Annotated in this window: 79 protein-coding genes, 1 tRNA gene and 2 pseudogenes (2 of these 82 only partly in view); 55 read left to right on the top strand and 27 right to left on the bottom strand. The window is 51.3% G+C overall.

The window, feature by feature from the left end; all coding sequences use genetic code 11:
• The 14 genes and pseudogenes from B5D63_RS31325 to B5D63_RS31270 all read left to right on the top strand — a co-directional run.
• Positions 1-2,155 carry the final stretch of a non-ribosomal peptide synthetase gene (locus B5D63_RS31325; protein ID WP_078672816.1) on the top strand. It extends 5,708 nt beyond the left edge of the window, so the window shows 2,155 of its 7,863 coding nt (coding positions 5,709-7,863); its start codon lies off the left edge, out of view; its stop codon occupies positions 2,153-2,155.
• 8 nt (positions 2,156-2,163) lie between these two features.
• Positions 2,164-4,668 (top strand): annotated as a pseudogene (locus tag B5D63_RS35910) (condensation domain-containing protein); the annotation flags it as partial.
• Positions 4,642-6,048, top strand: a pseudogene (locus B5D63_RS35905) (amino acid adenylation domain-containing protein); the annotation flags it as partial. The pseudogenes B5D63_RS35910 and B5D63_RS35905, both read left to right, overlap by 27 nt.
• 51 nt (positions 6,049-6,099) lie before the next feature.
• On the top strand, positions 6,100-10,272 hold the full coding sequence (locus B5D63_RS35900) for a non-ribosomal peptide synthetase (RefSeq protein ID WP_449384861.1): 4,173 nt from the start codon (positions 6,100-6,102) through the stop codon (positions 10,270-10,272).
• A 63-nt stretch (positions 10,273-10,335) separates the two neighbouring features.
• On the top strand, positions 10,336-12,717 hold the full coding sequence (locus tag B5D63_RS31315) for an ABC transporter permease (RefSeq protein ID WP_078672814.1): 2,382 nt from the start codon (positions 10,336-10,338) through the stop codon (positions 12,715-12,717).
• 16 nt (positions 12,718-12,733) lie between these two features.
• A complete protein-coding gene (locus B5D63_RS31310; protein WP_078672813.1) occupies positions 12,734-13,459 on the top strand; it encodes a thioesterase II family protein in 726 nt (241 codons plus the stop codon).
• Between the two features lie 119 nt (positions 13,460-13,578).
• Positions 13,579-14,979, top strand: a complete 1,401-nt coding sequence (locus B5D63_RS31305) for an FAD-binding oxidoreductase (protein WP_078672812.1) — start codon at positions 13,579-13,581, stop codon at positions 14,977-14,979.
• Positions 14,980-15,021: 42 nt separating this feature from the next.
• Positions 15,022-17,106, top strand: a complete 2,085-nt coding sequence (locus B5D63_RS31300) for an aminotransferase class I/II-fold pyridoxal phosphate-dependent enzyme (RefSeq protein WP_078672811.1) — start codon at positions 15,022-15,024, stop codon at positions 17,104-17,106.
• A gap of 31 nt (positions 17,107-17,137) precedes the next feature.
• Positions 17,138-18,223, top strand: coding sequence for a VOC family protein (locus tag B5D63_RS31295; RefSeq protein WP_078672810.1), 1,086 nt, complete (start codon positions 17,138-17,140; stop codon positions 18,221-18,223).
• Positions 18,224-18,235: 12 nt separating this feature from the next.
• On the top strand, positions 18,236-19,210 hold the full coding sequence (locus B5D63_RS31290) for a pyridoxal-phosphate dependent enzyme (protein ID WP_078672809.1): 975 nt from the start codon (positions 18,236-18,238) through the stop codon (positions 19,208-19,210).
• A complete protein-coding gene (locus B5D63_RS31285; protein ID WP_078672808.1) occupies positions 19,194-20,165 on the top strand; it encodes a 2,3-diaminopropionate biosynthesis protein SbnB in 972 nt (323 codons plus the stop codon). Before B5D63_RS31290 ends, B5D63_RS31285 begins: the two co-directional genes overlap by 17 nt.
• A gap of 58 nt (positions 20,166-20,223) precedes the next feature.
• Entirely contained in the window at positions 20,224-20,430 is a 207-nt protein-coding gene (locus B5D63_RS31280; RefSeq protein WP_078672807.1) for a hypothetical protein, read from the top strand.
• A gap of 1 nt (position 20,431) precedes the next feature.
• Positions 20,432-21,310, top strand: coding sequence for a glycosyltransferase family 9 protein (locus B5D63_RS31275; RefSeq protein WP_159456239.1), 879 nt, complete (start codon positions 20,432-20,434; stop codon positions 21,308-21,310).
• Positions 21,310-23,436 (top strand): carbamoyltransferase C-terminal domain-containing protein, encoded by a 2,127-nt coding sequence (locus tag B5D63_RS31270; protein ID WP_078672805.1) that lies wholly within the window; start codon positions 21,310-21,312, stop codon positions 23,434-23,436. The genes B5D63_RS31275 and B5D63_RS31270 overlap by 1 nt, the downstream gene beginning before the upstream one ends.
• Before the next feature lie 96 nt (positions 23,437-23,532).
• On the opposite strand, the gene B5D63_RS31265 is transcribed toward B5D63_RS31270, so the two are convergent.
• The 4 genes from B5D63_RS31265 to B5D63_RS31250 form a co-directional block, all read right to left on the bottom strand.
• The gene (locus tag B5D63_RS31265) at positions 23,533-24,045 is read right to left on the bottom strand and encodes a GNAT family N-acetyltransferase (RefSeq protein WP_078672804.1); all 513 of its coding nucleotides are present in this window, start codon (positions 24,043-24,045) and stop codon (positions 23,533-23,535) included.
• A gap of 109 nt (positions 24,046-24,154) precedes the next feature.
• Positions 24,155-24,973 carry a M57 family metalloprotease gene (locus tag B5D63_RS35530; protein ID WP_262488181.1) on the bottom strand — a complete coding sequence of 273 codons (819 nt, stop codon included), beginning with the start codon at positions 24,971-24,973 and terminating at the stop codon, positions 24,155-24,157.
• Between the two features lie 108 nt (positions 24,974-25,081).
• On the bottom strand, positions 25,082-26,722 hold the full coding sequence (locus B5D63_RS31255; protein ID WP_078672803.1) for a peptide MFS transporter: 1,641 nt from the start codon (positions 26,720-26,722) through the stop codon (positions 25,082-25,084).
• Between the two features lie 131 nt (positions 26,723-26,853).
• Positions 26,854-27,840, bottom strand: coding sequence for a GlxA family transcriptional regulator (locus B5D63_RS31250; protein WP_078672802.1), 987 nt, complete (start codon positions 27,838-27,840; stop codon positions 26,854-26,856).
• A 116-nt stretch (positions 27,841-27,956) separates the two neighbouring features.
• On the opposite strand from B5D63_RS31250, the gene B5D63_RS31245 reads away from it, so the two are divergent.
• Together B5D63_RS31245 and B5D63_RS31240 are read left to right on the top strand one after the other, a co-directional pair.
• Entirely contained in the window at positions 27,957-28,382 is a 426-nt protein-coding gene (locus B5D63_RS31245) for a VOC family protein (protein WP_078672801.1), read from the top strand.
• Between the two features lie 17 nt (positions 28,383-28,399).
• Positions 28,400-28,975, top strand: coding sequence for a dihydrofolate reductase family protein (locus tag B5D63_RS31240; RefSeq protein ID WP_078672800.1), 576 nt, complete (start codon positions 28,400-28,402; stop codon positions 28,973-28,975).
• Here the strand turns inward: B5D63_RS31240 and B5D63_RS31235 are convergent.
• Together B5D63_RS31235 and B5D63_RS31230 are read right to left on the bottom strand one after the other, a co-directional pair.
• On the bottom strand, positions 28,965-29,456 hold the full coding sequence (locus tag B5D63_RS31235) for a hypothetical protein (protein ID WP_078672799.1): 492 nt from the start codon (positions 29,454-29,456) through the stop codon (positions 28,965-28,967). The two genes, B5D63_RS31240 and B5D63_RS31235, sit on opposite strands and share 11 nt — an antisense overlap.
• A 53-nt stretch (positions 29,457-29,509) precedes the next feature.
• Complete coding sequence (locus B5D63_RS31230; protein WP_078672798.1) at positions 29,510-29,950, bottom strand: nuclear transport factor 2 family protein; 441 nt, start codon at positions 29,948-29,950, stop codon at positions 29,510-29,512.
• Positions 29,951-30,078: 128 nt separating this feature from the next.
• Between B5D63_RS31230 and B5D63_RS31225 the strand changes: the two genes are divergently transcribed.
• The 5 genes from B5D63_RS31225 to B5D63_RS31205 all read left to right on the top strand — a co-directional run bounded on the left by B5D63_RS31225 (position 30,079) and on the right by B5D63_RS31205 (position 33,431).
• Positions 30,079-30,891: a helix-turn-helix transcriptional regulator gene (locus tag B5D63_RS31225; RefSeq protein WP_078672797.1), complete on the top strand. Its 813-nt coding sequence runs from the start codon at positions 30,079-30,081 to the stop codon at positions 30,889-30,891.
• Between the two features lie 94 nt (positions 30,892-30,985).
• Positions 30,986-31,762: an isocitrate lyase/PEP mutase family protein gene (locus B5D63_RS31220; protein WP_159456238.1), complete on the top strand. Its 777-nt coding sequence runs from the start codon at positions 30,986-30,988 to the stop codon at positions 31,760-31,762.
• A 19-nt stretch (positions 31,763-31,781) separates the two neighbouring features.
• Complete coding sequence (locus tag B5D63_RS31215) at positions 31,782-32,162, top strand: YybH family protein (protein WP_078672795.1); 381 nt, start codon at positions 31,782-31,784, stop codon at positions 32,160-32,162.
• A 127-nt stretch (positions 32,163-32,289) separates the two neighbouring features.
• Complete coding sequence (gene catB, locus B5D63_RS31210; protein WP_078672794.1) at positions 32,290-32,922, top strand: type B chloramphenicol O-acetyltransferase; 633 nt, start codon at positions 32,290-32,292, stop codon at positions 32,920-32,922.
• A complete protein-coding gene (locus B5D63_RS31205; RefSeq protein WP_078672793.1) occupies positions 32,919-33,431 on the top strand; it encodes a DinB family protein in 513 nt (170 codons plus the stop codon). The genes catB and B5D63_RS31205 overlap by 4 nt, the downstream gene beginning before the upstream one ends.
• Here B5D63_RS31205 and B5D63_RS31200 read toward each other — a convergent pair.
• Positions 33,423-33,665, bottom strand: coding sequence for a GNAT family N-acetyltransferase (locus B5D63_RS31200; RefSeq protein WP_078672792.1), 243 nt, complete (start codon positions 33,663-33,665; stop codon positions 33,423-33,425). The two genes, B5D63_RS31205 and B5D63_RS31200, sit on opposite strands and share 9 nt — an antisense overlap.
• A 103-nt stretch (positions 33,666-33,768) precedes the next feature.
• Here B5D63_RS31200 and B5D63_RS31195 point away from each other — a divergent pair, with 103 nt between their 5' ends.
• The 6 genes from B5D63_RS31195 (at position 33,769) to B5D63_RS31170 (ending at position 41,329) form a co-directional block, all read left to right on the top strand.
• Positions 33,769-34,443, top strand: a complete 675-nt coding sequence (locus B5D63_RS31195) for a DUF6882 domain-containing protein (RefSeq protein WP_078672791.1) — start codon at positions 33,769-33,771, stop codon at positions 34,441-34,443.
• A gap of 304 nt (positions 34,444-34,747) precedes the next feature.
• Positions 34,748-36,307, top strand: a complete 1,560-nt coding sequence (locus B5D63_RS31190; protein ID WP_078672790.1) for an NAD(P)/FAD-dependent oxidoreductase — start codon at positions 34,748-34,750, stop codon at positions 36,305-36,307.
• Complete coding sequence (locus B5D63_RS31185) at positions 36,304-38,175, top strand: hypothetical protein (protein WP_078672789.1); 1,872 nt, start codon at positions 36,304-36,306, stop codon at positions 38,173-38,175. Before B5D63_RS31190 ends, B5D63_RS31185 begins: the two co-directional genes overlap by 4 nt.
• A gap of 60 nt (positions 38,176-38,235) precedes the next feature.
• Positions 38,236-39,321 (top strand): helix-turn-helix transcriptional regulator, encoded by a 1,086-nt coding sequence (locus tag B5D63_RS31180; RefSeq protein WP_078672788.1) that lies wholly within the window; start codon positions 38,236-38,238, stop codon positions 39,319-39,321.
• A 103-nt stretch (positions 39,322-39,424) separates the two neighbouring features.
• The gene (locus B5D63_RS31175) at positions 39,425-40,501 is read left to right on the top strand and encodes a hypothetical protein (protein ID WP_078672787.1); all 1,077 of its coding nucleotides are present in this window, start codon (positions 39,425-39,427) and stop codon (positions 40,499-40,501) included.
• Between the two features lie 84 nt (positions 40,502-40,585).
• Positions 40,586-41,329, top strand: a complete 744-nt coding sequence (locus B5D63_RS31170; protein ID WP_078672786.1) for a GNAT family N-acetyltransferase — start codon at positions 40,586-40,588, stop codon at positions 41,327-41,329.
• A 66-nt stretch (positions 41,330-41,395) separates the two neighbouring features.
• Here B5D63_RS31170 and B5D63_RS31165 read toward each other — a convergent pair whose 3' ends face one another.
• The gene (locus B5D63_RS31165) at positions 41,396-42,154 is read right to left on the bottom strand and encodes an SDR family NAD(P)-dependent oxidoreductase (protein WP_078672785.1); all 759 of its coding nucleotides are present in this window, start codon (positions 42,152-42,154) and stop codon (positions 41,396-41,398) included.
• A 232-nt stretch (positions 42,155-42,386) separates the two neighbouring features.
• Between B5D63_RS31165 and B5D63_RS31160 the strand changes: the two genes are divergently transcribed.
• From B5D63_RS31160 to B5D63_RS31090, 15 genes are all read left to right on the top strand, one after another.
• Entirely contained in the window at positions 42,387-42,866 is a 480-nt protein-coding gene (locus B5D63_RS31160; protein ID WP_235021674.1) for a DUF4920 domain-containing protein, read from the top strand.
• Between the two features lie 14 nt (positions 42,867-42,880).
• Positions 42,881-43,681: a class I SAM-dependent methyltransferase gene (locus B5D63_RS31155; RefSeq protein ID WP_078672784.1), complete on the top strand. Its 801-nt coding sequence runs from the start codon at positions 42,881-42,883 to the stop codon at positions 43,679-43,681.
• Between the two features lie 142 nt (positions 43,682-43,823).
• On the top strand, positions 43,824-44,474 hold the full coding sequence (locus B5D63_RS31150) for a response regulator (protein WP_078672783.1): 651 nt from the start codon (positions 43,824-43,826) through the stop codon (positions 44,472-44,474).
• A gap of 68 nt (positions 44,475-44,542) precedes the next feature.
• Positions 44,543-46,744, top strand: a complete 2,202-nt coding sequence (locus B5D63_RS31145) for a GDSL-type esterase/lipase family protein (protein WP_078672782.1) — start codon at positions 44,543-44,545, stop codon at positions 46,742-46,744.
• Between the two features lie 74 nt (positions 46,745-46,818).
• Positions 46,819-47,550, top strand: a complete 732-nt coding sequence (locus B5D63_RS31140) for a DUF481 domain-containing protein (protein WP_078672781.1) — start codon at positions 46,819-46,821, stop codon at positions 47,548-47,550.
• A gap of 92 nt (positions 47,551-47,642) precedes the next feature.
• Positions 47,643-50,138 (top strand): glycosyl hydrolase family 95 catalytic domain-containing protein, encoded by a 2,496-nt coding sequence (locus B5D63_RS31135; RefSeq protein WP_078672780.1) that lies wholly within the window; start codon positions 47,643-47,645, stop codon positions 50,136-50,138.
• 429 nt (positions 50,139-50,567) lie between these two features.
• On the top strand, positions 50,568-51,104 hold the full coding sequence (locus B5D63_RS31130) for a YceI family protein (protein ID WP_078672779.1): 537 nt from the start codon (positions 50,568-50,570) through the stop codon (positions 51,102-51,104).
• A complete protein-coding gene (locus B5D63_RS31125; protein WP_078672778.1) occupies positions 51,104-51,511 on the top strand; it encodes a hypothetical protein in 408 nt (135 codons plus the stop codon). The genes B5D63_RS31130 and B5D63_RS31125 overlap by 1 nt, the downstream gene beginning before the upstream one ends.
• Positions 51,512-51,594: 83 nt before the next feature.
• Complete coding sequence (locus tag B5D63_RS31120; protein ID WP_078672777.1) at positions 51,595-52,020, top strand: hypothetical protein; 426 nt, start codon at positions 51,595-51,597, stop codon at positions 52,018-52,020.
• Between the two features lie 60 nt (positions 52,021-52,080).
• Entirely contained in the window at positions 52,081-57,114 is a 5,034-nt protein-coding gene (locus tag B5D63_RS31115; protein WP_078672776.1) for a DUF4132 domain-containing protein, read from the top strand.
• Positions 57,115-57,233: 119 nt separating this feature from the next.
• Positions 57,234-57,701 (top strand): hypothetical protein, encoded by a 468-nt coding sequence (locus B5D63_RS31110; RefSeq protein WP_078672775.1) that lies wholly within the window; start codon positions 57,234-57,236, stop codon positions 57,699-57,701.
• A 22-nt stretch (positions 57,702-57,723) separates the two neighbouring features.
• Positions 57,724-58,329 carry a pseudouridine synthase gene (locus B5D63_RS31105; RefSeq protein ID WP_078672774.1) on the top strand — a complete coding sequence of 202 codons (606 nt, stop codon included), beginning with the start codon at positions 57,724-57,726 and terminating at the stop codon, positions 58,327-58,329.
• Positions 58,330-58,423: 94 nt separating this feature from the next.
• Entirely contained in the window at positions 58,424-60,700 is a 2,277-nt protein-coding gene (locus B5D63_RS31100; protein WP_078672773.1) for a family 20 glycosylhydrolase, read from the top strand.
• A gap of 96 nt (positions 60,701-60,796) precedes the next feature.
• A complete protein-coding gene (locus B5D63_RS31095; RefSeq protein WP_235021673.1) occupies positions 60,797-62,110 on the top strand; it encodes a hypothetical protein in 1,314 nt (437 codons plus the stop codon).
• A 375-nt stretch (positions 62,111-62,485) separates the two neighbouring features.
• The gene (locus B5D63_RS31090; RefSeq protein ID WP_078672771.1) at positions 62,486-64,486 is read left to right on the top strand and encodes a glutaminase family protein; all 2,001 of its coding nucleotides are present in this window, start codon (positions 62,486-62,488) and stop codon (positions 64,484-64,486) included.
• 69 nt (positions 64,487-64,555) lie between these two features.
• On the opposite strand, the gene B5D63_RS35525 is transcribed toward B5D63_RS31090, so the two are convergent.
• The 8 genes from B5D63_RS35525 to B5D63_RS31055 form a co-directional block, all read right to left on the bottom strand.
• Positions 64,556-64,720 carry a hypothetical protein gene (locus B5D63_RS35525; RefSeq protein ID WP_168803821.1) on the bottom strand — a complete coding sequence of 55 codons (165 nt, stop codon included), beginning with the start codon at positions 64,718-64,720 and terminating at the stop codon, positions 64,556-64,558.
• Between the two features lie 132 nt (positions 64,721-64,852).
• A complete protein-coding gene (locus B5D63_RS31085) occupies positions 64,853-67,441 on the bottom strand; it encodes a sodium:solute symporter family protein (protein ID WP_159456237.1) in 2,589 nt (862 codons plus the stop codon).
• 20 nt (positions 67,442-67,461) lie between these two features.
• Positions 67,462-68,370 (bottom strand): alpha/beta hydrolase, encoded by a 909-nt coding sequence (locus tag B5D63_RS31080; protein WP_078672769.1) that lies wholly within the window; start codon positions 68,368-68,370, stop codon positions 67,462-67,464.
• An 11-nt stretch (positions 68,371-68,381) separates the two neighbouring features.
• A complete protein-coding gene (locus B5D63_RS31075) occupies positions 68,382-69,317 on the bottom strand; it encodes a dihydrodipicolinate synthase family protein (RefSeq protein WP_235021672.1) in 936 nt (311 codons plus the stop codon).
• A gap of 13 nt (positions 69,318-69,330) precedes the next feature.
• Positions 69,331-70,488, bottom strand: coding sequence for a sialidase family protein (locus tag B5D63_RS31070; RefSeq protein WP_078672768.1), 1,158 nt, complete (start codon positions 70,486-70,488; stop codon positions 69,331-69,333).
• 6 nt (positions 70,489-70,494) lie between these two features.
• Positions 70,495-71,664, bottom strand: coding sequence for a sialidase family protein (locus B5D63_RS31065; RefSeq protein WP_078672767.1), 1,170 nt, complete (start codon positions 71,662-71,664; stop codon positions 70,495-70,497).
• A gap of 10 nt (positions 71,665-71,674) precedes the next feature.
• On the bottom strand, positions 71,675-73,135 hold the full coding sequence (locus B5D63_RS31060; protein ID WP_078672766.1) for a RagB/SusD family nutrient uptake outer membrane protein: 1,461 nt from the start codon (positions 73,133-73,135) through the stop codon (positions 71,675-71,677).
• 16 nt (positions 73,136-73,151) lie between these two features.
• Complete coding sequence (locus tag B5D63_RS31055) at positions 73,152-76,451, bottom strand: SusC/RagA family TonB-linked outer membrane protein (protein WP_078672765.1); 3,300 nt, start codon at positions 76,449-76,451, stop codon at positions 73,152-73,154.
• Positions 76,452-76,736: 285 nt separating this feature from the next.
• On the opposite strand from B5D63_RS31055, the gene B5D63_RS31050 reads away from it, so the two are divergent.
• Positions 76,737-77,450, top strand: coding sequence for a FadR/GntR family transcriptional regulator (locus tag B5D63_RS31050; RefSeq protein WP_078672764.1), 714 nt, complete (start codon positions 76,737-76,739; stop codon positions 77,448-77,450).
• Between the two features lie 91 nt (positions 77,451-77,541).
• Positions 77,542-77,614, top strand: a tRNA-Lys gene (locus tag B5D63_RS31045).
• Between the two features lie 138 nt (positions 77,615-77,752).
• Here B5D63_RS31045 and B5D63_RS31040 read toward each other — a convergent pair.
• Positions 77,753-78,463: a sensor histidine kinase gene (locus tag B5D63_RS31040; protein WP_078672763.1), complete on the bottom strand. Its 711-nt coding sequence runs from the start codon at positions 78,461-78,463 to the stop codon at positions 77,753-77,755.
• Between the two features lie 560 nt (positions 78,464-79,023).
• On the opposite strand from B5D63_RS31040, the gene B5D63_RS31030 reads away from it, so the two are divergent.
• Entirely contained in the window at positions 79,024-79,656 is a 633-nt protein-coding gene (locus B5D63_RS31030; protein WP_078672761.1) for a response regulator transcription factor, read from the top strand.
• Between the two features lie 31 nt (positions 79,657-79,687).
• Positions 79,688-81,646 (top strand): sensor histidine kinase, encoded by a 1,959-nt coding sequence (locus B5D63_RS31025; protein WP_078672760.1) that lies wholly within the window; start codon positions 79,688-79,690, stop codon positions 81,644-81,646.
• 54 nt (positions 81,647-81,700) lie between these two features.
• Here the strand turns inward: B5D63_RS31025 and B5D63_RS31020 are convergent, their stop codons facing one another.
• Complete coding sequence (locus tag B5D63_RS31020; protein WP_078672759.1) at positions 81,701-82,498, bottom strand: sialate O-acetylesterase; 798 nt, start codon at positions 82,496-82,498, stop codon at positions 81,701-81,703.
• Between the two features lie 631 nt (positions 82,499-83,129).
• Here B5D63_RS31020 and B5D63_RS31015 point away from each other — a divergent pair.
• The 6 genes from B5D63_RS31015 to B5D63_RS30990 are packed head-to-tail and all read left to right on the top strand — an operon-like array spanning position 83,130 to position 96,340.
• Positions 83,130-86,273 carry a SusC/RagA family TonB-linked outer membrane protein gene (locus B5D63_RS31015; protein ID WP_235021671.1) on the top strand — a complete coding sequence of 1,048 codons (3,144 nt, stop codon included), beginning with the start codon at positions 83,130-83,132 and terminating at the stop codon, positions 86,271-86,273.
• 24 nt (positions 86,274-86,297) lie between these two features.
• On the top strand, positions 86,298-88,145 hold the full coding sequence (locus B5D63_RS31010) for a RagB/SusD family nutrient uptake outer membrane protein (protein WP_078672757.1): 1,848 nt from the start codon (positions 86,298-86,300) through the stop codon (positions 88,143-88,145).
• 18 nt (positions 88,146-88,163) lie between these two features.
• Positions 88,164-88,550: a DUF5017 domain-containing protein gene (locus B5D63_RS31005; RefSeq protein ID WP_078672756.1), complete on the top strand. Its 387-nt coding sequence runs from the start codon at positions 88,164-88,166 to the stop codon at positions 88,548-88,550.
• 23 nt (positions 88,551-88,573) lie between these two features.
• The gene (locus B5D63_RS31000) at positions 88,574-89,959 is read left to right on the top strand and encodes a mandelate racemase/muconate lactonizing enzyme family protein (RefSeq protein WP_078672755.1); all 1,386 of its coding nucleotides are present in this window, start codon (positions 88,574-88,576) and stop codon (positions 89,957-89,959) included.
• A 57-nt stretch (positions 89,960-90,016) separates the two neighbouring features.
• Positions 90,017-93,241 (top strand): polysaccharide lyase family 8 super-sandwich domain-containing protein, encoded by a 3,225-nt coding sequence (locus B5D63_RS30995; RefSeq protein ID WP_078672754.1) that lies wholly within the window; start codon positions 90,017-90,019, stop codon positions 93,239-93,241.
• 30 nt (positions 93,242-93,271) lie between these two features.
• Positions 93,272-96,340: a PVC-type heme-binding CxxCH protein gene (locus B5D63_RS30990; protein WP_078672753.1), complete on the top strand. Its 3,069-nt coding sequence runs from the start codon at positions 93,272-93,274 to the stop codon at positions 96,338-96,340.
• Here B5D63_RS30990 and B5D63_RS30985 read toward each other — a convergent pair.
• A complete protein-coding gene (locus tag B5D63_RS30985) occupies positions 96,327-96,743 on the bottom strand; it encodes a nuclear transport factor 2 family protein (RefSeq protein WP_078672752.1) in 417 nt (138 codons plus the stop codon). The genes B5D63_RS30990 and B5D63_RS30985 overlap by 14 nt on opposite strands.
• A gap of 414 nt (positions 96,744-97,157) precedes the next feature.
• Between B5D63_RS30985 and B5D63_RS35360 the strand changes: the two genes are divergently transcribed.
• A complete protein-coding gene (locus B5D63_RS35360) occupies positions 97,158-98,144 on the top strand; it encodes a DUF6985 domain-containing protein (RefSeq protein WP_200817132.1) in 987 nt (328 codons plus the stop codon).
• Here B5D63_RS35360 and B5D63_RS30975 read toward each other — a convergent pair.
• Positions 98,141-98,695, bottom strand: a complete 555-nt coding sequence (locus B5D63_RS30975) for a glycosyl-4,4'-diaponeurosporenoate acyltransferase CrtO family protein (protein ID WP_078672751.1) — start codon at positions 98,693-98,695, stop codon at positions 98,141-98,143. The genes B5D63_RS35360 and B5D63_RS30975 overlap by 4 nt on opposite strands.
• 260 nt (positions 98,696-98,955) lie before the next feature.
• Between B5D63_RS30975 and B5D63_RS30970 the strand changes: the two genes are divergently transcribed.
• Together B5D63_RS30970 and B5D63_RS30965 are read left to right on the top strand one after the other, a co-directional pair.
• Complete coding sequence (locus B5D63_RS30970; protein WP_235021670.1) at positions 98,956-99,339, top strand: hypothetical protein; 384 nt, start codon at positions 98,956-98,958, stop codon at positions 99,337-99,339.
• Positions 99,340-99,421: 82 nt separating this feature from the next.
• Positions 99,422-100,540 carry an oxidoreductase gene (locus B5D63_RS30965; RefSeq protein WP_078672749.1) on the top strand — a complete coding sequence of 373 codons (1,119 nt, stop codon included), beginning with the start codon at positions 99,422-99,424 and terminating at the stop codon, positions 100,538-100,540.
• A 34-nt stretch (positions 100,541-100,574) separates the two neighbouring features.
• Here B5D63_RS30965 and B5D63_RS30960 read toward each other — a convergent pair whose 3' ends face one another.
• The 7 genes in view from B5D63_RS30960 to B5D63_RS30930 are tightly spaced (at most 42 nt apart) and all read right to left on the bottom strand, a layout consistent with a single transcriptional unit that may run on beyond the window.
• The gene (locus tag B5D63_RS30960; protein WP_143313211.1) at positions 100,575-101,681 is read right to left on the bottom strand and encodes a hypothetical protein; all 1,107 of its coding nucleotides are present in this window, start codon (positions 101,679-101,681) and stop codon (positions 100,575-100,577) included.
• Positions 101,682-101,708: 27 nt separating this feature from the next.
• Complete coding sequence (locus B5D63_RS30955; protein ID WP_078672747.1) at positions 101,709-102,656, bottom strand: hypothetical protein; 948 nt, start codon at positions 102,654-102,656, stop codon at positions 101,709-101,711.
• Positions 102,657-102,687: 31 nt separating this feature from the next.
• Complete coding sequence (locus B5D63_RS30950; protein WP_078672746.1) at positions 102,688-104,259, bottom strand: hypothetical protein; 1,572 nt, start codon at positions 104,257-104,259, stop codon at positions 102,688-102,690.
• A gap of 16 nt (positions 104,260-104,275) precedes the next feature.
• Complete coding sequence (locus B5D63_RS30945) at positions 104,276-108,061, bottom strand: hypothetical protein (RefSeq protein ID WP_078672745.1); 3,786 nt, start codon at positions 108,059-108,061, stop codon at positions 104,276-104,278.
• Positions 108,062-108,071: 10 nt separating this feature from the next.
• Positions 108,072-110,360, bottom strand: a complete 2,289-nt coding sequence (locus B5D63_RS30940; protein ID WP_078672744.1) for a hypothetical protein — start codon at positions 110,358-110,360, stop codon at positions 108,072-108,074.
• Between the two features lie 2 nt (positions 110,361-110,362).
• On the bottom strand, positions 110,363-114,664 hold the full coding sequence (locus B5D63_RS30935) for a DUF6603 domain-containing protein (RefSeq protein WP_078672743.1): 4,302 nt from the start codon (positions 114,662-114,664) through the stop codon (positions 110,363-110,365).
• A 42-nt stretch (positions 114,665-114,706) separates the two neighbouring features.
• A protein-coding gene (locus B5D63_RS30930; protein WP_078672742.1) for a hypothetical protein crosses the window boundary here: on the bottom strand, positions 114,707-115,343 show its 3' portion. 632 nt of this gene lie beyond the right edge of the window; only the last 637 of its 1,269 coding nucleotides appear in the window; the start codon falls outside the window, past its right edge — the gene reads right to left on this strand; the stop codon is at positions 114,707-114,709.

The raw sequence follows: 115,343 nt of genomic DNA, 5'->3' as shown, positions 1-115,343 counted from the left end.
CGGCCGTCAGTTTATCACTGTGTTTCAGCTCAACAGGCTGATCAGCACCTCCGGGTTGAAGTTCTACTACAACTATCAGACCCTTTATACCATTAAGGAGGGGAGTGACAAGCTGGTAAAAGTGCTGGCTTATTTTGCGAAAGACGAGGTGCAATTCTCGATCCGGAACACCGCTGCAGGTCAAACGCTCATCCTCAACTATAACAAAGCTTACTTCAGGGCGAACGGATTCCTCGACAGGTTGATGATGGTGTCTGAACAGTTCCTGTCGGGCGTGAGAACAGTGAACGATATCAACATGTTGCTGCCGGCGGAACAGGCATTACTGAACCCTGTAAGGCCTGTGGCCACGGCTGCGGCATGGACGCCGGTATCCCGGTTGATCGCCCGGCAGGCACAGCTAATGCCGGATGCGATCGCGCTCCGCTGTGATGGCCGTAACTGGAGCTATGGAGAAATGGAAAGACAGGCTACCGCATTGGCGGCCTGGCTGCTGCAACAGCCGGTGGCGCCGGGAGACCTGCTGGCGGTGATGACAGACCGCTCCGCAGAAATGGTGATTGCATTATTGGCAATACTCAAATCCGGTGCGGCTTACGTCCCGATTGATCCGGCGTATCCGGCAGAACGCATCGCCCATATCTGCAGCGACGCGGCGGTGAAGGTGATCCTGACGACCAGCATGCTGTTGGCCGACATACCGGCGGCGTTCACCGGCGGCGTTTTTGCGCTGGACATACAGCTGGAAGGCCTTCCCGACGCCGATGCAAGCCTGCTGCCGGATGTGGCGCCGGATGATACCGCCTATGTGATATATACTTCCGGCAGCACCGGCAAACCGAAAGGATGCCTGGTAAGCCACCATAACCTGCACAATTATGTTTCATGGGCCAATGATTATTACTGGCAGGACGCCGGCGCCGGCAACTGGGGCCTGTGTACTTCTATCGCGTTTGACCTGACCGTGACGGCCATCTATACCGCGCTGACAAGAGGCCGGACATTATACCTGGCCACCGGTGACCAGATGCCGGCGCTGATACAGGAGTGTTTTACCGCGCCGGATATCGATACGCTAAAACTGACGCCATCGCATGTTGCATTGGCGGGAACGCTTGCCATTGATACTACTGCCGTCAGTACCGTAATCTGCGGTGGGGAGCAACTGATGCCTGAGCATGTGGACATATTGCTCCGCATGAATCCCGGCATGAAGATATATAACGAGTACGGCCCTACGGAAACAACAGTCGGCTGCACCGTTAAAAAAATCACCGCTGAAGACATAGATATTTCGGTCGGTAAACCGGTCGCCCATACGGAGATACTGATTATGAACGAGGATAAGCGGCTGGTGCCGCCGGGAATGTCCGGTGAGATCTACATCGCGGGAGCAGGGGTGGCGAAGGGATACCTCAATAACAGCGCATTGACGGCCGAAAAGTTCATGCCCCATCCGTGGGTGCAGGGACAGCGGATGTACCGCACGGGAGACACCGGCAGATGGCTGCCGGACGGCAATCTGCTATATACCGGAAGAAAAGACAGGCAGGTGAAGATACGGGGCTATCGGATCGAACTTGATGAGATTGAAACGGTGCTGCTTGACCATCCCGGTGTAACCGCCGCCACGGTGCTGGCGATGCCGGAGAAGGACGGCGGCGCATACCTCGCTGCTTTTTACGTGGCGGAAGAAAACCTTCCCACTGATGTGCTGCGAGGCTTTCTGACAGGGCGACTGCCCGACTATATGCTTCCTGCGGTCTATGCGCAACTGGAACGTATGCCGTTGACCGTACACGGAAAGGTGGACCATAAGCAGCTCCCTGTCTTCCTGGAAGCAAGCCTGGCAGGGCGGCGCGAATATGTGGCGCCCACAGGCGATACGGAAGAAAAACTGGCGGTGATATGGGAAGAAGTACTGGGCCAGGAGCGTGTCAGCGCAACAGACAGTTTCTTCGAAATCGGCGGCCATTCGCTGAAAGCCATGCAGGTCGTATCCCGCATACATAAAGAGTTTGACGTGGAGATGGAGTTGGGGCAGTTGTTTGAAATGCCGGTACTGAGCACGCTGGCTGCCTATATTCATCAGGAAACATGGCTACGGAATACCCCTGATGAAAGTGCCGGTGCATTTAAAGAAATTAAAATTTAACTCCTGCTATGAAAGAATTCCTGGTAAAACTGAAAAAGGAAAATATACACCTGAGCCTGGACAATGGTGATATCTCCGTAAAGTACCTGTCGGAACATATTGACACTGCGCTGATTCAGGAGATACGGGCGAAGAAAAAAGACCTGGTGGACTATCTCTCCGCGCAGCACAAAAACGGCTTTTCCGGCATTATGCCGGTAGCACTGCAACCCGACTATCCGGCCTCTGCGGCCCAGAAACGTTTGTGGATCGTAAGCCAGGCAGATGATGCCAGCGTTGCATACAACGTGCCGCTGATCTGCAATTTTAATGGAGCGCTGGACATTGCTTCACTCGAAGCCGCTTTCAGGCAACTGATCAGCCGGCACGAAATATTACGGACTGTTTTCCACGAAGACGGGAACGGTGAGTTACGCCAGCGCATATACGCGGATGGCGCACAACGTTTTCATCTTAGCAGATGGGACTTCCGGGACAGGGTGCAGCCGGAAACAGCCGCCCGGCAAAAGGTGGAAGAGATTACCCGGCGGCTTTTTACCCTTACCGAAGGACCGCTGCTCACCGCCGATCTGTTGCAGATAGACACCCGCTGCTATGTGCTGGTGTGCGTATTGCACCACATTATCAGCGATGGCTGGTCCACCGGTGTGATGATGGGAGAACTGATGGCATCCTATCATGCGTTTGCCAACGGGGAAGACCCGGCGTCCGCTCCGTTGCGGATACAATACAAGGACTTCGCCGTCTGGCAGGGAGCTGAGCTTAGCGGTGAAAAACTGGCAGCCCATCGCCGGTACTGGCTGCAGCAATTTGATGGTCCCTTGCCATTGCTGGATTTGGCATCGGACAGACAGCGGCCGGTGGTGAAAACCTATAACGGCGCGGTGGTCAGCCGGGAGATAAATGCGTCGCTGCTCCAGGTCTTTAAAAAATTGTTACAGCAGGAGGGTGCTACGTTGTTCATGGGACTCACCGCCTTGCTGAAAGCTCTCCTATACCGTTACACAGGACAGGAAGATATTATTATCGGAAGCCCGGTGGCCGGCCGTGATCACATCGATCTGGAAGAACAGATCGGTTTTTATGTCAACATGCTGGCATTACGTACCCGCCTGTCCGGAGAAGATACATACCGTGTCCTGCTCAGAAAAGTAAAACAAATCACGCTGGGTGCCTATGAGCATCAGGTATATCCTTTTGACACACTGGTTAGCGAGGTGTATACTAAAGCGGAACCCGGAAGACATCCGATTTTTGACGTGGTACTGGCATTACAGAATATGAACGATGCCAGCCGGCAGGAACGGCCGACTGCTGCAGGTGACCTATCAATAAGCCCTTACAACAGCTCCGTGCGTGTGGTAAGTCTTTTTGACCTGCGCATCGACTGCCGCGAGGTGGATGACCAGTTGCTTTTTCTGATAGAGTACAACACGGACATTTACGACGGCGACCGCATTGAGCGGATGGCCGATAATTTCACGGGCATGATGCAGGCGGTGGTGAACGCACCTGATGCACTGCTGTGCCGCCTGTCTTACCTCCATGCCGCTGAACAGAAAATGCTGACAGGCAATGTGAACGCAGCCACCTACCCGGCGGACGAAACGATGGTGAGTCTTTTTGAAGCACAGGCAGACCGCACCCCCCACGCCGTAGCAGTAGCGCTCGGCGAACAATCGCTGACCTACCGGCAACTGGATGAATATGCCAACAGGATTGCTCACTTTCTGATAAGGACCGCAGCCCTGCAACGGGAGGATGGCGTGGCGGTCATCCTGAACAGAACGCCGGATTGTATTGCAGCCTTATTGGGCATACTGAAAGCCGGCGGCATGTATGTCCCGATGGAACCCGACCTGCCGGAAGATCGCCTGAAATTTATGTTGCGCGACGCCGGCGTGCGGGTACTGATAACGGAAAAATCATTCCTCGAAACAGCCAATCGTTTACAGTGGGCCTGTAGCCACCTGGAAGCTTATTGCTGCCTCGACAGCAACGATGTATACCAGGAGAAAGAACAGCAGGAAAATGTGATGATGGCCCGCGAGCTGTGGGACCACGTAGGGGAGAGCGCGGTAGACCAGATCACCGGCGGCGGATGGGGGAACAGTTTTACTGGTGGCGCTATTTCCGCTGTGGAGATGGAAGAGTATTCCATGAACGCATACCTTAAACTTAAACCGCTGCTGCATAAAAACATGCGGGTGCTGGAAATAGGATGTTCCTCGGGACTGACACTGTGTAAGGTGGCGCCTGAAGTAGGCTTTTATTACGGAACAGACCTATCGCCCGTGATTATCGGCAATACACGGCAGATGCTGGCTGAGAGGGGGATGACCAACGTACAGCTGCAGACAGTAGTAGCACATGATATCGGTAATATTAACGAACGCGGTTTCGACCTGGTGATCATCAATAGTGTTATTCAACACTTTCATGGCCACAACTACCTGAGAAATGTGCTTCGCCAGGCGGCCTCCCTGATGAAGGACACTGGCTGGATATTCATTGGCGATGTGATGGATGCGGGCCGGAAAGAGGACCTGGTGGCCGATCTGCTGGCGTTCAAGGCGGCAAATAAAAACGCCGGTATTCAAACAAAAACAGATTTTTCGGCTGACCTGTTCATTGCAAGAGGTTTCCTGGAAGACCTGATTGCAGAGGCGAACCCGCTGAAAGCCGTAGAGATCACCGGTAAAATCCGCACCGTCGAAAATGAACTCACCAGGTACCGCTATGATGCGTTGCTGACAGTAGATAAAACTTCGCCGTCTGCGCCAGGCGGTAAAAGAAATAAATGGCAATACAGCAATACCGTACTGGCGGAACAGCCATCTGCAAGGCCGGCATTGCCGCTGTCGCCCGGCAACCTGGCCTACCTGATTTATACGTCAGGTACTACCGGTCAGCCGAAAGGCGTGCAGGTGCAACATGACAATGTGGTGCGGCTGTTCATGACCGACCCGGCGCTGTTTGATTTTAACGAAACTGATGTCTGGACAATGTTCCATTCCTATAGTTTCGATTTCTCCGTATGGGAAATGTATGGAGCGCTGTTCTTTGGCGGTAAACTGATATTGGTGCCGAAAGTAGTGGCGCAGGATGCCGCCGCCTATCTGCAGTTGTTGTCGGAGCAGCAGGTGACAGTGCTCAATCAAACGCCTTCGGCTTTCTACAACCTGTCAGCCGAGATATTGCATACTGCCGGCCTTTCGCTGCCATTGCGGTATGTCGTTTTTGGCGGTGAGGCGCTGAGCCCGGGAAAACTGGAGAACTTTCACGCCGCCTGGCCGGCGGTGAAGCTGATCAATATGTACGGCATTACTGAAACAACCGTACACGTTACATACAAGGAAATTACATCCGCCGCCATCGGGCTGGGCATCAGCAATATCGGGAAACCTATCCCCACGCTGAGCTGCTACGTGCTGGACGCCAACGGCGAGTTACTGCCGGTGGGCGTCCCGGGTGAATTGTACGTAGGCGGTGCAGGCGTGGCCAGGGGATACCTCAACAGGGAAGCGCTGACAGCGCAACGTTTTTTGCAGGATACGTTTGCCGGCAACGGGCGTTTATACCGGTCCGGCGACAAGGTGAAACAGTTGCCCAACGGTGAAATAGAATACCTGGGCAGGATGGACCATCAGGTGAAGATCCGTGGTTACCGCATTGAAACGGGAGAGATAGAAGCCTGTCTGCTGAAACAGGAGCAGATAGATAAAGTGAAGGTGGTGGCCCGTCAGGACCGCGATGGCGGCAAGTATCTCGTAGCTTATTTCACCGGCGACGCGGAAACAAATGTGAAGGAGCTGAGAAGCGCACTGGAAAAGTTGTTGCCGCGCTATATGGTGCCTTCCTTCTTCGTGCAGATAGCCGAATTTCCGCTGACACGCAACGGGAAAACAGATGTCAGCCAGTTGCCGGACCCCCTGTCGCCAGTCATGCAGGAAACGACAGGATATATCGCGCCTGCCAATGAGATGGAGCGACTGCTGGCAGCTATGTGGGAAGATATTTTGGGCAGGGAGCATATCAGCATGGAAGATAACTTCTTCGAACTCGGAGGACACAGCCTGAAGGCCATGCAGTTAAAAAGCCGCATCCGGAAGGAGATAGGCCGGCAAATTGCATTGAAGGAACTGTTTAGTCATAATACCGTGCGAAGCCTGGCACTGCTGCTGGAAAATAATTTTCATTCAGACGAAGACGTTAGTATTCCCCGCATGCCGGAGCAGGAAAGCTACCCCGCAAGTTACTCCCAGCGCCGTTTCTGGGCACTGTGCCAGTTGGCCGAAAGTGCTACGGCATACAACATGTCGGATGCGCTTTTCCTGGAAGGGCATCTGGATCTCGCGGCGCTGCAGCAGGCCCTTCACTGGGAAATACAACGGCACGAAAGCCTCCGCACGGTGTTCCGTCAGGATGATGCCGGCGATGTAAGGCAATATATTCTGCCGGCAGAGGAAGCGGTCTGTCCGATAGCCTACATGGATATCAGTCATCATCCCGACCCGGACGCAGTGCTCCGCCGCCTTTATGAAACAGACCAGGCCACCCTTTTTGACCTGACGGCGGAATTGCTGATCAGGATAAGAGTGGTGAAGGTGAAAGAGAATCTCCATGCGATCTTCTCCCTGATGCATCACATTATCTGCGATGGCTGGTCCATGGAAATACTGGCCGGAGAACTGGGAGAAGCCTATAATTGTTTTGCAGCCGGACAAGCGCCTGCGTGGCCGCCCCTGGAAATCCAATACAGGGATTATGCCGCCTGGAAAAACAAACAACAGCCGGCTGAAAATGAAGCATACTGGCTCCAGCAGTTCACCGGCGAAATACCGGTGCTGTCGTTGCCGTCGGACTATCCCAGGCCAGCGCTGAAAACGTATAAAGGCAGCAGTATCGAGCGGAAACTGCCGTCAGAAGTGGTCACTGTGCTCAGGAGTCTCTGCAACAGAGAGGACGCCACGCTCTTTATGGGACTGCTCTCCGGTTTAAACGCGCTGTTTTACCGGTATACCGGACAGGAAGACCTGGTAGTGGGAACGCCTATCGCCGGAAGGGAACATCATCAGCTGGAAAACCAGGTGGGACTATACCTGAACACTCTTGCGCTCCGGACACAGTTTAGTGGCGACGATTCTTTCCAGGCCTTGCTGGCCAGGGTGAAAGACGTATTGCTGGGCGGTTACAGCCACGGTACTTTCCCGTTTGACCAGCTGGTGGAAAAACTGCAGCTGGGAAAAGACCCTGGCCGTTCCCCGCTTTTTGATGTGTGCATGGTGTTGCAAAACCAGCGGAGTACTAATCTCAGCGCGGCTTACCGTGGAATGAAAGGGTTGGCGATGGTCCCCTTTGCGGCTGCCGGTGGACAGACTACCAGCCAGTTTGATCTGTTGTTTAATTTCAATGAAAAAAACGATGAACTGCACCTGCTGCTGAATTACAGTACAGACCTGTTCTCCGAAGATACCATCTGTCGGTTCTATGATCATTTTGTACAGTTGCTGAAGGCGGTGACTTCTGCGCCGCAGCAACCGCTCTGTAAGGTCAACTACCTCAGGCCAGCGGAAATACAGCAATTGATCGAAGGCTTTAATGCAACAGCACAGGACTTTCCCGCCACCACCATCACAGCGTTGGTGGAGGCGCAGGTGGCCGCCCGCCCGGAGGACCCTGCGGTGGTATATGGAGACAGCTCGCTGACCTATGCAGCCCTGCATCAACGGGTAGTGGCGCTGGCTCTCCGGCTGCAGGAAGATCACCATCTGAAACGCGGAGACATTGCCGCGTTGATCATGGACCGCTCGGAATACATGATCATCACCTTACTGGCATTGCTTCGGATGGGAGTGGCCTATGTGCCGATAGATCCGGATTATCCCGAACAGCGGCGCCGTTATATGCTGAGTCATTCCAATGCAGCGGTGGTGCTGACAGATGAAGCATATCGTGAAGCGCTCTCCGGGTATCCGTTGGTGGTAGTGTCCGCCGTACCCGGCGATACGGCGGGAACAGCGCTCCCGGCGGCGGTAGCGCAGCCGGATGATATGGCTTACGTGATATTTACGTCCGGCTCTACCGGTCAGCCCAAGGGGTGTATGATCTCCCACAGCAACCTCGCCAATTACATACAGTGGGCCAACGGATTTTATTTTGAAGGGGCAGATACCGGCAACTGGGCGCTTATTACGCCGCTGGCGTTTGATTTAACGGTTACCGCTATCTATACGACGCTGACGAGAGGAAAGACACTGTACATCGGTGACCAGGGAAAAGATATCAGGCAGTTGCTGGAGGATTGTTTCCGCCATCCGGATATCGATACCCTGAAACTAACGCCATCGCATGTTTCCCTTTTACAGGGGCTGGACCTCAGAGACACGGCGATCAGAACGGTCATTTGTGGCGGTGAACAGCTGACGGCCGCCCAGGTGGAGATATTGAAAAATATTCATCCCGCCATCAGCGTGTATAACGAATACGGGCCTACGGAGACAACGGTAGGCTGTGTCGCCTGCCTGGCCGGGAACGGCAGAAGTATCCTGCCTATCGGCAAACCGGCGGCCAATACCGTCATCTATATCCTGGATGCTGCAGGCATGCCCTGTCCACCGGGGGTATACGGAGAAATGTATATCGGTGGCGCCGGTGTTGGCATGGGATATCTGCATGACCCGGACCAAACGAAGGCGAAATTCGTTCCTGATATTTTCAGGCCGGGGGAACGGGCGTATCGTTCGGGAGACATCGCCAAATGGTTGCCAGATGGCGATCTGGTGTTCGCCGGAAGAAAAGACAACCAGGTCAAGATAAACGGCTACCGGATTGAAACGGAAGATATTGAACAGGTGATACTCCGGCAACCGGGTATTACCGCCGCAGCCGTTATTCCGGGGAAAACAGTTGCCGGATCAGAGCAGTTCCTGTCGGCCTACTACGTGGCGCCGGAAAGCCTGCAGCCGGATATGCTGATGGCTGCCCTGCAATGCCAGCTGCCGGTGTATATGCTTCCCCGTTATATCACCAGGCTGGACGCGCTACCTGTTACGCTGCATGGTAAACTGGATACCGCCGCCCTTCCGGATCCGCGCATGACGGGCCTGGCAGGACACCGGTATGTTGCGCCGGCAGATGAAACGGAAGCGCAACTGATCATAATATGGGAAACGGTACTCGAAAGGAAAGGGGTTGGCATACATGATAACTTCTTTGAACTGGGAGGAAACAGTTTAAATGTGCTTCGTTTAAGCGCGGCCATTAAAAGAACCATAGGCGTGGACGTTAGCCTGAGGGACATCCTGACATATCCAACCATCGCGCAGTTACGCCGGAAAAGGTTTACAGGACAGGATTCCCCGGCAGGCCCGTCCGGCATGCATCTGGCCAACGGTCCCAAAAAACGGGAGAGGAAAAATATGTTCTTCGTGCCGCCTGCTTCCGGAATCTCGTACTGGTATACAGACCTGTTGCAGGCCCTGCAACAGGACGTGAACGGCTTTTTCCTGAACCTCCGGGGAATTTTTGATAACGGCAGGCCATATACGTCAATAGATGAACTCATCGGGGAATGGCTCGGACATATACTCACGGAAGCGGAGCCCGGCGAGCCGGTTTTCCTGGCCGGATATTCCAGCGGCGGCCCCATAGCTACGATACTGGCGTCATTACTGGAGGCCAGGGGATACAGGCCGGTGCTTTTTTTGCTGGACGCCGTTCCCAAAGAAGTGTACCATGAGACGCTCACCGACAGAGAACAATTTGTCTCCACTATATTTCCGGATGTAGACCGTTTCAGCCGCCTGGCAGAAACCGTGGCGATAACCGCTGATCAGGCCGCTGTTGGCAGGTTCCTGGACATGGCGTTTAATTTCCATTGCCTGTGGCCCGGCTTCAAACAGCCGGATATCACCTGTTCAGCCAGTGCTTTTGTATTTGTAAGTCCTCCTCAGCAAAATGATCTGTCCGGATTTCATCAATGGAGAAATTATATCAAAGGAGAACTGCAATACATTATGCTGGAAGAAGGCGAACATATGCAGCTCCTGCAATACAAAGGAAATATTGATTGCATGGCAGCCTGTATCAGAAAAGCGCTTGAGTTTTTTGGGTGATTTTTTGCGGAAAAACACTATTTTGTAATACGATTATTTGTTAATTTCTATAAAGCCCTTGATATGTTCAGGTATAACCTTCAAGTGATCCTCCGAACTTTCAAACGTTTCAGATCCACGTTTATCATTAATCTGATCGGACTTTCCACGGGGTTGGCCGGTGCGTTGCTGATTTATTTATGGGTACTCGACGAACTTCACTTCGATAAATTCCATCAGCTGGACAGCCGTCTTTATCAGGTGATGATCAATGAAAAAAATGGCGATAAGGTTGTCACCACAGAAGGTACCGGCGGTACCGTGGGCGACCGTTTGCTCAAACAGGTGCCGGAAGTGGAAAAATCCATTACGACGGCGCCGGCCGACTGGTTTCAGAAATTTAATATCACGTTCAACGATAATACGGTCAGTGCAAAAGGCAACTTCGTAGGCAGCGATTATTTTAATGTGTTTTCCTATAAGCTGATACAGGGCGATAAAAACGAGGTGCTGAACAATCCCGGTAATGTAGTGGTGTCCAGGCATCTGGCCGAGAAGCTTTTTCAGAGCACTGAAAACGCTATTGGCAAAGTATTGCAGTGGAAATGGCAGGCGTTTTCCAAGCCCTGTACTATTACCGGCGTTTACGAAGACATGCCGCATAATTCCACCTACCGTTTTGATTTTATGTTGCCGTTTTCCGTGTGGAAACAGATCATGCCGGCAACAGAAGAACAGGTGACGACTACAGGGCCGTTCACCACGTTTGTGGTGTTGAAGGACGGTGCAGATCCGGAACGGTTTAACAGCAAAATGGCTGGCTTCCTGGAAAGCAACTATAAAGACGTTAACTCAAAAATGTTTATCCGGAAATATTCGGATGCCTATCTGCATGGAAAATATGATAACGGTGTACAGGTAGGAGGCCGGATAGAGTATGTAAGGCTGTTTTCGCTGATAGCGATATTCATCCTGCTGATCGCCTGCATTAACTTTATGAACCTTTCCACTGCGAGGGCATCTACCCGTATGAAGGAAATAGGGGTGAGAAAGGCATTGGGCGCCAGCAGGTACAGGCTGATCGCCCAGTTTATGGGCGAGTCTGTACTCATCACTTTTATCTCCATGCTGCTGGCAATATTGATGGTGCTGCTGATACTGCCGCAATTCAACATCATGAGCGGCAAACACCTGACATTGCACCTGGATTTGCAGCTGTTGCTGATGATCATCGGCATCACCCTTTTTACCGGTATCATCTCCGGCAGCTATCCCGCGCTTTATCTCTCGGGATTTGATCCGGTGGCCACGCTCAAGGGCAAGCTGATCAGTACTTCCCTGGGAGAGCTTTGGGCCAGAAGGGGACTGGTGATTTTTCAGTTTACCATCTCCGTGGTGTTCATCGTGGCGGTGATCATCTTCTACAACCAGATCCGGTTCATACAATCAAAAAACCTTGGCTATAACAAAGACAATGTTATCTATTTTGAAATGGAAGGGAGGGCGATGGAGGGCAAAGACGCTTTCCTGGCTGAACTGAAAGGTGTTAATGGAATTGAAAACGCTTCCAGCATCCAGCAAAAAATTCTCATGCCCAGCTTTATGCCCAGCTCTAATGTGCAGTGGGACGGCAAAAACGATGACAACCGCATCCGGTTTTTTGAACTGCCTGTAAACTACGGCCTGATTGAAACGCTGGGTATACAGATGGCGGAAGGACGTGCTTTCTCCAAAGATTATGGTACCGATACCTCGGGCGTGGTGCTGAACCAGGCGGCAGTGAAAATTATGGGACTGCAGGACCCGGTGGGAAAGACCATCTACATCCAGAAAAAAGCGACGCGTGTCCTTGGTGTTGCTAAAAATTTCCATTTCAATTCATTGCACGAAGAGATAAAACCGTTCATATTCAGGCTGTCGCCGGATGAAACCATGCTTGTGATGGCACGGCTGAAACGAGGCGACGAAACCGCTACTATTCAGCGTATAACGGATTTTTACCGCCAGTACAACCCTGGTTATTCCTTTGAGTTTAAATTTCTGGACAACGACTTTCAGCAACAGTATGCCGCTGAAAGGCTGGTGTCGGACCTGTCGAAGTATTTCGCCATCCTGGCGATCGTTATTTCCTGCCTGGGCTTGTTTGGTCTTGCTGCCTTCACCGCTGAAAGAAGGATTAAAGAGATAGCGATCCGGAAAGTGATGGGCGCCACAGAGGGAAATATCATTTACCTGCTGAGTGCCGATTTTATGCGTATCCTCCTGATATCTATCCTGATAGCTATTCCTGCCAGTTATTTCTTTACCCGAAGCTGGCTGAATGATTTCGCTTACAGGATCACCCTGAGCCCGTGGTATTTTGTGGGGGCAGCCTGCGTGGCCATCGTCACTGCATGGCTTACCATTGGCCTGCAAACCATCAAAGCTGCCAGGGTTAACCCGCTGGAGTGTATGAGAGACGCCTGACCGATAAACTGTGTGCATGTTTAAAGAACCTGTTAACTTATTCCTGTTGCATCACGCCGGGGGCAGCAGGTATGCCTACCAGCCCTTTACCGGATTATTCCCTCCGGGTATGAAAGTAAACCTGTTGGAACTGCCCGGAAGAGGTGCCAGGATGAATGAACCGCTGGTAGAAGACATCCATCTCCTGGTGGAAGATGTTTACCGTAAAATATCACCGGCCCTGGATGCCCCGCATGTCTTTATGGGGCATAGCATGGGCAGCGTATTGGCTTACCTGCTGACACGAAAGAGTATCACGGACAACAGAAGGCTGCCCGCACATCTTTTCCTTTCCGGCCGTACCGGTCCCTACTATTTTGAGGACAGTGCGTTGCGTCGCTCTTCCCTGCCAAGAAAAGAATTTGCGGCGGTATTGCGCGACCTGGGCGGCGTGCCGGCCGAGGTCCTGGATGACGACCAGGCCATGGATTTTTTCGAACCCGTTATTCGCAGCGATTTTAAAGTGCTGGAAACATACAGTTACACGCCGGCGCCCCCGTTGGACATACCCGTAACCGTGCTGCTGGGAAAAGAAGATCACAGTGCGCACAAAGAAGGTGTTCCCTGGCAGGACATCACCGCCTTGCCGGTTGATGTCCGTTATTTTGACGGCGGTCACTTTTTCCTGATGGACAAAGCGGCTGAAATAGCCCGTCTTGTAGCCACACAGACGTTGAATAGTTTTCAGCAACAAATAGCATAAATACCCTTTCCTTTATAGCCGGATAACCCTTTCCGCCGGCTTTCTTTTATCGCGGTAGCGCTGACTGGCAGTTACCGTAGCGATAGCTGCATCCTTTTATCATTCTCTTTTCTGCTTTTATGAACGCTCCTGTCAGCGCGCTCCGCAGCTATCTGGAAGATATCTGCGGCAGCGCTTATGTGTCGTCCGATCCGGAGGTATTGTACACTTATGGATCGGACCAGACGCTGCATCTCCATTTTCCTTTCGACCTCCTCGTTAAACCGGGTAACCCCGAAGAGATCAGCAAAATACTGCAATACTGCAACCGTCACAACATCGCCGTGGTCCCCCGGGGAGGAGGAAGCGGGGTGGCCGGCGCCGCCTTGCCTGTAAAGGGAGGGGTGGTACTCTCCCTCGAGCGGCTAAACCGTATTCTTGGCATTTATAACGTTGACGGCTATGTGATCGCGGAAGCGGGCGTCGTCACAGCTGATTTGTGTAAGGCGGTAGAACAACAGGGCCTTTACCTGCCGGTAGCTCCCAGCAGCATGAGCTTTTCTTTTGTGGGAGGGAATGTCGCCACGAACGCCGGCAGCATCAGGTCCTGCCGGTATGGCACTACTGCGCAGCAGGTCATGAACCTCGAAGTCGTGCTTCCTGACGGCCGTATCATATGGACAGGCGCCAATGTCAGAAAGAATGCCACCGGTGTCAATCCCACACAGTTGTTTGTGGGAAGTGAAGGCACCCTGGGCGTGATCACCAAAGTGGTATACCGCCTGATACCCAGGCCCCGGACGGAAGTAATGCTGCTGGCCGGATTTTGCTGCCTGGAGGATGCGCTTGGAATGGTGATGGCCCTGAAAGCAGCTGAGTTGTCGCCTACTGCGACAGAACTGATTTGTGAGAACGCGCTGCAACTCACCGCCGCCTACCTGAAAGAACGCCAGCCACTGGTGCAGGACGGTATCAATACACACCTGCTGATCGAATTCCAGGAGCCGGACCAGGTCATCATGGACCACCGGCTGGACGCCGTGTCTGCCATTTTGCAGCAACATCGTTGTGTGGATGTGCTGGTAGCCACTACCGCCACGGAAAAAGAGCGGGTGAGCAAACTGCGTTATGCCATCGGCGAAGCGATGAACAGTTTCGGTACCACCTATCGCGATGTGGACGCCTGCGTGCCGTTGAGTGGCCTGCAGCAATACATAGAAACGGTAACGGCTATATGCAACCGCCACCAGGTACCGCTGATCTGTTTTGGCCATGCACTGGATGGCAACCCTCATGCCATGCTGTTACTGAGCAACAAGGCAACACAGGCGGAACTGGCAGCCCTTGCCGCCGCTGCTGACGAAATCTACGGATATGTTACCACCCATGGTGGTGTCGTGTCCGGAGAACATGGTATCGGCTGGCTGCAACAGCAATACCTGCCGCTGCAATTCGATGAAAACCGGTTGTCGCTGACGCGGCAAATCAAATCCATGCTGGACCCCGGGAATATTATGAACCCCGGCAAGGCGGCCCTCTAAAGTTATTTATTGTTTGAGTATTCCTTTAAAAATCGAAAGCTTATGTCTTCACCGTTCGTTACACAGGATGACAGCCTGTATCAGGAAGCCGACCATCATACCTGGTCGCAATTGTTTCAGAAACAAAACCAGTTGGGAAATGAACACCTCGCCAGCGCATACCTCGAAGGGTATGAAAAGCTGCGCCTCGACGACCGGCGGATCGTGCGGATAGAAGATATCAGCCGCCGCCTGGAAGCGATATCAGGATGGACCCTGGTGCCCGTGTCGGGGTTGATACCTACCAGGGACTTCTTTTATATGCTGATCAATAAAAAATACCCTGTCACCGTTTATATCCGTCAGCCGCATGAACTGGACTTCAGTGAGCAACCCGATATATTTCATGATGTTTACGGCCACCTTCCGTTGCTCACCAATGAAAAATTCACACGCTTCCTGACTTCCTACAGTATCATCGCGCTGAAGTATGTGAACAATGACAGGGCCGTGGATTTCCTTGGACGCCTCTACTGGTTCACTTATGAGATGGGCCTTATCATGGAAAACGGCGAAAGCAAGGCGTATGGCGGTGCTATCATCACTTCCTCGGAAGAGCGGGCCAACATCGCCAGCGGCGCTGCCCCTGTTTATCCCTTTTCGCTCGACCAGGTAATGAATACGCCCTACAATCCCTATAAACTGCAACAACAGTATTTTGTGATCAACTCCTTTGATGAACTGTTTAATGTTATAGAAGGACTGGAGGAAAAACTGATAGACCATTTGCTGTTGCCGGAACAGGACAATGTCGTTCGCAATTTTTCCCTGAACGATCATATCGGAAGGGAGTTTAATGACGTGATCGGCTTTCTCAACGATACCCAGTTCAAATACCCCGACGCAGTTTCCTTTGTGGCAGGTCAGCCAGACGAGCGTTTTTTTGATATAGAAGACCATATTGCCAGCTTTGACACGTATGTCCGTTACCGTATGGAAAAAACAGGCGGCTCGAGGAATGAGGTAATCAACAGGATCGGTCAGTATGGCAAAACAAAAGGCTTTATCAACGACCTGGTAGCGGAATACCTCAAAGTGGAGGAGGATATTAAGGTGACGGGAGAAGATATCCTGATGACAGTAGGTGCGCAGGAAGCATTTGGTATTGTGGTGGGAACGCTGTGCCAGCAGGAAAAAGACGTGGTCCTTGTGGAAGATCCCGGTTACATCGGCGTCAGCGCTTTCGCAAAAGTGTTTAACTATAACATAGCCGGCGTGGGGACCGACGAAGAAGGTATTGACCTCAAATTGTTGAGGGACAAGATACTGACCATTAACGGCTCCGGAAAGCGGGTGAAACTGTTGTATGTTATTCCCGACTATCAGAACCCTTCCGGTTCCTGTATGCCCATCGGCAACAGGTTGAAACTGCTCGAAATGGCGCAGCAGTACAACTTCCTGATTCTGGAAGACAGTGTCTATAACAGTTTCACGTACGCACAGAAGAAAAATCCGACGCTTAAATCACTCGACCGCTACGGCAGGGTGTTGTACGTAGGATCATTCTCCAAGTCGCTCTTCCCGGGGTTGCGGATGGGCATGATCGTAGGCGGGCAACGGGTGGAAAACCACCGGGGAGACCGGGTGTCCCTGATCGATGAGATGACGAAAGTAAAAGCGCAGATGACAAACAACACTTCCGGCATTACCCAGGCCATGCTGGGCGGGGTATTGCTGGCCAAGAACTTCCGGCTTAGCGAATGGAACAGGTCAAAATTTGAAAGCTATAAAATGAAGCGGGACCATATGCTGGCGTCGCTGGACAAATACTTCAACCCGCAGGAGCACGACTGGGCGGCGGGCATTCGCTGGACCAGGCCGGAAGGCGGGTTCTTCATTAAGATGTCCATGCCGTTTGAAGTGGATGATCAATCTGTGGTAGACAGTGCAAGCCGGTTCAACGTCATCTTCAGCCCGATGCGTTACTTCTACCTGAAAGGCGGCGGAGAAAACGAAATACGGCTCACCTTCTCCAACCTCTCCCGTGATATGATAGAAAAAGGCGTAAAACAGTTGGCACAGTTTGTTCGCTGGAATGTGACAGGCATCAAAGGGCCGTTGCCTTTGACCGCTGATACCACTATCTGATACTTTCTTAAAAACACCTGAAAATATTGTTATGAAAAATAAATCCTTCCGGATAGACTATATCGAAATATACACGCCGATGGCCAAAGCGCTGGCCTACTGGCATGTACAGGCCCTCGGCTTTAAACCGGTAGCCAAAATGAATGCCGAAACCGGCGCTGCTACCGTGGCCTCTTATGTGTTGAAGAGTAACGACGTGCAGCTGGTGCTCACATCGGCCTACCCCACGGCGCAGGGACCGGCTGCCAGGGAGGTAGAGTCCTATATCAGCCAGCAGTATTGTGGTGTGAAGCGCATTGCCCTGTACACCGATGATGTGAAATCAGCTTTCCAGGAGAGCATCGCCAATGGAGGCATTCCGCTGAAGTTGCCTGCTGTGGCGGAAGATGCACATGGATGGGTAGAAGAGGCCGCCGTGAAACTATACGACAACAGCGAAATCACTTTTGTGAACCGCTCTGCTTATAGGGGCGCTTTTAAGCCCGGTTATCATCCGGACAGCGCCGCCTGGCAGACCGAAGGACAGTGGCTGCAGGCGGTAGACCACGTGGCAGCGGAAGTGCGTAGCAACGAAGCCGCCTATTGGACCAACTACCTCACCGCCGTTATCGGCTCCAGCATGGTACAGAATATCGGGCGCAGCGCGGAGAACAGGACTGGCATGATACTGAACATCAATCAGACAGACGACCAGCAGCTTACATTCGTAATTGCGGAACCGGAAAACTGTTTGTTGCCGTCCAAAGTACAGGATAATATCAACAAATTCGGTCCTGGTATTCACCATCTGGCGTTCAGTACGGAAGACCTGCAGCAAACCGTGCTGGCGCTGTCGGCCAAAGGGGTGGACTTTGTCCGTTTCCCCGCGGCGTATTACGAGCTGCTGCGTAATGACGAGGATTTCCGCATGATAGATATCGATGCACTGGAAGAAAAAGGGATCATCATTGACAAGGAAGGAGATGCTTTCCTGCTGCAAAAATTCATCAAGCCCATCAGCGACCGTCCCTTTTTTATTTATGAGCTGGTACAGCGGGTCAATGGATACAGCGGCTTTGCGCTGCGTAATATCAATGTGCTGAAGAAAGCGGAAGAAATCGAAATCCTGCAACGATAAAAAGCAGCTAACATGAACCTAGCAGACAATTTAAGCGGGCTGGAAAACCTGATCGGGAATTCCCCACTGTATAAGTGTACCGGTCCGGGGGCTGTATATGCCAAGCTGGAGTATCACAACCTGATGGGCAGCATTAAAGACCGTCCTGCCCTGTATATCCTGAAGAATGCCATTGCCCGCGGACTCGTTGGCCCCGAATCTACGGTGATAGAATCCACGTCCGGTAATTTCGGGATCGCACTCGCCGGCATCTGCAACAGGCTGGGCCTGAAGTTCATCCCCGTGGTAGATCCCAATATTACAGAAGAGAAAGCCGCGGTATTGCGGATGTTATCCTGGAAGGTAGTGAAAGTGGAAGAGCGGGATGAAACGGGAGGCTTTCTGCTTAACAGGATACGGGAGGTACAGCGCCTCGTCAAGACGGTCCCCGGTGCCTTTAACCCTAACCAGTATGAGAATGACGATAACTATCTCTGTTATTATCATACGCTTGGCAGGGAGATCAACAACAACTTTGGCCGGCTGGACCATGTGTTTGTCAGCGTGAGTTCGGGAGGCACCATTACAGGGTTGTCCATGCGGCTGAAGGAGAAGTTTCCCCGTTTGAAAATAATCGCCGTAGATGTGGAAGGGTCGCTGATATTCAGTGACAAGCCTGCTGTCCGCCGTTTGTCCGGCCTGGGCTCCAGTATGCGGACCGCTATGATCGATAAGGCACTGATTGATGAGGCCATGGTCCTGTCGCAATGGGACATCGTACAGGGGTGCCATTCGCTGCTGAAAGAGCAGAATATCCTCGGCGGCGCCTCTGCCGGCGCCGTTTTCAGGGCGATGCAGCTGTTTAACGAGAAATACCATATCAACAACGGCGGCAACATTAACCTGTTGATTATACCGGATAACGGCAGCGCCTATATGAACAGCATCTATAATGAGACATGGGTAAAAGCCAACATTCAAAACATACACCATGAAGTACATAAATGAAAAAGATGTGCGGGCAATGGGTACCAGCTGGCCGGAAGTATTTCAGGCAATCCGCGACGCTACGGCGGCCATTCGCCGGAATGACTACAGCCAGCCGCTGAAGCCCTACCTGAGATATAAAGATCCCGGTAACCGGATTATCGCCATGCCGGCCTATCTCGGCGGTCCGTTTGATACCGCTGGCATCAAATGGATTGCGAGCTTCCCCGGTAATACTACGAAAGACATTCCCAGGGCGCATTCGGTGATCATCCTCAATGAAGCGGATACCGGCGTTCCCTACGCTATCATCAATACTGCGCTGGTCAGCGCCATACGTACCGCCGGCGTAACGGGTGCTGTGACAGACAGTTACCTGGCGGCCCGGAAAGCATCCCGCAAACTGACGGCTGGCATCATCGGCATGGGGCCGATAGGGCAAATGCACCTTGATATGCTGAACGGCGCTTTTGCCGAAAACATAGAAAAGATAGCAGTGTACGACCTGAATGAAAAAGTGTTGTCACAGGTGCCTGCCGCCACTGCGATACCTGTTGTGCGTTGCGGGTCCTGGGAGGAAGTTTTTGACCAGGCCGACATTTTTATGACCTGTACCGTGTCCGGCAAGAGGTATATTGACCGTTCGCCCCGCGCCGGCGCCCTCTACCTGAATGTTTCGCTGAGAGATTTTGGACCGGCCTTTATGCAGGCGGCAGACCTGATCGTGGTGGATAACTGGGAAGAGGTATGCCGGGAGAACACCGATATCGAATGGATGCACCTGCATCATGGGTTACAGGAAAAGGATGTGGCCACCATAGGAGCGGTATTGCTGGACGGTATCCTGGCCGATGACCCGGGCAGGTCCGTAATGTTTAATCCCATGGGCATGTCTGTGTATGATATGGCAGTGGCCCGGTATTATTATGATTTGTCTGCCAGCCTCGGGGTAGGCGCGGTTCTGGAAAACACCTGACAACTTTTTGGCAGCCTCGAAGAAACCCGTACTGTATCGATTTTAAAATACCGTCCCCATGAAGCATATGACAAGTATCCATGAAAAAGTACATACTGCCATACAGACTTTTGAAGAACAACTATCCGTAATCGACATCACCCTGGAAGAAGAAATGCAGAAGCACTATAAGGAACGAAAAACGCTGCTGTTGGAATTCCTGTACAAAGAGAAGATAAGATATCAGTTTGCCTTATCGGAATTTAAAAAACTGCTGGATGCTTAAGATGAACACAAAAGAGAGAAAACACTTCCGGATTATTTCCTGGGGCGGTGTTGGAGACGCATTATTGCTGACGCCCGCATTCAGTGCGATCAAAGCCCGTTTCCCTGATGCCAGGCTCAGCGTTTTTTATCCCCGGGAACCCCACCGGCAGATCTTCCGGCACAACCCGCACATCGATAGCTTAAAAAAATTCACTTTCGGACATGCTCCCCTTAGCAGGATACGGTACCGGCTCCGGCCGGATGCCTTTATGATGCCGGCCTACGGGGCGCTTTATCCCACCAAGTACTATCAGAAACATGCGATGAAGATTATCGGCGAGATGATAGGGCTTGACCTGGAATCGCCACGGGTGGAACTATACCTGCAGGAAGAGGAACTGGCGGCAGGCGACCGCCGTTTGGCCGCCTATAAAAGCCCGATACTGATGCAAACAGTAACCGGCTGTTCCGCCAATAAAAACTGGCCGCACGAAAAATGGGAAGCCCTGGTGGCATCCATGCCGGACCATACTTTTATTCAGCTGGGCGCAAAGGGAGAAAAACCGGTGGCCGGCGCTGTGAATATGACAGGGCTGTCCTTCCGCGAGTCCTTTGCCATGATGCGATCTGCCAGCGCGTTTGTAGGAGTGGAGTCCTGCTTTGCGCATGCCTCCAACGCTTTTCAATTGCCCGGCGTAGCGCTCTTCGGCCCGTCCGCCCCCGTCATCTGGGGACATAACAACCTTACCAACCTTTACAGGAACGCTTCCTGTGGTCCCTGCCTGGACATTCTGTTGTTTGAAGCCTGTCCATACGGCAACGGCTGTATGAATTTCGAGGTAGCTACTGTCAGGGAGGCGCTGATGAAACAATTATTCACCGGAAAAAATACGTATTGATGAAAAATCGTCCTATTTATGTTTTAGGCACCGGCTATTCCCATGATGGGTCTGCCTGTTTATTAAAGGACGGCAAGATAGCCGTCGCTATTGAAAAAGAGAGGATTACACGGATCAAGCATGACGGTAATAATGACACTGCGGCCATCCAATATTGCCTGGACGCTGAAGGTATTACGATCCACGATGTGGCGCTGGTCGTACAAAACGGCGCTGCTGCCGGTCCGGTGACCGACTACCATGAAGGGCCCCGGCTTTTTACCAAAGATGTGGCGGTACCGATTTACAACATCTCCCATCACCTGGCGCATGCTTATAGTACCATCGGTACCTGTCCGTTTACAACGGATTTTAATATAGTGGTCATTGATGGCAGCGGTGCTTCGTTTGACCAGTGCATGGACCTCGACGGCTTTGTGCCCGACCGCGAAAAGATACAGCAGTTGCCGCATCTTTACTACGAAAAAGACAGTTACTACAGCTATCGTAACGGTAAACTGCAAACCGTCTATAAAGATTTTTCGGAGTTCGGTTTCTTTTTCCGGAACCGTGAAAAATATGCAGGTAACATGCATTCTATCGGTGGTGTGTACGAAATGTTCAGCAAGTATTGTTTTTCCAATGTTGAAGATACCGGTAAACTGATGGGATTAGGTCCCTATGGCGAGAAAGGCCGTTTTACCGATCCGCTGTTCGACCTGAAAGATGGCCGTGTATTTGTGAACTATGATACGCTCGATACGCTGAACCAGCCCTCCCGTTCCTTCAGCAATCTGAAGAACAATTTTCAGTATTATGCCGACGTCGCCTGCTGGGTACAAGACCAGGTGGAAGAAGCGATACTGTATACTTTCAGGTCCAGGCTGGAGCAGGACCCTGCCGGGCGGCTCACCTATGCCGGGGGCGTAGCGCTGAATGCAGTGGCGAACGCCCGGTTGTTACGTGAGCTGGACCTTAAAGAACTCTATATGCAACCGGCGGCGGCAGACAATGGCATCGCCATCGGCTGCGCTTACTACGGCTGGCTGGAGATCCTTGGGAAAGAAAACGTACGGCACAACGGTACCGCTTTCCTCGGGCGTCCTTACAGCAGAGAAGAAGTGGAAAGTGCCGTGGCCGATATACGGGCGCACGACCCTCTGGAAACAAAGACGCTGGTAGACGCCTACCTCCGGAATATCCGTTATTATAACAAAGCAGCAGACCTGTCAGGCGTGGTTTTACAGTTGAGCATTACGGACAGTGGTATCTATCAGCTGGCTTTCCATGACGGGGAAGTAGAACTGCATTATGGCGTTAAAAAAGTGCCTTCAGTGACGATCACCACAGAAGGACGGTATTTCCTGCAAGGCATGCGTAACATGGACCATTTTGCCGCGCTGGCACAGGAAGGAAAAATCACTTTGTCCAATGGCAGCGACCTGTTCCGCATCATGCAGGCTGTCGACTTTTCCGCCCGTACTGAAGGGCTGGCGGAGATGGAGCAACAGCTGTCCGGCGGCAGTCAGCCATTTGTTGTACGCAGGGCCGAAAACCTGGCGTCGGAAGTAGCCTCATTGCTGGCAGAGGGTAAGATCATCGGCCTCTATCATGGCGGGGCAGAATTTGGCCCCCGGGCATTAGGGCATCGAAGCATTATCGCCGATCCCCGCATTCCCGGCGTACGTGATCATATCAACTCCCGGATTAAATTAAGGGAAGACTTCCGGCCTTTTGCGCCGGCGGTACTGGAAGAAGATCTGCTGGTTTATTTCAGGTATCAGCAGGACACGCCCTATATGATCCTGGTCAACGAGGTCCGGGATGAATGGGCTGCACAACTGAGCAGTGTGATACACCGTAACAAAAGCGCCCGGGTACAAACCGTTAACAAGATATGGAACAAATCCTTTTACGATATCCTTACCGCCTTTAAGGAACAAACCGGTATATCTGTATTGCTGAACACGTCTTTTAACCGGAAAGGCATGCCTATCGTTGAAACGCCGGTGGAGGCGCTCAATTTCTTCCTTGGATCGGAACTCGATTGCCTGGTACTGGAAGATCTGATCATCCTGAAGAAAGGAACAGGCGAGCAGGCGACACTCACAACGGCAGTGCCGCAGGCGGAACAGGCGGCGGTATAACGTGATTCCCTCCGGGATACAAAAAAGCCTTCGAGTTTTACTCGAAGGCTTTTTTGTTTTTGTTATTTCAGTCAATGGCGGTTACAGCAGCAGCTGTTAACGGGCATCCAGTACTTTTTCGTATGCCAGCCGTGCCGCCTCGCGAAAGAAAACTTCGCCGCAATACACATAACCTTGTTTTTCGAAAATGCGCAGCATGCCTTTGTTATCAAAATTGGTGTCTGCCCGTACACTGGTGATCCCATTCTCCAGGGCATAGCTGTCGATATGTGTCAGCATTTGCTGAGCCAGCCCCTGACCTAAAAAATCATCGGAGATCGCCACGCGATGGTATACGACAAAATCGCCATCGGTCAGCCATTTCCCTTTGATATCCAGGTAAGCCGGTTCATCATTGATGAGTAAGGCGACATATCCTGCTATTTTATCACCGGCCACCAGCACGTATCCATGGTTGTTTTCGATATCATGGGCCACGATAGCGGGGTTCGGGTATCCATCCTGCCATTGGTCGCTTCCTTCGGCTTTTCTGCGGGCAATGGCCTTTTCCAATATATGCCAGATCTGATCTGCGTCTGCTGCTGTTGCTTTTCTGAATTCCAATGTCATAATCCCGGATGTTTAGTCACCAAAAATACAAAAAGGTTTTTTTACAGGGTATAAAAGAAAAACCTGCGACCTGCGCAGGTTTTCTTTTGTATCAGTTCTGTTAGCCGGCTTAAATAGGTTGAATATACCAACGCTGATTGTTGCCTCCGTGAGACGTATATTGCACCACGTTGGCGCCATTGTCTGATGATGCGGCCCACACGTCCAGCACTTTCCCGCTGTTCCTGTTTTGAATGCTATAGGTGCCGTCTGTATTTTGGTTCAGCTGCCATTGCTGGTTATAGCCTTCGTGCCAGCTGTATTGTATGGCCTGTGTGCCGTCTGCCTGTGAGTTGCCGTTTACGTCCAGCACTTTCCCGCTGTTGACGCTGGTGATACGATAATAACCGTTGTGGAGATAAGTGAACGTCCATTGCTGGTTGGCGCCGTTGTGCCAGTCCCACTGTACTGCGCCGGCATAATCAGCGGTAGATGCGCCGTAGATGTCCAGGACTTTACCGCTGGAAAGGTTCGTGACTTTATAGGTGCCGTCCGGGATGGGATTGGTGCCCGGCCCTCTGCCATACATGAACCGGAGGGCGGTCACATCGTTGGGATTGAACGGACGATTGACGCCGGAACCAATGCAGGCCAGCATCCAGCTGTTAGGATCTTCTGCGGTAGGCGTACCGTTGATGGGGATAGCGCCTACGCCTGCATCGCCTTCATTCGGGTTGGAAGACCATCCGCAGCTGAAAGAGCGATTGAAATAGTCGGTATGCCGGAAGCCGATGGTATGGCCTATTTCATGGGCTATCACGGTAGCCAGGTAGTCCTGGTTGGGATTGGAGCCGAGGGCGTTGGCATCTGCATTCAACCGGATGGGGCTGGGCGGATTGCCGTTGGCGTCCGGGAAGCCGGCGGACCGGCCGAGGACACCCGCACCCAGACTGGGACTCCGGCAACAGCTTTGCAGTAGTACACGCTTTTATGACCGGATAAAAAAAGGAGCAAAACGATCATCGTTTTGCTCCCGGAAAAGTTATAGGAAAGAAGTTTATTTCACATACTCCCTGAAGATCCTGTTCAGCCAGCGCAGCATCAGGAAGATCACAGCGGCAGCGCCACCGAGCAGCAGGAAGTTGACAAGGAAATAATTCGCTTTGTTATCATAGGTATCCCACAAGGTGGCCAGGATACCGGAAAGCTTGTTGCCGATGGAGGTGGCCAGGAACCAGCCGCCCATCATCAGGGAGGTGATACGCGCCGGGCTCAGTTTGGATACGAGCGACAAGCCCATGGGGCTCAGGAACAGCTCGCCCACCGTGATAATACCATAACAGCCGATCAGCCACCACGGCGATGCTTTGATAGCGCCGTTGCTGCATACATATACTGCGCCCACCATCATCAGGGTGGAAATGGCGGATATGAGCAGCCCCCAGGCTATTTTGGACGGCGTAGAAGGCTCCTTGCCACGTTTTCGCAGCATGGCGAAAAGCAGGACGATCAATGGTGTTAGCGTGATCACAAAGAACGGGTTGATCGACTGGAACAATTCGGTATTATAGAGGCTGAGGCTTTGTCCTTCGGCCGGCATTTTCTCCGGTGCCACATTTTTGAAATAAGGCACTTTGTCCCATACCTTCAGTGGTTTGCCATCGGCGTCCCGCATCACCCGAAATTCTTCATCATAGGCCGTCACGGAATCTGCTTTGTTCACCACCGTCTCTGCCAGGTAAAGACCCTGGGCAGGCTGCTGAATAGCGGCCGGGATCTCCCGGTCGGTATAATACTGCGCCCAGGTGGTCAGCGCGGTGCCGTTCTGTTTAAAGACGGCCCAAAACACAATAGATACCGCGAAAATAGCCAGCAGCGCCGACAGTGGCTTGCGGTCCCGCGCATCTGCTTTCACCAGCAGCGACACGAAAAATAGTAATATCGGGATGCAGGCAAAAATGAACGCGTCGGTAGAGTCGGACCCGAAGACGTTGCCCGGGATAAACCAGGCGCCCAGTCCAACCACAATGGCCGGCAGGAATACTACAGAGAAAATTTTGCTCAGCGGCATATCACCTTCCTGCTCTGGTTTGCGAACGTCGGCATGGCGGTAGTGTTTCATACCGATGACGAAGATCAATACCCCCAGGAACATACCAATACCGGCGGCGATAAACGCTGCGCCCCATCCAATGGTATTCCGCAGGAAGGCTGCGAAAAAATTGCAAATGAAGGCGCCGATATTGATCCCCATGTAGAAAATATTGTACCCGGTGTCCTTCCGGCTGCGGTACTTTTCATCACTGTATACGTTTCCCAGCAGGGTGGAAATATTCGGTTTGAAAAATCCATTGCCGATACAGATCAGCGCAAGGGAAAGATAAAAAACGGTCAGGTTATGTACTGCGAGCCCCATGTAACCAATGCCCATGAGTATCCCGCCAATGATGATAGATTTGCTGTAACCCAGTTTACGGTCGGCTATCAGTCCGCCGAGAAACGGTGTCAGGTATACGAAAGCGATGAAAGTACCAAAGATATCCGCAGCAGTGGCACGGTCCATGCCCCAGCCGCCTTTGGCAGTGTCGGTCAGGTACAGCTGGAAAATGCCGAGGATCAGATAAAAACCAAAACGCTCCCACATTTCGGAGAGGAACAGAAAAGGCAACGCTGCCGGATGATTACTTGTCTTTTTCATGTAAATTAAATGGTGTACGTGATATAGGTTCCTGTCTGGTGGCGAAGAACACTGCCCTCCGCCACCGCCAAATCGCGAAAATAAGGTAAAGATGGGAATAAAAGCGCCGCAGTACAGGAAAGGTGGGTATGTCAGCTCAGCGGAATAGTTGTTTCGCTGTATTTATTGCGGTACTCTATAGGTGTCAGGCCTGTCAACCGTTTAAAAACCTCGCGGAAACTCTGGGTATCGGTATAGCCGACCTCGTACATCACTTCACTTATATTTTTACGGGTGGTTTCCAGCCGGCGTTTGGCAGCTTCTACTTTTACCCGTTGCACATATTCATTGACGGTATTGTTGGTGGATTTCTGAAACCTGCGTTCGAAGTTACGCCGTCCGATGGCGAATTTATTCGCCAGGAAATCGATGGTGATTTTTTCCGGGTAGTTTTGTTCGATAAACTCCTGCGCCATCCTGATCTCGGCGTCATCATGCGCTTTCTGCCCTTCAAAAATAATAAAGGGAGATTGACTCTTCCGGTCTATATCTATGAGGAATCCTTTGGCGATGTCGATGGCCATTTCCCGTCCTGCATATTTTTCGATCAGGTATACCAGCAGGTTGAGATAGGCAAAGGCGCCACCGCTGGTGTAGATGCCGTCTTCGTCTGTAATCAGCTGTGAGGGCACCATTTTGGCGTCGGGGTACATGTCGGAGAACTGGCCCGCCAGTTGCCAGTGGGTAGTACAGGGACGGTTGTTGAGCAGGCCGGTTGCCGCCAGGAAAAAAGCGCCGATACAGAGGCAGGCGATTTCTGCACCTTGCTGCCGTTGTTGTAATATCCAGGGAATAAATTCCCGGTTCATATCAGTCGCCCGTTGCTGGTCGCCCTGTAAAGACGGTATGATGATCAGATCTGTTTGATGTACCTCGCTGATCAGCGCATCCGGATTGATGGTAAACCTTCCGTTCCGCTGGCTTGTATTAGGAGAAAGGCCTACCAGCTGGATGTTGAACAGGGGGGCTTCACCCCGGCCCGCCCGGATGACATTGACTTCAGAGAGTATTTGCAGGCTTCCTTCAATGTTTACCAGGCTGCTTTGGCCTCTCGGTATCAGAATAGATATGTGTTTCATGCGGTAGCTGTTATCGTGGCGGCGATGTCGTATTCGCCGTCCTCAAATGTCATTAAACCCTGCCGTTCGTTTTCCGGCGGCGGGGTAGTTTTGTGTTGTCAATCAAAAATAGGAAAATGATACAAATTAGCGCTTACCTTACTTTCGCCGGCAATTGCCGGGAGGCAATGAGCTTCTACCGGGAATGCCTGGGAGGCCGTCTTTCCTTCCGGACCATCGGGGATACTACCGACGCGGAAGTGCTGCCGGCGCGCCTGCGGAATGCAGTGCTGCAGGCCACGCTGGTCAGCGGCGACCTGGTGCTGACAGGTTCGGACATGGTAGGCGAGGAGGGGCTGATCAGTGGCAATACCGTCGCCCTGTTGCTGCAATGCAACAGTGAAGCACAGACGAGGGACTGCTACCGCAAACTGGCCGCCGGCGGGGCAACATCGTTTCCCCTCCGACCAACAGCCGAGGGGGGCCTGTTTGGCGGGGTGACGGACAAATACGGCCACCATTGGCTACTAAGCTGTAATGACATCTATCAAAAAATTAAATAACCATAAAAACAAAAAAAATGAGAAAAGTAGTTTTGCTGATGCACGTATCGCTGGATAACTATGTATGCGATGAAAAAGGTGGGCTCGACTGGATGGTGTACGATAAGGAATTGGAAGACTATGCAGATGAACTGATGCAGACAGTGGGCATGCCACTCTATGGCCGTACCACCTACGGAATGATGGCAGGTTACTGGCCCACCGTGTTGGAAAGACCGGACAGCGCCAGCGAGCATAGCCTGAAACACGCCAGGTGGGTGCAGGATATTCCTAAAGTGGTATTTTCCACGACCATGGAAAAAGCCGAATGGAACAATACCCGGCTGATCAAAGGCAATATCGCGGAAGAAGTGGAAAAGCTGAAGGCAACACCGGGAAAAGACCTGATGATATTCGGCAGTCCCGGTCTGGTAAAGACTTTCCTGGAGCTGGACCTGATTGATGAATACCGGTTGACCATCCAGCCAATGGCCATCGGCGCCGGTAAACATCTCTTCGACGACCTGAAAAAGCCCGTTAAGCTGAAGCTGCTCAGTTCAAAACAGCTGAAGTCCGGCGTGATTGCCGCGCATTATGAAACGGTCAGGAAATAGCAGCACGGTTTTTCCTGCGGCGCGCCCGGCCGGACACAGCTTCTGTTGCCCATCTTCTCCGGAGGGGAAGCAGCCCCGCCCAGAAGGGGATATAAAAGAACATCGTGATGCCGACATACAGAAAGGCGGGATCAGAAAAGATGGCTACTGAAGAGATCAGGACTATCCAAAGAACGCCTAGGACGAGGTTGAACCAGATGGCCCATTTTATTTCCAGCAATACCAGTATGGCAGGCAATAAAAACACTGCGGCGATGAGGGCCGCCGCGAACAGCGTACCGGCCCAGAAACCTGCTGCATCGGCGCCGGCGAGTTTGCCGCTGGCGTCCGGTATCTGCAGGAAAACGAGGACCGTCATAAAAAGGGAAAGACCGAAGGTAACCCACGTATATACTTTCAGCCAGGCTGGCATAAGGTCACGCCGGCGCAACCATTCCGGACTGTCAAAACTTTTGTCGAAGATGCTATACTGCTGGTCCATGGTGTTAGGTATAGAGAGAATATGGCAAGTTAATGAATACCCTTCAGATTTTGTTATTTCGCCCCGGCGCGCTGCTGCGCCTGTGCCGGTAGTTGCAGGTCGCCCTCCTGGCGCTGCAAATTAAATTTGAAAAAGATCAGTTGCCATTTGTCATGGTGGTGAGACAACCTGGTTTCGTAATTCCCCTCGACGATCCAGGTGGCGGTGCCGATCGTATGGGTAGCGTGACCGCTGAAATGTACTACCACCGTATCACCCTCCCGGGTGAAAATAAAATCGGAAATACGGTGTGCTGTTTTGTCGAATCCGGGTAAAAACTGTTTCCACATGCCGGTAATGGCGGAAGGAGTGAGGGTAAGCGGCTGGCCGCCGGCCATAGAAGTGTAGTCATACACCACCTCCGGCGCAAATGACTGTTCTACCGTGTGCCAGTCCAGGGCATCGGCGCCTTTAAATACCGCCTGTATGACCGGGAGAATGTTAGCTGTGTCCATAGTGTGTCTTTAAGGTCGACGGTGAAAATAGAAATTTTTTGTTCCGTTTTATACAATTCCCGTCAGGGCAGGGGGATTATTTTTGCGCAGGACCGGATTTGTTGTAACTTCCGGTACCTGCAAAGGCCATGGAATACAAGGAAATCAAGCCGGGCGACCGGCTCCAACAGTATGTAAAGTGTTATTACACTTATGAATCAGATGCTGCAACAGTATTTGAGGATACTGTTTTTCCCAGCGGGAATATGGAGATCATCTTCAATTTGGGTGCAGGTTCCTGGCAAACAGACGGCGGCGCCGGGTTTAAGACCACGCCACCGGTAGAGTTATGGGGCCAGATCACCAAACCATTGCCGGTGCGCTCTGTCGGTCGCAACACGATGCTGGGCGTTCGTTTCTTTCCACATGCGGCTGCTTACTTTTTCCCTGATAAGGTAGACCTGTTCAATGACCAGGTAAATGATTTCCGCGATGTGTCCGGCAAAGTAGTAACCGCGCTGCATACACGGCTGCAGGAAACACCTGCCTGGCCGGAACGATTGTCTTTAGTGGAGGATTTCCTCTGGCGTCAGTTGCTATGGTCTGAAAAAAGGCATACGAAAGTCACCATGGTGGACCATGTCATGCATGAAATCCGCCAGCCTGGATTTTTCGATAACCTCGAAAACGTAGCGGCCCGCTATGGCATAACTTCCCGTTATCTGCAGAAACTGTTTGTGCAGTATACCGGTCTCACCCCCAAATTATACAGTAAGATCCACCGCTTTCAAAACAGCTTGCAGCTGGTGGTCCGCAATGAGGCGCCGCTGACCGCCATCGCCTATGACTGCGGCTACTTCGATCAGTCCCACTTTATCCGGGAATTTAAATCCTTCACCGGCATTACCCCGTCCGGTTATCTGCCCGACCAGTCGCCTGTTACCCAGGCCGCTCTTAGTTGAAACAGTTCCGATCTGTACAATTTCACGCTTTCCTGCTGCAGTAGTTTTGTGTTATCAAACAAACAATATTTACTCATTTTTAACTGAAATGACCATGTCATCCGTATTTAACACATTTAAAGAACTGCATCAGGGACGCCAATTGTTTGTGCTGCCCAACGTATGGAACCCCGAGAGCGCCCGCCGTTTCCAGGAGAAAGGTTTTCCGGCGGCAGGCACCTCCAGCGCAGCAGTGGCCGCCAGTCTGGGGTATGAAGACGGAGAAGGGATGCCTTTTGATGATTACCTGTTTCTGGTTCGCCGCATGACAGCGGTTCTGCGTATACCCTTGTCCGTTGATATTGAAATGGGCTACGGCGATTCCCCCGAAGCCATCTACGCCAATATCTCCCGGCTGCTGGAAGCGGGCGTGGCTGGCATTAACATCGAAGATTCCATCATCGGCAACGAAGGCCGTGTGTTGCAGCCGGCGGCCTCCTTTGCCGCCACACTCGGAGCTGTCCGCAGCAGGCTCACTGCCGCCGGAGCAGATCTCTTCCTGAATGTGCGCAGCGATACCTACTTACTGAACGTAGCGGATAAGGAAGCGGAAACATTGCAACGGTTGCGGTTGTACGAAGCAGCCGGCGCAGACGGCATCTTCCTGCCCTGTATCGCGGAAGAAGCGGCCATTACCGCCGCCGTCAGCAGCACCAGCCTGCCGCTCAATGTGATGTGCATACCCGGCCTTCCTGCATTGGGCACCCTGGAAAAACTCGGCGTGAAACGTGTCAGCATGGGTCCTTTCCTGTACAATAATGTGTACGACCGCATCGGTCAACTGTCAGATGCTATTACCGCCATGGGCAGTTTTGAACCTCTTTTTATCTAAACCCACAAAAAAGTGACAAATGAACTTACCTGAAAAAGCGGAAGAAGTACATGCCGCGCTGGCGGCGGCTTTCAACACCGGTAACATCGATACGGTGTTTGAGATCTACGATTACAACGGTATCATCGTGCCGGAGCCAGGCAAGGTCGTATCCGGTAAGGAACAGTTTGAAGAGGCCGTCAAATCGATCCTGTCCGTAAATGGAACGATGGCCATCAAAACAGTGTATTGCCTGCAGACAGGAGACGTGGCCGTAGGCCGCTCCGAATGGAGCATCACCGATGGCGACGAGGTGAAGATCAGCGCTAAAGGGATAGAGGTCATGCAGCGGCAGGCAGACGGACATTGGAAGATCATTATAGACCATGCTTTTGGTGCACTGGACTCACTGAAGGCGTAATCACATCGCAAAGCCGGCCCGGTCGTCGCTACCGGGCCGGCTTTTTGAACGGCGGAATCCCTACAAAAATATGCGCCAGCCCGTAAACTAATCGTACCTTGCTGTTCCCGATGTAAAAATGAACAGTATGGAAAATTATTTCGAAAGCCCTTTCCGGGGTAAGTTATTATCAGAACAGGTTACCAATCCTAATATTATTGCAGGCGCCTATAGCTATTACTCAGGTTATTATCATGGTCATTCTTTTGATGATTGCGCCAAATACCTGATGCCCGACAGAACAGACGTAGATAAGCTGATCATCGGAAGTTATTGTTCCATTGGCAGCGGCGCGGCATTTATCATGGCGGGCAATCAGGGGCATCGGCACGACTGGGTATCCAGTTTCCCGTTTTTTTATATGCCGGAAGTAGCTGCCTTTGAAGGTAGCGTTGACGGCTTCCGGCCGGCCGGCGATACGGTTATCGGCAACGACGTGTGGATAGGTACCGAAGCGGTGATCATGCCGGGTGTGAAAGTGGGTCATGGCGCTATCATCGGCAGCAGGGCGCTGATCACCAAAGACGTGGCGCCTTACAGCGTTGTGGGCGGTAACCCTGGCAAAGAGATCCGGAAACGTTTCCCGGAAGAAGACATTGCGCGGTTGCTGGAAATGGAATGGTGGAACTGGCCCGACGATATGCTGAAAGCGGCGATGCCATTGCTTTGCAGCAGCGATATCAAAACATTGTATGATTTTTATAAATCGCAGTCACGATGAAAAGGACAGCATGGTTTGACCGGTCGTTTCCGGCCATCACAGACAATGGCGTTATGCCCGACATCATTGAACGCCTCGCGGGTACGCCGGCGAGACTGGAAGAACTGACCCGCGGCGCTGCTGAGGCGGTAATGGTATACAAATCCGGTGATCAGTGGTCGGCACAGGAAGAGGCTGGGCATCTGTCGGATATGGAACCTTTATGGTCCGGCCGTTTCGACGATTTTGTTGAAGGCCGGCAGGAGCTGCGTCTGGCGGACCTTACCAATCAACGCACGCATCAGGCGAACCATAACGCCTCCGCGCTCCCGGAACTGCTGATGCGATTCAGGGAGCAGCGGGCGTTGCTGGTGAAAAAGTTGCAGGCGCTGGACGATACGCAGATGAACAACACCGCGTTGCATCCCCGTTTAAAAACGCCGATGCGCGTCATCGACCTGGCTTATTTCGTGGCGGAACATGATGATCATCACCTCGCGGGGATCCGGGAAAAGCTGCTGTCAGCTTAACAGTTGCTCCACAGTCGCGTCGGTGAAGATGAGCTTCATCTCCGCTTCATCATCATAATAGACGCCGGTAGCCGCAAAGCCCAGGCGCTGGTATAATTCCGGTGGGCTGGCTTTCCCTTCGCCACAGCTGGTATACAGCCCGTAAATCTTACGGGCGGCGAGGTTGCGCAGCACAAGGCCAATGGCCTTTCTGCCATATCCTTTTCCCCGTTCGGGGCCGCTGGATAATTTCAATCACATGACTTCCTGATGCCAGTCGGGGGGAAATACAGGGTATAGTTTACAGCAATCCCGTTAAATGACGTATCTTGACCGCGAATAGTAAAACAGAAGTAAAATGTCCGATTCAACAGCCCTGTCCGCGGAGGACCTCATCGCACAATACGGCGGTATTGCACTGGATAAACAAAATGATCTGTCCGCCCTTATCGGCAACAACAACTGGAATGCCGATCTCAATGAAGGCGTCATCAGTTTCGGCGATCAACTGACGTTCCCCATCCAGATACTGGGCACTTTCTCCCATTCGTCTGAAACCTTCCTCTGGGGTTGGGCCAATACCCAGTCCAACATCCCGGAAAACCTGCTGCAGCAGGCTGCGCAACTGAAAGCCTACGGTGAAGCGCACCAGCTGCCTCTATTCACCACCAGCCAGTTCGACGGCTCTGTGAATGATGTACACTATATCGGACTGATAGCTTCCGGTATGTTTGATGCCAGCGCCTATTACGTGGCCGACTATGGCAGCGGCGCGTTGCTGGTGACCATCCAGAGCGACGTGATTGACAAAACGCGTACCGATGCTCCGCAACGGGTGCTGACCGTTTTTCCGCAGCTGATCTCCCTGTTTGAAATGGACCATCAGCAGGCATTGTCCAGTTACCTGAACGCCAAAGCTTTCCAGGTGACGACGAAAGACAAGGAACTATCGGCCACCTACAACGGCAGCACGATCGTCGCCACGTTCGACGAACTTAGCCGGCTCGCCAGCCTCAATGGCACCCTCTCCTAAAAAATCAGTCCGGGAAAAATTTCCCGGATTTTTTTGCCCCCGTATAAGGGTATCGTTCCATCATCGTGTATTAGTGGCAGTTAGTTAACATTACCGGCCCCCGCGCAGGCTGTATCACGAATATTTTATGATGATGGAACGTGCTTTTTATTATGCTATATTATGCTGGAAAGCTGCTGTCAGGCTCCTTTTCTTGCCATGGTACCTGTTAGTGGTGACCATTAGGTTTTTAGGGAGATGCCTGCCGTTTGTCAACAGAAATAGTGCTGAGAGAAAGTGATGATTCCGCTTAGCTATTTCCGCCATGACAGACAAAAAAACAGCAATTATTATCGGCGCAGGTCCGGCAGGACTGACAGCGGCCTACGAACTGCTTACCCGTACAGACATTAAACCTGTCATCCTTGAAATGTCCGGCGATATCGGCGGCATTTCAAAAACCGTTCGCTATAAAGGCAACCGCATCGACATCGGCGGCCACCGTTTCTTTTCCAAGTCAGACCGGGTAATGGACTGGTGGCTGCAGGTGATGCCTATCGGCGCTCCGGCCGACCAGGTACGCATCGCCTACCAGCAAAAAGAAAGAACTTTAAAGATGTCAGCCAAACAACAAACCCCGCAGCATCCCGACCTGGTGATGCTTATCCGGGACCGGCTCTCCAGAATTTACTACCAGCGAAAGCTGTTCCTTTACCCGCTCACGATGTCTATGAGCACCATCTCAAAGCTGGGCCTGTTAAGGCTCTGCAGCATCATGATGTCGTATGGGTATACCCGTATTTTCAACCGGAAAACCGAAAAAACGCTGGAAGATTTTTTTATCAAACGTTTCGGAAAAGTGCTGTATAAAACTTTCTTCAAAGACTATACGGAGAAAGTATGGGGAAAGCCCTGTCATGAAATAGATGCCGCATGGGGACATCAGCGGATCAAAAAACTCTCGGTGTCCAAAACGGTGCGGCACGCCCTGCAGCAGCTGACAGCCCGCAAAACACCGGCGGATATCCATCAGAAACAAACCGAAACAAGCCTGATAGAGCGTTTTCTGTATCCTAAATTCGGTCCCGGGCAGCTCTGGGAAGAAGTAGCGGAGCGGATTAAAGCCATGGGAGGCGAAATACACCTGCATCAGGAAGTAAAAGGCATCCGCATGACGGCAGACAGGATCACCGGTGCAGATACGGCCACGCAGTGTTTTCTGGGCGAATACTTTTTCTCCACCATGCCGGTAAAAGACCTGGTGGCGGCCATGGACGGACCAGTACCGCCACGGGTGCGGGATATCGCCGCCGGTCTGGAATACCGTGATTTTGTAACGGTAGGGCTGCTGCTGGATAAACTGGTCATAGAACAGGAACAGGGACTTATAAAAGACAACTGGATCTACATTCAGGAAAACGATGTAAAAGTGGGCCGGTTGCAGATCTTCAACAACTGGAGCCCTTTCATGGTCAGTGATCCGGATCGCGTATGGATAGGGCTGGAGTACTTTTGCAACGAAGGCGACGAACTTTGGAGCATGGATGATCAGCGCTTTATTAACTTTGGCATCGATGAACTGGAGAAAATCGGTATCATCCGGCGGGAAGATGTGCGCGACAGCACGCTCGTACGCATGAAGAAAACCTATCCGGCTTATTTCGGCACCTACCAGCAGTTCAATGAGCTGCGGGCTTATACCGATACCATCAGTAACCTGTTTCTCGTTGGCCGTAACGGTATGCACAAATACAACAATGCCGACCACTCTATGTTAACGGCCATGACGGCGGTAGACAATATCGTCCAGGGCGTTACCGGAAGGGACAATATCTGGGACATCAATACTGAACAGGAATATCACGAAGAAAAACAGGCGGTATGAAAAAATGGCAACAATACGATTATCTGATATGCGCGCTTGTGTTTGTGCTGATCTCCCTGGTTTGGTCGCAGTCGTCCAATTACACCTGGGACGATGATGCCATCAGCCGTTTCCTGAACGTACAGGATGCACGCTTTCATCCGAAGCAGTTTTTTTCTTCCTGGAACAGGCCATTGTTTGTGGTGCTGTTTTACCTGCCGGTACAGCTCTTTGGCAGAATGGGGGCGGTGATGACGATGGTGCTGCTGACAGCAGGCTCCGGTATCCTGTTGTACAAAGCGCTGAAGCATAAAGGGGTGCCTCATGCTATTGTTGTCATGGTTTTTCTGTTGTTCCAGACTTTTTTGTTTGGTATTTCGAGAGATGCTATGACGGAGCCGTTGGCCTCTTTTTTGATCTGCCTCGGGATCTATTTTTTCTACCGCAAACAGTTTGGCTGGTTTGCGCTGGTAGGAGGGCTGTTACCGCTGGCCCGCCCGGAGGGCGTGTTGTTTCTGCCTTTCTGGTTATTTCCGTTGGTGCAGCAACGTATGTACCGCTATATTCCGTTGCTGGGAGCGGGGCTGGCCGCGTGGGGGCTCGGCCTGTATGTATTTACCGGTCAGCCGCTGGCTTTGGTGCAGGAAATACTGGCCAGTGGCGGGAAGAAAAACCGCTATGACCGTGTCAGCCTCACGCATCATATCGGCAAATACGTGTATGTGCTGGGACCGGTGGCTTTTTTCTTTTTTGTTTGGGGATACCTGGAGCATTTAAAGAAGATGTTCGCCGATTACTTTATCCTTTTGCAGTTCACCGTTGGCTTCCTGATCTATGTCGGTTTTGCGGTGTTCATGGACCTGGGTCAATCCGGCGGGGCGCTGCGTAACCTGATCACCCTGGCGCCTTTTGCAGCGGTGATCTGTGTGTATGGCTTCAATTACTGGTGGGCCATGTTCGATGTGCCTGTCGCCAAAGGTAAAAAGGTGGTCAAGCCCCCTGACCGCCGGGAGCTATGGATATATGTTGTTTTCATGGTGCTCATCGGGTGGCTGTGTTTTACCAACGAGCTGCATTTAAGACAGACCTACAATCCTGACAAGAAAGACTATATGATTTTTAATGCTTTGCTGGTTTGTTGTCTGCTGGCCGTTTTGCCGGTGTTTGCAAAAAAAGGCCGCCCGCCTTTGGTCATGGCTCTGGCATTGTTGATCTGGCAGGTGGCGTTTACGCTTTATTATGAAAATCCTGCGAGCCATGGTAACGAAGAGCGGTGGGGGATGAACGGTATGACCGCTTTTTTAGGAGAAGGGCCGCTGCGTGACCACAAAGTGTACTGCAACCATCCGTGGTACTTCTGGGCATCCCGCCGTCATCCTGATGATACGACGCATACCGGGGAGATATCTGCGCGGAGTAAGGCGGTGATGCAGCCGGGCCAGCTGATTGTATGGGAGTCGCATTATACCGGGGAGAACTATACGAATGTGCCGATCACCCACTTCCTGAATGACAGCACCTTTTCACCGGTCTATGTCATCCAGAATCCTAACAAGGAGGCGCTGGCGGTGTTGTTTGTGAAGCTCTGGCCACAGATGGCAGACAATGACCGTTTCTTTCAGGCGCTGGTACAGGTATACCCGAAAAACGAACGGCTGCTGTATTTTAAGGGCGTGTACGAACGTGACCGTAAGAAAAACCTGCAGCAATCCGTGAGTGATTTCACGGCGGCAATGGCATTGAAACCCTCTGAGCCGGACCTGTACCTGGGCCGCGGGGTAAGCTGGCTGATGATGAATGATCGGGCCAAAGCCTGTCCTGATCTGCAACAGGCTGCAATATTAGGAGCTCAGCAGGCGGGACAGTTGTTGAAGACGTATTGTAAATAACGTTATCCATTTATGGAAAAAGGGCCGGTATTTATCTTACTAAGATAATACCGGCTCCATATGGTTTTTTATACTTTCACCTGTGGCAGTATCTTTTTGCTGTCTTTTTTACTGATGGCCCACCCCGGACGGACAAACGCAGTTGGCAACCGCTGGCTGGCTATATTCCTCTTCTGCGTGGGGTCTGCACTGCTGGCATTTATTGCGGAACATACGGCATTGGCGGAACGATATGTATGGCTGGTGCCGGTGCTGGAACTGGACCGGCTGTTGATGGCACCGGCATTGCTATTATCGGTATCCTTCCTTTTAATCCCGGAAAGAAAATTATCGTGGTACGACAGTCTTCATATGATACCGGCTTTGTTGTTCGCAGGCATGATGCTGCCATATTTGTTGTCGCTGGCGGGCATCCGCTGGCCTTTGCCGCCGCTGGTGCCCCCGGGAACGGCATTGTCGCGTTATCTGGGGCTGCTGATAGGCGTGTCTGTAAAATTACAACTGGTGGTCTATTGGGCCATGTCTTACCGGTTGCTGAGGCGTTACAAACGCACTGCTGATCTGCGATGGCTGAAGTATCTTTTATGGGGAACGGCGGGTATGATACTTATTTGGTTTAACCAGCTATTTCAAGGTGTCCGGTACCTGTTGCCCTATACAGCGCAGGGCTACCTGCTGGCCATATACGTTATCAGCTATTGTGCTTTCCGTCACCAGGAGATAGCAGGGAACAGCATCGCCGCACCAGCGTTGTCACCCGCAATGTCCAAACCCCGTTTGCCGCCAGAACAAATACCTCCATTGATGAAACAGCTGGACAGGCTGATGGAGGAGGAGGCCTTGTATACAGATAGTGACCTGGGACTTCCGCAACTGGCGGCTCGTCTGGAACTTTCCACGCATGCACTTTCTTTTCTGCTGAACCAGGGATATGGGAAAAGTTTCTTTCAATATATAAACGGATACCGGGTAACCTGCGTAAAACAATTATTGCTGGCACCCAGTCATGCACACCTGAATATGCTGGCAATTGCCTACGAAGCCGGATTTAATTCAAAGACCACTTTTAACAATGTTTTCAGGGAAACAACCGGCATGTCGCCGAGCGCTTTCCGTCAGGCGGCCGGCACATTGCCTGCCTCGTAAATCAGGGCTTAAACGCCAGGCACTTGTGGTGCGGATGGATCCGTTCGGGCGCTGAAATCCTTTACAGTACCTAGTATTACGGTTCATCAAATTTAGTTGCAAAATGAACCGTATTGCATTTTCCCGGAAGCTGATTGTTTGTCTGATCACGGGGTTAGTGGTGGGGGCGTCTTTCAGGAGACTGACTTCCAGATTTATTGGGCATGGGGTGACGTTACCGTTGGTATCATTGCTGGCGTACGTATTGCTGATTGCTTTTCTGTTGACAGCGGTGGTGTGGAACTACCGGGAACGCCGGCGCCCTGCGTCGTCACAGGGTTGGCTACAGGTGATACAGGGCATCCTGTTGTACACGCTGGCTATCGACCTGTGTACCTTCGGTTGGAACAAAGTTTATCATTTGCAGATGGTCGTGCCTCTGGGGCAGCTGGATATCCCCTTTAGTGCGTTGAGCGGGGAGGAGCTTACCTGGGCTTATTTCGGGTGGTCTTATCCATATATGGTGGCCATTGCGATCATGCAAATGACCTGCGCGCTGTTATTGCTGGGACGCCGTACCCGGATGCTGGGGCTTATCATGATCGTACCGGTATTGCTGAATATTATCCTCATCGATACGTTTTACCAGATGCCGCCCGGCGTGTTGTTGCATGCGTCGATATTGATGGCGGGCGTAACGTATCTGCTGATGACGTTGTACCAGCCGCTGGCGGAATTTTTCCTCCGGCGCGACTGGCTGCCGGTCGGGACAGGCTGGAAAGCACCGGTGAAATGGTTGCTCCGTGCAGGCGTGGCCGTGATACCGTTTGTATTAAACGCTACCTACGACTATCCAAACTATCATCCGGAACTGACAGGCAAGTATGTCGTAAGGCAGCTGTCAATCAATCATATTCCGTGCGGGCCGCCGGCAACAGGCGACAGTATGCTGACAAAGGTGTTTATGGACCTGGGGAATGATTTTGTGCTGGAATTCAACGACTGGCGGAGGCGGTATATCGGTACTTATGATTATCGCCCGCAGGATGGTCATCTATCCGCCCGGTGGCGGTATCCTGCCGGTGTTCATGAACCGTTTAGCGGAACATTACGGCCAGACGCGCAGAAAGGTACCTGGCGTTTTCAGGGGATATTGGGCAGCGATACCGTCGAAATGCAGCTGGTGAAGGTGAAACGGTAGTGTCAACTGGACTACCGCTCCGTTTCATACTGGACTACCACATACATTGGTGAGACTGTTATTTTTGTGCTCTTATCAAGACGCATGGAACAAGACGAAAAACATATTATCGGAAACCTGTTTGAACACTGGGCGTACGTAGGGGAGCGGGCAGGCCTGCTTACTACGGCGCCTTTCTATAAAGCCGTCATGCCTGAAGGGTCTGACTGGCCCCGGCGTGTATTTGACGTGGAACAACCGGAAGCGCTGGCCGGCATCGTTGCGCAGATCCATCAGGGATTGTTGCCCAACGCGGTCACTTTTACGGCGTCTGTGGCGGAAGCATTGGAGGCGCCGCTGGCGGCGGCTGGCTTGCAGCCTAAAATGAGTCTGCAGGGAATGATCATCTACCTGCGGGAAAACCCTCCGGGGGAATGCCCGGAGCATATCCGGTTCCGGCTGGCTGACAGTGGAGCGGATGCGTACACCTTCGCCACCATTGCCGCAGGCTCTTTTAGTTATCGTGTAGACGGCGCCGTGGTAGCCCGTTTACTCGGCCAGGAAAACAAAATCAAGATTTTTATCGGTACGGTAGACGGTCAGACTGCCTGCTGCGGGCTGATATTTTACGACGAAGCAGGTAATGCCGGTCTGCATTTTATCGGTACGCTGCCGGATTTCAGAGGAAAGGGGCTGGCAGCGGCCATGACCACGCGGTTGTTGCAGGAATGTGTGGCTGATGGTAAGCGGTATTGCGTACTTCATGCATCCAAAGCGGGCCTGCCGATATATACGCGGCTGGGTTTTGAACCGGTGAAAGAGGTGATCACTTACGCACACACTCTATAAAACCAATAATAAAAGAGGCCTCCCCCGTCTGAGGGAGGCCATTGTTTTAGCGGGTTAGTACGCTGATTATTTCGCGGAGGAACCACCGTCAATCACATATTGGGCGCCGGATATAAACTGGCTGTCATCTGACCCGAGGAACAGGACAAGTTTGGCTATTTCCAGCGGTTGGGCATAACGTCCCAGGGGAATACCCGCCGCTAACTGTTTCTGTACATCTTCCCCTTTGCCCGGTTCGTAACCTTCTTCGATAGAACGCATCATTCGGTTGTCTACCGGTGACGGATGTATGCTGTTGACCCGTATCTTACGGGGAGCTGCTTCCAGCGCGGCTGTTTTCATGATGCCCAGGGTCGCGTGTTTACTTGTCGTATAGGCAATGAAGTTAGCCGACCCGTGCAGTCCCGCTACAGATGAAGTGATGATCATGCTGGCGCCGTCGCTCATTTGTGGCAGTACGTATTTGCAGCCGAGGAACACGCCTTTTACGTTGACGGCCATTACTTTGTCGAATACGTCTTCCGGGAATTCTGTAATGGGTTTTACCACGCCTTCAATACCGGCATTGTTAAAGAAAATGTCAATCTTTCCGAATTTGTTGACGGCCTCCGTGGCATATCGTTCCACGTCGGCGGCCACCGTTACGTCTGCAGCCACATAAGCTGCCTTTGGACCTAATTCAGTGGCGATTTTTTTCAGGGAGGATTCGTCGAGGTCGACGAGGATTACTTTAGCACCTTCTTCGATGAATAGTTTTGCGGTCGTCTGGCCGATGCTTCCTGCTCCGCCCGTAATCAGGGCTACTTTGTTCTCCAGTCTTTTCATGACAATATGTTTTTTTAAAGTAATACAATCTCAACAAAGCACAACAACAAGAGTAGCAGTATGTAGGAGGTAAACAAGCCCGCGGGGTATTTTCGACCTGCCAAAGGTACAACATAATGACAGTAACGCCGGACTGCCTGCCGGAGTTTTAACGTTTTTGTAAGATATGCAGATAACAGTCTATTGTAATAGTAGATAGTTCTTTCTTATCTTAGTACAAAACCTATTTGACATGATGTACAAAGTAATGTTGTGCGCCCTGTTCATGGCAGCCGGTTTGGCTGCCGTAGCGCAACCCCCCAAAGGTAAAGCCACCCTCAATGCCACTTATGGAGCCGGCGCCACAGCTGCCGGGGCTGTTGATGCCGCCAAACTTCCGACCCTCCTGAATAACGAGAGCGCCGAGCTACCGGTGAAAATTAAAGCACAGGTGCTGGACGTATGTCCTAAAAAAGGATGCTGGATGAAACTGAAAGTCAACGACAGCACAACGGCATTTGTCAAGATGAAAAACTACGCTTTCTTTGTTCCGCTGGATATTAAAGGAAAAACCATCGTGCTCGACGGCGTAGCCTACCAGCATACCACGTCGGTAGATGAGCTGCAACACTATGCCAAAGACGCGGGAAAACCGCAGGAAGCCATCGATGCCATCACACAACCCAAAAGGGAAATAAGGTACACTGCCAGTGGTATACGGGTAGTGGAATAAAAACAAAAAGCCATATGCAGGATAAAGCCTCCGAAAGGGCCACCATGCCAAAAGGGACGTCCATCATCCTGGACGACAGAACATTACAAAACAGTTATGCGACACTGGTGCCGTTGCTGAAACCCGGTATGCATGTACTGGACGTAGGATGTGGCACAGGCGCCATCACCGCCGGTATCGCCGGTTTCGTGGGGCCGCATGGCAGCGCCACTGGTATTGATAGCAGCGAACACCTGATCGCCAAAGGACTGGATGATCAACACGACGTACCTCACCTGCAACTGATCACCGCAAACCTTTACACATGGCAACCAGAAAGAAAATACGACCTGATTGTTTCAGCCAGGGTATTACAATGGCTGAACGACCCGCTGGCGGCGCTGCTGCGCTTCCGTGAGTTGCTGGCGCCCGGCGGCCATGTGTCTGTACTGGATTATAATCATACCCGCCTGGAGTGGGACCCGGCCCCGCCGGCTAGTATGCAGCGCTTCTATGAGGCATTCCTCCGTTGGCGCACAGACGCCGGCATGGACAACGAAATAGCAGACCATCTGCCTGCCCTCTTTGAAAAAGCCGGGTATCGCAACATACGGTCCTTTAATGCAGACGAAAAATACAGCAGGACAGAGGCAGGCTTTTCCAATAAAGCGGCCATCTGGTCAAAAGTGGCGGAACTGAGAGGGCCACAGGTGGTGGAACACGGGTTTATCACGGAGGCCGAAAGATTGCTGGCCATCGATGAATATGACGCATGGACCCTGCAAACGGCACAGTCCATGACCATGAAACTGAATGATGTACAGGCTAGTTTCTGAACTGGCTGATAATCAGCAATAACGGCTGCCGGACCTACCGGCAGCCGTTATTATTTTTATCTACTGGTTTACCGGTATTTTTGAGGTGGCCCCTTCTTCATGTAAGGATATTGTAGCATTTTTACAGTAAACTGAAGTGCACATGCCGCTGATGAATGACACTATTGTCCTCGCTATTGTTGATGACCATCCTATCGTCATTGAAGGATTGAGAACGCTCCTGAAGGAAGAACCGCAAATCTCCATAGCGGGTAGCTTTACGCGGGGGAAAGACTTTATGGACTTTTTACAGCACAATAAAGTAGACCTCGTGTTACTGGACATCATGCTCCCCGATACCAGCGGGATGGACCTCTGCAGGGATATCAAAAAGATGTCACCCGATACAGTTGTGCTGGCATTGAGCAATCACACCGAACGGAGCATCATCCTGCAGATATTACAGAATGGCGCCAGTGGTTACCTCGTTAAAAATGTATCTTCCACGGAACTGCTGAACTGCCTGAAAGAAGCGTTGAAAGGGGAGATCGCTTTCAGTAAAGAAGTGAAAGAGATCATTACCCGCCCGGCGCAACATGAATTTAAAAAGGTACCTACGCTGACCAAACGGGAAAAGCAGATACTCCAGTTGGTGTCACAAGGAAAAACCACGCCTATGATGGCCCAGGAACTGAATGTAAGTCCGCTGACCATAGAAACCCACCGCCGTAACCTGCTGCAGAAATTCGACGTAAAAAATGTGGCGGAACTCATGATGGCCGCTGTACAGCATAAGATGATCACCGGCATTTGATCTTCTGCGTTGCCGGCTGTATACATAACTGAAATTTTTTTCTACTTTGTATGCGCTGAATTAAACGTATGAAGAACTTTTTCTCTCTGTCGGGATGTACCCGGTATATCGCCGTGTTCCTGCTTTGCTGTTTTCCTGCCACCGCCTGGGCGCAACGTTATGTATCCCTGGAAGGGACGCCGCTTCCGAAAGGTAACCCGGTTGAAAAAGATGACCTGGTCCACCTTGTCAGACAGCCTTTATTACAATTGTTCCCTGCCACCCACCAGCCGGCGAAAGGCACCGTTTTGCTGTTCCCCGGCGGAGGTTACGGCGTGCTGGCAGTGAAGTCGGAAGGCAGCATGACAGCCGCCTTCCTCAATAAACTCGGCTACGATGTGGCCATGCTGGAATACCGGATCGACGCAGGGCCTGCCACCCGCGACCTGGCGCTGGCCGATGCGCTGGCAGCCTGGCAGTTGCTACGCAACAAAGCCGGCCAGCTGGGCCTCCATACCAAAACACTGAGCATCATGGGATATTCTGCCGGCGGACACCTGGCGGCCAGAACACTGCAGCAGCTGCCGCTGGCAGCGCAGCCAGACAACCTGATGCTGATATACCCGGCTTACCTCCACGAAACCCGCCCCGGCTCCGTATATCCGGCAGTGTTACCGCCGCCGGTACTGCGTTCCCGGCTTTTTACCCTCATCGCCGCGGATGATAAACAGGAGTGGGTAAGCAGCTGCACCCAATATGGTAAAGTCTGGAAAGGCTACGATGGTAAAGGGCACTACGTGCTGCTGCCTGATGGGGGCCACGGCTTCGGCATGCAAAAACAGCTGCCCGGCGCTGCTGCAAAATGGCCGTCGCTGTTGCAGGCTTTCCTTGAAAAGCCCGGCACGACGGCTGCCAGCGTAAACTCCGCCGCTGTACCCACGGAAGGAGACAACCGCAAACGCCATGAACAGAAACTGCAGGAAGCCGCCGCTCAGCAGTACGATCTGATCATGATCGGCAACTCTATTACGCATAATTTTGAAAAGCCGGCCTATCAGGCGGTGTGGAACCAGTTCTTCGCGCCCCGCAAGGCGCTGAACCTGGGCTTCAGCGGCTATCGTACCGAGAATATCCTGTGGAATATCGATCACGGTGAACTGAAAGGGCAGTCGCCCAAAGTGATCATCCTGGAAATAGGGACCAACAATATTGACGAAAAAAATTACCCGGTGCGCCACACTGCCGGCCAGCTGGCAGGTGGTATCAAGGCGATCGTGCAACGGCTGCGCGAAAAACTGCCTGACACAAAGATCATCCTGCTCCGCTGTTTCCCCGGCAGCTATGACGGTCCCAATCCCACATCCCACCGCATGATACTGGACAGGGCATCGGAACTGGTGTCCGGATTAGCGGACAACCAGCATGTATTTTACTGCGATGTAAACCATGTGTTCCTGAACCTGGATGGCACGATCCGCCAGGACCAGATGCCTGACTGGCTGCACCCCAGTTCCGCCGGCGCCCTGTCCTGGGCCAAAGCCATGGAGCCGCTACTGTCCCAGCTGATGGAAGATAGTAGCCGCGACACTGCGCTGCCGGCCAATACCGCCATCATCCCCGTGTCCAGGCTCGAAAACGACAGTTATGATTGGTGGGCAAGGCATGCCGAAGTGCTGCGGATAAAAGATTCCATCGATCCGGAAATTGTCATGATCGGCAATTCCATTACCCATTTCTTCGGCGGTTACCCACTGGTAAGATCGGCCGACGGGCAGCCCCGTAAGCCCAACGGCCCCGAAGCCTGGGCGGCTTTGTTCGGTAACCGCCGGGTGCTGAACCTGGGATTCGGTTGGGACCGGACACAGAACGTGTTATGGCGGCTGGACCACGGCGAACTGGATGGCCTGCATCCGCGGACGGTAGTGCTGTTGATCGGAACTAACAATACCAGTCAGACGAATAACGCCCGCGCCAATACGCCGGCGGAAATTGTGGAAGGAATTGCCACCATCTGTGGCCGTATCCGCTCGAAAGTGCCGCAGGCTAAAATTGTATTGATGGCGGTCCTCCCGCGGGAGCAACAGCCGGACCACCCCCGCAGGGTAGTCATCAATGACATCAACCGGTTGCTGACGGCCTTTGCAGCAAAAGAAAATATCCGCCTGCTGGATATCGGCCCGAAGCTGCTCACACCGGAAGGAGTCCTGCTGAAAGACATCGCCGGCGATTTTGTTCATCCTACAGAGAAGGGTTACCGCATCTGGGCAGAAGCCCTCAAACAGGAATTGTAATAGTGGCAGGCACGACAACTTCGGGCACGTTAATTGTTGCGGGATAACACCGTTAATATATTAAGAAATTGATTATGAAGAGAATAGTTGCCCTGATTGTTGTCCTGCTTTATGGTTACGCCGGTTTTGCCCAGTTTAGTGATTCCACCCACTATCTGGTCAAATATGCATCTACCGGGTCTATCAACCGCACCAACGATGGCAACTCCTACCTGCTGAACAACAACCTGGGTTTTAAGGTCAGCAAGAAAAGGGTGACGCTCAATGCCGGCGCCAGTTACGTGTATGGTAAGAACAATGCTTCGCTGACAAATAATGACGTATCGGCAGCAGTGGATTTTAACCTGTACACAGATACCGCACAGATCTACTACTGGGGGCTGGCCAACTATGACAAAAGTTATTCCCTGAAAATCAATAACCGCTTTCAGGGCGGCGCAGGGATCGGCTATGACCTGATACGCCGCCCCAATGCCTTGCTCAATATCACTGACGGGTTGCTGTTTGAAAACAGCAACCTGTTCCTGCATGATACCATCCAGGATGTATATAGTACCGTGCGTAACTCCTTTCGCGTGCAATACAAATGGACCATCCACAATATTGTGGTGCTGGAGGGCAACAACTATTTTCAGAATTCTCTGATACATGGGGACGACTATATGATCCGCTGTATCAACAGTATGTCGGTGAAGCTGCGCAGCTGGTTAAGTCTCACAGCTTCCATGACCTACAACAAACTGAATCGTACCGACAGGGAGAACCTGCTCTTTAACTACGGCGTTACATTTGAAAAGTATTTCTAGCAGGCTAAAATACCAGCATCCTTCAGCAATTTGCTATCAACAATTTACGGTGGACCGGAATATCTTGGTGTCAGTCTGTAAATACCAGCTGTATGAAACACCTTATTTCCCTGTTATGTTCCGGCCTCTGCGCTGTTACCCACCTGTACGCCTATACGGACCATAAAGACACTACTGCCGTCAATTACGCTGCCATTGCCAGTGCCGCCGACCTTGACTATGATCGTCCGGTTGCGCGTTCAGAAGAGGGGATGCCGGTCGGCAACGGCCGCATGGGCACCCTGGTCTGGACCGTTCCCTCTTCGCTGAAGTTCCAGTTGAACCGTGTGGACGTATTCGGTAACAGCTCCGGCTCCAATAGTTTTTATGAAAGGAACACCGATTACTGTAACGGTACCGGCTATATGGACATAGACTTTGGTCAGGACGTGTTCACCGCGCCGGCCTTTCATCAGCATCTGTCGGTTTATGAAGGACAGTCTGTTGTTTCCGGGAAGAACATATCAGTCCGTGGCCTGGTATGGGAAAAGGAAGATGTACTGGCCCTGGAGATCACGGACCAGCGGAAGGAAACATTGCCGGTAACAACGATGTTGCACATGTTGCGTATGCCTGTCACCCGCAAAGGAAGCCATACTGCCGTGTCCGGATTACGGCAGGAGGGAGACTATATTGTGCTTACACAGGAGTTCAGGGAAGACGGTTATTACTGCAGCAGTGCGTTAGTAGCCGCTGTCAGCGGTCGGGCGGCGGAAGCGGAACAAAACAGCACGACCACCATCCGTTTGAGAACATTGCCTGGCAGCGGAGTATATAATATATATGCTGCCACAGCCGCCAGCTTTGATCCCGGGGAAGATGTGGTGAAAGCGGCGATAGGTAAGCTGGAAGCAGCCCGCAAGAGGGGCTTTTCTGCACTGGTCAATGATAACCGTGACTGGTGGCGGAAATTCTGGGAACGGTCCTATATACAGTTGCACAGTGCCGATGGACAGGCCGATTATGTGGCACAGCAGTACGCATGGTACCTCTACATTATGGGCAGCAGTTCGCGGGGTAGTTATCCTGTCAAATTCAACGGCATGTTGTGGTCCACCAACGGGGACGAGCGTAAGTGGGGGCACCTGTACTGGGGCGCCAACCAGAGCTGCCTGTATAATGCATTGTTCCAGACCGATCATATGGAATTGCTGGAACCTATGTTTGACATGTACAGCAGGGCGTATGATTCCTACGCAGTGGCTGCACGGCAGCAGTGGGGCAGCGAGGGTGTTTACATCCCGGAAACGACCGGCTTCGACAACACGCCGTCGTTGCCTGACAGTATCGCCGCTGAAATGCGGGACCTTTATCTGGTCAGAAAACCGTGGGGGCAACGGTCGCAGGCCTTTAAAAACTATGCCTATACGAAAATGCCTTTCCTGAGCCGCTGGAACTGGAAAAAAGACGAGGGCTGGAAGCAGGGAATATGGCATTCCGCAACTAAAAGCAACAGCACCTTCGGGCATGTCAGCCATATCTTTTCGCGGGGCGCTAAGATCGCTTACCAGTACTGGTTGCGCTACGAATACACGCAAGACACTGCCTGGCTGCGCCAGCGGGCCTATCCCATGATAAAGGGTGTGGCGGAATTTTACCGGAATTTCCCTAATGTCCGCAAGGAAAAGGACGGCCGGTACCATATCTATCACATCAACGACAACGAATCTATCTGGGACGGGCATAATACGGTGGAGGAGATGTCCGCTATGCGCGGAATTTTACCGGTAGCGATCAAAGCCGCGCGGCTGCTGCATACCGATGCTGATATGGTCCCTGTATGGCAGGAGTTTTTGGATCATTTGTCGCCTTTACCGCAGCATACTGCCGCAGGCAAGACCACCTGGAGCCGTTCGCTGCTGCCGGTGTTACAGGGCAATCCGTCAGGGCATCCGGACGGCAATACCATGCCGGTGTGGTTCTTCGATCTGTGTACCCTGGAAAGCAGCCCTGGCATACAACAAATAGGGAACGATACCTACAATACCTATTTCGATAATGGTATCGACAGTACGGCGGGTGTATATGTGCTCTCCAAACTGCCGGCCACCGGGGCGTTGCTGGGAAGACGGGAAGCCGTGCAGTACCTGGTGCCTAACCAGTTACGGCGCCGTAAAAATGAAGAGGTATTATCGAATCGTATGGATCTCAGCGAAGGTTATCAGACTACCAATGTACAGCGGTTGGGAAGGGCGGCAGAGGCTTTGCAGCTGGCGTTGTGCCAGAGTGTGCCGGCCGGCCCTGGCAAGGACAATGTGATCCGTGTATTTGCCGCCTGGCCTCCTTCGTGGGATGCGCAGTTTAGTTTATTATGCCGGGGAGGGTTTGTAGTGACATCGGCGATACAGCAGGGGATTATCCCGTTTGTAAAGCTGGAGGCCGCACAGGGAGGCATGTGCCGGATACGTAACCCGTGGAAGGGTAGGGTGGCGCTGTTTCGCAATGGTAAAAAGGCACAGGTGCTCAAAGGCGGGTTGCTCTCTTTCGCTACTGCCAGGGGAGAGAAGGTCATGCTGCAGCGGGAACGCCAGAGCGAAGCGTTTGAGTAATTCGTAAACGCCGGGGCAAATAACCGGAGCGTTCCCGGAAGGGAACAACTCCGGCTGGTTGGTCGAAAGTACTGTCGACAGATTTGTCGATAAACGACAGGGGAAACTTAGTTTGGTTCGAGCCCCCTTCTGCATAGGCGCCAAATACTACCCTGTTAGGCGCTATCTTGTTGGAGTCTACAAGGTACTTCATGGTAATGCGCAGCCGGTTGGTGTCGGCGCCATAGCCGGGAAGGGAGGGATGGGATGGGGCCTGGCACCGGAATGCTCTACATCGAGGCTGATACCATCCAGTTTCATACGGTCTATCAATACGGCCTATTCCAGGGTACCCGCCAATACTGCCAAACTCTTATAAATCACGTAACTTTAAGCCGGCTTATACCAAAGCCGGCTTTATTTTTGTCTGCAAAAAGCAAACTGTTACGCATGAAAAAGATTCTTTACCCGGCAGCGGCGGTGCTGGTATTGTTGATGGCTGCCTTTACCTTCTTTACCACCCAAAACTGGAAGATCAGCAGCGGATATTCCGTCAAATTCACCGGCAAGTATGCCGACGGCGCATTTGAATCTATGAAAGGCACCGTTGTATTTGATGAACAGGACCCTGCTTCGGCGAAATTTGATGTGCTGGTGGACGTATCCTCCATCAATACCGGCAACGGCCTTAAAAACCGCCACGCCCGCGGAGAGAAGTGGTTCGATGCGGAGAAGTACCCCTATATCCATTTTATCTCTTCTGAAGTGGTGAAAACCGCCACCGGTTACGATGCCAAAGGCACCCTTGATATGCATGGTATCAAAAAGCCTTTCACGATCCCTTTTACTTTTACCCGCAATGGTGATAAGGGGGTGTTCCATGGAACGTTTAAGGTCAACAGGGGAGACTTCGGTATTACCACGCCCCGTGGCGATGAATCCGACTACACCCATCTTACGGTAACCGTCCCCGTTACTGCCAGATAATGCGCCCCGCTCTTTTCTGGTGTGGACTTGCCACCGGGCTGGTAGCTGCGGCATTGTCCGTGGGCTACGCTGTTTTTTACCAGTCGGCGCTGGGAGTGGACTTTTCCCGGGTGGCGCCGGTACCGGCCATCATCAGCGCTAATATGGGCGCCGCTATGCTTGTCACGCTGGCCTGCTGGCTGGCGGAACGCCGGACAGGAGCGGTGCCCCGCAGTTTTAACCGCTGGCTGGTACTGTTTTCGGCGCTCAGCGCCGGCATCCCTTTCATGGTAAATTTACCACTCGATATCTCCGCTCCGGAGCTTTTCCCTGGCCTTATGGCGCCCATGCACCTGCTGCCGGCCCTGATCTGGCTGGCGTTACAGCGCTGGTGGACAACCGGAAGCCGTGCTGATGGCCGTGGATAACTTTTTGATATGCCCGGGAGATTATTGAAAGGGTATCGTTATCTTCGCTACCGAACTTTGTTTGTATACCGAAAGATTTTAGAATGGACCTGATTATCAATGCCAGGCAAGCTGGCAGGAAACACGCACTGATAGAGAAACGAAAGATTGTCATAGATGATTTACCGGTTAACCCGTCACTCCGTGAATTGCTGGCTGCCGTTGTCAAACAACAGGTGAACGCCTATAACGACAAACCTTCAGAGAAAAACCTTTTGCCTTTTCTCTCTAAAGAACAGGTGGCCGACCAGGCCGACGCCGGAAAGGTGGGCTTTGGCAGTATCTACAATGAAAACAAAGCAGATATGTCCAAAGCACAGGAGACAGCTATGCAGGCTTATGAAGATGGCCTGTACGCTGTATTTGCCGATGAGGAGGAGTTACAGGGGCTTGATCGTACTTTTGTATTACATCCCGAAACCGTTATTACCTTCATCCGGCTGACTTTCCTCGCCGGTAGCATCTGGTAACAAACACTTATGCCGACATTCATTTTTTAACCCGATTACCATACCTTAATTCGTTTGACCATGGACGTTAAAGAATTCCTGAAGACCAGGATTAAACCCCATTACATCGAAAATCTGGCCGATGAACTGATGACCGTTTACAACGGTGAAGCTACCCATCCGCTGCTGACAAAAGCGTCTGCAGAAATTGTGCTGATCATGCTGAACAAGCTGCTGGCGCGCGACAGGGATACCAGCTACTATCAGACCTTTGCCATTACCTATAAAGATGAAAAATATAACCGGATCGCTGAGTTGCTCACGGCCGGCTATTGGGATACGAGAGAAGGTGCTAACCTGCTGGAATACCTCTTTGGCAGGGAAACAGGCGCCTATGTTAAACATGCCTGGGAGCAGATGCCCCACCAGATGTACCAGACAGGATATGCCCGCCGCTCTTTCCGCGCGCCCAATGACCCCGAAGTGTATTTTGTGCTCCAGTTGGAATTCTTCCGGCAGATCATTCCCACGGCCTATCAGTTTGTATACTACCCTAAAACAGAGTATACCTGTTTTGACCTGAGCCTGGAAGAACAGGTACGCTATGAAGGAAATTTCTTCGGCGGAGTGTTGTACCGGCTGTGGTCCGCCGCGATCGACCTGGGCAACGACTCCTTTTTTAAAGTATGTGAAGACATCGTCTATAACAAAGATCCCCAGGGTAAGGTCAGCAGCGCATTGATCAAAGCGCTGCTTAACTCCCATAAGCCAGCGGCCTGGAAACTGGTCGAACAGCTGCTGCTGGCGGCACAACGCCAGGAAGGGCTGCGTCAGACCATTATGGAGGCGCTGGATGAAACTTCTGTGGGCGCACTTAAATACATGCTGAAAGTAGTGCTGGACAATAAGCTGACCCGCTTCTCGTCCGTCGTACGGGCCCTGGATGTGTGGGCCGGCCTCTTCTGGGAAGCAGAAAAAGAAAGCACCGTCCGCACTTTCCTCGAGAAAGGCCTGGAATACCTCGAAGCGCCCAACACCATCCCCGCAGCGGTTAAAAGTAAAAATAACACGGACGTATATATGGCGTTGTGGGCGCTCGGCGTGATGGACGTGATGGCTACCCGGCCACTGGTATTTGAGCTGCTGAAAGACAAGAGCGCGGAAAAACGTTGCCTGGCGCTGAAGTTTGCGGTAGAAACAAACTACTACAACGTAGACATGCCGGCAGCCTATGAAGCGCTGAATGACCCGGACCTTGCCGTAAAAACGAGGGCGCTGGTGATCATCAATAATAAAATACATTTTAATACCGGTCACTACGACATGCATTACCCTGAACTGTTTGACAGGCTGCATGCGATCGCACAGAACGTAGACCTTAAAGAGAAAACATTTGAAGGAAACATCTTCTCCTGGATGACCGTCAAATATGAACGCAGCAATGTGTTCAGCGCCATGATCAACCTGGTCAACGGCCGCGATGACCGCCTGGAGATCGTGCTGGGGTACTTCGACGAAATGAACGTGACGCTGCGGGAGCAGTTGTCCCGCTCCCTGTTGAAAGGTTATTCCCCCTATAGTTACCATCAGGAAGAAAAGGAAGGCCCGCTGACGCCTTTTCAGCGGAGCTTCGCGCTGCGCCTGTTGAAAGACAGGGGCGAGTATGTGGTGTCTATTGCCTTCAATGCTCTGCATGACCAGCAGTTTACGCTGGAGGAAATGGAAACGTTCACGGATATACTGAAACGTAAAGGCGCTGCTGTAAGAAGCAGGGCAATTGACATGGTGCTCAGTCAGCAGGATGACGTTGTCACTGCTGTTACAGAGAAGCTCCTGAAAGGTGATACAGAACAACGCCTCGGCGGCCTGGACATCGCGCTGCGGCTGCAGAAAGGCAACCGGTTGGCAGCGCAGCGTACCGCATGGGTCGCCGCTTTCAGGCAAAGAAAAAGCATCTCCCAGAAAGAAGAGATATTATTATCTCAGCTGTCGGAAGAAAAGAATGTATTGTCTTTCTCCGCAGAAAATGGCTACGGACTGTATGATCCTGCAGCTATTTCTCCCGTGGTATTGCCGCCGGTAGATCCCAACGATTACTACAGCCAATGCATGGCGGAAGGCCCCTTCGGTTTCTCCATGCCGATGGCCAGGCTGCATGAGCGTTTTATTCAGCTGAATGAACTGTTTCAACAACATGCTGCGCACGAATATGAAGTGGATAACTGGGATAACACCAGGTCTACGGTACTGCTGGGCAATACCTTCCAGAACTGTAAAGTATATACGCACAAATTCGCTTCGAAAGAAGAGGAATATGCGCACTATCCGCTACCGGAAGTGTGGGATAAATGGTTCGGAGAAAGCGGCCTTGCTCCGCGGGACCTCTTTATCATCACTGTCCTGATGAGAGATATGTACGATATTCATAACGGTGCATTGGGAGAGGGCATTATGAAACGGCACCTTCCTTCCTATGCTGAGGTCATCCCGGAAGTGCTGAGAGGCGACCGTCATTACAAATACAACGATCCGATATTAAAAATAGTGAGGGCGCTGCAGATCATCCATCCGTTTGAACAGCAGCAGGAATTCCTGCTGGGTGGCTGTAAACAGGTGTTCAACGCGCTGACGCCGGAAATACTGCAGTCCTCCGAAAAAACATACAACGGGGTAGTGGGCTGGCAAAGCAGCTCCACATTAAGCAACTTCCTGACTTATCTCAACGGCGTACCGTCGGACAAGCAGCTGTTGCAGGATTGCTGGAACCTCTACCACTGGCGGCAGTTCACCGGCCTGCCGGAGATGGTCCGTGCCTATCCGCCCCCGCTGGAAGTCTTCATCAAAGCCTTCGAAGCCGGCCTGATACCGGAGAGTGAGATGTACCGCGGGCTGATCAGCGCGGAGAACATGCGTATCTTGTCCCGCACCCATAGCCATCATGCAAGAAAACAGGAAAACTATCTTGAAGCGTATCCTTTCCTGGAAAAAATGTTCGTTAAAGTCCGGGAGCATCTCCTGGATATCGAACTGAAAAGGGGAGATTCCGGCACACCGGTCACCCATATGGTGCAAGCCCTGCAAAAGATCTATGGCATAAATCGCTTCGGTGAAATATGGGCCGGCCTGGGAAAAACAACACTCAACCGCGGCTATATCTACAGCTATAGCAGCACGGAGATGAGCAAACAGAAAATATTCAGCCTGCTGCTGAAATGCTGTTTCCCGCTGCCGGAAGATACGCAGGCGCTGTTTGACGACACCGTGAAGAAGATCAAACTCACAGAAGCGCAGCTGATAGAGGCTGCCGTATATGCGCCACAGTGGCAAAAGTTCGTAAGCCAGCACCTCGGCTGGAAAGGCCTGGACTCCGCCATCTGGTGGATGCACGCCCATACAAAATCCGCCGGTAATGAACAGAACGCTGAAGCGGAAAGCGAAATCGCCCGCTACAGCGCTGTGGACCTGCAGGACTTCAAAGACGGTGCCGTGGATAAGGACTGGTTCCTGAATACCTATAAGGAGCTGGGCAAACAGCGCTGGGCCATCGTATATGAAGCGGCTAAATTTATCAGCGATGGGAACGCACATCGCCGCGCACGTTTATACGCTGATGTGATGACGGGCGATCTGAAGATCAAGGAGGTGACGCAAAAAGTAAAAGAAAAGCGCGACCAGGACTACCTGCGTCTCTACGGCCTTATTCCGCTGAGCAGGTCCAACGCGGAAAAAGACGTGCTGGCACGTTACGAATACCTCCAGCAGTTTAAAAAAGAAAGCCGCCAGTTTGGCGCCCAGAAGCAGTCCAGCGAAGGACTGGCGCTGCGTATCGCCATGGAAAACCTGGCCCGTAACGCCGGCTACGCCGATCCTCAACGCCTTTCCTGGGCCATGGAAACACGGCAGGTACAGAACATCCTGTCTAAGGAAACACAGGTCCAATACGACGATGTGACGATCGGGCTGGTGATTGATGAAGAAGGGCAGGCAGATGTAGTCGCTTTTAAAGGAGACAAACAACTGAAAGCCGTTCCACCGAAATATAAAAAAGACAAGAAGATAGAAGAGCTCAATGAGCACAAAAAAACGTTGCGGGAGCAGTTCCGCCGCTCCCGCAAAGGACTGGAAGATGCCATGGTGCGAGGGGATGTGTTCTCTTCAGCGGAGTTGGCCACCCTGTTTGATCATCCGGTGATCTCCAGGCATCTGGAAAAGCTGGTCTTTATAACTGATAAGGCATCCGGCTTCTATCACAGCGGCAGCCTGGTGGACGCCAAAGGCAAACAGACGAAACTGACAGACAAAGACAACATCCGCATCGCTCACAGCAGCGACCTGTATCAGGCAGGCGTATGGAGCGACTATCAGCGTTACTGCTTCGAGAAGTCGGTGCAGCAGCCATTCAAACAGGTATTCCGCGAACTCTATGTGCCGCTGGAAGATGAACTGAAGGAGGTGTCCGTGTCCCGCCGCTATGCCGGTCACCAGGTACAGCCCACCCAGACGACCGCTCTGCTCAAAACAAGGGGCTGGAAAGTGGACTACGAGGAAGGACTGCAGAAGGTCTTCCACAAGGAAGGTTTCGTGGCAAAAATATATGCTATGGCCGATTGGTTCTCTCCCGCAGAAGTGGAAAGCCCTACGCTGGAGACCATCAAATTCCATGATCTTAAAACCTACAAACCGGTAGCGTTTAAAGAGATCTCTCCGCTGATTTTCAGTGAGGTGATGCGTGACCTTGACCTGGTGGTGAGCGTGGCCCATGTGGGCGGCGTAGATCCCGAAGCCAGTCACTCTTCCATAGAAATGCGGAAGGTGCTGCTGGAAGAAACACTGCGGCTCTTTAAACTCACCAATGTGAAAGTTGAAGGCAGCCATGCGACGATCAAAGGCAAACTGGGCGAATACAGTGTACACCTCGGAAGTGCGGTAGTGCATCAGCTGCCGGGCCGGTACATTTCTATACTGCCTGTACACTCGCAGCACAGAGGCCGGATCTTCCTCCCGTTCGTGGATGAAGACCCGAGGTCAGCTGAACTGATCTCCAAAGTGCTCCTGCTGGCCAGGGACCATGAGATACAGGACCCTACGGTGCTATCACAGCTCTCTCAGAATTAAGATATAACAAAAGGTGGCCCCGGGCTTTGGCCCGGGGTTTTTTATGATCGTTTTTTTATCATCAATATTCAGTATGTTTGGTTTTTACCAGTAAGGACTTAAGTCTAATATCGACTGCTATGCAGGGACTACAGGATGTTTCCAATGAACTGATGAACCATTATTCCTGGATGCTGAATTATCTGGCCGGTTTAAAAAAAGATCGCCCTGCCTTCCTGAGCCCTGTTCTCTTACTGGTTAACGACGACTCTCAGAGGATAATAGAGGCCCCCGGCGCTTCCATTGCAGACGATTGGTTTGATCAGTGCCTCCGGGAAAATGATCCCCGGTATGCGGTGTATGTGAAAGAGCAGCTGTTTACCGGCGACACATTGCCGGTCACCGGAGACGTACTGCTGTCTGTGCTTTATGACAAAAACTTTCTGCAGCGGGTCATAATAGCCCAGCCTTATACCTGCCCGCCGTTTCAGCACGCGGGCCGCCCGGTGATGCTGGGACTACTGTCCAATGAACTACTGTATACGCAGCCGCCGGCCTTGTCGCGGCCCGAACGCCCTCCGGGAAAGCGTTTATGGAAATTCCGCTGAATTGTGCCTAATTTGCAGCCACATGGCGCACCGTTATTTTATTATCTATAAACCATACAACATGGTTTCCCAGTTTATCAGTCCTGATAAAGGAAAGGTAAAACTGCTGGGCGACCTGGATTTTTCTTTCCCGGAAGGTACACATGCTATTGGCCGGCTGGACAACCATTCGGAAGGATTGTTGTTGCTCACCACCAACCAGAACGTGACCCGGCTGTTGTTTGAAGGAGCGCGGCCGCACCAGCGTACCTATCTGGTGCGCGCCAAAGGGCATATGCTGCCTGAAACGCTGCAACGGCTGCAGAACGGTGTTGCTATCCGTATATCCCGTGATATGCATTATGTGGCGGTGCCACACCGCGTGACCATCGTACCGAAACCGGAAGGCATGCTGGCCAGGCCATCGGAGCCACCGGAGAAAGCGCCCCATACCTGGCTGCTGATCACGCTCACCGAAGGGAAATATCACCAGGTCCGTAAAATGGTGGGGGCGGTGAAACACCGTTGCCAGCGCCTGATACGTGTGTCCATTGAAGACATGGAGCTGGGTGATATGCAACCGGGGGAGGTGAGGGAACTGGAGGAATCCGTCTTCTTTGACCGCCTGAAAATAGTGACAGACCTATAAAATAAAACCCGAAAATGGGAAGATCCCATTAGGAAGCGCTTTCTTTTCTTGTTAGGTTTGCTTGTTGGAAATCAATGCTATAACAAGAGTTTTTATGAGAAGAGTTTTCGTTCTGACGCTGTCTCTGGCGTTGGGCATGGGGCTGCGTACCGCCCATGCCCAGGAAAAACGTTATCCGATTATTCCTTATCCGCAGCAGCTGGTGCCCATAGAGGGCGCTTTCACCATTACCGGCGCTACCCGGCTGGTATTACCCGCCAATGGCCGTCTTTTTGCCAATGAAGTAGCCCAGCTGCAGGCACTGGTAAAACAGGGAATCGGCACCACGTTAAAAACCGCCACGGCCGCCGCTGGTAACGCTATCGTGCTGAAGCAGGACATGACGCTGTCCGGAGAAGAAGATTATACCCTGCAGGTAACGCCGCAGCAGTTGCTGATTGGCGCTAAATCGCCCACCGGTTTTTTCCGGGCGATCGTTACCCTGCGTCAACTGATGCCGTCTGCCATTGAAGGCCGAACTACCGGCAACCTCCGGTCGGTGGCCATTCCGGCAATGCGGCTGAAAGATAACCCGGTATACAGCTGGCGCGGTATGCACCTCGATGTGTCCCGGCACTTTTTTTCTGTCAGCTACCTGAAAAAATTCATCGATCTGCTGGCACTGTATAAAATGAATAAACTGCACCTGCATCTGACGGATGACCAGGGCTGGCGTATCGAAATCAAAAAATATCCGCTGCTGACCAGCGTTGGCGCCTGGAGAGAGTTGAACAACCAGGATTCTGTTTGTATGGAGAAAGCCAAAGAGAATCCGGATATGGAAATCGACCAGGAACATATCATACAGAAAGATGGTAAAACGCTCTATGGTGGTTTCTATACACAGGCACAGATGAAAGATATCATCGCCTACGCGGCCGCCCGCCACGTAGAAATCATTCCGGAGATAGATATGCCGGGTCATATGATGGCAGCCATCCGCGCTTATCCTTTCCTCACCTGTGACGGTAAGTCCGGCTGGGGCAAGGATTTCTCCACGCCCATCTGCCCCTGTAATGAAAGCACCTTCCGTTTTGCGGAAGACGTATATTCCGAGATCGCTGCGCTTTTCCCATCCAAATATATGCACCTCGGTGCCGATGAGGTTGAGAAAACCAGCTGGGCCGCTTCTCCGGTTTGCGCCGAAGTAATGAAAGCCAACAACCTGAAGAGCGTAGAGGAGCTGCAAAGCTACTTTGTAAAAAGAATGGAGAAGTTCTTTCACGCCAAAGGTAAAGTGCTGATCGGCTGGGACGAGATCCTGGAAGGCGGTATCAGCCCTACCGCCATCCTCATGTACTGGCGCGCCTGGGTGCCCGATGCCCCTGTGAAGGCCGCCCGTCACGGTAATAAGGTGATCATGACGCCGGGCAACCCGCTGTACTTCGATGCACAGCCTGACCGGAATTCCCTGGGCAACGTTTATCACTTTGAGCCAGTGCCTAAAGGACTGACCGCCAGGGAAGCCAGGTCTATTATGGGGGCCCAGGCCAATATCTGGACGGAATATATCCCGTCCGAAAAACGGGCCGATTATATGTTTATGCCCCGTATGACAGCCCTCGCGGAAGTGCTGTGGACACATAAGCAGGATTACGACAACTATCTCCAACGGCTCAACGAACAATATGCCCGCCTTGACCAGCTGGGTGTTCATTACCGTTTGCCTGACCTGGACGGTTTTACGGAGGACAATGTTTTTGTGGACAAAGGCATGCTGGAAGTAAAAGCACCTTTCACTGGCATGACTATACGTTATACGACCGATGGTACCATCCCGGGCCTGAAATCACCGGTACTGCCGGCGGCGCTGCCGGTAACTGCTCCACAGACGTTTAAACTGGCGGCTTTCAGCCCGATGGGGAATCGCGGGGATATCTATACCCTCCGCTACCGTCAGGAGGCTTATGCGAAAGCGGTGACAGAAAAACCTGCGGACAGCGGCTTCCGACTCGACTATTTCAAAGGCGCTTTCAAAACCACGGCCAAGATAAAAGCGACACCGGACAGCACCTTTCGTACCGATAAAGTGATCATCCCGGAAGGGCTGGGGCATGGAGAAGCCTTTGGCGCCCGCTTGCAGGGATATTTCTATGCGCCTGAAACAGGCATCTACAGTTTCTATCTTACCTGTGATGACGGCGGTATGCTTTATATCGGTGACAAGACCGTTGTTAATAACGACGGCTGGCACGCGCCCTTGCAGAAGAGCGGCCAGATTGCCTTGGAAAAAGGCTGGCATCCCCTCAAAGTGGATTTTGTGGAAGGCGGTGGTGGATATACGCTGAAGCTGGAGTATAGCGTGAAAGGACAGCCACTTCAAAAATTATAAATCTGATGACCATGAGGGCTGCTGACAGCGCCGGCAAGCGGAGATCTGTACTTGTTTGTTTATATTGCAGGATGTATCTGTAAGAAAATGAAATGTATGAGTATTAGCTGTAGGCTTCGATCAGCAGTCATCATGGTCATCATTGTTATGTTAACCTGTTCTGCATACGCCCAGACAACCGATAATGACCTCGCCCGCACCTTGTCGGTGCTTTCTGTTTCCCAAAAGAAATTACTTTATCAATATGGTACGTTGCAGTCGTACGCAGGGCAGCCGGTGGCCGACAGTTTCTGGCGGCAACATACGCAGGAACTGAAGGAGGTCACCCCTGAACAGGCCACTATACTGGCAAAGGAGCTGCTGGCCAATACGGAGCTGGTATACAACGTCACGAAACCATCCCGCTTGCAGGCCTTGCGCGGGGTATTCACCGCGTCCCGGATGCTGATAGGGCTGGCTGGTCTTATTGCCGCGTATTCGCTGGTCCATCTGTTGAGCCGTTACTGGAGCCGGATTTTCAGTTGGCTATATTCCAAACTGCACCGGCTGTTCTACCGTCTTTTTTCACCGCGAATGCTTACCTGGGAGCTGCTGGCGCTCAGCGTGGCCGGTATCTGGTGGGGGGTGCTGATCGGTGACCAGACGCTGCGGACTATTGTGCTGCAGGTGTCCGTCTTTACCTTGTGGGCACAGCTAACGGCGGTGGCTACACGGCAGGACCTGATCAGGCGGTATTTGGAGCATGTGGTGGACCATCTGGAAAGGCGCGGCACAACAAAAGAAGCGATCATAGCGGTGGGACTGCCCGCACTGGGCGCCACGCTGGCGCTGGTATCGCTGATGTTCCGTGCTCCGGAGGACTGGTATGCCTATGAAGTGATCGTTCCGGGCATGGTGGCCTTATTTACGTTGCCGCCGGTGATTTATCTGCATAAGGTATTAAAAAAGATGATACTGCCTTTCCCGGTGGACTCCCGGCGGGCGGACAGGCTGTTGGGCGTGTATACCGCTGCCACGCTGGTGTTATGGATCGCGCTGGTGTTTTGGCCGCCCGTGCCGCCGCAGGTGTTGGTGGCTGTGTCTGTACTGCTGGCCTGTCTGTTGTTGCCTATGTCTGTTGAAGAGGTGACCCGTTGCGGTACGCCCAACTATATCTGGCTCCAGGTGCTCACCGTGGCCTGGTTGTGTGCCTGTGTTTTGGCGGGGGGACAGCGGAGCATCCTGATGCTCAACTGGACCGGTCTTGGCGGACTGCTGTTATATGTAATCGCCAAATACTGGGAAGTGCCGGTACTGCTGGGTTACTCCTGGAAAAACCGTAAGGCACTGGGCAGCCTGGGCATGGCCGCCATTATATGGGTCATCGCCAGCCTGATACGTTGGCAACCACAATGGTTTATCTGGTTTTAGTTGAAAATTTATTTTAATTGTTTTATTTTTGCGCTCCGAAATAATCTGACTCAAGATACGCGCAGATCTGAATAACGTACTAAAAAGGCTTCTCAGGGCCTCCAAGGCGTTTGCAGGGTCTGCGTTTTTTGTTTCCCTGGACCATCAGCAGCATCTGCAATGCAGTTTAATGTCCACCCGGCCTCCTCATCTTCGCGTTGGCCTTCGTCAATCAGGGCAGATCCGTCCTGGTAAAAAGGTAGGGTGGTCTTCCCAAATCAGGTTCATCAGTCATCATCATGGTCATCACAGTTACCGTTGGTCACATTTCCGGCCCTTTCCTGAAAAACCTTATTATTTTTCATAACTGTAAAAAATACGCTTAATATTCCCGTTATGAAGAAAATCCTGGTCCTGTTATGTTTAGGTATCACCGGATACCATGTCCAAGCCCAGCAGAAAGCGCCTGCTTATCCGCTGATCACCCATGATCCGTATCTCAGTGTATGGTCCGCTACGGACACGCTTTATCAGGCTGCTACGGTCCATTGGACCGGTGCGCGGCAGGCTTTGTCCGGCCTGGTGAAAGTCGATGGTGTGACTTACCGGGTACTGGGTGCCCCGGCCGGTCCTGAGACCGGCATTGTGGCGGCGCAACAGACGGATGTGGCCGTTCACGCCACGCAGACGGTTTACCAGTTCCGGTGTGGCCAGGTAGCGCTTACGCTGACTTTTACATCGCCCTTGCTGATGCGTGACCTGATGCTGATGTCCAGGCCGGTGTCTTACATTTCTTACTGCGCACATGCTACCGATAGCCGGAAGCATGCTGTGGAGGTGTATTTCGGCGCTTCAACCGACCTGGCGGTCAATAGGCCGTCGCAGCCGGTCACTACGCAGCAGTATGCCAACGGCCAGCTGTCACTGCTGAAAGCCGGAACGGTACAGCAACCGGTATTACAGAAAAAAGGTGACGACCTGCGTATTGACTGGGGCTACCTGTACGTGGGCGTGCCGCAGTCGGCGAAAGCTGCCCAATATGTCAGTTCACCGGCAGACGCGGAGCAGCGGTTTGCCGGCAAAAGAGTTTCCCCGGCCAAAGGCGACCGGCAACAGATGCTGAGTACCAGCGTGTCGTTGGGCATGGTAGGCGCTGCACCGAAGGAACAGGTATTTCTGCTTGGGTATGACGATGGTTACGCCATTCAATATTTCCACACCAATCTGAAGGCATGGTGGAAAGACAGTCCTGCCGCCACCATAGAAAATGCGCTCAATACCGCCTGGAAAGACTACGCGGCTGTACAGCAGCAATGTGAAACGTTTGACAGGGAGCTGCATCATGACGCTGTGGCTGCCGGCGGGGAACAATATGCCGCCTTGTGTGAGCTGGCCTACCGCCAGAGTGTGGCCGCGCATAAGTTGGTGAGAGGCCCTAAAGGCGAGCTGCTGTTCCTCTCCAAGGAAAATTTCAGTAATGGTTGTATCAATACTGTTGACGTCACTTACCCATCGGCTCCTCTTTTCCTCCTGTATAACCCAGACCTGCTGAAAGGCATGATGACCGGCATCTTTGAATATTCAGAAAGCGGCCGTTATACCAAACCGTTCGCAGCACACGACCTGGGCACTTATCCGTTGGCCAACGGTCAGGTGTATGGAGAAGACATGCCCGTGGAAGAATCCGGCAATATGCTGATCCTTGCCGGCGCAATAGCAGTAGCAGAGGGTAATGCCGACTACGCCAAAGCGCACTGGAAAACGCTGACTGTCTGGGCAGACTATCTGCTGAAGGCAGGGTTTGACCCGGCCAACCAGCTATGTACCGATGATTTTGCCGGTCACCTCGCTCGCAATGCCAATCTCTCGCTGAAAGCGATTATGGGCATTAAGTCCTATGCGATGCTCGCCGGCATGCTGGGAGAAACGGTAACGGCTACACGTTATGATGATCAGGCCCGCGATATGGCTAAACGATGGCTGGAGCTGGCCGCTGACGGGGACCACTATACGCTGGCGTTCGGAAAGCCGGGCACCTGGAGTCAGAAGTATAATATGGTATGGGATAAAGTGCTTGATTATCATTTGTTTCCAGAGGCTGTTTATAAAAAAGAAATAGATTATTACCTTGGAAAACAGCAACTTTTCGGTTTGCCGCTCGACAGCCGGAAGACCTATACGAAATCCGACTGGATCATGTGGACAGCAGTGTTGGGAGATGACATCACACCTTTTGTGCAGCCTTTGTATAGGTACATCACCGAAACGCCTACACGGGTTCCGCTTAGCGACTGGCACGAAACCCTGGACGGTAAAAAAGTAGGGTTCCAGGCGAGAAGTGTGGTGGGAGGATATTATATGAAGATGCTGGAACGGAAATTACATAGTGGTAAATAATGTATCGCTCCATAAAATAAAAAAGTGGCCCGGAATTTTTCCGGGCCACTTTTATTATGAACACTGGGCCTATTTTCCTTTACGGTGTTCACCATGTTTTTTTGATGTGTCGATGGGGTGTTCCCGGTTCTGCATGTTCTGTTCGGATGTTGGATGATTCATCCTTTCATCCTGTTCATTGTGAGGACGGCCCCGGTTCATCTTAGCCGTTTTGTTTTGACGATTGCGTTTCATAAAAACGGGTTTTCAAAAATAGCCGGGAAAAACATGCCGAAATTAAATGAACTGAAAATGAATTATTTATAAAGGTTGATGCCATTTAAACTGATGCGATTCATGCACAGTGCGCTGTCTACACTTCCCGGTTTACGCTGTTTGAGACGCGTCCCGGTTGCCGCCCAAAGAAGCGAGATAACCGGTCACCACGCAGATCACTACCGCTACGGCCGGGTACAGGAAAAAGTTGATGTTGGTATATCGCTGCACAAAATACAGGCTGATGGCGCTGATGGCAAAACCGATCATGATACCCCGTGCATTCACTTTCGGGAAGAATATTCCTGCCAGGAACATCCCCGCCAGGCAACCGCCAAACAGGCCGATGATTTTCAGGTACTGGTCCCAGATGGAGGTGTTATGCAGCGACACCAGGTAGAGCGCAATGCCACACCCGAGTGCGCCGAGCATCACCGTTGTCCTGCGGGCGAATACAAACCGCTGGCGGTCATCGGCCGCAGGCCTGAACAGCGGGTAAAAGTCGGTAGTGATCACCGTGGCAATGGCGTTCATGCTGGAGCTGATGGTAGACATGGTAGCCGCAAAAAGGCCTGCTATCACCAGCCCGGCAAGTCCCGCCGGCAGCTGCTGGGAAATATACCAGGGAAACACGTCATCGGTATTGCCATGCGGATTCAGATTAGCCGGATGGTGCCGGAAGTAGGCCCACAATGCTGTCCCTACCAGGAAAAAGATCAGCGATGCTGGTATTACCAGCAGCGCGTTGGTGTAGATAGATTGCCGGGCTTCCTTTTCCGTGGAGGTGGTCAGGTAACGTTGCACCACCACCTGGTCGGAGGAATAGGTGACGAGCTGCGTCAGGAACCCGCCTACAAAAACCACCCACAGCACAGGCTGTGTAATGTCCCACTGTAATATCGCCAGCCGGAATTTGCCATGCGCAGCCGCTTCGGTAAACATCTGGCCAAAGCCACCGTCCAACGATTTGGAGATAAATACCAGGCTGAGTAACGCGCCGCCCAGCAATACGCCTACCTGCATTACTTCCGTCCAGATAACCGCTTCAATACCGCCGGAGGCGCTATACGCCGTAGTGATGGCGCTGGTAGCCGCGATACAAATGATGATGTTTACACCGGTAACGGCGCTCAGTACCAGCGCCGGCAGGTATATCACAATGCCCAGCCGGCTGACCTGGAACACCAGAAAAGTAAAGCTGCCCAGCAGTTTCACACCGGGACTGAAGCGGATCGCCAGGTATTCGTATACGCTGGTCAGTTTCAGCTTACGGAAATACGGCAGATAAAAATAGACGATGAGCGGCGCCACCACTACGATCATCATGTTGTTGAGGAAATAAACCCAGTCGGTGGCGAAGGCTTTGGCCGGGATGGCGATAAAGGTTAGCGCACTGAGTTTGGAGCCGAAGATACTCAGGCCGGCTGCCCACCAGGGAATCTTTCCGCCGCCCAGGAAAAAATCGCTGGTGGTGTTTTGCATGTTACGTGATACGGCCACGCTGATGCCCACTACCAGCAGGAAATACAATCCCACCACGAGCCAGTCGGTCAACCGGAAGCCACTGGGTGGTTGTGTAGGCGTGGCCGTTAGTACCCGCGGCGTCCTGGTAGCCGGCCTTACTTCCCCGCTGGGGATGATCAGCTGTCCCTGCCACATCACCGTCGGTGTGGTGACCGGCGCCCACGTACTGCCGTTAGGGTTAGTCACACTGTCACCGGCTTTCTGGACCGGCATCCGGCCGGTAACCGCCCAGCTGTCGGTGATGGTGTTGTAGCCCAGTATGTCATCGGAGAAACCCGGATGTTTTTCTTTCAATGCGCCGCTCTGCTCAAAGTATTTACCATCGTCGCCACCGAAAAGCAGCAGCTGCGACTGTCCGGCGCTGAAGGCGGGTGTAGGGGCCGCCGCGGCGGGGTGCGGCATGGGCGCTATATTACGCCATCCTTTGCCCGGTTCATAGCAAAAAGCGTCCGTAAGGAAGGTGCGGTGGATGGTAGCGTCGCCGGGTAACGTAGACGTATGTACGCCGCTGAACAGGTAAAAATGATGCTGTTGTATGCCTGCTACTGCCAGCATGCGTGCCGGTCCGGGCCATGGAGGCAGCGTTTGCCACTGCCGGCTGGCGGCAGGCCGGGAAAGGTCTATCGACCAGAAGTACCTGTTGGCGGTAGTGTCAGCCGGGGCTTCGGTACCGCCGGCAATATAAAGAATGTCGCCATCGAGGGCTCCACAGGCATTGGCACTGGCGGCAGGCAGATCGGGCAATGGCTCCGTTTGTACCTGACCGTTGGCATAGCGCAGGAGGAAAGCTTTGGTCGTGTGGCCGTCCCTGTTGCTGCCACCTACGCATACCAGTGCATCTCGCCAGGAAGCGGAGACGCCGTAACCCAGCGGCATAGGTAGCTTGCCGGCGGGTTTCCACCGTCCATCGGTTTTTTCCAGCGCCCATATCTGATCATGCCATTGTTTTACGCCACCATTCCAGGGGGCGCCGCCATCGGGGAAATTAGCGCCGCCGGCTACGAGCAGCGCATTGTTGGACACGCCGGCGAAAACGCCGGCAAATCCAAAGGCGTCTGGCAGGGTGGGGAGCTGTCCCCAGGAAAAATAGCCGGTCGGCGGCTCCTGGCCGCGACTGACCGTCGTTTGGAAAGACATACCGAATATCAGTAATAAAGGAAGAATCAGTTTTTTCATCACGTGTGTTTTACGCCGGATCATTGTATCCAGCCATTGGCCTGCATCCAGTGAAGGCATCGCTCAAACCAGTCGTCCTGCGTGGTTTTGTTGTACAGTCCAAAACCATGACCGCCATTCTGGTACAGGTGCATTTCTGCTTTTACGCCGGCATTCACCAGCGCGTTGTAGAACAGCAGGCTGTTTTGGACCGGCACCACTTTGTCGTCCTGGGCGTGCAGCAGGAAAGTGGGCGGCGTCTGTGCGGTCACCTGAAGTTCGTTGCTGTATAGTTTAATGTGGGCGCTGTCAGGGTTTTCACCGATCAGCGCTTTCCGTGAACCGGTATGCATGTACGAAGTAAAGCTGATCACCGGGTAGACGAGTATCATGAAATCCGGGCGGAGATTGAGTTGTGCGGCATTGTTGATGACCGGCTGCGCAAAATGGGTCCCTACGGTAGATGCGAGGTGTCCACCAGCGGAAAAGCCGATGATACCGGTTTTACCGGGTTGCAGTCCCCATTCCGCCGCATGTTGCCGTACAAGTTGCAAGGCACGTTGTGCATCCTGCAGCGGTCCTTTTGATTTGTCCGGCATGATACGGTCGTCCGGCAGCCGGTATTTAACGATAAAAGCGGAAACGCCTGCAGCCTGAAACCGCCGTGCGATAGTATACCCTTCGCGGCCTATCACCACGCTGCCATAACCACCGCCCGGGCAGATCACGACCGCTGCGCCGGTAGCCTTTCCGGCGGGCGCCGGAAAGGGGATCAGCTCCGGCTGTGTCACCATCCGGGCCCGGTTGCTATCGATGTCTTCCTTATAACCGGTGGGCGCTGTTTTTGAGTTAGGCACCCCCTCGGGATATAACAGAAGCGGTTTGCCCTGTTGGGCATGTGCGGCATAGACGCCGGCGGTCAGCATGCTGATGAAGAGAAGTTTTTTCATGAACGTGGATTTTATGGTTTAGCTACCCGGGTGCACCAGTCGAAGAAACCGATGGCACGCAGGTCTTTTTCCATGGAAATATACTCGTTCTCTTCAAAAGGTTGTAATGGTAATCTTACATTGCCACAGTCGAGGCCTATCATACGCATCATGGCTTTCTGTGCGCGCAGCCCGCCGTATTTGACGATGATGCGTACCATTTCCACGGAGCGTAACTGGCATTGCTGCGCCTTTTGCAGTTGTCCGTCGTTGAACGCCTGTATCAGCTCCAGGTACAACGGTGCGGCGAAATTATAGGTGCTGCCGATAAAGCCGTGGGAACCTGTGGCAAGGGCGCTCAACAGCATCTCGTCGGTGCCATAGAGCAGTTCGTAGCGTCCCTCACTGGCATGCATACACGCCTGGAAGTCGTGCATGAACGGTGCGGTGTATTTGATGCCGGCAAGGGTAGGCAGTTTGCCGGCGGCTTGTTCGAGGAAAGCGACCATATCCAGCGAGATGCCTGTCAGCGCCGGGATATTGTAGTAGAACAGGGGCAGCCTGGGCGCACCTGCCGCTATGGTGGCCAGGCTGTCGATCAGGCCGGGGATAGTCTGTATCTTAAAGTACGTGGGTAGCGTGGCGGAGATAAAATCGGCGCCATGTTCCTGTGCATGGGCGGCCAGCTGTTGCGCCTCCTGCAGGCTGTTGTGCCCTACGTGCACAAAGACCTTCAGTTTTTTGTCAGCCGCGCGGATAAAGGTGGCGGCGGCTTCCATTCTTTCGGCGGTGGTCATGGAGGGGCCTTCACCGGTGCTGCCGCATACAAACATACCTTTGATGCCGTTGCTGATCAGTGTTTGCACTATTTCGTGTATCCGTTCTGTATGGATACTGCCGTCGGCGTGCATGGGCGTGAATGGTGCGGCCACCAGTCCCTGAATACGTGTTGCTGTCATGTCGTTCATGTGTTCGTTGTGCTTATTGTTGATGGATATGGCTTATCACTTTTTTACTGATTTTCTGGAAGACGATATGGCTGTAGGCGCTTTTTTCGCCCGCCTCGTAGAGGCAGCCAATGTCGCCGTTGGGCAGTACCGCCAGGGCGGAATAGGCTGCCGGGCCGGCGTGCAATACGCGCAACGGCTGCCAGCTGCGTCCGTCGTCGGTGCTGGCCTTGAGCGTCATATTCATCCGTTTGTCGCTGTCCGGATTGAGGAACAGCAGGATGCCGCTGCGTTTGCGGGAGGGCCAGCGATAGCGGACAAGGCTGGCCTGGCAAATGGGATCGGCGAGGGTGGGTACGTCTGTGGGTGTGCTCCAGCTGTCGCCGCCGTCCTGACTTACGGACTGTGTCCGCAGGCCACGGCCGAAATAGGAGCGGAGGCTCATCAGCAGGCCGCCTTTACCGTCGGCCAGTTCGGTCAACTGGCACTCGTTGACTTTAGGGCGGATGTTGCCGCCCCGTTGCCAGGACTGCCCGTGGTCGTCGCTGTAGATAACGTGGGAGCCGTATTCGTAGGGACCTTTGGCCACGCGGCCGCTGCTGTCGTCATAGCTGTGGTCGCAGGGAATCAGCAGCCGGCCTTTGTGCGGGCCGTGCTGGAGCTGTATCCCGATACCGGGGCCGGTGGCGTACCATCCCCATTGCGGATCTTTGGTAGTGGCGGTGATGTCTGCCGGTTTGGACCAGGTGGCGCCGTTGTCTTCACTTTTGGAGACCCATACGGTACGTGTGTGCGTAGCTTTTTTATGGATGATATCATGTTCTTTGTCCTGTCCTTCGTTGCGGGTGAGCAGGAGCCAGATAACGCCGGTGGTGGCGTCTACTACGGGGCAGGGATTACCGCAGGTATGCGGGCCGTCATCCCATACCACCTGTGTGGCCGACCATGTTTTACCGCCGTCGGCGGAGCGTTTCAGCAGGATGTCGATGTCACCGGCGTCGGAGGCGCTGGCTTTCCTGCCTTCGCAGAAAGCCAGCAGCTGGCCATTGGGAGCTGTCAGCAGCACGGGGATGCGGTAGCTGCTGTAACCGTCGGCGCCGGCGCTGAACAGGGCCATGCTATCGCGCTGTGCCAGCAGCAGCTGGGGAAAAAATACCATCCATAACAGGAAGGCATAAACGGAAATCTTCATGTCTCTCTATTTAAAATCGGTGACAGGCACCACTTTATAAGCAATTCCTTCGTAGGGTTTTTTATAGCCGGCTTCGTAGAAGATGGCGATCTCCGTGTCAGACAACATCACGATGTCGGAGTAAGCTGAAGGGCCGCTGTATATTTTACAGGCCTTGCTCCAGTTGTTGCCGTCATCTGTGCTGAGACGGATGGTCATGTTTTCCCGGGCGGTGCTGGCCGGATTGGAGAAGAACAGCCATTGTTTATAGGAGAGCAGGCTGCCCTGGCAGATGGGTTCTACCAGCGTATAGTCGGCCCTGACGGGCAGCCAGGAGGCGCCGCCGTCGGTGCTGTTGGCCACAAGCCGTGCGCCGCCGGCGCTGTTACGGATATTGAGCATGAGCTGTCCGTCAGACAGTTCAGCGACAGTGCTTTCGGCGCCGCGGTCTTTATTGGCGATACCGCCCAGCTTCCAGTTTTGGCCGTGATCGTCGGAGTAGATGACGTGGGCGGAGTCACGGGCAGGGCTATCCGCTGTTTTAACCGACATATAATCGGCAGGGATGACCAGCCTGCCTGCGTGGACGCCGTGTTTGAGCTGTATCCCGTGACAGGGGCCGGTACCGTACCAGCCCCATCCCGGTTTCTTGACATCTTTTGTGATTTCTTTGGCGGCTGCCCAGGTGAGGCCTTCGTCGTCGCTGCTGGTGACGAATACGCGGCGGGTGTCTTTACTGGTGCCGGCGTTGATGGCGCCGATATTGTCTTCGCCGAGGTTCCAGGTCATCAGCAGGTGGAGGCGGCCTGTCTGTTCATCGAGCACCGGCACGGGATTGCCACAGGTGTTGGCGCCTTCGTTCCATACCATGATAGGGTCGCTCCATGTTTTGCCGCCGTCGGAAGAACGTTTGACCAGCAGGTCGATATCGCCTTCGTCCTTGCAGTTGTTTTTGCGCGCTTCCGCAAAAGCCAGCAGAACGCCGGTTTTTGTTTTAACAATGGCGGGTATACGATAACAGCTGTAGCCGCCGGTTTTTTCCCGGAAAATGAACGGGATGGTATCGTTGTTGCCACCGCCGTTATTACCGGGCGGCGGCGCCGGCGTGAGGTTTTCACTGCCGCCGCCTTTACAGGAGGCGAGCAGGAAAAGACCGGCGGTGAAAAGTAATAATGTTTTACAGGTTGTCCGTTTCATGATGTGCTGTTTATTGGTAGCCGGCAGTTTGTTTCAGGTTTGGATTCAGATCGATCTGTGTTTTCGGGATGGGAAAATACAACGGTACTTTTTTTCCGTTGAGATTAGGCACTTCCGTATATACGTTGATGGTGCCTGCATAGTGAAAACGCAGCAGGTCGGGCCATCGTTTCTGTTCCAGCCACAGTTCGCGGAAACGTTCGTTCAGTATCTCTTTCTCCACGCTGGTTTTGTCCATAGGACCGGTATAGTTTCCGATGCCGGCCCGGAGGCGGGTCCGGTTGAGCGCTGCAACGGCGTCGGGCACACGGCCCAGTGCTGCCAGCGCTTCCGCTTTCAGCAGGAATATTTCCGCAAAGCGGTAGATAACGATATCCGCATCATAGAACCAATCGGTGTCTTTAGTGCCTCTGAACTTATTGTCAAATACGCCAATCAGCTTATTGTTGGGACCGATGGCTTTGATGAAGGAGACATTCTTCCTTTTATCAGCCGCGTCGGTGAACATGGATTCGAACTTCGGACTGGGCATATACTGGCTGCGGGCGCCGTTCCTGGCCGCTGCGATGTCTCCTTTATTGATAGCGTCCTGTACAAAGATGTCCCGTGGTTTCAGCTGGCTGCCGTACATATCGCTTCTTTCATCTTTCTTAAAATAAACAGAAAAAATGATTTCTGCATTTGCCCGGTTGTTGGTGGCGAATACAGCGGCGAAGTTATCCAGCAGGGTGAGGCCCGGGGTGTTTTCTACCTGCTGCAGCGCAGTGAGGGCTTCCTGCAGGTCAGCGTCGCTGCCTTTGAGGACTTTCGTTTTCCATAGCAGGGCGTCCGCTTTCAGTGTGAAGGCAGCTGGTTTGGAGACCCTGCTTTTGCTGACAAAAGCGCCTTCGGGAAAGAGCGCGATAGCTGCATCGATGTCTTTTAATATCTGGGACATGATCTCTGTGGCGGCAGCCCGGGCAGGTTGTTGCTGATTGCTGCTGGCCACCGGCTCCAGCATGAGGGGTACGTCTCCCCAGGAGCGTACCAGCCAGAAATAGCTATAGGCGCGGATAAAATAGGTCTCCGCCATGGCGCGGTCACGGTCGGTGCTGTTGGGGAAGTTGATGCCCGGCGCGTTTTTCAGCAGGAGGTTGCAGTGATAGATGATATTGTAGTAATTGAGCCAGTTGGGTGCATTGGCGCTGTTAAGGTTTTGTTGCCAGGCGGTGGACATACCGCCTTCGAGTCCGGCGATAAAGGCATCGCTGCGGTCCTCCATGTAATAGGTAGTATTGAAGTAGTTTTTACCGTTGACGGTGCCACGCAGCAGGGCATAGATGCCTGTGAGGTAGCCGGTCACGTCGCCGGGAGATTTCCAGTAGCTGGCATTGGTGATGTCTGACACGGTTTTTACCTCCAGCACTTTGTTGCAGGCAAACGAAGGCAGTAAAGCGATCAGGCAGCTGTATATGATAAAACGTTTATTCATGATCGTGGTATTGCGGTTAGAAATTGACTTTTACACCGAGATTGTATTGACGGGGGCGTGGGTAGAGGCCCGGATCTACGCCGGTGAACACTTCGGGCGACAGTCCGTCGTATTTGGTGAAGTAGCAGATGTTGTAGACACCGCCGAACACGTCTATGCTGCTGATGCTGGCTTTTTGCAGCAGGGCGGCGCGGATGCTGTAGCTGAGAGATATTTCGCGGAGTGCGAGGTAATCGCCTTTTTTATAGTAGAGGGAGTTGTTGCTGGCGGTACCGTCGTTGCCCAGCCCGTTGGCCGCGCGGTTATGGTTTTTGAAGTTGTAATCATAATCGCTTTGCACGGTGTATTTCGGGATGCTGGCCTGGTCGCCCTGTTGTTTCCAGATATCGTCGCTGATGACGTCGGTGAGCGCCTGGTTATTGTTGCGGGAGCTGCCGTTGGCTTTTCCTCTGAAACCGTTGTCTATCACATGTCCGAGGGCATAGTCTGCCACGATGCGGAGGCTGATGCCTTTGTAGGTGAGCGTGTTAACGATAGCGCCCTGTTTATCCGGGCGGATGTAACCCATGAACGACATATCGCGGTAGTCGATGGTGTCATTCTTGTCGAAGTCGTGCCAGATGGCATCGCCGCCGGATTTTTTACGGCCGTTGGCTTCCACGTCGTAGGGCGCGCTGGCGGCGTCTTTATCGGTGGAGTATACGCCATCGAGCTGGTAGGCCCAGCGGCCGCCGAAACGTTCACCTTCTGCGAGGCCGCCTGCTTTTACGTACTGGCCGGAGTTTGGATCGAAGATGTAGTTACCGCCGATCCGGTTCTTAGCCTCGCCGTTACCGGGGAGGGACACCACTGTACTACGGTTAAAGGCGAAGGTGATGCCGGTGTTCCAGGTGAAGTTCTTTGATTTGACGGGCGTGGCGTTTAGTTCCACCTCGATGCCGCGGTTGCGGATGGTGCCATAATTGCTGCGGATTTTGCTGAAGCCGGTGGTGGCGTCCAGCGGTTTGTCGAACAGCCGGTTGTCGGTTATTTTATTGTAGAAATCCAGCAGGATGGTGATGCGGTCTTTCAGCAAACCGATATCCAGACCGGCATCCACGGAGGTGGTGGTTTCCCATACCAGGTCGTTGTTGGGAAGAACGGTGTTGAGGATGCCGGTGTTGCCCATATAGCTGAGCAGGTTGCTGCTGAGCGAGGTGCTGTACTGGCCTTGCGAGTCGAAGATAGAGAGGCTGTTGTTGCCTGCCTGGCCCCAGCTGCCCCTGATTTTAAAGAGGGAAACGACCGATTGCAACGGTTCCCAGAAATTTTCGCGGTGCAGGTTCCATCCGGCGGATACGCCGGGGAAGGCGGCCCAGCGGTGATTGTCGGAGAAGCGGGAGGAGCCGTCGCTGCGGAGGCTGGCGGAGAACAGGTATTTGTTGTCGAAGTCGTAGTTCACCCTGCCGAAGTAACTCATCAGTATTTCTGTGGATTCGGTAGTGGAGGTACGTTGTGTTTCCACCTTGGTGGCGTTGAGTGTGGGAATGTTGTCATTCGGGGCGCCGTAGCCGCTGCCGCTCATGTTGTAGTCGTAGTCGTTGATGTAGCTGGTGCCGGCCATGACATTAAAGTGATGGTGGTGGCTGATGGTTTTATCGTAGTTGAGCACCGCATCCGCCTGCGTATGCCTGTTGAGGTTATGTGCTGCGGAGGCGTTCCTGTTGGGGTTTGTTTCGTTGAACGCTTCGAATTTATTTTCTTTTCCTTCTGTGGTGAAGTAGGCGAAGGAAGGGGAGAAGCGCAGTCCCGGCAGGATGTCCCAATCGGCGCCCAGCTGGAAGGTGGTGCGGTATACTTTGATATCGGTGTAACGTTCCTTGTAATAGATTTCGTGCAGGCGGCTGCGGAAGGAGGCGATGCCTTCGCCGGGCGCCGGTTTGCCATCTTCATAATAGAGACGGTAGGTGGGCGGCATCGTGACGGAGCGGCTCAACACGTTGTTGTCGTTATTGGGTGAATTGGAATAACGCACCTGGTAACTCATGTTGGTGTTGAGTGTCCATTTGTCGCTCAGTTTATAAGTGCCGTTAAACAGGCCGTTGTAGTTTTTATAGAAGGTGCCGGCGATGATACCGTCCTGGTTGGTGTGACCGAGGCCGAGGTAGTAGGTCCCTTTATCGCTGCCGCCGCTGACGCTGACGTCGTATTGTTTTTTGTTGCCGTTGTTGAAGGTGATGTCCTGGTAGTCGGTGCCTTTAAAGAGGAGTTGTTTTCCGGTGACCGGGTCTGGCATGGTTTCCCAGCCTTCTTCCTGCAGGAGGTGGTCCACATAGGCCTGACCGTAGTTTTGTATATAGGTGTCGAGGAATTCCAGGGTATTTTTGGAGTTACGCGGATTACCGGTAGACATGCCGTAGCGGCCGCCGGTAAGGTAGAAGTCCGGATTGGTTTTATTGTAGTCCATGGTGTTCTTACGGCTTACGTAGATGTAATCGCGGGCACTGAGGAACTTGTATTGCTGTGCCTGTTGTTCCAGGCCATAGTTAAAACCGAAGCTGACGCGTGGTTTACCGGCTTTGCCGGATTTTGTTTTGATGATGATGATGCCGTTGGCTGCGCGTGCGCCATAGATGGCGGTGGAAGCGGCGTCTTTGAGTACCTGTACAGATTCTATATCGTCGGTGTTGATGTCGGAGATGCTGCGCATACCCTGGGATACCATGCCGTCTATAATGAGGAGGGGGGCGTCTCTTTCCGGTGAGGTGGTGGTGCCGCCGCGGAGGAATATCTGCGGATCTGCGCCGGGCTGGCCGCTGTTGACCTGCAGGGTAAGGCCTGGTACTTTGCCTTGCATTTGCAGCAGCGGGTTTTGTCCGGGTGCGTGTTCAAACTCTTTGGAGTTGACGCGGGAGATGGCGGTGGTGAGTGTGGCGCGGGACTGTTTACCATAGCCGATGGCCACGACTTCGTTAAGTGACGTGGATTTCTCGCTCAGGGATACTGATAGCTGAGAGCGGTTGTTGACCGGCATTTCGCGGGTGTCCATGCCGATGATGCTGAACACGAGGGTGGCATTGGCGGGAACTTGCAGGCGGTAGCTGCCTGTTGCGTCGGTGATAACGCCGTTCTGCGTGCCTTTCTGGAGGACGGTCACGCCGGGCATGGGGCGGTTGGCAGCGTCGGTGACCCTACCGGTGACGGGTATATTTTTACTGGCAGGAGATTCCTGTGGTGGTTGTTGTCTTGCCGATACCGGTAAGAAAGAAAACCAGGTAAGGGCTACCAGTAACCAGCTCCCCGGCCAGTGTAAGCGTGGTAGATGTTGTTTTTTCATAACCGTGAATATTTAGATGTTGGTTGGCTGTTTTCTTTTAGGTAATACATATGCTGCAGCAGGGAAGGCAAAAAGGATATTTCTGGCATTCTCTTGTAATATGTAGTACTTAAAGCTGAAAAACAAGCGGTATATTGGCTTTAATTCGCTCTAAAAGTATATAAATTAATTTATTTGTAGTACATATTAATTCGAATTTATACCTTTATTGGTAGAAAATTGTCTGTGAATCAGCAAAAAGGTTATTTTTAAGATCAATTAAAAACAATAAATACTACTTAATCGATGCAAAAGGAACTCACCCTGGCGGAGCAGATCGAAAGGAAAATACTCAAGTATATCTCTGAGAAAGGCTACCAGCTGGGAGATGCACTGCCTAAAGAAAATGAACTGGCAGAAATACTGGGCGTAAGCCGTGTGGTACTGCGCGAAGCACTAAGCCGGCTGCGTATCCTGGGCTTCATCGAAACAAAACGCAAGCGCGGCACGGTACTCACCTCCCCGAATATATTCTATGGCTTTAAGACCATCCTCTCTTCCGGTACGCTCGACAAAGACTCCCTGAAGGACCTCTACGAAGTGCGCCTGATGCTGGAAATAGGGATGGCCGATTTTCTTTTTCTGCATAAAGAGGAACGGTATCTCAATGACCTGCAGCGCATCATAGAAGAAGAAAACATGACCGCGGATTCGGAGCAACTAACGAAACTGGATATACGTTTTCATAGTACCTTGTATAAAATGTCGGGCAACAAATCGCTCTACGCTTTTCAGAACCTTCTGAATACGCTCTTTGCCACTTATGCGCCCCGGCGCAAAGACTGGAAAGTGAAGCAGATCATCTCTCATGAGTCGCTGTTGGAAATCCTGAAATGCGGCACGGCAGACGCTTTTCGCACCGCTATGCGGCTGCACCTGAATACGCGTTTTGAGAATATGGGAACGTTGTTTCCGGAGAAAGCAGTGAAAGCGATGGAGGAAGAAGAAGAGGAGGCGTAATATTTTTAGTAAGTACTTGTAAAATATCTGCTTACATATTTGGTTGGAAAAAATAATTTTCTATCTTTGCACTCCCTTCGAAAAAGGGAATGATTCCGTAGCTCAGTTGGTAGAGCAATACACTTTTAATGTATGGGCCCTGGGTTCGAGTCCCAGCGGGATCACAGACAACTTTTAAAACCTGCGCTGGTCGCAGGTTTTGTTTTTTAGTTGAGCGTTTGACAGTCTCTTTTGTCTGCCTGTATCTAATTGTTTCATCGAATAAGTCGGATACTGGGTTTGGATCGTAAGTAAATACGTAACTATGCCGGAAGCGGTAACGAATAGAAAAAAGTGGCTCCATGACCATATACAGATTCCGCCCATAATTTTCCTCCCATTTGCCAGATCATATCCTGGCAGATATTTAAAGCTATTCCGGCGCCCTGAAGATAATGGCTGTCTAATACTCTGGTATCCTGTACACTAAATAGCCTTTCAAGCTGTTCTTCCCTAATCCCCATCCCCTGATCCGCAAAGGCAACTGTGATCTGACTGTCTTCAACACTGCATGATATTTTTATGATTCCTCCTGGCGGGGAGTATTTGGTGGCATTACTTAAAATATTTCTGTTAATAAACTGCAGCATTTCTTTATTTGCATAAACAAGTTGATGCTCTGGGATAGTATTGGAAATAATAATAGATTTACTCGCCTGATCATGAATATACAGCCCATTAGCGTTGTAGATCAGATCACGTAAGGGTAATGATTGTAATTGACAGGTATAACCGTTGTTTTGGGATTTCATCCAAAAAACCAGCCCGTCGAGCAACTTAATACTTTTGGATGCTGTATGACGCATATGATCAAAGATCATATACAATTCTTCTTCGGATAAAGGGTGATCTGCATATTTGATCATGTCCGCAGCCGTGAGAATTGTAGCAAATGGTTGCCTGAGGTCATGTACTAATACTGAAATCAGCATTTTACTGAAGCTATCTGAAGTATCTTTCTTTTTTCTCATCATGATGGGATAATGTAAACAATTGTTTTAATCTTATATTTTTACGTCTATTGGGTGATGCCCTTCTGAATGTAGAAGATGAACCCTGATTTCCTGCTCACCAATAGTGTCGAGTAATTCTGTTATGCCATAGTAGCTTATGACCTGATCTATATTTATCTGGAGCAGGAAGTCTTCAGGCTCTATTCCCGCAATGTCTATATTTAGTCGGCTTGGTTGTGAAGCAGGGGTAATACAAACAGTTTCGGCATTTTTAATTACTAATCGCATTCTGAAAATTAAATTTTATGACTTTATGTATGCAGCTAATTGCTTGCCATGACAGGGGTGTTGAGGATTACAAACTTAATCCACTTCTTTCTAAAACAAGGTATAAGACCATACCTTAAGACAATAACATGCTATGGAATTTAGAAAAAATAGCAAAAAAATGTTATTATCTACCACTGAAATAGATAGTTTTATATATAGCAGTAGTAAGTATATTGATATATACCTGCGTTCATCCTCCCCGTATCGAATCCCATTTTTTTGCTATATTCGGATCTTTATAGAAGATTTTTATGAAAAAAAAGGAGGCGATAGCAATCGTATTTGATGATCACCTTTTGTTTGCAGACTCTTTTTCGGCGTTGATTGAACGGCTGGAAATTTTTCGTTCAGTACATACGCTTTGTGAGGAGCAGGAATTAACTCAATTCCTGATGAAACATTCCGGGGTTCCTGTTTATCTATTCCTCGATTATTATTTGAAGAATCAAAATGCGCTCCCCCTTATCAATGTAGCCAGACGATTAAATAAACGTATTACTGTTATTATAGTAAGTTCTGTAGCCAGTCCAACAGCCATCACTAATATTCTGAGCTATAGTCCCAACGGGCTTATCAGTAAATCATCAGGATTTGATGCGGTTCTTGAATGCCTGACTATAATAGGCCGAGGTGAACAATATATCAGTCCCGAAGTAGCTGAAATTAACACGAATTCAAATTTAAAAAGCGTGATGCCATTCTCAGCGAGGGAAATGGAGATTTTGCAATATTTTGCAAGTGGATTATCCATTGCTCAAACGGCAGAGCGAACATACCTTAGTAAACATACCATTGTAGCACATAGGCGAAATATGATGGCAAAAGTAAATGTTAATTCCATTACGGCATTGTTGTCATATGCACGCAAACACGAACTGATCTAAACAGCCTCCGGCAAAACATTTATGTAACCTTATGATGACGACAGCCAATCTCTATCAGTCACAAAAAAAAATCTACTTCCTCATCGTATTTTTGCTACTCCTGATAAGTCTGGGCCAATTTGCTGCCGGGCAGTCGGTCACCAGTGCCAGACAGGATTTTGAAAAACTGAACAAGGCCTACTATGCCGGTAACATTTCAGACACGGACTATCTGGATCAGGCTTACTCGTTAACGGACCACTTTCTTGATGAAGGAATAGAATTCAAAACCCGGGAACTGGTAAACATGCTCAGCTTATATAGGGAGATTGCCTGGAGCAAAAAGGACTATGGACGCCCCCGTGTAAACTACTATCTGGCATTAACCAATAATGCACTCATGTTTGGAGAAACCGGGGCTGCTATGTATTATACTGAAAAACAATCCAGGGAATTGGAAAAAAATGGCAGAATACGTCCTTTGCTGGAGGATCAGAGTAAAGTGCAGATTTTGCTGGAACAGGAATTACATGATAAAGTTATCTCTATTTATAAGCGTAAAGAAGCGTATATAAAACAACTGCCTGAGCTGCTGCGGGATAAAAAAACGGATAATGTTAACGGGATGCATGCCATAGACATTTTAATGGGAGCCATCAATTCCTATTTAAATATTCATGATACGGCAGCTGCTTATCAAACAATACAGGTGGCCGACCAAATTAGCACTGAACTAAAGCGCAAATACCCTGTTAACAGAACATTCATGTTTTATAACGACTATTTCATACTGATGAGGCAGTATGATATTGCCGCCATTGAAGGTAGGCACGCCAAAGCAGGGGCGCTGCTGGATAGCATACAAGCACTAAAAAGTACATATGAAGACCAGACGACTTCCTATATAGAAAGAACCCTGTATGAACTAAAAATAGATCACTTCCTGGCCTTGAAAAAAAATGATAGCGTCCACTTTTATATCAGTAAACTTGAATCGCTTCCCGTTTTTTTAAAAAATCAACAGCCGATAGTGGATGAATACAAAGCAAGACTTCAGGTTGCACAAGGAGACTATCGTGGAGGCTATACATGGCTAACCCAATCTTTGGCAAATGAGCGAAAGGCAAAGACAATATTGATGACACAAATGGATAGTTTGCTATATGCATACACTGACGCCGAAAGCACGAGGATTGAGCTTCAGCGTTCAGAAGCCGTTAAAAAACAGCGAACGCTTTGGTTGGTGGTTATATCATCTGCTGCGGCCTTTATTGTGTTGTCTATTTATTTAATCATGCTTTACCGGAGCAGAAAAGCCAAAGCGCAGATTGAAGCGTTAAATAACGCTACCAATATGCAGATCATCTCCATGGAAGAGGCCAAACACGAGGCAGTGAGGGAAGAGCAGCGACGGCTTGGGCAAGACCTTCATGATGGCCTTTCTTCGTCTATTGCAGCTATAAGGCATCAGCTGGAAACGTTGTCAATGGATACCGAAGATATTACCCTGAAAAATAAACTGAGTAGATTGCAGTTGGCGACAACTAACGCTTATGAGGCAGCCAGAAGAAAAAGCCATGAATGGTTCAACGCCGCAGACGGGCAGCAGGAGCTGTCTTTTGAAAAGCAGGTCAGGCTGCTGACAGATGATGCGCTACCCGACGGCCGCTACAATAAAACCATTCATATCGACGATAAGTCATTGGTTAATGTCGATACAGATACGCGAATTGCATTACTCCGTATTATCCAGGAGGCTGTCACTAATATCATCAAGCATGCCAGGGCCAAAAATGTGAACATCCTGATTTATGAAGAAGAGGATAACCTGATATTAACGATCGGAGATGACGGGATCGGATTAGGTGGAAAGAAATCCGGCAACGACAAATCAACTATAGGCCTGGATTCGATTCGCCGCAGGGTACAATATCTGAACGGTGAAACGAACATGAATTCAAATGCTGAAGGTACTGAGATAATGGTATCTATCCCGTTGGTATTATCCTGAAAGACGTCATGGAAGGGAAGCCCTTTGGCCCCTGCCTCAATATTTCCCAATTGATTACTTTCGATCCCTTTGCTGTAACGCCTGCATCCCTGCCGCAAATCTCTTTCCCAACACCCTTGCGCTTTCCGCGTTGAAATGGGTGTTATCTCCCTTATGTTGAAGTCCTTGGGCACTTACTATGTTGGTGAAGGCTATGCTGTCGGGCACCGCTTTTATCATGGTGTTAAAATTTATAAAAGCCGGACGGAAGTATCCCAATTCGCCTACTATTACCGGAAGCTGCGGCATATGGAATGTTGTTCTTATCCTTTCTACCAGTTGCCGCAGTAAAAAGATATAACCCGGACTATCCAGGAAGTTCGACGAATTGGCCTCGCCCTGATGCCAGAGTACCCCTTTCAGTACACCATATTTCATGGCTTCTCCGGCACGGACCATGGCATCATCATAAGGATGGGTGTGGGTCACGCTGTCGTATCCTCCGGGTACCCACAGCTGGATGGAAGTACCGCCGACGGCTGCGGGAATAAGGCCGATTTTTATTTTCCGGTTGGCGGCCAACATATCCTCTGCAAAACTGATTCCCGGTCCTACACCCGCTTCCTTCTTATCAAAATGCACAGGATCGGTAGCCGGCACAAACTTCCCGGTACTATCGAGCATCAGGATCTGTGCATTTACCGGTTTCCTGGTATTATCTGTTTTTCCTCTGCCAGCCATGTTGGATTGACCGATCAGCAGGTATAAATGAAATTTGGGGTCTGGTTTAGGAGCGGACCGTTGCGCATAAGCCGGATGAACCATGCTTGTCAGAGAAGTCATGAGTAACAAAATGATGGAGGTGTATTTCATTTGTGATCGTTTTTTAATGAATATTAGCGAATATTGATACCATGGAAATATTAATTAAGACATCCGGAAAATGCCTGCAGTAAATAGTGTACCTGTTTACCATTAGATGAAAATACCTGTTTACTATTAGATAAATAAGGAATCCTTACTCACTTGATTATCTGCTGTGTTTTTTTGTTTTTTTCTATAAAAATAGATGCAAATATTAGCTTAAAAAATTTGGTTTGTAACAATTGTTTTATAATTTCGGGTACGTACCCGGTATTCTGAAAAAAGGGACTTTGTTATACTGATCAAGATGAGGGATGTTGTCCAAAAGACAGCATAGTCTTGTAATTCATGGACTTACTATAGTGTTTCCGAAAACCAAAAAACGGGCCTGTCAGATTTTAATATGGTTCACGTATGAATAACCCTTTTTTGCTCGGGCAAATGAGGATTAAGAGATTGTCTGAATTTTAATGCAAACAAAAATATAGCGGTTAAACGATAGCCAAAATCCGCTCCTGTAAGGGGTAGTCATTTCTATTGAATTTATGCGCCGGTCACCACTCGTGTGCGTATACGTTTTTATGCAACTATGATGAATAACAATTATTGAAACCAACATCTATCAGCCAAACTTATTAAAATGAATATGTATCATTCAAGGCCTGCGTTTGTCATGCTGCTCTTGTTGTTTTTATTTGCGTCGGTGAAAATACATGCACAGCAGCCTAAAAGCATTACAGGCGCTGTTACAGATGCCGAAACAGGTGAGCCTATACCAACTGTCATTATCAGGACGAAACAGACGGGAACTGTTGTAAGAACGGATGCAAATGGTAAATACACTATTAAAGCAGGTGAAGCAGATATCCTTACCTTCTCAGCGATGGGCTATACTTCAAAAGCGCTCAACGTCGCTAAGGGTGCGGTATTGAACGTAACGCTCAGTAAGTCGGTTTCCAATTTGTCTGAAGTGATTGTAGTAGCTTACGGCACCGTTAAGAAAACAGACCTTACCGGTTCGGTAGGCCAGGTAAACATGGCAGACATGGCAAAGGCGCCCGTGGCTTCGTTTAGTGAAGCATTAGCCGGACGTATTGCCGGCGTACAGGTTTCATCGCAGGACGGGCAACCCGGAAAAGGAATGGGCATCGTCATCAGAGGCGCCAACTCATTAACACAGAGTAATGCGCCACTGTATGTGATCGATGGATTCCCGATCGAAGACCCGGAAGATGGAATGCTCAACCCGGACGATATAGAAACGATCAACATCCTCAAAGATGCCTCTGCAACGGCCATCTATGGCTCAAGGGCGGCCAATGGCGTAATACTGGTGGAAACGAAGAGAGGTAAACTTGGAAAACCCGTTATTTCTTTTAATGCTTCTTATGGTGTACAGCAGGTACAGAAAAAAATACCGGTGATGGATGCCTACGAGTTTGTAAAATACCAGGCGGAACTGAACAAAACTTCTGCCGCGGCTACCTATTTTACGAATGGAAGAACTTTGGAGTCATACAAAGATATGGAAGGGATCGACTGGCAGGACCAGGTATTCCGCCAGTCGCCCGTTACTATCAGTAACATCGCTTTACGGGGAGGTACCGGACAAACGAAGTATTCCATCTCAGGTTCTGTGTACGATCAAAAAGGTATCATCATCAATTCGGGATATAACCGCTATCAGGGCAGGGTGGCCATTGATCAGGGCATCGGCAAAAAGCTGAAAGCAGGCATCACCACTAATTACAGCAAGATCACCACCTCTGGGCAGCCGGTTTCTGAAGGAAACGGTCCTTCCTTTACCACCTACCTGTTATCGAGGGCCTGGGGATACCGGCCGGTATCCGGTGATCCGAACGCAGATCTCACGGAAGAGGAAGGTGATATGGACTTCCTCAACCAGTATGATATCCGTTTAAACCCCATCATCACTAATAATAATGAACATAACATTAGTAAGACATCAGATTTCCTGACCAATGGTTATCTGTCTTACGCGCCGCTGAGTAACCTGGTGTTCCGGTTTTCCGGCTCCATCTCCGGCAGACAAAGGAGAGGGGACCTGTTCTTTAATTCCAAAACCGTACAGGGAAGCCCCCTGAACCCGCGGAATTCCAGGGGACAACATGGCTCCGTGATCTATTCGGAAACAAACATCTGGTCCAACGATAATACCGTTACTTATAATACCACTTTTAACAAGGATCATAAAATAACCGTACTGGGAGGCGTTTCGTTTCAGCATTACAAAGCCGAAACCTATGGTTACGCCGCGCAGAACCTGCCGAATGAGCAACTGGAAATGCCCGGACTGGACGAAGGGATTCCCTATGCCGGTTATGCCAGCGCCGGTGAGAGCTTTATGGCTTCTCTCTTCAGCCGCCTCACTTATAACTATCAATCAAAGTACCTTTTCGAAGTAACCTTCCGTGGCGACGGCTCCTCCAAGTTCGCCAAAGGCCATAAATGGGGGTATTTCCCCTCAGGGTCCTTTGCCTGGAATATGCAGGAAGAAGAGTTTATGAAAGGATCGCGGGTTATTTCCAATTCAAAGCTGCGTCTGAGCTACGGAAGTACCGGCAACAACCGGGTAGGGAATTATGACGCGTATTCCGGGTTGAGTTTTCCGGTTGCCAACGCTTACTCGTTTAATAATGCCACCCCGGGCAAAGGCGCCATTATCAGCGGTATTGGTAACAGTAACCTGAAATGGGAGACTACCACCCAGTTGAATATTGGTTATGACCTTGGGTTGTTTAAAGACAGGATTGAGTTTACCGCAGAATGGTACCGGAAAATTACGCGCGACCTGTTGCTGAATGCAGATCTTCCCTCCACCATGGGCCTGTTGAGCGCACGGCAGAACATCGGGAAAATTCAGAACCAGGGCGTGGAGCTGAGTCTTAAAACAGTAAACATCCGCACAAAATCGTTTGAATGGGCCAGTAATTTTAACATCAGCTTTAATCAAAACAAAATACTGGAACTGGTAAGAGGGCAGGATGCGCTGTATTCAACCGTGAATTTTGAAACCCAGTATAACAACAACCCGCCCTATATTTCGCAGGTAGGGCAGCCGGCGGGTATGTTTTACGGGTATATTTTTGATGGTGTTTATCAGCTGGATGATTTCAATAAATCGGCGTCCGGGGTGTATACGCTAAAACCTGGTGTGACGAATAACGGCGCTGCTGCCCAGCCCGGGCATATTAAGTACCGTGACCTGAACGGGGACGGGAACATCACGACGGCAGACCTGACCGTCATAGGCCGCGGACAGCCACTTCATACAGGCGGTTTCTCCAATAACTTCACTTACAAAGGATTTGATCTCGGTATATTCCTGCAATGGTCTTACGGAAATGATATCATGAATGCCAACCGGTACATGTTTGAAGGCAACGGAAACATAAGACTCAGCCTGAATCAGTTCGCCAGTTACGAAGATCGCTGGAGTGAAACCAATCCAACCAACAAAAATTTTAAAGCAGGCGGCCAGGGGACCATCGGTAGTTATTCGTCGCGGGTGATCGAAGATGGCTCTTATCTGCGGCTGAAAACCGTTTCATTCGGTTATAATCTCCCGGAAAGATACCTGCGCGCTTTGCACTTCAGCAAACTAAGGCTCACAGTGGCCGCACAAAACCTGCTCACATTTACCAGTTACACCGGTATGGACCCGGAGGTATCTGTTCGTAGTTCGGTGCTGACGCCTGGATTTGACTTTTCGGCTTACCCGATCGCAAGGACGGTTGTTTTTGGACTCAATGCTATTTTTTAATTCCTGACGCTCATAACATACAACATGAAGTACAGCTATTTATTATTATCCCTGTTTCTTCTCGCCAGCCTGAACGCCTGTGTAAAGAAACTGGATAGCAAACCGAAAGATTTTCTGCAGCCTTCAGACTACTACCGCACCATAGAACAGTTGAACATTGCATTGAATGGCGTGTATGACAACCTGGGCGTATTATATGCCAATCCCATTCATTTCCGGTTCGGGTTTGAGGGCGATGAGCACTGGTATGTCAAAAACTCTCCGCTCAGCGGCCTTCATATTTATGATTTTACCGCTGCACATCCTGATTTCCAGAGCTTCTGGAGTAACCTGTATATCGGTATCGGGCGTGCCAACTATCTCCTGGCTAACCTGGATAATAATCCCGCCCTCGATTCGGCTGCCCGCGCCAGGGTAAAAGGCGAAGCCCTGTTTCTAAGGGCCTACTATTATTTTATGCTGGTGCAGAGTTTTGGAGGCGTTCCATTGATCCTGAAGCCTCCTGTATCTGTTGAACAGGTAGATGCGCCACGCGCCACCGCAAAAGAAGTATATGACCGCATCATTGCGGATATGACCGAAGCAGAGGGGCTGGTAGCGCCTATTAAACAGCTGGGCTTTGGCGGCAGGGTGAATAAGTCGGCCGTAAGGGGCATACTGGCACGTGTTTGCCTGCATATGGCCGGTTATCCCGTCAGAGATATCAGCAAATATAAAGATGCGCGCAACTGGGCTAAAAAAGTGATGGACGACGGTGAAGCAGGGCATGCATTAAACCCTTCCTATTCCGGCGTATTCATCAACCTGGTATCGGATAAGTATGATATCAAGGAGAGTTTGTGGGAAGTAGAGTATTGGGGCAATAAGTCGGATGCCTATACGGAAACAGGCTCCCTTGGAGACGTGAATGGAAATGCTACACAGAATACACAAACCGGCTTTGCCTATGCGGGCATCAAAGCAACGGCTGACATGTACTACCGTTATCAGGAAGGAGATGTAAGAAGGGACTGGTCCATCTCCACTTTTAGCTACGGTACAGCCAGCCAACCGGCCAACCATAAGGTTTTCTTCACGTCTGTTGACCGTACAACGGCTTACAACAGGTTTCCCGGGAAATACAGAAGGGAGTATGAAGTGGTGCTGCCTAAAAATAATACAGGTACGCCTACCAACTGTCCCCTGATGCGTTACGCGGATGTATTGCTCATGTTCGCCGAAGCGGAAAACGAGGAATCCGGCCCTACTGCGGCCGCCATAGAAGCGGTCAACAAAGTAAGAAGAAGGGGATGGTGCACCGGTGTTAAGACAGTGACCATCACCAGTGGGGGCGCGGGTTACACCGCTGCGCCCACGGTAACATTTACAGGCGGGGGAGGCACCGGTATTTCGGCTACTGCGGTCATATCCGGAGGCCAGGTCACAGGGGTAACATTTGCACCGGATGCCGTGTATGGAACTGCACGTGGTATAGGCTATACAAGTCCCCCTGCCATTACATTCACCGGAGGAGATGGCACCGGCGCCAGTGCTACTGCCACCATTTATACCACTGCCGATGCCGATATGCCGGTGGAAGCAACCGCCGGTAAAGACGCATTTCGCAAGTTTATCCAGGATGAAAGATCAAGGGAACTGAGTGGAGAAACCTATCGTAAAGCAGACCTGATCCGCTGGGGGATTTTCGTGGAACGTATGCATGCGCTTTCCGCTACCATTGAAAAAGACCTGGGTACTTCCACTACACCTGCCTACCTGAATCTTTTTATCAAAGGTTTTGGGCCTAACATATCAGACAGGAACCGGCTTTGGCCTATTCCTACAAGAGAGCTGACTTTAAACAAGGCATTAACACAAAACCCGGGCTGGTAATTTAAAACTGATACGCATATGAAAACGGTATTGATCATATTATCCATATTAACGATGACGGTGTCCTGCAAAAAAGAACCGAAGCTGGACACGCCGGATTTTAACCTAACCGCTTCATCCGTCACTTTTGAAGCGGGAAAAGAAGGCCAGTTTGACTTTGAAGGGACGGCCGGTATTATCTCCTTTTATTCCGGTGAAACCGGGTTTGAGTATGCGCCGCCCGGAACTGCCGGCAGCGTTAACAAGTCGGTTACTGTAAAAGGATATTCTGATGCCAGGCCCACAAAGTTTACTTACACCTACGCAGCCAAAGGTACTTACAAAGCTTTTTTTGTGGCGAAGAATGTCAACATATATGCCGGGAAGGAAGTCGTAAGGGCAATCACCGTCACTGTTACCGACTGATCTCCGGGATAACTACAATTACGATGCACAGGAGACAATTTATCAGAAATACAGGCCTGATAGCTGTATTCGCCGGGATGAACCCGGACCAGCTGAAAGGCAAAGGAACACATACTATGAAAAATATAGAGGTTATTCATACCGGGTCGGATTTTGAACGCGAAAAGCTGGTACGGCCATTTGGTTTTAAGGGGGCTTACCTGACTGAGCTTTGGCAGGTGGTTTCGAGGTTGGAAACAGCGTCGGGGATAAATAAAACCGGCATTGCCACACAAAGTGTATTATACGGAGATGCAGAGCTGTTTGCCGCACATTCCGAAGCAGAAGGGAATGCCTTGATGTACCTGGTGGCAGGCCACGCCCTGAAGCTGATCAAAAAAACACCTTTCCGCGATCCTGTAAGTCTGCTGGATGCCATCTTTCCCCGGTTACTGGCGGAGGCAAAACAATTAACCGGTAAAGCAGACCTGAATACCAATTTTGTTTACAACGCGTTGGTGAGTGCGGATAATGCCGCCTGGCTGTTATACGCGGCAGAGAATAACTTTTCCACCTTTGATGAAATGGTCCCTGCCGCCTACAAAAAGGGATTGTCACATAAAAACAATAAGGTAGCCATCATGTACCAGGTGCCGTATGGTATGCCGGTGCAGGATTTGCAACAGGCCGCCGCCGCCGGCTATTTTGTATTTAAAATAAAGACAGGCTACCCGGGAACCACAGCTGAAATGCTGGAAAAGGACATGGCCCGGCTTACCCAGGTGCACCAGGCACTGAAAGACCTGCGTACAACGCAGACCCCGAACGGAAAGCTGATTTACACGATGGACGCCAACGGCCGCTATGAAAAGAAGGAATGGCTGATGCGCTACCTGGACCATGCCAGGAAAATTGGCGCTTTTGAACATATTCTGTTTTATGAAGAACCACTGGCAGAGCAAAATGAAGAAGATGTATCTGACACCGGTATTACCATTGCTGCCGACGAAAGCGTGCATAATGAAACTTCTGCGATCAGGAGAATAGAACAGGGTTACAAAGCCATGGTGTTAAAAGGCATTGCGAAAACCCTGAGCATGTCGATGAAGATAGCGGCGCTGGCCGCTGAAAAGCAGATTCCCTGTATCTGCGCGGACCTGACCGTAAATCCTGTTCTGATTGACTGGAATAAAAACCTTGCTGCGCGCCTGATGTCTTTCCCCGGGGTGGGCATGGGTTTTATGGAAACGAACGGAGATATGAATTACCACAACTGGAAAAATATGCAGGCCTATCATCCATTGGCGGGCGCCTCCTGGACACAGCCCAGGAATGGGGTATTCGTACTAAACGAAGACTTCTATCACCAAAGCGGGGGCATATTCCAGTCCTCGCCGCATTACCAGGGAATTATCCAACAACCCCACTGAGTAAATATTTCCAGTTGCTGTTCCCTGCTACACCATAAACCATAAATCACATCAGTTATGAACAAAATTTTACTTCTTGTTTTGATGTTTTTGGCAAGCCTTAGCGAGCTTCGGTCCCAGCAGCGTTTTGTTTCTTTTGACAGCGGTATTCCTCTCAATTGGCAAAGTAACATTGCAGGGGCGTTATCGTCCAGTACCGAACACCTGAAGGGGGGCGCCGGCGCACTGAAATGGGCCGCGCAAAACGGGGACTATATCCGGGCCACCAACCTGGCCATTCCTGATTCGGAAATGACGAAGGCTGCATCCGCTGCTGCGCAAATGTTTGTCTACAGTCAGGCAGTAACCACTGATACGCTGCTGTTCCAGTTTCTGGATGAAGATGGTGTTGTAAAAAGACAGGGAAGGATGCTGTTGAATTATAAAGGATGGATGGAATTTCACCGGTCTTATTATTACGATTATCCCCTCAGCGGGTCTGTTCCGGACACTTTTGCCCTGACCGAAATGAAAATTACCTATAAGCCGGCAAATGCTTCTAATACCTGTGTGATCTATATCGATGAAGCCACCATCATTGGCAATACGGACGTTCGTATTCCCGGCCCGCATGTGTACCCCGACTATCCCTATTTCCGGAAGAATGTGACGAACGCTCCCTACCTGGATGTGCTGGAGAAATGGAAGAACGGCCCGGACCTGCCGGTGGCGGCGGCAACGGCAACGGAGCTGACGGATTTGCAGACCGTGAAAACCCGTCTTATAAAGTCGCCCGGTACCGATACCCTATTGACGGTTGCCAAAAACTATGTTCGCTCTCTTAACATCCATTATAACAGCGATGGCAGTATCAACGGAAAAGGTATCCGCAGCATATTCCATCCTGATACTTTGGTCAAGGTATCGTCGTATTGCGGATCACTGGCAAGAGCCGCGGCTGGCGATGCGGATGCTTTGTCGAAGTTATTATTGTTTACCGGGTACCTGCTTAGTGAAGGAATGGCGGAAGGCGGCAGGATTGTGCTTCAAACCAATTCCTATACGCAGGCAAGAACCTTCCCGGGAGGGTTTTTATTGGCGCTGCCTTATTATCCGCCGGCCATGCGGGAGGAAGTGGTAAAGATGCTGAAATGGTCTAACGAGTATGCGGTGTTATATGGCGCTACTTTCCAGGAGGGTTATAGTGTAGACTTTCTCAATATAAAAATGCCGTTGCTTTTTGAGCTGGCCATCGTGGAACAGGATGCGAACACTGCGGTCCGCGACCTGAAGCTGCTGAAACGTTTCCTGGAACGGAACACGGTCCCCGGGCTGGGCGGCAGGGACGGGATGAAACCCGATGGTGTAGGCTATCATCATGGCTCCCAGCATACCAGTTATATGGGGGCGTGGTTAAGATGGATTGATTATGCCTATTATTTAAAAGGGACTGTCTATAAAATAGATCTCACCGCTTATGAGAATTTGAGCAAGGGATTGACCTATCTGCTGGCCGGATCATCCAAAGGGGTGTTGTATGCACATGCTGAATCCGGAAGAAACCCATTCCCTGATAAGTTGCCGGTAACGCCTGACCGTTTTGAGAAATTCGTGGAAATAGGAGGAGATATTAAAGGGTGTGACGCAGACCCGGTAATGGGCGGGATCTATAACGACGTGACAGGCGTAAATAAATTCCCTGTGCCGGTCAATTCCCTGAAAGGCTTCCATCACTATAATTACGGCGCACTGGGAATTCAACGGAAGAATAACTGGGTAGTGGTGATGAGAGGGCTTACCAGTAAAATATTCGGCGCGGAAATCTATAAGACAGAAAACCGTTATGGCCGTTATCAGAGTTACGGTACGTTGGAAGTATTATATGACGGCACGCTGGCTGCCACCGGGTACATACTCTCCGGCCGCGGGTGGGATTGGAATGTTATGCCCGGTACCACCACGGTGCATTTTGAGGGGTATGGAGGACTGCAGCCCTTAAGGACTACAGCGATGGAGTTTCAGAATTTCAATTTCGCAGGAGCATTGTCCCTGGGACAGGAAGGGATTTTCGGTTTAAATTTTTCTGAAAAGGCTAATGGAAATTATAGCCCGTCCCGCCTGGTGTTCAGAAAAACCGTATTTGCCTTTGATAGTATTTTGGTTTGCCTGGGTAGTGGGATCTCCGCTCAAAATGGTTTAGGAGATGTAGCCACCAATTTTTTCCAGGCCATCCATAAAACGACCAATGCACCCATTTATGTAAATTCAGCTGCTGCTGTTACGAATGCCAGCTATGATGAAACCATCAGTACGGCAACAACACCATTATGGCTCCTGAATGCACAGTCAACCGGTTATTATATACCGGCCGGAAATGCAGCCGTGCGTGTGGTGAGGACAAGACAGGCAACTCCGAGGGAGTCCGTCACCAACCAGAATCTTCCAAATTCCTTTGATACAGCCTACGCCAGCAAGGCCTGGATGATTCACGGCAAGAATCCTGATAAAGTCAAATATCATTATGTGGTAATACCGGGCACTACACCGCAGGGCATGCAAACGCTGGCCGCGGAATTTGCCACTGGTATGCCTTATGATATCCTGAAACAAACAGATTCCCTGCACGTGGTAAGATATAATCCCGCATCGCTTACCTCGTATGTTTTTTTTACATCCAACAACAACGTCAATATTGGCTATGTAAAAAGCGTATCTGCCGTATCTATGGCGGGAATACGAGAAAAGGACGACACACTGACGGTAACCGTGAATTCCCCGGACATGAATATTACGACGGAAACAGCTTTTAACTATTACTGGCTGGCCAATCCAAGGACGGTCAGTATGGTCCTCAACGGGAACTGGGATGTGCTGGAGAATCCTTCCAATGTGAGTGTTACGAGTCAGGGTACTACGCTAACGGCATCATTTAACCTGGAGCACGGATTTTCCAAAACCATCAAACTGGTAAAACATGTGGAGAAACAGGCGGAAGATACCGTTCGGGCAATGATGAGTACACCGGAAGCTATGAAAGCGGCTACTGACAAAGCAAGGCTACTCAGCATCTTCCCCAATCCGGCCGGCAGCCAGATAGAAATCGTGTTTACAGCGGCCAATGCAGGCACCGCCGTCCGGAAAATCATGACGATGCAGGGCGCCGTGCTGCGGTCGGAAAAGATGCAGATAAGCAAAGGTTTGAATCATGTTTCATTAAATGTTTCCGGTTTAACGCCGGGCACTTATATGCTGCTGCTCACAGGTGGAGCTGTGCAGGAGAAAGGGATTTTTGTAAAGTACTGACGTGAAATTTTGTCTTTTAAAGTATAAAAAATGAATAGAGGAATAAAAGTTTGGTTGACGGGTATAGGTATCATGGTGATGATCGCTGCCTGTAACCAGCAGGGCCCGAAGAAAGAAAATACGCAGTTGCCGGTAAGTGATAATGAAGATGTGGCCCGTTATATGGAGTCATTTAAAGGGGTAGGTGCGCTGACGGATTCTTCACAGCCCACCCTGCCCAAGGAAACGCTGAAACATTTCAAATACCCCGACGACCTGGCGCTGGACCTGGTGTTGTCCGAGCCGCAGGTGGTACAGCCGGTGGAACTGAGCTTCGATCACCGTGGCCGGCTTTGGGTGGTGCAGTATCATCAGTATCCTTTTCCTCAGGGACTGAAAGTAGTGAGCATAGATAATTACCTGCGGGTGAAGTTTGACAAGGTGCCGGCTGCTCCGCCGGCTGGCGTGAAGGGGGCGGACAAGATTACGGTGTTTGAAGACACGGATGGAGACGGTGTTTATGATAAGTCCACCGATGCTATACAGGGATTGAATATAGCCACCAGCGTGGTAACAGGAAGAGGGAAGATCTGGGTACTGAACCCACCGTACCTGCTGGCTTATCCTGATGCAGACAACGACGGCATGCCGGATGGAAACCCGGAGGTTCATTTACAGGGGTTTGGACTGGAAGATACACACGCCGTCGCCAACAGTCTCCGTTGGGGGCCCGATGGCTGGTTGTACGGCGCCCAGGGAAGCACCACTACGGCTGATATCAGTTCCGCCGTATCAAAACATGTTGCCTTTCAGGGCCAGGCTATCTGGCGTTATAACATCGATACAAAGGTGTTTGAAGTGTTTGCAGAAGGTGGGGGAAATACCTTCAATGTGGAGTTCGACAGCAAGGGCCGGTTGTATTCCGGGGACAACGGGTACGACAGAGGGCCGAATTTTAAACAAGGCGCTTACTATCAGAAAAGTTTAGGAAAACATGGCCCTTACACCAACGCCTATACGTTCGGAAATCTGCCCGGTATGAAACTTACCGGTGAAAGAAAACGGTTTACGCATTCACTGATCCGGTATGAGGAAACCAGCCTGCCAGAGAGGTATAAAGGTAAAATGATAGCGCTCAACCCGCTCCTGAATTATGTACAGCTTACCCGTTTAGAACCCGCCGGATCTACCTTTTCCAATGTGGATGAAGAGAAGATCATCAAAACGGATGATCGTTGGTTCCGGCCTGTTAATATTAAAGCGGGACCTGATGGCAATGTGTACATCGCCGATTGGTACGATAGCCGTCTGTCGCACGTAGATCCGCACGATACCTGGCATAAAACATCGGGAAGGGTGTATCGCCTGCGTAGTAAGGCGCATACGCCGGTACCGCCAAAGTTTGACCTGAGCAAGTATTCCGGTGGTCAGTTGATACAATTATTAAAAGGGGAGAATAAATGGTTCCGTCAACAGGCACAGCTACAGTTTGCCAACCGCAAAGACAAATCTTTCCTGCCTGAATTACTGCCGCTGCTTCAATCCGGTGATGGCCAGATAGCCTTGGAGGCATTATGGGCGATCAACGGGAGTGGGGGCTGGAGCGATGAAGTAGCCTTCATTGCGCTGGGTCATAAAGATCCATATGTCAGGAACTGGGCGGTGCGTTTGTCCGGTGATGGCGGCGCTGTTTCTCCGCTGGTGGCTAAACGGCTGGTCCGGTTGGCCGCTTCGGAGCAGGACCCGGAGGTAAGGAGTCAGATCGCCAGCACGGCAAAACGATTGAAAGGTGATCTGGCCGTATCTCTTATTGAAGGATTGCTGAAAAGCAATGATGACGAGAAGGATGCAGATATTCCGTTACTGACCTGGTGGGCAATAGAAGCCAGCGCAGAAACGGATAGGGACCGTGTACTGGCGATGTTCAGACATCCGCCGCTCTGGCAGCGAAAGACTGTTCAGCAGACGATATTAAAACGCCTGGTACAACGTTATACGATGGCGGGCGGCGAAGCAAATTTTGCAGCGGTAGCCCGTTTAATTGAGATGGCGCCCTCCAGGCAGGTAGCGAAACTGTTGATAGATGGGTTGCGCGAGGGACTTCGCGGGCGTGACCTGGTGGGTTTGTCGCCGGCGCTTACCCGTGCCATTCAGCCTTATCAGAATGAGCTTTTCGGAGGACCGTTGGCGTTAGGCCTCCGGCAGGGCGATCCTAAAGTGGTAGACCAGGCGCTCAAGGTTGTTGGAGATTCAAAAGCGGATATGCAGCACCGGTTGGCCTATATCAAAATAATGGGTGAAACCGGCCAGGAAAGGGCGGTCCCCGTTTTACTAAAAGTGGTGGGGGCCGGCAGCGCTTCAGGAGCGCTGAAGCAAACCGCTATACAGGCATTACAGTACTTTGATAACCCTGAAATTGGCAGCAACGTGGTGGCAGCTTATCCGCAGTACCGGGGTGACGAAGGGGTGCGGAATGCGGCGATAGACCTGGTGTCCAGCAGGGGCGTGTGGGCTAATGCATTCCTGGATGCCATTGAAAAAACCAAAGTGATTAGTCAGGGAGACGTTACGGAGGCTGCTGCACGCCGGTTTAAATTGCTTAAAGATCCGCAGATGGGAGAACGAGTGAACCGGTTATGGCCGAGTGTGAAGTTGGCTACTTCTGAAGAAAAGAATGAAAGCATTGCCAGGTATGTGAAAATTATCAAGTCGGGTTCGGGTAATATGGAAAAAGGGAAGGTACTGTTCGCCAATAACTGTGGCGCCTGTCATCGTTTATTTGATGGAGGCGGAACGATTGGACCGGAGCTCACTGGTTATGACAGGAACAATATCAACAGTATGCTGCTGAATATTATTGACCCGAATGCTGATATCAGGGAAGGTTATGTCATTCACCGGGTCGTTACTACGGATGGCCGTACCCTGGAAGGAAAGATTGTATCCCGCAACGGCGATGCCATTACCCTTCAGCCTGTAGGGGGTAAGGATATTGTTCTTTCTGCAGGCCGGATAAAGGAAATGAAGGCGCAGCAGGTGTCGGTGATGCCGGAGAGGATACTGGACCATCTGTCTGACCAGGAAGTAAGAGATATCTTTGCATATATTATGAAGAAATGATGGGTGCGTCTTGACGTATTGGCAATAACGCCTCCCGGTAGGAAACCTTGTCCATGATCTGCCATTTCCCGTCTAACTTTATCAGGTTAAACCGGTCAATAAACCGGAAGGTGTCAAAGGTCAGCTGAACGTGGGCCGACCCGGTGTCTCCGTCCCAGGTAAAGGAAAGCAGTTCCGGCCGGCATTCCTGTACAGCTGCCTGGGCCACCAGCTCCAGGTACTGCGGCAGTGCCCACTGGACCAGCTTTCCGTCTATGACGGTCCTGATGTATGCATCCGGGTGGAACGCCGCCCGGAGCCTTTCGATGTCCAGTGTCGGACGCCCTTCAAGATAGTTGTTCAGCGTAAGCAGAATTAAATGTTCTTCGTTTTCTACACCGATTTTGTTTGCTGGAGTGTTCATGGTTTTGTCCCAAATTTTTTTAATTCCCCGAAATACATATCCGGCACCTGGTAATGAGTTGTTGTTCTCATCTCCTTTGCGGTAAATGTTCTGCCTGGATTGGAGTGACCCATGGCATCTCCATTGAACGGATTCTCATGTCGGGCTTGGTGACACAAAGGTATGCGCTCCCGATTTTTACAGATTGGCCTTATCAAAGTAATAATTGTGAAATTCAAAGAATCAGGCGGGATAGTTTCTGCTGGAAGTTATTTTTAACTGCTCCAAACTATTTTGTTTTTTTTGTTAACAGCATGATAATTAACTTTTTATGTTTGTTTTTTTGAGGGTTGTTTAACTACTGTAGACGTTTTGTAGACGGTGATGTTTTGGAAATAGAAAAGTAACATAGCATTTTTGACAAAAATATTAACCATGACAGGATGGGAACTTACTGAACTCCGTAGCGAGCTTTTAAACAAGCGGTCGAAAAAGATTAAAGCATTTTTAAAGGAGTATCCTCTGGCAACGATAACCCGGGATGACAGCACGATGCTTATTATCCGTAAGTATCATCCTGAGCTTAACTGGCGACCGGATGACCCAACATATCCTACTAATAGTTACAGGATGTGCCTGGCCTACTACACGATATCTACCGAGACCTACTATGAACTGCCCGATCTGGATTATACAGCTGTATATATGTCATACGATCAGAAGGTCTGGCCCTTTTCTATTATTATCGTTGCAAAAGAGATGACGCGCACCACCAATATTTCCGAACTGTCTAAAAAGCTCAATAATTTTGAAAGGCGGACCGAAGAAGAAAAAAAAGCCATTTTTGCCGGACTTTCCAACGAGGTGCCTGAGGTGAAAAAGAAGATTGCGATCACTCAAACAACAGTACAGTCAAAGGCGATTGGAACTTTGCGGCAAGATGACTTTGAAGACTGGTGGACCTCCGGGGAAATAGATATCCCGTTTTGGGATAATCAGCCTTTTACGATTACCTATACGGATTTTAACCCCAATGAAGACACAATGTTTTTAGAGGAAGCGGATGTCCTGCTATCTAATTTTTTAGCTAAGACGTCGGTGGACCGCCTTGCAGTTTCCGGTCATGTTTACCGCAATTGTATGGATTTTTTAGAGGCTATCGGCTTTAATGAAGACGATGAAGTCCTATGGAATATGAAGAGTGAGGAAGAGGTATGGCGATTTGTAAAATGCACTAACCTCTATGTTGGCAGGGAACCTTATGAAGATAAGGGAGTGTATCTGCAACTGGTATGTAACTGTGATTGGGAGCAGGAGCATGGGCTACAGCTCGTATATAATAAAGATGGAAAGCTGGTCCGCGTAAGTGCGCAGGACGGTCACATCATGGGCTGGAAAGGAAGCGGGATGATAACAGACTAACATACTGGTATATGCTGTCTCCGCTTACTCAAATTCATCGCTCTTTCTACGCGCGGACGATTATACCGTTGAAGGAAAATGGGATAAAGGTTCATGAAGACATTCAGTCCCAGTAACCACAAAGATTTAACGACACCAAAGCTGAAGGCCACGAAAATATTAAATCCAAGTACTATCAACAGGATAATCAGGTGGTCCAGTTCCCCTTTTTTTGTTTGATAGTATAATTTCGTCAAGGCGGAGGTGTTATTTTCTATCGGGAAAGATTTCCTGATTACTTTTTCCCAACCGGACCATACGAGCAGTTTTCTGAAGAAATTAATTCCAAGGGATTCGTATATTTTTCCCTTCCGTTCCCATTCTTTTTGCTCATAGTAAGCGGAAGTAAGTGGGCTTTTTAATGCTTCTGTGAAAACAGACACACATAACATCAGCAGGAAGCTCAGTGCCCACGCAAACGCAAAACCGTCCATTCTGACATAACGAACAAGGGCATAGATGGCGGCTATTGAAAATATTGTAATTAAAATTAATGTAAAAGTTTTTTTCATAGAGAATTTTTCGTTTTTGATGTCGTGCCTCTTTTTAAGCTCCCGGCAACGGCCTGAATTTATAATAAATATTTATATATCGTCGTTTTTTCTGCTTGATTTTTTAAGCGACTTTATATTCAGGAGCAGAAAGCTATATTTGTTGCCCAAACGATCATATAAAGATCCCGAAAATGTACTGGAATGAAAAACTTGATTTGATAAAAAAGAAGTTCCCCGATGGATTCAAAGATCCCTTCAGGGCCGGCCCCGAAATAATAATGAAAATAGTCACGCTGCTATTTAAGTCCACCTGGCTAAACTTTATTGAAGCCGAAAACAGGGCTGAGCTTCTACAACACGGCACCCTCACCAGGCGTTGCACGCTTCAGCAATTATACAACGAGGAATTGCCCGTGCTGGATAACGGGCGTAATTACTGGGTCCTGTTTGTCAAAGTGCCAATGGGCAACCGCTTCCAGGTATATGACTGTCAATATCCGGCGTTGAGAGAGCTAATATATCTGTCTTCCGGGCAGGACGGGCGGGAGTTTTGCGTTGTTGATAAAAAATATGCCTGGCTGCTTTTGTTCAGGATAGACCGCATGAAAGATATGGTGGAAATTTACCGGGCGCCTTCTAGTGCCCCTCCGGAGAAAAATTAAACTACTTTAACGCCCTTTATTATACTACTTTAACGTACAACGGAAACGCATAAACTAGTTTTGTGTTCATAATTTATTACATATGAACACAACAAAACATCCGGTATTTCAACCGTTACCCTGGCCGGAACATCCATTAAAAAACAGACTGGTAATAGCGCCTATGTCGCGCGTCAGCGCCACCGCTGAAGGATTAGCCACCGCGGACATGGATGCCTACTACGCCGCATTTGCCAAAGGTGGTTTCAGTATGATCATCACAGAAGGCAACTATACAGATGAAATAGCCAGCAGAGGGTATCGCCATCAGCCCGGACTGACCACCACGGCACATGCAGCGGCCTGGCAACCGGTAGTGAAACTGGTGAAAACACATGGCGCGTTAATCATTGCACAATTGATGCACGCCGGTGCGTTATCGCAATACACGGAGAAAACATTGGCACCTTCTGCGATCCAACCAGTGGGCGTAAAAATGGTACAATATGGCGGTACCGGCGCTTTCCCTTTTCCGAAAGTAATGAGCCCGGAAGATATACGGGCCGCTAAAGACGGCTTTGTGAATGCCGCCAGGCTCGCATTCCAGGCCGGTTTTGACGGTGTGGAGCTGCATATGGCCAACGGCTACCTCCTCGATCAGTTTCTAACACCCGAGCTAAATATACGCGATGACCAATACGGAGGCAGCACCGGCAACCGTTTCCGCCTTGCTGCTGAAATTATTCAGGCTATAAGGGCCGTGGTGCCGGCACGTTTCCTGGTAGGGGTACGACTATCAGAAGGAAAAGTGAACGATCTCAGGTACCGCTGGAAAGACGGGGCTGCCATGGCCGTCGAGGTATTGGAGGAAGTCCGCAAAACAGCGCCTGATTTTATTCATATTGCCGTACAGAGCGGTGAGTGGGAACGGGACAGCTTCTATGGCAACGGCGCCTCATATGCTGCACTGGCCAAACAAATAACCGGCAGTGTGATCATCGCCAATGGTGGCATGCACCAGTTGACAAGGGCCGCCAGGGTCCTCGAAGAATCGCATGCCGATCTCGTCTCCATCGGGAAGGCTGCCCTGGCTGATCCTGCCTGGCCGTTGCACATACTGAACGGGACATCCCCCCTCGCTTTCCATCCTGATATGCTTTGGCCGGAAGCTACCATTCAACACACGAATGAAGTGATAAAGTCTGTGCAGGCTGTTGTTTAGCAGCTGACGTCCGGTCACTGCCACATAGTTTTACTTACCGCAGTGCCAGTAACTTTTCCATCAGTAACTGCTTCATGCCTTCATCTATCGGTTTGTTGGCGGCCCGTTCAAGGTGTTGAATAAAGGAATCGGCTGTTTCTTTCCGGGCGGCATCTCTCGCCGCCTGCATCGTAGCCTCGTCCGGCGCTGGTGTTTTCAACTCCTCCGGCAATGTGTCCCTGACTTCAAACGTTGCCTCCCCGGATGTGCTTTTGCCGATAGGATACCACAGTACGGTAAACGCGAGGGGTTGGGAGGGCTTATAAGCGGTGGTGTAGGTGACGGAGGAGCCCTTGGCGACGGGCAGCAGCAGCGAGTTGGAAGTGACATCCTTGCCATAGGCGTTCATGATATGGCCGCCGGACACCGTGAAAGCATATTGGCCCAGGGTCAGCGTTATCTTACTCCATACGTTGAAGTCTGGCAGCACGTACGCCATCAGATAGCCGTCGCATTTAGCGGTGAATGTCTGGGTAACGGCCTTGTTGTCATTGTAAACAGAGACACTGTCACTGAACAGGTTCACAGCGGCCTGAAGTGCCGTCAGGCTGCTGGTTACCGTGATATCCTGTGTGCTGGCGCTGCCGGCATTGAGCGTCCCTTTGACAATCGTATTGCCCGACACATTAATGGCGCAGTTGGTCTGCAGGTACCCGCTGATCTGGAAGTCAGGATTGTCGGGGTCAGGAAACGCAACCTTGCCTTTTACGGCCAATTGATTGAAGGTGGAATTGCCAACAACGATCAGGTCACTATTATCGGTGTGGTTATCAGTGACGGTCATACTGCTGGGCGTTAAGGAAGGATTGGTGATGATGGTGGTAACGGCCTTGTATAGTTTACTGCCGCTGGATTGGGCCTCCAGGGTAAAAGTGGTGTCCACCGACGGTCCCTGTTTTATGGTGGTGTTTTTACCATTGCCCTGATAGATGGGCGTGGTATTGTTACCTTCATATAGCAGGAAATAATCGCCGGTGCTTTCCCAGGAGAAGTCGATGGCGCTGCCGGCTTCGACAGTCGTCGATGGATGGCCGTTCTGGCTCATCAGAAGATAGGATATGGTGAATCCGGGCGTAAGATCATGCATGGATGGAGAAGACATGGTAATTGATTTATGTGGTAATTAATTTCATCCTGACGTAGTATACGAATCGCTACCACCGCCAAGAGGGACCCAGAAAACGGAGATCATCGGCATTCTGTCGCCTCCGCTGGTGGTCCCGCTGCAGCTCCAGCTGTCACCGTTCCGGATGGGAATACAACAGTATCCGGACTGGGGGATGTCTGCCGTACTGTCTTCTTCCAGTACCATACCGTTGACGGTATACTGCTGAAAGCCATATGTGATAGTACAGCTGGACCATACGTTGGTGTCGCAGTCCTTGGGATTTATGGTAATGATGGCGAAACCATCTGTCTTAGCCGTTACCTCCACGGTATCGAAAGCGCTGCCAAACCTGAGGAGATGCCCTCCGCCGATCATAGCGATGGTAATGCCGTCCGCATTCAGATTATTGGTAATGGTGAGGTCGTTGATATTGCTGTTGGGAGGACGCTGCAGGTTGTTTGCGGACGTGGCGCCACTGATATTGGCGTTCTGGCTCACCGTTAAACCCTGGAAAGACGAATTGTCGCCCAGGTTCAGCACACCTTCGCTGCCAAAAGTCAGGGTGGTATTATACAGGCTTCCTTTTACGTCCAAGGTGCCCGCGTTGGTCATCGTCCCGGTGTCGTGCCAGATGGTATCCGGTGTCAATACCGGGTTACTGATGATAACGGTCAGAAAGGCATAACGCTTGTCTTCACCGTTGTCGGCTTCCAGTATCAGCGTAGTATTGGCTTGCAGCCCTCGTGGCAGGTCGGTGGAAGTAGCGTTTCCTGTGTACAACGGCTGGGAATTACCATTGACATATAAACTAAAGTTAGTGCCGTTACTGTCCCATCTGACACTAAAGGGACTGCCTGCCGTAAACTGTGTAACCGGCACTCCCTGAAAGTTTTGATAGGGATAAGAAATGAAGCTGGCCAGGGATAAAGGGGCCTGGTCCGCTTGTCCTTTGGCGATAGCATTATCCATAAAAAATAATTTTGAATCTTAATTGATAAAGTCAGAGTTTCATCAGCTGCTCAACCATTTCTTCCTTCACAGCTGTGTCGAATGTTGTTTCCAGCATCGTTTCCACGGACGTGATCACCTCACTGCGCCGTTTTCTTTTGGCCGCCAGATACCGCTCAAAGTGTGCACGGGGATTTGTCTTATCGTCACGGATATCTTCAAGCGAAGGCGGAGGCGTTTTAAAACCTACGCTTTGTTCGCTGCCGGCCTTGCCTACCGGGAACCAGTATACATTGATGATACTTATCGGTGCGGTAGCAATGATGTTGGCTCCCTGGTACATCCAGTAGCTGCCTTTGCTGATAGGTAGCATCAGGTACCCATCCGTCTCTGACAGGTATTGTAAACCTGAATTCCCTCCGTAGGTATAGATCCAGTCCAGTACACCGGAGATGCCAAGCGCGGCATAAGCGGCAGATTCAACAAGGGGTAGCAGCGGTCCGGATACCGTAACGACAGCATAACCATCCGACACTGCCGGTATAATACCATAACCAACATTAATGCCGGTGGCCACCAGCACCGGTTGACCGAACAGAGATTCCTGCTGCCCGTTAAATGTCAGGGAGTCCTGTATAGTAAGATTGTCGGTGTTGATGCTGTTGCAGGTAAGGGCCCCGGTGAAGGTGACATCCCCATCCACCTCGAAATTACCGCTCAGATTAAAGATAGAAGAGTTATCAACCAGGTTGTTGACATGGGGAGAGGGCGCTGCCATAACTGTCGGGTTGAGGCTTAGGCTCAGGGTATTACATGTAGCCTGGTGGGTGGTCATATCTCCGTCTATTTCTTCCTGATTGGCGGAAGTTACCGTTTGTGCGGTGATCGCCGGGTTGGTCACCGTCAGCGTAAGGCATTCAAACAGCTTGTCTCCATTGGCGTTAATGGCGACGCAACAAAAAGTGGTGGTATCGGTAATACCGTTTTCGAGCGTGTAATTGGTGTCTTTACCGCGGTATATGGGGGCGCTGATGCCGCTCTGATACAGCTCATAAGAGTGGCCATTGCTTTCCCAGGCTATTTCAATACGGTATCCCAGCTTGAATGCGCTGCAGGGAAATCCGGAAGCCAGGTAGTCGATGGCCAGCAGGTTTCGCAGAAAAAACAGCGGCTTATCGCTTTTGGTCACATAGCGGTAACCTTCTCTCTCTTCAAGGTCCGCCGGGTTGGTGCCGGAATCTTCGTCGATGATAATCTGAGCCTGTCCGCCCTTGGAGTTGACATTGCCGGTGAAGGTAAAAGTGGTTTGGATCACCTTGTAATGCTGCACTTTATTGTTAAGGGTCCATTGATAGTAATGAGGGCCGGTTTCGGTATGTATGGGCTTGGGATCTCCGGTGTTCCAGTAGTTATTGGAGATGTTCAGCGCCGGTTCCGGTGGCGGGGTTGCAAATATGTCGGCGGGATCGTCCCCGCATGGTATTTGAAGTATGATAGTGTCGCAGTAGTCGGGACTGTCCTCCACGGTGATGGCTACCTGTCCGCTTTGGCCGGGCACGAGGGTGGGTGGTGTGGTGCTGACATCATACTTGAGTATCAGCTTGGGTTTGGTGTCGGTTTGCATAGTGATATACTTTTTATTAAGAATCCTGATCGGTGATAAATTGCAGGTATCCGTCGTGCAGGCTGGACGTATATCTGTCGAAGTTAGCCGTGGTGGTAGCTTTGGTGAGGGTATACCCCTGCCAGGAGAAACCGGCCGATGAAGTTCCGGGGTCATGGACTGTACTTTGCCACCAGCTCCAGATACCAAATTTGGCGCTCACTGGCAGATAGGTGAGCGCGTCGGCATGTACCGGTTGTCCCGCCATACTGTCCGAGGGTTGAACGGCAGACAATACAGGCCCCGCCCTGAAAGTGATGTCCAGTGAAGATAATGGCTTGTCTACAAATTCTTCCGGTAGTTTCACTTCTTTCACCGGCAATATGCCGGTAAAGGCGTGTATGGATGCCCGTGGGTCGGCCAATACGGTGAGGTAGACCGGGTCGGCGTTGTCAAACGACAGCTGAATATAATTCCCATTATCACTGTCCAGCGGCCCTATCTGCTGCAGATAGTTGTCCGAGCTGTCCGGTGTTACCACACAGTTGAACCGGTCATAGTTTTCTCCCTCAAAGTAGCCTATCACGCCGTCTTCCCTGGAAGCCTGGTCGCCCAAGCGCACATCAAAAACACAGGCGCCCAGTGGGGAAATATGGGGGTCTGGCGGTATATCTTTGAGGGGAAAAGGCCAGTCCTCACTTTTTAATGGCTGTCCGTTCAGTTTCAGTTGCAATGTGAGGGCCACCAGTGCCAGCGGACGGCCGATGAACAGCGACAGGTCCTGGTGGGTGCGTTTGCCCAGGGGATCTACGGTCCATAAGGTGCTGTCAATGGCTTTCAGAAAGGCATTGAATGTGGTGGGCGTTTTCGCTGTCAGTGCTGTTGCAAAGGCGCCCAGCTGTTTTGACCGGCTACCCACGTCCGCCAGGGACGCCAGGTTGTTGTTGGGAGGAGGCGTCCACTGGATATGCATCCCGTTCACATCGGCCAGCAGCAGTATTTCACCGGCGTTGCTGCCGTCAGGGAAAAACAGGAGGAGTGATTTGTCGACATGGTTGACGACCACCCATCCGCATATAGGGTTCACGTCGGAAGTGACGCCCAGTATATTGCTTTTGTCGCGGTAGTCTGCCAGTAACATATTTAACCGGCTTGGCTGCAGTACCCGCGGAGGCACCTGGAACGGCGCATTGATGCCGGCAGACAGTTTATGTTCTACAGCAAACGCGGTATCTACCATCAGTGGAAAACTGTCTGCATCAAATACACCACCGTCGGTAGGCTGCACCAGCTCCAGTATCCTGCCGAACTTATCATATATGATCAGCTGCGTGAAATAAAATTCACCGCCTCTTACCTGGTGAAAAGGAAACTCGCTGGCCCCGTTTTTATTAATGGCGGGAAGAGCATTCACCCGTCCCTGGGCAAAGGATGGCGTATCGAAAGGATATACATGGGTATCATCAGGATATCCCATGATCTTGGAATACGTCAGCTGTTGGTTTTGATAGGTAAACGTGGCGTGGCCAGGCTTGCGGAATAGCCTTTTATCACGCTGGGTCAGGTAATCGTTGGTGTCTGCCAGCTCCTGGGAGAGGAACAGCCACTGGTCTGTATCGTTAATTTCTTTCCACAGATCGTCGAGATCACCGTCATTATATTGCTGGGCAAAGGCTTTAAGGCGTGCGCCGAAAGTCATTTGGGTATGGGTGCTCAGGGTGGCCTTCCCCGAAATAATGTACGGTGTTCCCTGTCCCTGCGGAGAAGCGATCATTTGATAATCGCTACCATCGAAGGTCCAGTTGGGAGTGTTTTGCCACGAAAAAGGGACAGGGGTATGCGTCAGTTGCCATTCCACAAACAAAGGACTCCATTGCTGCTGCCATTCGCTCAGGTCCAATGCCGGCAGAACGCCCGTGGTATAAGAGGTAGATTGATGGGCTTTCATGGCATTATAAACGTCGTCTGACGACAAGCCTGTTTTTTGTGCAATCTGCGCCGCGTTGGCAGGATCGAGCAGAAAAAACTCCGTATAGAGATCCTGTACATTGGCCGGTAACTGTTGCGTATTCGCTAATGCCGGGATGATGCTTCCCAGTGTTGAAGCATTGATTTGCTGATAGTCTACGGTAAAGGACTGTATCAGTTGTGAAGGGAGCCTTACCTGCAGGGCTGTTTCCGGGTTGCCAAGCGTATCGGGGGATACCCCGGAAATAACGATGTTGGGGTTGTTGGGTAGCCAGTACCGGGGCTGTGCTACGGCTTTTAACACATAGCCGGCGCTGATCTGTTTACTTTGGGCGAAAGCGGTAATGCCCGCCTGTAAAGCATCCTGTTGATTGGCAATCCCTTGTTGGGGCTGCGGCACCCTGGGAAGCAGGTCGTTGACAATTTTCAGTTGTGCCAGCACCAGTCCCAGCGAACTTGTCGGGTTACCCGGGTCGAGATAGGGCTCCAGCTGATCGGCGGATACGTTCGGCCAGTTTTTGGTGGCATCGTAAAAAGAACGTTGAACGGAATGATATTTCCACCACACGGCGTTCAGGTCCCACTGCAGGCTGACAAGCTGCGTGAGCGCATCATCGAGGGCCTGCTGGTCCTGGTTGAGTTGTTGCAGCCAGGCGGCATCGCTGGCGGGAATCTGATAGCCCGTAGCCTGCCGATTTTCACTGGCTGGGACAATCTTCCAGCGGTTGCCACCGAAATGGGCATTGAACCATGCCTGCTGTATTTTCTCGTCTACCAGCTGGGTACCGTTTGCGTTATTGAGTTCGGGTAACAGGTCGAACTGAAAGGCACGTAACATTTCAAGGGTATTGTGCGAGTTGGTGTACCCCGGGGTGTTTTCCAGTTGTGTGGCCACCAGCGTGCTGAACGCTTCCAGCCCGGTGTTGGCAACGCAAACGGACATATGTTTGGAGCTACGTAGCTTTTGCAGTTCGTCATTGTCCGGTGGTTGTTGGGCGGTAGCATTCCAGGGAAGATTGAACGACATGCCGCTGTACAACGTGATGTTGCTGTCACCGGCGCTTTGCCCCTGCGCCAGTTGCCAGTTTAATGCAGTCAATACCGCATCTGCCGTCGCTTCGCCTGTAAATCCCGTGTTGCCGGTGACGAGGATGTCGCTATTGGCGTCGGCATACCAACCGGTAACCATATAGCTGAGCGAGGTCGTATCCGGTACGCCTGCGAGACTGTCATAGAAAGACAATACACCCAGGTTAAACCCTATGTACCCGCTGAAATCTGCATTGCCCGGCCCCAGTGCTGTGATGAACATGTTTTCCGGATACGCTTCTTTCCATGCGGATAAATCAACAGTGTTGCCTATGTTGAGATAATAAGACTGTGTATCGGAATTATCCCCCTGGTCAAAAGGGACAAGGAACGCACTGTTTCTGTTGGTATCGCTGCTGCTGGCCCAGTTGTTTTTTACGGTATCGTTGACAATAAAATAGCAGTTGTTGGGATCATTGCCGGGGCTGGGACAATCGGCCTCCAGTATCCATGTTTGTTGTACATTGTTTCCATTGACGTCCCGGTGTATCCGTACAATAAGCCAGCGGTTTGGAATCAGCGGAAAATCGCTGGTACTACCGGACTGGCCTACACGTAGCGACCGTGGCAAGGTCCAGTGCAGGTAGGCTCCTGTGCCTGGCATAGTATGGCTATCGGTAAAGGCCGGCGGTTCAGCTGCTGACCAGGTTTTACTTCTCATGGAAGCATAACTGTAATACCATAGTCTGAACTGGTCCCTGTCCATCAGGGCGGTGTTGGCGAGCAGCACATCCAGTTCCATGGGAACGATAACGGGGGCATTCATACGATTGATTTTAAGGTTGACTTTGGAACACTACCGCTTCGGCTGACTTCATCATCTGAAGCGCCAGGGTACCGGCGGTTAGCTGCCCGTTGGGCGGCGGTGTTTTTAAACTGGTCATCGAGCGCTGCAGCGTTTGTACGAGGCCGTTAGCATCTTCCGGTGCGATGTTCAGCACATGGCTTTCCGGGCTCCGCATACAGTATTGTTGTTTCCCGGACAGGTCGCGGACCCGTACGGTGCCCAGCTGCTGTCCCAGGGCGGTATCTCCGGATACGGTATTTCTGATAACGGCGTATCCTTCGTCATCCACGCCAAAGCAGAGCGTTTCTGCAGGTTCGCTGAGGGTAACGTTGTTGGGCACCCCGTTGAAAATGCATAACAACAGGTTTGGCGCGAGGTGATCTGTCCGGATAATATTAAGGGAGTTATCGTTTGCATCCCGGGCGCGGATGACCAGGGTGGGCCATGCCTTTACCATGTCCGACCTCAGCAGAAAGCCGCTCATGACGTCCGCTGGCTGGGTGTCCGCAATTTGTTTTCCTGTTAGCTGCGATCGTATCCTGCCTGCTTTCTGCCGGGCCGCCGCTCTGATTTCCGGCATTACGATATCGTGCAGCAGCTGGTTTTTGCTGGAAGTGATACCGAAGCTCATGGCCCCGTCGATCGCAGCATTCAGCCAGTTGAGGTCTACATAAAAAAAACGCAGTGACTCGTTGGGGAGCAACCGCTCGTCGGCGATCAGTTTTCTGAATGGAATAGGATAAAGGAGTTTTACTTTGGCCATCCAGTCGGACAACGCTCCTGAAATATCCGCTGCAAGCTGCTGCAGGCGCTCCTGCACGTCTTTGCGTCCGAGGAAATTGCTCAGCTGTTGCTGAGGGTCGGGGGCCGCTTTTTTTGTCCTCGTCACTGTTGTACGTGTGCCGGGCAACTTTGTGGCTGTATCGCCCATATCCTTTATCAGTTGAGGCGTTAACAGTGATTTTAGCCTTTCCTGTACAGTGGAATAGGGGTCAGTATCTGCTATTGCCTGTGACGCGAAATGCGGAGAGGTAGCACGGTGCATCAGTTTGTCGGCAATCAGGTTCAGCTGCTGCCGGAAATCCGTTACTTTACGCAGGAACGCTGCATCAGCCAGTGCTATCTCCCTGCCGGTTTCCCAGGCAGCAGCCAGTGTAACGTCAAATATGCCGTGTGTTTTATCAAATATCAGCGCGGCATCTGCTGTTGGGTAATGGGTGTTGGAGGGAGTCGGCAGCAATGGCGTCAGCGGCCCGCGGTACCAGGCAAAAGTACTTTCGCCGCTGCGGGTTTGCCAGGGGAGTGGAAGGTAACCATCAGCGACCCGCTGGCGTACCACCGTATTCACGTTCGTATTGGTATCCGTCGGCACAGGGAGCCGTAACCATAACAGTGACGGGTCTACGTTGTTGCCGCTTTTTTCCCGGGCGACCAGGTTCTCCGCCAGCATACGGAAGCTATAGCCGTCGGCCTGGGACTGAAACGTCCAGCTGGCCAGGCTTAGCAGCACTACACTTGAATAGCTGCTGAGATCAACCTTTGGGTGAAGGTATTCCTCCATGCCCTCCAGTGACACCAGGTGCACGATGTTCTTTAGCTGTGTTTGTTGCCCTGCGGGCGACAGGCAGAAACGGTTGGCGGCCACTACGGAGAAGAGACCATGCTCATTGATACCCCCGATGGCGCAGTTGTCGGTATTGATCCTGCGGATATGAGAGAGATAGGGAAGCTCGTCGAGTCCCGGCGCGATAGCCTGGAAAACAGCGGCAGACATGCTGATCGTTTTACAGCTGCTTTTCGGGTCAATATCATCTTCACGGGTAATTTTGGGCATTAATACGCCGCTTTGTCCCTGCTGAAATGCAGCTACAGTGGTAGTGGTGGATTTATCACCGGTATCGTCCCCTTCATTGAGCTCTGTTTCCTGGAATACCATGAGCGCCAGCCAGGGCGTAGTAGGTTTGTCCATCGCCCTTTCCCAGGGAAGTCCCGCGTCTTTCAGGACAATGTTGGGAAGCACTTCACTGTATTTGCCGCTGCTGCCGGGAACGGGGTACATGCTAACCACCTGCGCTTTATCAATAAAGTACTGTGGCGCTGTTACGGTGAATTCCTGCACGGTATCCACGCCATCTGTATCCAGCTGCTGGTGGTCATTATACACTGGTTGCCGGACGGTAATGTAGTAGTTACCGGCATCGATGGAGGGAAGGTAGTTGTCGATCAACTTAATGTCTCCCACGGGGATATCGTCTGTCAGGCTGTTTAGGTTTTTCATAATCAGTTGGATTGTTCCATTGGAATGTCAACGAATAAGCCATTGGCGGTAGCGCCCATCTGTTGCATACTGTCATTGCTGCCGGTGTAGAGATTGTCCTGCTGCAGTTCGGCGAACAATGCATTCCTGGCAGCGGTCAGCGTAGTCCCGATGGTGCTGATGTCAGCCAGTGTGGTGCTGCTGGTGGACGGCGTATAGTCGTTGTTGTAAGCATGCGATTTACTGAGTGGATTTTGCGGGTTGTCCGTCTGGCAGATGTATTCATTCAGAAGCAACCGCATCTGAACGATACCGAAGGAGTAACCTGGCTTAGGGGCCGGCGCTTCTACGGTATAACCGGTGAGTTGATTGTCCACCGTATCGGCGGAGGGAGTGGATGGCGCCTGTACAAATTGCCCTTTTTCTATGGTGGGCTGTCCCCATAGCGTGGCGGCTACATTCCCGTAGTTGGCGGTGAACGTCCAGCCGTCAATACTGATAGGGTTGCCGCCAGCGCTGTTTTGTGTGATACGCAGATTATGGACGGCGGTAGCCGTAGTGATGTTCATTGGGCGGATATTGATATTGGAGGCGCCGTTTACCTGCTGTTCGCTGCTATTGCCATAAGTGAGACTGGTAGCGGGGATCATGCTTTTGGTGGTAAACTGCAACCTGCCTGACCGCAGGAACCATACTTTGGTAGTGGGGTGTTTGGGCGTGTCGCCGTTATAGACAATGTCACCTGTAGCCGTATCTTTTTCCAGTATGTTCGTTAACCCGTCGTTGGCGATGATCGTACAGCGGTCTTCAGGCTGCGGCAGCATTTGTTTGAAGTCATCCCAGGCCAGCACTTGTTTGTTGCTATCCTGGGCGCTGTCAGATCCGATTCTGATTTTAAAGGTGACAAACACGACATGCACCCTTACAATACCACCGATCGGCGGTCCCCACATGTCCACTGCGGCTCCCACGCTGGCGCTGAGCGTTTTGTGAATAAACCACACCTTTACGGTAAGCGACACGCCAATTTCTTCCCATATACTGGCCGTAAATGTCAATGGATGCCAGGTAACGAGAAAATTGGCTCCTGCGTCGAACCAGGCACGGAGAGGGCCTGACTGGAACTGTACCTGCAGGCGTCCGCCGGCCATCGCACAGGATGGTGTAAAGGCAAAGTAGGAAGTGCCTTTGATAGACACATCGCCCGATACCTGCCAGTTGAATCCCAGCCGGGCTACTTCGGGGTAGTAGTCAGGAGGCTTGAAGGCAGGGTGATAGCCGCCCGCTGTCAATACAAACTGGCCGGCGTTGGGGTTATCTCCAAACCACAGGTCGAAGGCAAAGCCGCCGGTAAGATGACAGTCTTTGCTCAACACGAATGAATTGCTGGTGAGACTGGCCCCGATCTGCAACGTGCCGTCTTCCGGCTTTAATACTGCGGCCATTTGCAGCTCCACGAATACCAACCTGTCTCCCTCCACCGCTTTTTGTGGTAAGGCCATCCAGGAGAGGCCCAGCAGGGAGAACTGTGTTTCCCGGCCTAGTTCCGCTGTCAGCAGCAGTTTTCCGTTAATGATCTCAAATGAATTGAATGCAACGCCCAGCGCCATCCAATAGTCGCCGCTGTGTGGACTGGCCCACTGCCGCTTCGTTTTGTCCGTTCCCGGTATCTGTCCTTCCAGTACCTGCAGCGTATGCATGGCTACATCCTTCTTACTGCCCGTTGGCGGCGCATCGAGGGCCAGCAACGGAAAGTTCTGTACTTCGTCGAAGGTTGGCAGCGACAACGTTCTGTTAAAGCCAAATCCTCCCATTAACCCGGAGACCATAAAGAAAGGCGGGCCTCCCGGTGGGAAATCGGCGTCCAGGAAGATGAAAAAAGAGGCTTCTCCATCGCTCAGCTGTGCGTAGGAGCCCAGTGCAGAAAGCCCCAGCTGTTGTATTTTGACGATCAGCGCTCCGTCGAATTGAAGGGAAACGCCCTGTGCGAGCTGATCGTCCGGTATGCGGATAAGCGCCCCATCAATGCTAAAAGACGCCGTGGTGAAATCGAAGCTGAGACCATTCAGGCTAAACGAAGGGCTAAATGCACTAAGAGAAGTGCCAATGCCCAGTCCGTCCAGCGCCGCATCAAACGGCCCGATCTTCATCATGGCATTGATATTACAATAGATGACCTGGTCCTTGTAGGCTAAGGAGAGGGAGTCAACATACAGAGGCCCGAGGTTTTTCCCGATCTGGATGGTATAGGCGGTATTGCCGGAACTGATATCCGTTTCACTGGTAGCGAGATAAAAACGGTCCATGACCGCCTTAAAATTGGTAGAGTAGCCGAGCACCGGAAGGGTGACCGGTGTGTCTTTTCCTCTCAGCTCCAGATCGAAATAAAAAGAAATACCTGGAGGAATATTAGGGGGCAGGCCTGTAAATGTAATACCCTGCGGTGCTTTGGAGGTGATGATCAGGTAACCTTTTTTTAAGGTCAGGTCTCCCGTCAGCTTACCGCCTACCAGTGGAATATGTGCGCCGATATCAAATGGTGGTTGAAGGTCGAAACCGGCCATGGCTACAAATTGCCACTGGTTTTCTGTATTCTGGCCAACGAGCTGGAAATCTCCCGTGGTGCCATTGTAATCGAGCGAGCCGGTGATGGTCAGCGTATTTGCCGAAGGGGTGTTATATTGAATCGAGATCGCTGAAAGGGTAATTTCAGGCAGTATGGTCAGATCGATATTGATATCGGAAAAAATACTGACCAGCAGGTCAGTAAGCGGAATGTCTTTGGCTGAACCCTTGAATACGACTTCAGTGTTGTTCAGCTGAATATCTGCGTTCAGGAAGGTATTGCCGATGATGGTGTCTGCCTTTAGCTCATAGGTGGTGCTGCCATCGTATGTAATCAACAGGGAGAATTGTGTACTGAGCATCACATCGAACAAATGCATGTCCAGGGTGCCATAACAGGAACACATATACGAATTTCCCCCTGGGTCTATCTCCAGTGAAAAGTCGGAGAAAATAAGCTCCGCCAGTTCCTGCGGAAAGGTAACTTTCGCATCCAGCTCCTTTATCAGGTCGGTGAAGGAGATGGTGTCCGGGTAAGTGGCGGTGATCGTATTAATCTCCCAGGTGCTGCCTGTGTTGGTGTTATCGCCGGTGCTGATGTCTATGGTGCCGATGAAGTTGCCCTTAAACGTCTGCAACGGAATTTTAGCCGCTATCAGCATATGCACATAGGCGGCTGCCTGGCCGCCGGGATTATCCAGGGTGAAGTTGAGCTGGAAGCTGCTGAGTGTAAATAAACCCAGTTCCAGGCTGCTGTCCGAATATACCCTGAAAGTTAAACCCGGTACGTTGAACCCGCCGGAAAAAGAAAGCAGTAGGATCGCGTCAAAGGTGATGCTGGCAAATGCGCCGCTAAGTACTGCGGGCACAAAATTTTCAAAATGCCAGGAAGCGCCTATCAGCGCCTGGGCGATGCTGCAGGAATTCAGCTGGGTCAAGGTGGTGCCGGCGTTGCTGAGCGGTGTACAGTCCACCTCCGTCGTCAACGACGAGGTATTGTCCAGCAGAAACAACAGGTTGAACATTGGGTCTGTGGCCCATATTCCTGTGACAATGTCCTGCGCTGCCCCGTCAGGATCTGTAATGGCAACTTTCAGCTGAAGGTTGGCCAGTTTAAATTTATCTGTCAGTGAAAGCTGGGAGAGGAGCGGTACCAGCAACGTCATAACGGGATAGGCGGTGGTATTGCTTTTAAAATCGACCGTTCCGCTCAGCGGCAGATTGCCGGAGGGTACGGAGCCGAGTATAACTGCCAGTTTGGGTATTTTACCAACGTCGGTGACGCAGGAGAAATTGAGGCCTGCTGATAATGAAATACTCGTATTGGTGTTGACCTGAAAGGTGTTTTGTGGCGTGGTGGTGTAAATGAAGAAGCCGTCCGATACGGGAAGCAGGGTAAATGGCGGCAGGCTGAGATCGGGAAAGGAGCTGGTCCATTGCCAGGAGGAAGGTAACGCCAGGTTCAGGACAAAGTCTATCGTCTGTGCTGCGTCCACGGTGAAAATCAACTCCTTTACCGGAAGACTGCTCTGGTTTAACAGGTCCGCCTGCCCGGCAGTAATGGTGACCGAATTGTTTTGAACGTCGGGGATGTCGCCGGAGCCGAGGTTTTTGATCGTAATGTATTGGGTAGGAGGCATGCCCAGTACGCCCTGTATGGTGGCTACCTGTGCATCACTGAGGTAGGCGGTGTCCAGCACCACTTTCCGGGAGGCTGAAGCGTCTGCCCTGAGTTTGCTGATCAGTTCAGAGATATCCATTGTTGGTTATTTAGAGGGAAGCGATGATAGCGGCACTATCAGTTATGCATTCATTAGCTGAACATCATATTTACCGTTGAAGGTAAAAGCGAAGTACAGTAGCTTGGAGTTTAGATCTGTATACTGCGTTGCGTCGTTTTCGTTAGACATATACTTCAGCTGAATTTGTTCCGAAGCTTTCATGCGCGCTATTTCTACCGGATCACCCTTCAGGTATTTTTTATTGGATTGAAGTAGTTGCTTGAGGGTAGAGTTGTCGTTGACAGGTATGGGATCTACGCTGTCAATGAGGTTGTACAAGCCGTTTTTCAGCTTTTGAAGTTGTTTGTTCTGAGGAGCGGCGCTGTCACAGCCTTTATAAATAAGGCACTCATAGAAGGCCTTGCACTTGTCCCTCCCCAGTAGGTAGGAGATACTGACATCTTCGCCGGAACAGATGAAGTGGGGACTGAAGTTGATAGTGTTCCCGACGAATTGTTTTATATTCCATAATACTGCCTGTTGAAGGAAATCCGGGCTAATGAAATTTGTTGGTGGGGTATAATTCTCCGTTTTTCTGATACTCCGCAGGCTTTTCTCTGTTTGATATTCTGCCTGGCCGGTACCTCCCAGCGCCCAAACGCCCGGGGTGCTGTTCATTTTGTCTTCAAAAAAACTGAATTCATGGAGGCGGGAAATA

Source organism: Chitinophaga eiseniae, from assembly GCF_900167135.1.
In the GTDB taxonomy this organism is placed as follows: Bacteria; Bacteroidota; Bacteroidia; order Chitinophagales; family Chitinophagaceae; genus Chitinophaga; species Chitinophaga eiseniae.
Note: the sequence above shows the minus strand (reverse complement) of the source record. Positions and strands in the feature narration are given on the sequence as shown.

Bases quoted from the DNA above. Each gene is read 5' to 3' on its own strand.
- B5D63_RS30950 (WP_078672746.1), bottom strand. From the start codon at position 104,259: ATGCAAACCGACACCAAACCCAAGCTGATACTCAAGTATGATGTCAGC.
- B5D63_RS31025 (WP_078672760.1), top strand. From the start codon at position 79,688: ATGATGACGACAGCCAATCTCTATCAGTCACAAAAAAAAATCTACTTC.
- B5D63_RS31055 (WP_078672765.1), bottom strand. From the start codon at position 76,451: ATGAAAAAACAACATCTACCACGCTTACACTGGCCGGGGAGCTGGTTA.
- B5D63_RS31005 (WP_078672756.1), top strand. From the start codon at position 88,164: ATGAAAACGGTATTGATCATATTATCCATATTAACGATGACGGTGTCC.
- B5D63_RS31020 (WP_078672759.1), bottom strand. From the start codon at position 82,498: ATGAAATACACCTCCATCATTTTGTTACTCATGACTTCTCTGACAAGC.
- B5D63_RS30975 (WP_078672751.1), bottom strand. From the start codon at position 98,695: ATGAAAAAAACTTTTACATTAATTTTAATTACAATATTTTCAATAGCC.
- B5D63_RS31130 (WP_078672779.1), top strand. From the start codon at position 50,568: ATGAAAAAGATTCTTTACCCGGCAGCGGCGGTGCTGGTATTGTTGATG.
- B5D63_RS31010 (WP_078672757.1), top strand. From the start codon at position 86,298: ATGAAGTACAGCTATTTATTATTATCCCTGTTTCTTCTCGCCAGCCTG.
- B5D63_RS31185 (WP_078672789.1), top strand. From the start codon at position 36,304: ATGAAAAAATGGCAACAATACGATTATCTGATATGCGCGCTTGTGTTT.
- B5D63_RS31235 (WP_078672799.1), bottom strand. From the start codon at position 29,456: ATGGACCAGCAGTATAGCATCTTCGACAAAAGTTTTGACAGTCCGGAA.
- B5D63_RS31000 (WP_078672755.1), top strand. From the start codon at position 88,574: ATGCACAGGAGACAATTTATCAGAAATACAGGCCTGATAGCTGTATTC.
- B5D63_RS31040 (WP_078672763.1), bottom strand. From the start codon at position 78,463: ATGATGAGAAAAAAGAAAGATACTTCAGATAGCTTCAGTAAAATGCTG.
- B5D63_RS31195 (WP_078672791.1), top strand. From the start codon at position 33,769: ATGTCCGATTCAACAGCCCTGTCCGCGGAGGACCTCATCGCACAATAC.
- B5D63_RS31240 (WP_078672800.1), top strand. From the start codon at position 28,400: ATGAGAAAAGTAGTTTTGCTGATGCACGTATCGCTGGATAACTATGTA.
- B5D63_RS31160 (WP_235021674.1), top strand. From the start codon at position 42,387: ATGATGTACAAAGTAATGTTGTGCGCCCTGTTCATGGCAGCCGGTTTG.
- B5D63_RS31120 (WP_078672777.1), top strand. From the start codon at position 51,595: ATGGACCTGATTATCAATGCCAGGCAAGCTGGCAGGAAACACGCACTG.
- B5D63_RS30965 (WP_078672749.1), top strand. From the start codon at position 99,422: ATGAACACAACAAAACATCCGGTATTTCAACCGTTACCCTGGCCGGAA.
- B5D63_RS31250 (WP_078672802.1), bottom strand. From the start codon at position 27,840: ATGAAACACATATCTATTCTGATACCGAGAGGCCAAAGCAGCCTGGTA.
- B5D63_RS31245 (WP_078672801.1), top strand. From the start codon at position 27,957: ATGATACAAATTAGCGCTTACCTTACTTTCGCCGGCAATTGCCGGGAG.
- B5D63_RS31275 (WP_159456239.1), top strand. From the start codon at position 20,432: ATGAACACAAAAGAGAGAAAACACTTCCGGATTATTTCCTGGGGCGGT.
- B5D63_RS31080 (WP_078672769.1), bottom strand. From the start codon at position 68,370: ATGAAAAAACTTCTCTTCATCAGCATGCTGACCGCCGGCGTCTATGCC.
- B5D63_RS31090 (WP_078672771.1), top strand. From the start codon at position 62,486: ATGAAGAAAATCCTGGTCCTGTTATGTTTAGGTATCACCGGATACCAT.
- B5D63_RS31220 (WP_159456238.1), top strand. From the start codon at position 30,986: ATGTCATCCGTATTTAACACATTTAAAGAACTGCATCAGGGACGCCAA.
- B5D63_RS31215 (WP_078672795.1), top strand. From the start codon at position 31,782: ATGAACTTACCTGAAAAAGCGGAAGAAGTACATGCCGCGCTGGCGGCG.
- B5D63_RS31170 (WP_078672786.1), top strand. From the start codon at position 40,586: ATGGAACAAGACGAAAAACATATTATCGGAAACCTGTTTGAACACTGG.
- B5D63_RS31255 (WP_078672803.1), bottom strand. From the start codon at position 26,722: ATGAAAAAGACAAGTAATCATCCGGCAGCGTTGCCTTTTCTGTTCCTC.
- B5D63_RS31030 (WP_078672761.1), top strand. From the start codon at position 79,024: ATGAAAAAAAAGGAGGCGATAGCAATCGTATTTGATGATCACCTTTTG.
- B5D63_RS30990 (WP_078672753.1), top strand. From the start codon at position 93,272: ATGAATAGAGGAATAAAAGTTTGGTTGACGGGTATAGGTATCATGGTG.
- B5D63_RS31190 (WP_078672790.1), top strand. From the start codon at position 34,748: ATGACAGACAAAAAAACAGCAATTATTATCGGCGCAGGTCCGGCAGGA.
- B5D63_RS30960 (WP_143313211.1), bottom strand. From the start codon at position 101,681: ATGTCTTCTCCATCCATGCATGATCTTACGCCCGGATTCACCATATCC.
- B5D63_RS31065 (WP_078672767.1), bottom strand. From the start codon at position 71,664: ATGAAACGGACAACCTGTAAAACATTATTACTTTTCACCGCCGGTCTT.
- B5D63_RS31310 (WP_078672813.1), top strand. From the start codon at position 12,734: ATGTTTAAAGAACCTGTTAACTTATTCCTGTTGCATCACGCCGGGGGC.
- B5D63_RS31230 (WP_078672798.1), bottom strand. From the start codon at position 29,950: ATGGACACAGCTAACATTCTCCCGGTCATACAGGCGGTATTTAAAGGC.
- B5D63_RS31305 (WP_078672812.1), top strand. From the start codon at position 13,579: ATGAACGCTCCTGTCAGCGCGCTCCGCAGCTATCTGGAAGATATCTGC.
- B5D63_RS31095 (WP_235021673.1), top strand. From the start codon at position 60,797: ATGAGTATTAGCTGTAGGCTTCGATCAGCAGTCATCATGGTCATCATT.
- B5D63_RS31015 (WP_235021671.1), top strand. From the start codon at position 83,130: ATGAATATGTATCATTCAAGGCCTGCGTTTGTCATGCTGCTCTTGTTG.
- B5D63_RS30955 (WP_078672747.1), bottom strand. From the start codon at position 102,656: ATGGATAATGCTATCGCCAAAGGACAAGCGGACCAGGCCCCTTTATCC.
- B5D63_RS35900 (WP_449384861.1), top strand. From the start codon at position 6,100: ATGCAGGAAACGACAGGATATATCGCGCCTGCCAATGAGATGGAGCGA.
- B5D63_RS31105 (WP_078672774.1), top strand. From the start codon at position 57,724: ATGGCGCACCGTTATTTTATTATCTATAAACCATACAACATGGTTTCC.
- B5D63_RS30970 (WP_235021670.1), top strand. From the start codon at position 98,956: ATGAAAATAGTCACGCTGCTATTTAAGTCCACCTGGCTAAACTTTATT.
- B5D63_RS31050 (WP_078672764.1), top strand. From the start codon at position 76,737: ATGCAAAAGGAACTCACCCTGGCGGAGCAGATCGAAAGGAAAATACTC.
- B5D63_RS31075 (WP_235021672.1), bottom strand. From the start codon at position 69,317: ATGAACGACATGACAGCAACACGTATTCAGGGACTGGTGGCCGCACCA.
- B5D63_RS31150 (WP_078672783.1), top strand. From the start codon at position 43,824: ATGCCGCTGATGAATGACACTATTGTCCTCGCTATTGTTGATGACCAT.
- B5D63_RS31100 (WP_078672773.1), top strand. From the start codon at position 58,424: ATGAGAAGAGTTTTCGTTCTGACGCTGTCTCTGGCGTTGGGCATGGGG.
- B5D63_RS31115 (WP_078672776.1), top strand. From the start codon at position 52,081: ATGGACGTTAAAGAATTCCTGAAGACCAGGATTAAACCCCATTACATC.
- B5D63_RS30995 (WP_078672754.1), top strand. From the start codon at position 90,017: ATGAACAAAATTTTACTTCTTGTTTTGATGTTTTTGGCAAGCCTTAGC.
- B5D63_RS30940 (WP_078672744.1), bottom strand. From the start codon at position 110,360: ATGAAAAACCTAAACAGCCTGACAGACGATATCCCCGTGGGAGACATT.
- B5D63_RS31265 (WP_078672804.1), bottom strand. From the start codon at position 24,045: ATGACATTGGAATTCAGAAAAGCAACAGCAGCAGACGCAGATCAGATC.
- B5D63_RS30945 (WP_078672745.1), bottom strand. From the start codon at position 108,061: ATGAATGCCCCCGTTATCGTTCCCATGGAACTGGATGTGCTGCTCGCC.
- B5D63_RS31060 (WP_078672766.1), bottom strand. From the start codon at position 73,135: ATGAATAAACGTTTTATCATATACAGCTGCCTGATCGCTTTACTGCCT.
- B5D63_RS31135 (WP_078672780.1), top strand. From the start codon at position 47,643: ATGAAACACCTTATTTCCCTGTTATGTTCCGGCCTCTGCGCTGTTACC.
- B5D63_RS31280 (WP_078672807.1), top strand. From the start codon at position 20,224: ATGAAGCATATGACAAGTATCCATGAAAAAGTACATACTGCCATACAG.
- catB (WP_078672794.1), top strand. From the start codon at position 32,290: ATGGAAAATTATTTCGAAAGCCCTTTCCGGGGTAAGTTATTATCAGAA.
- B5D63_RS31290 (WP_078672809.1), top strand. From the start codon at position 18,236: ATGAACCTAGCAGACAATTTAAGCGGGCTGGAAAACCTGATCGGGAAT.
- B5D63_RS31205 (WP_078672793.1), top strand. From the start codon at position 32,919: ATGAAAAGGACAGCATGGTTTGACCGGTCGTTTCCGGCCATCACAGAC.
- B5D63_RS31070 (WP_078672768.1), bottom strand. From the start codon at position 70,488: ATGAAGATTTCCGTTTATGCCTTCCTGTTATGGATGGTATTTTTTCCC.
- B5D63_RS31140 (WP_078672781.1), top strand. From the start codon at position 46,819: ATGAAGAGAATAGTTGCCCTGATTGTTGTCCTGCTTTATGGTTACGCC.
- B5D63_RS31165 (WP_078672785.1), bottom strand. From the start codon at position 42,154: ATGAAAAGACTGGAGAACAAAGTAGCCCTGATTACGGGCGGAGCAGGA.
- B5D63_RS31225 (WP_078672797.1), top strand. From the start codon at position 30,079: ATGGAATACAAGGAAATCAAGCCGGGCGACCGGCTCCAACAGTATGTA.
- B5D63_RS31110 (WP_078672775.1), top strand. From the start codon at position 57,234: ATGCAGGGACTACAGGATGTTTCCAATGAACTGATGAACCATTATTCC.
- B5D63_RS31270 (WP_078672805.1), top strand. From the start codon at position 21,310: ATGAAAAATCGTCCTATTTATGTTTTAGGCACCGGCTATTCCCATGAT.
- B5D63_RS31175 (WP_078672787.1), top strand. From the start codon at position 39,425: ATGAACCGTATTGCATTTTCCCGGAAGCTGATTGTTTGTCTGATCACG.
- B5D63_RS31315 (WP_078672814.1), top strand. From the start codon at position 10,336: ATGTTCAGGTATAACCTTCAAGTGATCCTCCGAACTTTCAAACGTTTC.
- B5D63_RS31295 (WP_078672810.1), top strand. From the start codon at position 17,138: ATGAAAAATAAATCCTTCCGGATAGACTATATCGAAATATACACGCCG.
- B5D63_RS31180 (WP_078672788.1), top strand. From the start codon at position 38,236: ATGGTTTTTTATACTTTCACCTGTGGCAGTATCTTTTTGCTGTCTTTT.
- B5D63_RS31125 (WP_078672778.1), top strand. From the start codon at position 51,104: ATGCGCCCCGCTCTTTTCTGGTGTGGACTTGCCACCGGGCTGGTAGCT.
- B5D63_RS31145 (WP_078672782.1), top strand. From the start codon at position 44,543: ATGAAGAACTTTTTCTCTCTGTCGGGATGTACCCGGTATATCGCCGTG.
- B5D63_RS31285 (WP_078672808.1), top strand. From the start codon at position 19,194: ATGAAGTACATAAATGAAAAAGATGTGCGGGCAATGGGTACCAGCTGG.
- B5D63_RS35525 (WP_168803821.1), bottom strand. From the start codon at position 64,720: ATGAAACGCAATCGTCAAAACAAAACGGCTAAGATGAACCGGGGCCGT.
- B5D63_RS31155 (WP_078672784.1), top strand. From the start codon at position 42,881: ATGCAGGATAAAGCCTCCGAAAGGGCCACCATGCCAAAAGGGACGTCC.
- B5D63_RS31085 (WP_159456237.1), bottom strand. From the start codon at position 67,441: ATGAAAAAACTGATTCTTCCTTTATTACTGATATTCGGTATGTCTTTC.
- B5D63_RS30985 (WP_078672752.1), bottom strand. From the start codon at position 96,743: ATGAACACTCCAGCAAACAAAATCGGTGTAGAAAACGAAGAACATTTA.
- B5D63_RS30935 (WP_078672743.1), bottom strand. From the start codon at position 114,664: ATGGATATCTCTGAACTGATCAGCAAACTCAGGGCAGACGCTTCAGCC.
- B5D63_RS31300 (WP_078672811.1), top strand. From the start codon at position 15,022: ATGTCTTCACCGTTCGTTACACAGGATGACAGCCTGTATCAGGAAGCC.
- B5D63_RS35360 (WP_200817132.1), top strand. From the start codon at position 97,158: ATGACAGGATGGGAACTTACTGAACTCCGTAGCGAGCTTTTAAACAAG.